Here is a 112,462-nt window from a genome sequence, read left to right as displayed (position 1 = left end):
CAGCGAGGAGAAGAAGAAGGATGCCCTACTGGCCCGACAGGTGGTGCAAGCCGCGCTGGGGTTTGATAAGAAGTAGCTGGCCCAAAAACCGCTAATCCACGCCTAGTACCGTAGCAGTTGGCTTTATCGGGGCTTTCAAGTAACTCTGCCAGTTGCCCAGGGGAGGGAAGGGCATTACCTGTCAGGGCTACTGTCATAGGGTTTTGCGAGAAAAAACTATAAGACGTAAACATACGTCACTTAATGTCGTATATTTGCGACATACTTCCTGCTTGCTTGGCTACCTGCTGCTATGTCTTCCTCCCCTGATATGCCGGTTCATCCCCTGCTGCGCGTCGTGCTCGAACGGGTGCTGCGCACCGAATGCCTAGTGTTGGAAAGCCTGCGCCTGCAAACCCAGGGCGGCTACAACGGCTTGCCGGGCGGGGGCGACGAGCAGCGGCTCAAAGCAGCTGAGCAGCGCGCCTACCAACGGGCTGAAACCCTGCTTACCCAACTGCTGACGGCGACGGCAGTGCCTTCTATTTCCCCCGAACCGCTTCCCACTTCCTCGCATGACCTACGCTAAAACCGCCGCCTTTACCGAAGAGCAGCAGCACTTGTCCCGCGTGGCCAAGGCCCTGGCCCACCCGGCGCGGGTGGCCATCATTCAGCTGCTGGCCAGCAAGCAGACCTGCATCTCCGGTGACATTGCCGCCGAGCTGCCGCTCTCCCGCACCACGGTTTCCCAGCACCTGCAGGAGCTAAAGGCGCTGGATTTGATTCGGGGCGAGATTGACGGGCTCACGGTCTGCTACTGCCTCAATACGGAGTTGCTGCAACGCGTCCACCAGCAGTTCACCGCCTTTTTCCTCGAAGCCACGAGCGGCGCGACCTGCGGCCCGGACGATGCCTGCGCCTGCTAATTTCTTTTTCCACCTCAATCCAACTGACCATGAAAATCTCCGAAATCAAGCACGCCCTGACCACGGTAGCAGCCATCAATTTCCGCCTGCCCACGGGTGAGCACCTGCCCGCTCACTTCCACGTTACGGAAGTCGGTCTGGTGAGCAAGCACTTCATCGACTGCGGCGGCGTGGAGCGTAAGGAAACGGTAGCCAACTTCCAGCTCTGGGAGGCCGGCGACTACGACCACCGCCTGGCCCCCCAGAAATTCCTGCACATCCTGAACCTGTCGGAAAAGATTCTGGGTAGCGAAGACCTGGACATTGAAGTAGAGTACCAGCAGGCCACTATCGGCAAGTTCGGCCTGACCTTCGACGGCACCGATTTCGTGCTCACGCCCAAGCAAACCGCCTGCCTGGCCCAGGATGCCTGCGGCATTCCCGACGCCCAGCAGATTGCTCTGCCCCAGCTGCAAATGGCCGGTGCAGCCTGCACCCCGGGCGGCGGGTGCTGCTAGGTTGACAGTTCAACGGCGCGGCCCTTGCGGGTGGCGCCGTTTTGCTTTTCCCTTCTTCCATTTCTTCTTCTTTTTCGATGACGATTGCCTTTTTCTCCGACGTGCACGGCAACCTGCCGGCCCTGGAAGCGGTGCTGGCCGATATGGAGCAGCGCCGGCCCGACATGATTTTCTGCCTGGGCGACCTGGTGGGTTACGCGCCCTGGCCCAATGAAGTGGTGAACGAAGTGCGCCGCCGCGGCATCCCCACCCTGGCCGGTAACTACGACCAGGGCATCGGCCTGGCCAGCAGCAACTGCGGCTGCGCCTACAAAACCGACACCGAAAAGGACCTGGGTGCGCAGAGCATTGCCTACACCAACCACATCGTGGGCGAAGCGGAGCGCCGCTACCTGCGCCTACTGCCCAAGCACATGCGCCTGGAGTTTGAGGAAGAGCCGTGCACCCTGAATCTGCTGATGGTGCACGGCTCGCCCCGCAAAATCAACGAGTACCTGTTCGAGGACCGGCCCGAGGCCAGCTTCCTGCGGGTGCTGCAGGAGGCCAACGCCGACATCATGCTCTTCGGCCACACGCACAAGCCCTACCACCGCACCTTCGCCTACGAGGTGGAAGGCGAAACCCGCTACCGCCACGCCCTCAACATCGGCTCGGTGGGCAAGCCCAAGGACGGCGACCCGCGCGCCGCCTACCAGTTGCTGCACCTCGATAAAAACACCACGCTCATCGACCCGGGCAGCGTGCACTCCGAGCTTATTCGGGTGGAATACGACGTGGAGAAAGCTGCGCAGGCCGTGGAGGCCTCGCCGCTGCCCAACGAGTACGCCGACATGCTGCGCAAGGCCTACTAAGGCCCCACCGGCTCCGTGCTGCTATGAAATACCTTCCCTTCCTTGTGCTGGTGCTGGCCGGCGCGGCCCTGACCACGCAGTCGGCTGTGAACAGCCAGTTGCGCGGGGGCCTGCACAGCGTCATGTGGGCCGTGCTGGCGTCTTACCTGGTGGGCACGCTGGCCGCCGCTGCGGTGCTGGTCAGCACCCAGACACAGCTGCCCCCGCTGGCGGCGGTGCAGGGCGTGCGCTGGTACCAGTGGACGGGCGGAGCCCTGGGCATGGTCTACATCGCGGCCATCACTTTCTCGCTGCAACGGGTGGGCGCGGCTTCGCTCTTCGCTCTGGTCGTGACCGGGCAGTTGCTCACCGCTTTGCTCTTCGACCAGTTGGGGCTGCTGGGGCTAACGCGCAGCCCGTTGACTCTGAGCCGGCTGGTCGGGGCGCTGCTGCTCGTGGCCGGGGCCTATCTGCTCAACCGCCGCTAAAGCCCCTTTAATTCAACCGTCTCGTGGCTAATTGGCGCTATTTTCTGTCACCTGGCGACCGTGTCACTTGTTCTTTTCTTCATGCGCTTTCTTACCCCGCTCGGCTTGTATGTCCTGGCTGGCCTCTGTGAAATCGGGGGTGGCTACTTGCTCTGGAAATGGCTTAAAGCCGACCGCCCCCTGTGGACCGGCGTGCTCGGGGCCGTGCTGCTGGTAGCCTACGGCTGGGTGGCTACCTGGCAGACCACCTCGTTTGGCAAAACCTACGCCGTGTACGGCGGCGTGTTCGTGGTCATGTCCATTGCCTGGGGCTGGTACTTTGATGGCTTCCGGCCCGACCGATTTGACATTATCGGCGGGTTAGTTTGCGGTGCCGGCATCGCCATTATCCTGTTCTGGCCACGCGCCTAACGCCTGTGCTATCATGCTAAATATCCTCCCCATGACCGCTGCGCACTGGCCCGCCGTGCGCCGCATTTACGAAGAAGGCGTGGCCACGGGCCAGGCCACCTTTCAAACCGAAGCCCCCACCTGGGCCGAGTGGGACTACGGCCACCTGCCCCATAGCCGCCTGGTGGCGGTGGACGGCGGCTACGCCCGCAGTGGCCGGGTCCTAGGTTGGACAGCCCTCTCGCCCGTATCGAGCCGCGGCGTGTACGGCGGCGTGGCCGAAGTGAGCGTGTACGTGGCGGCCGAAGCCCGGGGGCGGGGCGTGGGCCGGCAGCTGCTGGCCGCGCTCATCACGGAGTCCGAGGCGTACGGCCTCTGGACCCTGCAAGCCAGCATTTTCCCCGAAAACACCACCAGCATCAGCATTCACCTGGGGGCGGGCTTCCGCGAGGTGGGCCGGCGTGAGCGGATTGGCCAGCAGCACGGCCTCTGGCGCGACACGCTGCTGCTGGAGCGGCGTAGCTCCGTGGTGGGCATGCCCGCGCCCCGGCCGGCCCCATCCTTACCCGATTCCATCCCTGAACCAACCACCACCCATGTCAACGCCTAATCACTCGACTTCCCTCGCGGCCCCGGCCCCCGCCGCCCTGGCCGAAAAGAAACTCTCCGGCCTGGACCGGGGCCTCACGCTCTGGATATTCCTGGCCATGGGCGTGGGCGTGGGCGTGGGCTACTTCGTGCCGAGCATCAACGAGGCCGTGAACTACTTCTCGGTGGGCACGGTGAACGTACCGCTGGCTATCGGGCTGATTCTGATGATGTACCCGCCGCTGGCCAAAGTCAAGTACGAAGAGTTGCCCAAAGTCTTTAAAAACACCCGCATTATCGGCCTCTCGCTCTTCCTGAACTGGATTGTGGGGCCATTGCTGATGTTCTTTCTGGCTATCTGGCTGCTGCCTGATAAGCCTGAGTACATGATGGGCCTGATTCTCATCGGCATTGCCCGCTGCATTGCCATGGTGCTGGTCTGGAACGACTTGGCCGACGGCTCCCGCGAGTACGCGGCCGGGCTGGTGGCCCTGAATTCCATCTTTCAGGTGCTGTTTTATTCAGTGCTGGCCTGGCTGTTTATCACGGTGCTGCCGCCCTACTTCGGGCTGAAAGGCTATGCCGTGAACATTGGCATCTGGGACATTGCCCAGAGCGTGCTCATCTACCTGGGCATTCCCTTTGCCGCCGGCTTCCTCTCGCGCACCATACTGCGCCGATTGAAAGGCAACGAGTGGTATGATACCGTCTTCATTCCGGCCATCAGCCCGATTACGCTCGTGGCGCTCTTGCTCACCATCGTGGTGATGTTCAGCCTCAAGGGCGAAACCATTGTGCAGGTGCCGCTGGACGTGCTGCGCATTGCGTTACCGCTCGCCATCTACTTCGGGGTGATGTTCGTGCTCAGCTTCGCGGCCGGCAAGTGGCTTGGAGCCGACTACGCCGAGAATGCCTCCATTGCCTTCACGGCCACCGGCAACAACTTCGAACTGGCCATTGCCGTGGCCATCGGCGTGTTCGGCCTGAACTCGGGCCAGGCCTTCGCCGGCGTGATTGGGCCGCTGATTGAGGTACCGGCCCTGATTGCGCTGGTCAACCTGGCCTTCTGGTTCCGCCGTCGCTGGTACGGCGGCAAAGCGGTAGCCACACAAGCCTAAGTCTGACATCACAACTCCCTACCCATATGTCTGATAAGAAGAACATCCTGGTGCTGTGCACCGGCAACTCCTGCCGCAGCCAGTTGCTGCATGGCTACCTGCAGCAGGAACTGGGCGACACGGCCGCCGTGTACAGCGCCGGCGTGGAAGTCCACGGACTCAACCCCCGGGCCATGCGCGTGATGACGGAAGACGGCGTGGACATTTCGCACCACACCAGCAACCACGTTGATGAATATGCGGCCGTGTCGTTTGACTACGTGCTGACCGTGTGCGACCACGCCAACGAGGTGTGCCCGGTGTTCCCCTCCACGGCCCAAAAGCTGCACCACAACTTTCCCGACCCGGCCAAGGCGACGGGCAGTGAGGAGGAAATCATGGCGCAGTTCCGGGCCGTGCGTGACCAGGTGAAAGCGTACGCCCACGACTTCGTGCAGGCGCAGTTCCAAACCGTATAACGCCCATGAACGCTGCCCCACTGCCCGCTTCTGCCGACTTCACCACCGACGTATTAGTCATCGGGGCCAGCCAGAGCGGGCTGGCCGTGGGCTACTACCTGCGGCGGGCGGGCCTCGTCTACGCACTGTTGGACGACCAAGGGCAACCGGGCGGGGCGTGGCCCCACGGCTGGGATTCGCTGCGGCTTTTCTCGCCGGCCGACGCCAGTTCGCTACCCGGCTGGCTGATGCCACGCCCGGCCGACAACGGCTTCCCTGCCCGCGACGCGGTGGTTGACTACCTGACGCAGTACGAGCAGCGCTATGAACTGCCGGTGCACCGGCCCGTGCGTGTGGAGGCCGTGCGCCGGTCGGGCAAGGGCTTCGCCGTGCAGACTGATGGCGGGACTTGGCAGACCGGGGCGGTGGTGTGCGCCACCGGCAGTTGGCGCAACCCTTTCGTACCGACGTATCCGGGGCAAGCCGACTTCGGCGGGGTGCAGTTGCACTCGGCCCACTACTACGACGCTACGCCCTTTGCCGGGCAGCGGGTGCTGGTGGTGGGCGGCGGCAATTCCGGCGCGCAACTGCTGGCCGAAGTGTCGCAGGTTGCCCGCACAACCTGGGTGACGGAGAAAGAGCCGCGCTTTCTGCCCGACGACGTGGATGGCCGGGTGCTGTTTACGCAGGCGACCCAGCGCTACCATGCGGGCCAGGAAACTGCGCCACCGCCCACGCTCGGCGATGTGGTGATGGTGGACTCGGTAAAGGAGGCCCGCCGCCGGGGCGTGCTGAGCAGCGTGCGGCCCTTTGTACGATTCACCCGCACGGGCGTAGTCTGGGCCGATGGCCGGGAAGAAGCCGTGGACGCGGTACTCTGGTGCACCGGCTTCCGGCCGGCGCTAGCCTTTCTGGCGGCCCTAGGCGTGCTGCAGCCCGATGGGCGGGTGGCCACGACCGGCACACAGGCCACCGCGCTACCGGGCCTGTGGCTGGTAGGCTACGGCAGCTGGACCGGCTTTGCGTCGGCTACGCTGATTGGCGTAGGCCGCTCGGCCCGAGCCACGGTGGACGAAATCAAGTTATTTCTAGTCTACAACAAAAGTGCTTAGGGAGTATTTCGCTTCCTACTCCAATGCCTACTACAGGCGGCACTTTTCAATCTCGCGCTGCCGCATGCGAAACCGTACCCAGCCGATGACGAGCAGCAATGCGGCCAAGCCCACGGCCCAGTAGCCCAGCGAGCCGGCCCGCACGGGGTGCAGCTGAATCAGGGCCAAGCCGAAACCGAGCATGGCCAGGCTGGTGCGCACGTACGTCAGAAAAGTGCGCTCGTTGGCCATGCGGGTGCGAGCGGCGGCCAGGCCCTGCTGATCATAAGCGGTAGGGGGCATCAGGAGAAAGAAAGGGGGCCGTGGGGAACAAAGCAGGTAGATGTTGCTATACCACCTGAAAGGTTTCGTGGTTGCCGATGGCCAGCGGGCGGTGCTGCTCCAGGTAGGCACGCATGGCCGCCACGACGTGGTGGCCGGTCTTGCGCCGCTCCCGCCCGAAGCGGAGCGGTACGCCCTGCGCGGTGATGAAAGCGGCTGTGTAGGTGCGGGCGGGGTCCAGCGGCTGGCCCTGCACGTACACGGTCTGCAGGCGGCTGCCTGGCGGGTTCTCGATCTTAAAGTAAGCTTTCAGGCCCAGAGCCCGCTTCACGTAGCCCCCCATCTGGTGCAGGGGCTGCCCGCTGTAAGTGCTTTCCAGATTGGCTTCCAGCAGTTGCCGGACTTCGGCCCCGGTCAGCTGCACGGTTTCAACCTCGGGGTCCATGGGCACCATGTTGTAGAGGTCTTCCAGGCGCACCGGGCCGGGCGGCACGGGGGCCCCGTAGCGCCAGCCGTTGGAAAAGTACAGGTCGGCCGGCACCCGGGCCCGCAGGCTTTCCAGCAGGAAATCATCCATGGGGCATTCCACCGCGGTACCCCGGTGCAGGCCCGTAGTCGTGACGCCCACCGTTTCCCGCAGGTAGGCGTAGGGCAGCAGCGCCGCGTCAATGCGGGCCTGCAGGCCCGGGTCGGGCACTAGGTCGGCCGTGACTTCGCGCAGTTCGTGCTCGTGGGCCGTGACGCGGCCCCCTTCTAGGGTCAGCGTGAGGCGGCCTACAAAGGAGCCGTGGGCGCCGGACTGGATAACCAGGCAGTCGCCGGCGCGGAAGGGCTCATAGAGGCGGTTGTGGGTGTGGCTGCTCAGGCATACGTCCACGCCGGGGTGCGCCTGCAGCAAGGCTACATCCTGCGGAAAGCCGCAGTGGGAAAGCAATACCACCAAGTCCACGCGTTCAGCCTGGCGCAGTTGGGCCACGTAGCGCGGCAGTTCCAGCATACCATCGGTGAAGCGCAGACCCTCGCCGAAATGGGCGGGCATCGTTTTGTCGACGATAGGACACGCCAGCCCAATGACGCCCACGCGCAGCCCAGCCGCCTCGTAGACCTGGTACGGAGCGTATACCAAGTCCCCTGAGGTCTGGTCATACACGTTGGCCGCCAGCAACGGGTAGTTCAACTGGTTAACCAGCTGGCGTAGCTGGGCGGGGCCGTAGGCAAAATCCCAGTGGGCCGTCATGCCTGCCACCCCCAGCTCGTTGAGGATGGGCACCAGGATTTCGCCCTGGGTGTCCACCACCGGCCGGGTACCGTGGAAGGTGTCGCCCCCATCGAATAGCAGACTCTCCGGGTACTGCTGGCGCCACTGCTGCAACAGCGTGGCAATGCGGGCGTAGCCCCCACAGGGCCGGTACGTGGGGCCGGCGGGCCCGTAAAACAGCTCCTGGTGCAGGTTCAGGTAGCCATGCACGTCGTTAAGCTGGAACAGGGAGAGGGTGGTGGGCATAGGGGCAAGGAAAACCAGGTTCATGAGCCAGGCCGTAGCCAGCGTGACTTCTTGCTAACGTACTAGGGGTCGCACTATAGTAGGAACGGAAAACAACGCTAAGGAAATTCGGCCAGTCGTTCTGCCCAGCTGGCGGGGCTGCGCAACGGGCGCATTTCGCCGGCGGCGATGTCTTCGGGCAAGCTGAAATCGTAGCGCCCCAGCATGTTGACGTGCTCGTGCAGCAAGGGCGAGAGGCGGGCCACGTCCTCCGGGGGTACTATGCCTTCCGTCTGCTGCCACCGTTCCAGGGCGTGCTGCAGATAGCGGGTGTTCCACAGCACCAAGGCGTTGACCACGAGTCCGAGCGCCCCCAACTGGTCTTCCATGCCCTCGCGGTAGCGCTGGCGCAGCTCCCCTTTCTTGCCGTGAAAGACGGCCCGGGCCACGGCGTGCCGCCCCTCGCCCCGGTTGAGTTGCACCAGGATGCGCCGGCGGTAGGCCTCGTCCTGCACGTACGCCAGCAGGTATAGCGTTTTTTCGACGCGGCCCAATTCGGCGACCGCCCGCCCCAGTCCGGAAAGGGAGCCCGCCCGCTGCAGGGTACGCATGACGGCCGTGGCCTTGACTTTGCCGAGTTTCAGGGAGCCGGCCAGGCGCAGCATGTCGTCCCAGTGGTCGTGAATCAGGCGGGCGTTGACCACGTGGCGGCCCAATTCGTTGAGCGGGCCGTAGTCGTCTTCCTTGTTGAGGCGCCAGAAGCGCTGGTCCGCCAGGTCGGCCAGGCGGGGGCTGAAGCGGTAGCCCAACAGCGAAAACAGGCCAAAGACCACGTCGCTGTACCCGTGGGTATCGGCCATAATTTCCCGAGGGTCCAGGCGGGTTTGCTGCTCCAACAGCCCGGCCAGGATGAATAAAGAGTCGCGCAGGGTGCCGGGAATGACGATGCCGTGAAAGCCCGTGAACTGGTCGCTGGTGAAGTTGTAGTAGGTCACCCCGCGCTGGGACCCGAAGTATTTGCGGTTCCAGCCCGCGTGCAGCGTGCGCACGGGCACGACGAAGCGCATGCCATCGGCCGAGGCCACTTCCCCGCCGCCCCAGGCCTGCGCCAACGGTAGCCCGGCCTGGGCATCCACTAAGCAGGCATTGGCGGCGGTGAGCGTTTCCGCGCGCAGGTAGTTTTGCTGCACCCACGCCAGGCGCGCCAGCGTTAGGGCCGGCACGTCGGCCCGGGCCACGGTTTTCAGGCCCAGGTTGCACGCCTGGGCCAACAGCACGGCGCAGATGCTCAGTGGCAGGTCGGCGGCAGCGGACTGCCCGTCGGCCACGTGGGTAAAGGCCCGGGCAAAGCCGGTAAACGCGTCCACCTCCCGCAACAGGGCCGCTACTTCGACCTGGGGCAGGGCGGCGGTCAGCTGCTCGCGCACGTGCTCCAGGTGCTCGGACTCACCTTGCGCCGGCAAGGCGCCAAGGGTTACGACCGGCTGGCCGTCTTGCTCAACCACCTGCAGAGCGGTGTTCTGCGCCAGGTTCTCGCTGACGTCCGCATACGCCGTGCGCAGCTGCTGCCCCAAACGGGCCAGTTCCACCGCCGGGTCCAGGGAACGGTCCAGGGCCCGGGCCACCGAATCCCGCGCCGCCTCCCAGGCCGCGCCGCGCAACAGCTCGGCCCGTGGGTCGGCGTGACGCTCGCTGGTCGGCACGAATACGTCGCGGCGGCGCACGGCCTGCTGCAGCCGCTCCAGCACGCAGAGGGTGTACGCCTGGGAATTCACTGCTCCTTTGGCCGGGAACACCCGTCGGGCCCACCCCTTCGGGACCACCGTGCGGGGCGCGGCCGACCACTTCGGGCGGCCCCGGCCGCCGGCTTCCTGCCGCTGCAAAAAGACCCAGGCTTCCAGCAGCGGTTTGGCGGTGGGCGTCCCCTCGAAGGCGACGCCGGTCAGTAGCGCGGGCAAAAACCGGCGCACCGTGGCATAACTGCCGCTCAGCGCTTCGGCCAGCGGGTCCTCCGGCGGACTGGCCAATTCCTGCACGGTGGCCGCCGCGGCGCGCAAGGGCTCCTGGCCCAGGCGGTCGAACACCTGCTGGCGCACCTGCCCGGCCGGTACGGCCTCGTCGAGGAGCAGCTCGACGGCCTGCTGGAGCAGCAGCGCGGCCTGGTCCAGGTCCTTGAGCGAGCGCAGGCGCTGGCGCCGGCGCTTGGTTTCGCCCCGCAGGGCCAGCGACGTCAGCAGGCCGTCGAAGAGGTCGAGCACGTCGTCCGTGGCGGTGCGCTCCAGGGTCTGGGCGAAGACCAGCAGCGTGGCCAGGCGGCGTTCCTCGCCCATACGGACCAGCGTCTGGGCCCAGGCCAGCTGGGCGTGGCGGGCCAGGCGCGCGAGCCGGGCTTCGGGCAAGTCCTCCACGGGCACGGCGCTCACGCCCAGGGCGCGGATTTCGTCCACCCGGCGCAGGGCGGCCGCCAGCGCCGGCGCGGACACGCGGGTGGGCGGAGTGCGCAGCCGCTCCAGGTGGGTGAGCCGCTCCCCGGCCGACACGGTCAACAGGGTTTCCAGCGCCGCTTGCTGGGGCGGGCCCAGGCGGGAACGCAGCTGGCGGTAGAGGTGGCGGCCGGTGCGCTCGCGCACCCGCGCAATCAGGCGGGCCAGCAGCGAGACGCCGGGCAAGACGACCCGTTGCGCGACCAAGTGGGCCGTGGTCAAGTCAAACAGCACGCTGGGCCGGACGGTGCTCGTCAGCACCTGCGCGTAGAGCCAGCGGGTGAGCCGAAACGCCTGCCGCCCGTCAAACGCGGTGTACCCGAGGTGGGCCACAATCCGGGCCTGGTGGTCGTACCACGTGTTCGGCCGGGTTCGGTACGCGGCCAAGGCGTCCGCGGGCAGGTGCAGCTGCTCGGCCAGCGTCTGCACCACCACGGCGGGCACCCGCAGCGGGTCGGTCAGGAAGGTGCCCAGAAAGCGCAAGGTGCAGAGCTGCACGGCACACCCCAATTTGTTCGCGGGTCGTCGGCGCGTGGCCAGGAAGTGGCCATCGGCCGCGCTCAGGTAAAAGAACCGGGCCAGCTGTTCGGAACTGGGCTCGTCGGGATAGCAGCCGAAGCGGGCAGCCTGCTCGTCACTGAGAAATTCTACGGGCATGGGCCGGGGATACAGCGAAGGAATAAGCCAAACGGCGCACTGCGCCGTTATCACACCTGAACAACCAACCGGGAAGCCCTGAGCCGCGCTGCCACGGGGTTAGAAATTCTGGCCGATGCCGAAATAGAAGAGCCGGTCTTCCTTGGACAGGCCGTAGTCCGCGTAGAGCATGGTGGAGAGGTTCCAGGCGATGCGCGCCCCGGCCCCGTACGAGAACCGAACGTCGCGCAGGCCCAGGTCTTGCCACCGGTCGCGCACCGTGCCAGCATCGGCAAACGGAGCCACGCCCAGCCCGAAGTTCTGCTTGCCCAGCTTCACGTCGGCCACCCGCACGCGCAGCTCCACGTTGGTAAACGCCAGCGAGCGGGCCAGGAACCGGTTGGCCCGGTAGCCGCGCAACGACTGCCGCCCGCCCAGCGCGTTGATGCTGCCGTCGGGGCTCCACTGGTCCTGAAACTCGAAGAATGGCGCTTCCTTCCCGAAGATGGTGCCCGCGCCCAGCCGGCCGGCCAGTACCGTGCGCTTGCCCACAGGCAGCTTCTGGTAGGCCCGGCCCTGGAAAAACAGCTTGTTGAAGCTGAACTGCGAGCCAAGTATGGGGTTGGAAAACTCGTTGGCCGCCTCAAAGTACACGCCGCGGGTGGGGTCGGGCTCAAAATCCCGCGTATCGTGAATCAGCGCCGTCTGGAGGATGGATACCCACCCGCCGTCGAGGCCGAAGATGCGCCCCTGCTGCGCGTCGCGCTGGAGCAGCGACGTGCCGTTGGGGGCCGTGGTGGCTTCGCCGTTGCGGGTGGCGTCGGCTTCGGTGCCCTGGAAGGTTTTGTAGGACAGGTGCTGAATCTCGTAGCCGCCCATCACGCGCCACCGGCCCTTGCCCAGGGCGTAGTCGGCCTTGAGGTTGAGCATGAACTCGGTTTCGCGGAATCGGTTGGACAGCGCATCGGTCACCTCGCCGGCCTCGCCGGGCCCGCCCGGCCGCAGCGTCTTGCGGGCCGCGTCGAATTCGGCGTAGGTGGCAAAGGTGGCGTTCGGGTCCGAGGGCAGGCGCAGGCGGCCCAGCGTGGCTTCCGACGAGCCGAAGTACAGGTTGGCCGGGTTTTGCTGGGCCTTGAAGTCGAGGCGGTAGCGCCAGCGGGTGCCCTTGTAGTAGGGCACGTCCAGGGAAAGCGTCAGCTCGCGGGCGTTGGTGGTGAAGTAGGCTGCGTTGGCGCGCAGGCGCATGAGGTAGGGTGTGTAGGCAAACAGCGGGTTGTCGCGGCGGCCGTTCCAGATGATATTGGTTTTCACCCCCACCCCGAAACCCGTCACCGGGTCGGAGGAGAGGTCGGGCAGGCCGGTGACGAACGTCCCCTCGCGCTTCTTGGCCAAGTCGTCGTCCGACATGCGCTTGGAGCGGATAAAGGAGAGGCTGTCCATTTGCTGGGCGAAGGCCCCGAAGGCCAACAAGCTGAGCGTGGCCGTCAGGCAGGTACGCAACGTGCTTTTGTGCATCGATTTTTGACTAGGTGGCAAAGTTTTGAATAGGTGGAAAGGACCCGACAAAGCTCCCACCCGAATCTGAAGAAAACCTGAAGCCCTCCTTTTTTTGCGGTGGGTTGCGGCCAGAGCAGTAGCCAGCGGGCCGGGCCAGCCAGTAGCTGTGTGCGTAGCGCGAGAGCCAGCGCAGGTCCAGGGCGGCGCCCGTAAGCCGGTCACATGTTGGGCATGACGAAAAAAGGGACGTGTCTTGGCCATTGCACTGTTTCGTCGGCTTACCGGCCGATGCGGCGGCAAGCTACCGGGTGATTATGGGGAATTCTGTGCTGGTTGAGCCCGGCGGGGGGGCCGGCGGCTCACCCCCCCAACTCTGCCGTGCTGCGTCAGATTTGCTTCAGAAACCGCTGGTAGGTTCGGGCCACGGCGGTGCTTCTCACGGCCAGTGTACTTGTTGGTTATGCGCCGCACTATCGGAGGGTTGCCGCTTTTTTTCTTGCTGGCCAGTGGGCATTGGGGGCTGGCCCAGGTGCCGTACCGCGTGGCACTGACCGATTCGGTGCCCGCCGCGTCGTTGCCCCAGCGGCAAGTCGCCAGTGGCAAGCCCTGGTACCAGGGGCGGTTGGCACAGGCGGGTATGGTGCCGGCCGCCCTCATCGGCTACGGCATCAGCACCATCAACGGGCGCGGCCTGTACAGCTCCTACGACGCCCGCGAGGAAATCGGGGAGCACCTGGGTGGGTTCCGCACCCGGGCCGATGACTTTTTGCAATTTGCGCCCTACCTGGAATTAGGCGTGGCGGCGCTGGCCGGGGCCCGCACCCGCGACGACCGCCTGAACACGCTGCTGCTCATCGGCAAGGCCGAGGCCATCATGCTCGCTAGCGTGTACGCGCTCAAGTACACCACCAACATCGAGCGGCCCAACGGGGCCCCGCACGCTTTTCCCTCGGGCCACACGGCGCAGGCCTTCGTGGCGGCCACCCTCGTGCATCTGGAGCTGCGCGACCAGAGTCCCTGGTACGGCGTGGGCGCCTACACCATTGCCACCAGCGTGGCCGCGCTGCGCATGATAAATAATAAGCACTGGCAGAGTGACGTGGTGACCGGGGCGGGCATCGGCATCCTGTCCGCGCAGCTGGCTTCGCTGTCGCACCGCTACCGCTGGGGCCGCCGGCCGCTGCTGGGGGCCGGCACCAGCCTAAGCCCCAGTTTTTCCGGGGGCGCACCGGGCCTTAGCTTTACGTGGCGGGCCCAGTAGGCGATTCTGATTTTGCCAACCTGCTACTTCCTGCCGCTGCCGGCAATGCCTGCACTTACCCGGTCAGCCCGGGCGTGAGGCCGGGAAGCAAGAACGCCGTTCGTCAGATTTTCTTCAGATTTACATGGTTTCTTCGCCGCAACCGATTCCGTTGGTGGAAGCGTGCTCCTGGCCCCATTGCTCATGAAACTGCTGCTGATTGAAGACGAAGCCTCCCTGCGCAACACGCTCGTGGAGTACCTCCGGCAGGCGGGCTATGTCTGCGAGGTAGCGGGCGGCTACCACCAGGCGCTGGAGAAAATTAAGCTTTACCAGTACGACTGCGTGGTGCTGGATTTAACGCTGCCCGACGGCACCGGGCTGGATATTTTGCGGGCGCTGAAGGTCGACGGCTCCCGCGCCGGCGTGCTCATTATTTCGGCCCGCGCCGCGCTCGACGACCGGCTGACGGGCCTGGACCTGGGCGCCGACGACTACCTGACCAAGCCCTTTCACCTGGCCGAGCTGAACGCGCGACTGCGGGCCATCATCCGGCGGCGCCAGTTCCAGGGCAGCCACCACATTGCCTTCCGCGACCTGCTGGTGTGGCCCGAGCAGGCCGAGGTGTTCGTGCGGGAGCAGCCGTTGGTGCTCACCCGCAAGGAGTACGACTTGCTGTTGTTTTTGCTGGCCAACCCCAACCGGGTGCTCACCAAGGAAGCCATTGCCGAGCACCTGTGCGGGGACGCCGTGGACAGTGCCGACTCGTTTGACTTTATTTACACCCACCTGAAAAACTTGCGCAAAAAGCTGCAGGAGAAGGGGGCCGACAACTACATCCGCACCATGTACGGCGTGGGCTACAAACTCAGCACCGAGTGAAGCTGCTGGCCAAAACCAACCGCTACTACCTGCTGCTGACTACGGTGCTGTTCATCGTGGCCAGCGCGGTGCTCTACTATGGGTTGTTCGGCGCGCTGCAGCACGAGGTGGAAGAACAGCTGGTCAACCGCCGGGTGTACCTGGAGCGCCGCGTGCAGGACGGGGGGAACCTGCCCACCTCCCCCTTTGAGTACCAGATGGCCGTCAGCCCCCGCCCCCAGCGCATCGGCTATGGCGACACGCTGCTGCTCGACCCGCACGAGCAGGAACTGGTGCCGCACCGCCAGCTCACGTTTCCGCTGCGGGTCGACAACAAGCTGGTATGGGTGACGCTGCGCAAGTCGCTGGTGGAAACCGAAGACGTGCTGGGCGTGGTGCTGGGCGTGATGGTAAGCGTGCTGGGCTTGCTGCTGCTGGGCGTCATTCTGATTAATCGGTGGCTGGGCCAGTGGCTGTGGGCGCCGTTTCGCAACACGTTGCGGGTACTGCGCGGCTACGGCGTGCAGCAGGACCAGGTACTGCGCTTTCCCCTCACGACCACCGATGAGTTTGCCGAGCTCAACCAGGCCCTGACCCTGATGAGCCAGCGGCTGGTCGCCGACTACGAGGCGGTGCGGGAGTTCACGGCCAATGCGGCCCACGAAACCCAGACCCCGCTGGCCATCATGCAGGCCCAGCTGGAGCAGCTGCTGCAGCGACCGGAACTAGAAAACCCGGAGCTTGCCACCCTGGTCTCGGAGCTGTACGGGGCCACGCTGCGACTCTCGCGCCTGCACCAAGCCCTCACGCTGCTGAGCAGCATCGAGAACCAGCAGTTCAAGCAGGCCTCCCACGTCCGCTTGGACCGGCTGGTAGAGGAGAAGGTGGCGCATTTTGAGTCGCTGGCCGACGTGCGCCAGCTGGCGCTACGCACCCACCTCAGCGGCGTGCCCTCCTTGCAGATGCATCCCGGCCTGGCCGATTCGCTGGTACACAATCTGCTGCAGAACGCCATCAAGCACAACCACCGGGGCGGCACCATTGACGTGAAACTAACGCCTACGCACCTGGAGGTCCGCAACACGGGCCCGACCGTAACCGGCGACCCGGCCCGCTTTTTCGAGCGGTTTCGCAAGCACCAGGCGGCCTCCGACTCACCGGGCCTGGGCTTGTCCATCGTGCAGCAAATCTGCCAGTACTACGGTTTTGCCGTGCGCTACGACTTTGAGCCGACGGGCTGTCTGCACACGCTGCGGGTGGACTTTGCCCCCCCAGCACTGTTCCCCGCCCCCACAGGGGAAGGGGTCAGCCAACTGGGCCAGCCCCAGTTCTGAGGCTCCGCGTCAGGATTGCTTCAGATTTGGCCCTTAAACTGTCGGACCAAGCTGTTTCGGGCTTGGATTCTTCTATCCGCATGTGTTTACGGCTTCGCCTTCCTGCTTTTCTGTTGCTGCTCAGCGGCGGCCTTGCCGGCCTGCTGACTGGTTGTGAATCGGCCCCCGGCAAGCCCCTGCCCGCGGCTGCCCACAAGGCCCTGCAGCAGAAATTCGGTACGCATCTGCAGCAACTACGCTGGCAGCCGGATCAGGACCAGGTGCATGCCTCTTTTGTCTGGAAAACCATTCCCGTGCAGGTGTGGCTGACGGCGGCCGGCCAGGTGACGGAAACCCGGCTGGCCATGCTCGACGAGGACGTGCCCCCCGCGTTGCAGGACTCCCTGCGCCGCTACTACCGCGCCTACCAGCGCCAGGCCATGTACCTGGTCGAAACGCCCCGCGGATTTCATTACCACCTGCTGCTGGCCGCGCCCGGTGGCCCCGCCACCCGCTTTTACTTCCTAGCCGATGGGCGCCGGGTGAAGCACCCACTCACGGCTGCTAAATCAACCCTATAAGTCATGAAAAAAGCGGCATTTTCTTCGGTGTTTGGTTGCTTATGGGCGTTGTCAGCGCACGGTCAACAAGCAGAAGGGCTGCGGGCGCTTCCGGCTCCCGACAGTGCCCGGACCCTCTCCTCGGTCGTAGTGAGGCCGGCCCGGCCTTCCGGCAGGGTACTGCTACGGGGCTTTGCGGTGCCCGCGGCCCTGGTGGCCGCCGGGGCATTCACCACGGAGCACATGGCCGTCTTTGACGCCGACGAAGCCGTGCGTGAAGAGAGCCAGGAGCACCTGCGTTGGGTACGCACCAACGCCGACGACCAACTCCGCCACCTCCCCGCCTACACCACGCTGGGGTTGGGCCTACTGGGCATAAAGGGCGAGCATAACACCCTTAATCAGGCCGTGTTGTTTGCCCTCACCTATACGCTCAACAACACCATCACCTCCAACCTCAAGCGCATCACCCGCGTGGAGCGCCCCCAGGGCAACAGCTTCGACTCGTTTCCCAGCCAGCACACCAGCGCGGCGTTCTCAGCAGCCCGTTTTCTGGATAAAGAGTACGGCGCGCAAAGCATCTGGTACCGGGTGGGCGGCTACACCGTGGCCACCGGTGTGGCCGGCCTGCGCGTGGCCAAGGATAACCACTGGCTGTCCGACGTGCTGGCCGGGGCCGGGGTCGGGATGCTGTCCACGGAAATAGTCTACCGGGTGTACCCGCTGCTGCAACGCGCCACCCGGAAAATTGTCGGCCCGGATAGCCGGTTTGGCCGCCAGGCGGTGCTGCTACCCAGCTACACCAACGGGGCTACCGGCGCCACATTGGTGCTGGTCTTATAAATCTTGCGGGAGGCGCTGGATTCCAGATTATCCACAGAATCAGGGGGTAGTTTTGGCTATACAATTTTCACCCCCCCTCCCCATGAAACAGTATCTCATTCTGGCCGCCTTCGCGTTGGCGCTGGCCGCTCCCGCCCACGCGCAACAGTTGAAGGCTACCCAGGTTCCCGCTACCGTGGTAGCGGCGTTCAAACAGAAGTTTGCCCAGGTCAAAGAAGTGAAATGGGAAAAGGAAGGCGACAAGTACGAAGCCGGTTTCGAGCAGGGCAAGGTGGAAATGTCCGCTCTGCTGAGTGCCAGCGGCGAGCTGCTGGAAACCGAATCGGAGATGGCACCGACGCAGTTGCCGGCCGCCGTGCAAGCCAAGCTGGCCAGCACCTACAAAGCGTATAAAGTCACGGAAGCCGCCAAAATAGTGACCGCCAGTACGGGCGCGACCAGCTACGAGGCCGAAGTGATGAAAGGCGGCAAGAAGCGTGACATCCTGTTCGAAGCCAACGGTCAGGAAATAACCAAGTAGCGGAACTGGTAGCTAGCGCCAACTGGCGTCAGCGGAACCAGACCCGCCCGGGTGCACGGGTTACCGCCAAGGTCTGATAGTTCGCCTGCTTTACTGCCCACGCGGGGAGGTCACTCCCTGTTTCATTCAGGCTGCCAGCTGATGCTGGCAGCCTGTTTTTTGTTGCTCGGCCGGTAAAGTTCTTTCCGTAAATTGAATAACCGGCGTGATGTGTTTACAAGTTGGCCTCATTGGCCTTACTCCCCCCAGTGGGTACCTCTAAGAAGGCGAGGTAGCGGTAGATGGTGGCCCGGCCCACCCCGAGCAACTGGCCGATTTCGGCCACGGTCTTGTCCTGCTGCAGATACAGGGTCTTGGCGGCCTGCGCTTTCGACAAGGCATCTTTGGAAAGCCCTTTCGGTCGCCCTCCCTGCCGACCGCGCGCCCGAGCGGCCGTAAGACCCGCGCGAGTGCGCTCCCGGATGATGTCGCGCTCAAACTCGGCCAGGGAGGCAAAGAGGTTAAACATGAGCCTGCCCTGGGCCGTGGTCGTGTCCAGGTGGTCCTGCAAACTTACAAAGTGAATGCCCTTGTCCTGAAAACCCGTCACCAGCGTGACCAGGTCTTTTAAGGAACGGCCCAGCCGGTCGAGCTTCCAGACCACGAGTGTGTCACCGGGCCGCAGGCGGGACAGCAGATGCTGGAGCGCTGGCCGCTCCTTGACCGACGACACTTTTTCCTGGGCCACTTCGGCACAGCCGTAAGCCTGTAAGGCATCGGTCTGCAGGTGCAACTGCTGGTCGGGGGTACTGACGCGGGCGTAGCCGAAAATCATGGGCAGTATTCTCAGAAAGTCAACGGAGGCAAAGATAGCGAGCCATTGATTCGTGAGAACAGCATATGAGACATTTATTGCTAGCCTTAGGTACCTATCAAACTAGCGAGGCCACCGGGCCGAAAAAACGCCCGTTTTTTGAGACACCCCACCCCCGCCGAAATTCGACCAACCGGCCTTAGCGTTGTTTTCCGTTCTTACTCTAGCGCTACCCCTACTACGGCCGCGCGTCCGGAGTTTTACGGGCAAAGGTTGCCGTGAGGGAAGGAACCCCGTGCCGTGGTTATCCCACACCGCTCGGCAAGGGCGGGGAATACGGACGGCTAAGCCAACGATATAGCAGCGTGCTGTTACCCCGGGAGGTGGAGGAGGAGCGGATGCAAATAACCCCGGGCGTATCCAGCCCATCCGGCACAGGCAGGCAGTACATGCGCCGCCGGATGACCAGAGCGGAAAGCACCGTCAGGCCCCCGATGGCAGCCAGCGCAACCGGCAGCCCGAAGGCATCGGCCAGCAGACCCGTCAGCAGGGCCCCGATGGCGTAGCCCGCATCGCGCCAGAAGCGGAAGATACCCACGCTGCGGGCCCGTTGCGGGAGGGGCGAGTACTCGGCCACGGCGGCCAGAAACGTGGGGTACACCAGCGCCGTGCCCGCCCCCAGCAGCGCCGCCAACAGCAGAAACACGGGATAAGACGAGGTGAAGAGCATGGCCAGCAGCACCGCCCCCTGCAGCAGCATACCCCAGAACAGCAGGTCCTTCTTACACAGCCGGTCAGCCAGCGGGCCGGTGACCAGCTGGCCCAGGCCCCACACAGCCGGGTATACAGCCGCCACGGTGCCAATCTGCGTCAGGGTGAAGCCCTTGCTGGCCAGCAGCAGCGGCAGCAAACCCCACACCATGCCGTCGTTGAGGTTGTTGACCAGGCCGGCCTGCGTAACGGAGCCTAGGTTGGGGTGTCGCCAGCTCACGTCCCAGAACGAAAGCGGCGGGCCGGTGGGGGTGGTCGGGGCCTGCGCGGCTTCCAGGGCCACGTGGTGGCGGGTGTCGCGCACCAGCAGTGAGCCCAGCAAACCCAGCACCGCCAGCCCGATGCCGAGGTAGAACGGATAGGGCCGCAGGCCGTACTCGGTGGCCAGCCAGCCCGAGGCGAAGGCCGTAGCCGCCACGGCCAGGTAGCCGGCCGACTCGTTCAGGCCCATGGCCAGGCCGCGCTGCTTCGGCCCCACCAGGTCAATCTTCATTACCACGGTGCTCGACCACGCCAGGCCCTGGTTCAGCCCCAGCAGCACGTTGGCTGCAATCACCCAACCCCAGGTGGGCGCCCAGAGCAGCAGCAGCGGCACCGGCAGGCCGAACAGCCAGCCGATGAGCAGCAGGTTCTTGCGACCAATATTATTGGCCCAGGCCCCCGCATAGTAGTTGGCCAAGGCCTTGGTGAGGCCAAAGACCACGATAAACGAGAGGATAGCCGAGCGGGCCACCAGGTGGAACTCCTGCTCGGCCAGGCGGGGCAGGATGCTGCGCTCCAATCCCACCATCCCGCCCACGAAGGCGTTGATGAGCACCAGCAGCGCAAACTGGTGCCAGTTTTCACGCAGACCGAGTTGAGGAATTGCCATTGAGTTGATAGGGCAAGGAAGCAGGAAGTTAGGGATGCACCAACGCCCAGCCCTGCTGCTGCCGGATAATTAATTCGCCGTTGCCGGTGGGCACGTAGGAAATGAAGGCAAATAGCTCGTCCGGGCTGATCTGGCGTTCCTTCATCGTGTTCTGGCATTGGGCCAGCAGTACACCCTGCTGCTGCAAGGCCCGCAGTTCGGCCTCGTAGGGCTGGCTTTTGCGAAACACGTCGGTGCCGCCCCCGAACACGACCAGCTCCAGTTGCAGCTTGCCCAGCAGGCGCGGGTCAGCCAGCGCGTTTTTCATATTGCGCAGCGTCTGCTTGATCAGCTTTGGGTCGTCGCTATCGAGCTGGTACACGGCCCGGTACCGGGCTTTTTTTGCCACCGCTCCCACGAAGGCCGGCTTGTCCGGCGGGGTCGGGGTTTGGGCGGAAACCGTCAGGCTAAGGCTGGTCAGCAATAGCAATGCCAGCAATGAACGCAGGGAAAGCATAGGGCAAAGTAAAATAAGCAGTGGTTAGAACGCGTAATCCAGCGCCACGGTCAGGTGGTGCAAATCAACTTTGTTGATGACCCGGGCGGGCAGGTAGGAAGCCCGGTTGGCTCCCCACTTGGCCGCGTACAGCGTGCGCAGCCGCAGCCCGTCGGCCGCGCCCGCAAAGGCGTGCGTGGCGGTGAGATTGAGCTGGTGAAAGTCCGGCAGGCTGTACTTGTTGAGCCGTGCTTCCCGCGACAGGCGGAAGTAGCCGTAGCCCGCTTCCAGCCGGGGCGCGCGCGGCCGCTGCCAGGCCACGGTGGCTCCCAGCGCGTGCACGTCACCGGCTCCTTCGATCCGCTCGCGGGGCAAGGTGGTGTAGAAGGGCTCCCGGCCCCATTCGCGCGGAAACAGAAACCGCCCGTGCGCCGTGAGCCGGGTATACTGCGCCGCGTACTGCCGGGCCCGGTGCTGATAGGCCAGGCGCCCGCTCAGGGCGCGGGCCTGCTCGCCGGGCTCGTTATACCGTTGATTGGTTGGCCCACCGGCTTGGCCGGTCAGGCTGCGCTGCCACAGCAGTTGGCCGCTGGCCGTCCAGCGGCCGGCGGGGCGCGCAAACGTGCGCGTACCTTCCAGCCAGCTGGTGGCCAGCAGCCGGGGGGCGAAATACTGCCAGGCCTGCACGCTGGCGTGCGGCCCCAGCGTGCGCCGCATGCCCAGCACGGCCAGCCCGGGCGTGGGCACGCGGCCCAGGTAGGCGGCGCGGCTGCTGTCGGGGGCCACGCCCATCGAGTAGCGGCCCACGGCCTCCCCGAGAGTATACCACCGGTCCAGCGAGCGGGGGGCCACGTGGGTCAGCCAGCCGCCCTGCACCGTGGTGGTGGGGCCGGCTTTGGCCACCGCCCACAGGCCCTGCACGAAGTTGGGACTTAGCCGCGAGTCCTGGGAGTTGAGCAAAGGTGTGTCTAGGTGCTGCCGGCCGTAGGTGAGCTGCAGACCCGCCCGGGGCTGCCAGCTCACCCAGAGCTCCTCCACCTGGTGCAGAATCTCGCGGTGGTGGGGGTGCTCCTGGTCGAAGAGGCCCAGCTCGTAGCGGCTTTCCGGGCGGGCGGGCTCAGCGGCCAGGGCACTGGAAAACAGGTTTTTGAGGAAGAAGCCTTCCACGCCCACCCGCAGGCCGTGCCAGGCGCGGCTTTCGTAGCGCAGGCCGGCGCCCACGCCCTGGGCGTGATAGTCGGGGGCCGCGCCCCGGTTGCGGGTAGCCATGAAAACGGTGCGGGCGTGGGCGTGGAACTCGCCCCGGCGCAGGGCCTCGCCCAGCGAGCGGGTGGCCACCGAATCAGCCTCTATAGCCGCTTGCGGTTCGGCTACTGCCGGAGCGGCCGGGTGAGCCAGCAGTGTATCGGGGGCCAGGGACTGGGCCACACTGAGCCGGGCGCTGGCCAGCAGCACGGCTCCCAGCAGAAACCAACGAGTCATCAGAAACGGGATAAGGGGAGCCGGCGGTAAGGCCGCGGTAACTACATGGGCAGCCGCTCGCGCAGGGCGCTGTAGGTCCAGGTGCCGGCCAGCGCGGCCAGAATCAGCACGGCGGCCGAGGCCACGCCGCTGCCCAGCTGGGCGAACAGCGGACCGGGGCAGGCCCCAGTCAGGGCCCAGCCCAGCCCGAAAATAGTGCCCCCGATCCAGGTGCCGTGGTTGTACTTCTTGTCGGCCAGCTGGATTTCCTCGCCGTTGATGGTCTTGAGGTGGTTACGCTTGATGAGCTGAATGGAAAGCATGCCCACCAGGATGGCCGAGCCAATAACGCCGTACATGTGGAAGGCCTGGAAGCGGAACATCTCCTGGATGCGCCACCAGCTGATGACTTCGCTCTTGGTGAGAATAATGCCGAACAACACGCCCAGCACCAGGTATTTAAGATTTTTCATGTCAAGTAACAGAAGAAGAAAGAAGTTAAGAGCGTACCGCCAGCAGGCGCACGACAGTGGCCGGACCCGAGTGGAAGCTGCCTTCGTGCAGGACGACGCCCAGCTCGTGGTTTTCCCGCACGCTCAGCCCGGCAAAGTCCGCGGCCAGAGTGTCAGGATCGTACAGCAGCTCGGCCGACGTAGGGCCACCGGAGGGCAGGCCCAGCTGCCGGGTACTAAAGGCTTCCAGAATCAGGTGCCCCCCGGGTGCCAGGCTGCGGGCGGCGGCGGCGTGCACGGCCCACCGCGCCACGGGCGGCAGGTGGGCGTAAATCAGGCCGATGGCATCGTAGGCGCCGGGCTGCTGCCAGCCCAGGCTGGTGATATCGGCCACCTGATAAGTTAGGTGCACGCCCTGGGCTACGGCCAGGCGCTGGGCTTTGGCGCGGGCCTCGTCGCTGAAGTCCACGGCCGTCACCTGCCAGCCGCGCCGGGCGGCGTACACGGCGTTGCGGCCCTCGCCCTCGGCCAGCAGCAGCAGGTGGCCGGGCGGCAGCTTATCCAGCTGCTGGCGGAAGTAGGTGTTGGGCTCGGTGCCGTAGGCATAGGCCTCGCTTTCGTAGCGGGCATCCCAGAACTCGGCGGCAGCAGGCAGGCTAGTAGGCATGTGGCGGTGGGGAAGGATTAGAACAGCATCGGGTAGAACACCCAGGTCATGAGCAGGCCGCCGACGAAGAAGGCGATAACGGCCACCAGCGACACCCACTGCAGGTTGGAGAGGCCCGAAATGGCGTGGCCCGAGGTGCAGCCGCCGGCGTAGCGGGTGCCGAAGCCCACCAGAAAGCCGCCCAGCACCAGGAACACCCAGCCTTTCCAGTTGGCCAGGTTTTCCAGGGCGAACAACTCTTTGGGCAGCAGGCCCGAGAAATCGGTCAACCCCATCTGCGCTTTTAGGTCGCGCACGGTTTCGGCCGAAATGGCAATGGTGTCGGGGTGGCCCAGCAGCTGGTAGCCCACGTAGCCGCCCAGCCCGATGCCGAGCACAAACCACAGGTTCCAGATTTCCGCGCGCCAGTTGTAGGTCAGAAACGGGATGCCGGCCGGCACGCAGGCGGCGCACACGTGGCGCAGCGAGGAGCTAATGCCCAGGGCCTTGTTGCCGATGAGCAGCAAAGCCGGCACGGTCAGGCCAATGAGGGGGCCGGCGATATACCAGGGCCAAGGCTGGCGAAGTAATTCAAGCATGAAGTCAGAAAGTCAAAGGAAATAGGGCTCCAGCCAGCCCGCAGCTGCTGCCGGCCGGAGTCCTTGCTAAAAAGGAAGTGGAAAATGGATGCGGGTTAGCGAACCAGCTTTTCAGGCCAGTCCAGCACGCCCCCCAGCAGGTTGGCCACCGTGGTGAAGCCAGCCCCGGTGAGTTGAGCCGCGGCCGTCGCTGAGCGGGCCCCGCTGCGGCAATACACGTAGGTGGGCTTGGTTTTATCTAGGACCGCGACCCGCCGGGCGAAGTCGGGCGCGGTCACGTCCAGGTTCACCGCGCCGGGCAGGTGGCCGCCGGCAAACTCGTCGGGCCGGCGCACGTCCAGTAGCACTGCGCCGGGCTGGCGCACGGCGGCAGAAAAGTCAGCGGGCTTCAAGTCCTGATAGGCTTTGGAAGCGGAATTAAAGAGACCAAACATGGCGGAAATAGGATAAAAAGTGAAGGCTTGAGCGTAGCCGCCACCCGGCCAGGGCTGGGCGGCGGCACTCTCCGGCGGAATTAGTGCGCGGCCGCAGCCGACTGGAAGGATTTCACGGCCTCGCTCAAATCCAGCACCTGGGTGCCGGGCAGCGCGTCGGCCACGATGCTGGAGCCGGCCGCCGAGCGGTAGCCGCCGGCGCAATGCACCACCACGGGCTTATCGGTTGGAATCTCGCCAGCCCGCTCCCGCAGCTCGGGCAGCGGAATGCTCAGGGAGCCGGCAAAAATGGGCTCGTCGCGGTGCTCGGTGGCGTTACGGATGTCCACGATGGTGTACAGCTCCGGGTGCTGGCGGAACTGCTCCACGTCCAGCACGGGCATGGTGGCTTCGGTAGCGGGCGTGCCCACCAGCGCGCCCTTAATCAGCGGCTCGTACCCGATTTTGGCCGTTTTCTGAATCAGGTCTTCGAGCGTGGCCTCGTCGGCCGCAATGAGATAGAATGGCTCCTCGGGGCCGACAATCGAGCCCAGCCAAGTTTCAAATTTGCCGCCCTGTTGAATGTTGATAGCGCCGTCAGCGTGCCCTTTTTTAAACTCAGCCTCGGGACGCGAATCGATGATGACCGCACCGGTTTCCAGCTTTGCACCGGCGGTCAGGCGCGGCACCTGCTGCACGCTCGGCGCGTAGTCGGGCGCGCCGGCTTTGTTGAGGGCCACGTCGTAGCCGAAGTATTTGGGGATGAAGGGCTGGTCCTGGAGCAGCTCTTTCACGAACTCCGCCTCGCTCAACTCCCGCAGCATGGGGTTACCAAATTTCTCATCGGCAATCGTGCTGCTGTTGGCCCCGCTCAGGGCCTTGCCGCACAGGCTGCCCGCGCCGTGGGCGGGGTATACGAGCACCGTGCCGGCCAGCGGCATGAGCTTGTCGCGCAGCGAGTGGTACATCTGCCGGGCCAGCTCCTCGCGCTTGGCCGTCATGTTGCCGGCGCTTTCGCGCAGGTCGGGGCGGCCCACATCGCCGATAAAGAGCGTGTCGCCGGTGAAGACGGCTTCGTCCTTTCCTTCTCGGCTGAGCACAATACTGATCGAGTCGGGGGAATGGCCGGGCGTGTTCAGGGCCCGGAACGTGAGCTTACCGACGGTGAACTCCTGCCCTTCGTCGAAGGCTTCGTGGGCGTAGTCGGCTCCCAGCAGCTTACTCACGCGGATGACGGCGCCGGTGGCCTGGGCAATTTCGAGGTGCGACGACACGAAGTCAGCGTGGGGGTGGGTTTCGATGATGCTGACGATTTTGGCGTCATTCGCCTTCGCGTAGTCGTAGTAGGGCTGCGGGTTGCGGGCCGGGTCGATGAGCACGATTTGGCGGGCCGACTCGCTGAGGATAGCATAGGAGAAATGGGCCAGGCCCTTGTCTTCAAACTGTTCGATTTTCATGACGGAAAGCGGTTGGGAGGTGAGTGGAAGCGAAAAGAAAGCAACGCAGGAAAAGAAGTAAAACGAGAACTGCCGGGGGGAGGGTCAGCGGCTTAGGAGGTGAAGACCAGCTCGCGCAGCAGAATAAACGTACCCATGGCCAGCGTGAACCAGCCGAAGGCCGGCTTGAGCTTAGCGCCGGGAATGAAGCGGGCCAGGTACGTGCCGAGGACGATGCCACCCAGGGCGAAGGCCAGGAAGCCCGCCAGAAACGACCAGGCAATGGGCGTGCCCGCGCTGAGGTCGCCGGTGAAACCGATGAGCGAGTTCAGGGCAATGATGGCCAGCGAGGTGCCCACGGCCAGCTTCATGGGCAGGCGGGCCCCCAGCACCAGGGCCGGAATAATCAGAAAGCCGCCGCCGGCGCCCACGAAGCCCGTGAGCGTGCCCACCACCAGGCCGATGCCCAGCACGAGCGGGTAATTGAACGCGTGCTTCTGATGCAACTCCTCGTCGAGCACGACCTCGGCCTGCTTACTGCGAATCATCGACGTGGCGGCTACGACCATCAGCACGGCAAAGGCCACCAGCACCAGCAAGTCTTTCGTGAACACGATGCTGCCGACCGTGAACAACTCGTGGGGAATGGCCGGCATCAGCAGCTTGCGCACCGCAAACACGGCCAGCAGCGAAGGAAGCAGGAACACCACGGCCGTTTTCAGCGACACCAGCCCATTGCGGAAGTAGCCCCAGGCGCCTACTACGGAGGTGGAGCCCACCACAAACAGGGAGTATGCTGTGCTCAGCACCGGACTTACGCCCATCAGATACACCAGCACCGGCACGGTGAGGATGGAGCCGCCCCCGCCCATGATGCCGAGGGAGAGGCCGATGAAAATAGCCGCGAAGTAGCCGAGGTAATGTAACATGCGTGAACGGGTGAACGTATGTAGTTATGAAAGGTTGTTCATGTATTTCAGCAAAAAAAGCCGACTCCCTTACAGGAACGTGCAGCCGGCCAGGCACTGAATCACGTCCACCACTTCGCGCATCTTCAGGGCGTAGAAGATATTCTTGCCGTCGCGGTGGCTGCTCAGGATGCCCTTAAGCTTCATGCCGGTCAAGTGGTGGGACACTAAGCTCTGCTCGATATTCAATTCCTCGCTGAGTTCGGTCACGGACAGGCGCTCTTGGTTGGCGAGCAGCTGCACAATGGCGATGCGCGTCGGATGGGCCGTGGTCTTGAGAATGAACGCCACCTTCTCCATCTTCTCAGTGGTCAGATTCAAGTCGGCAGGAGCGGTGGCAGTGGTCGTTTTCATAAGGTGCTACAAATGTATGTTCATTTGTTCATGTATACAACCTTGCCTTCCTCTTTGGTTCCAAAAAAATTCTTTTCACATGTCAGTTTTCTCGCATAACCGGCCTGGCGCCTCTTTCTCGCGGTTTTTATGCGCGTGGCGCGGAGTGGCGCTGGGCAGTCTGGTACTAGCGACGGCCTGGGGCCTGAGCAGTTGCCAGGGCTCCACTTCCCGGCCGCCTGTTCAGTCAGCCAGTGGCTCCTTCACCATTCTGCACACCAACGATATCCACGGCCGGCACCGACCCTTCGCCGTGAGTCCCGGCAACGCTACCGCCCAGACCGGCGACGCGGGCCGCAGCCCGTCCTCGTTTGAGCGCGCCGGCCAGGTGGGCGGCTTTGCCCACCTGGCCACGGCCGTGCAGCGGGTCCGGCAGGAGCGGGGTGCCGGCAACGTGCTGCTGCTGGATGGGGGCGACACATTCAGCGACGACCTGCTGGCCAACCTGACCAAGGGCGCGGCCAACATCCGGCTGATGAACGCGCTGGGCTACCAGTTCATGGCCCTGGGCAACCACGACTTCGACTACGGCACGGCCCGCACTCGCGAACTGCAGCAGTTGGCCCGCTTTCCCATGCGTGGGGCCAACGTGCTCGAAAAAGCGACGGGCCAGCCGTTTCTGGGTGAGCCGACCCAGGTGTTTACCGTGGGCGGCCTACGCGTGGGCGTGCTGGCGCTGGCCTACCACAACACGGCCCAGACCGGCAACCCCGATAACACCCAGGAGCTGACCTTCGGCAGCGGCCTGGAGGCGGCCCGGCGCTACGTGCCGGGCCTACAGGCCCGCGCCGACGTGGTGGTAATTCTCTCCCACCAGGGCACCAAGGTGGATGAGTTGCTGGCGCGGGAGGTGCCGGGCATCGACCTGATCGTAGGGGCGCACTCCCACGACCGGATTGCCCCGCCCCGCCACATTGGGAATGTGTGGGTGGTGCAGGCGCTGTCGGACGCGGCCGTGCTGGGCCAGCTTACCGTGCAGGTGAAGGACGGCAAGGTGACCAGCGTGGAGGGCATCGCGCCCACGCTCTGGACCACGGAATACCCCGCCGAGTCGAAGATAGCGCAACTGGTGGACTCGCTGCGGGCCCCGCACAAAGCGCAGCTGGAAGCGGTGCTGGCCACGGCTACCGGCCGCATCGGGCGGCAGTACAAGTCGGCCAGCCCCTTCGACCAGTTGGCCGGCCAGCTGCTGCGCGAAGCCACCGGCGCCGAGCTGGCCTTCCTGCCCGGCGTGGGCTACGGCGTGTCGCTGGAACCCGGTCCCATCACCCGCGAAATGCTTTACACCCTGCTGCCCCACCCCTCCAAAGTGGTGACGCTGGAGCTGACCGGCGCGCAGGTGCTCCAGTTGCTGGAGCAGACGGCCACCAACCAGAACCCCGGCAACGACCTGGCCCGCGTGGGCGGGCTACTACAGTCCAGCGGGCTGGACTGGACGGCCGACCTGAACCAACCCACCGGCCAGCGCGTGAGTGAAGTGCAGGTAAACGGGCAGCCGCTCAACCCGCCGCGCCGCTACCGGGTCGTCACCCACAACGGCATGCTCAGCGGCATCCACCGCTACACCACCTTCGCGAAGGGCCAGAATATCCAGAAGCTGGACAAGGGTGTGACGGAGGTAGTGGAGGCGGGGATGCGTAGACGCAGCACCGTGGCGCCGCCCACGCTGGCACGGGTGCAGGTGGTGGCGGCGAAGTGAGCGGCTGGTTCCTGCAAAATCAGCGTTAGACGATTCGGCCGGAGGGTCATGATGTCCTGCGGTTGCGCGCGTTCGTACAGAAGGCTTCACCCCGTTTCCCTTTCCCTATGAGACACCTGGAGCAGCATCGCACGCATCGGATTGGTTGGTTACGGGCCGCCGTGCTCGGAGCCAACGACGGCATTATTTCCACGGCCAGCCTGGTAGTGGGGGTAGCTGCCGCCAGCGCCACGCGGGAGAGTGTGCTGGTGGCCGGCGTGGCCGGGCTGGTGGCGGGGGCCATGTCCATGGCGACGGGCGAATACGTTTCCGTCAGCTCGCAGGCCGATACGGAAGCGGCGGACCTGGCCCGGGAGCAGGCCGAGTTAATCAACGATGCCGACGCGGAACATCAGGAACTCACCACCATCTACGTGGAGCGCGGGGTGGAACCGGACTTGGCCGCGCAGGTGGCCGAGCAGCTGATGGCCCGGGACGCGCTGGGTACCCACGCCCGGGAGGAGCTGGGCATTTCCGAAACCATGAGCGCCAACCCGATTCAGGCGGTGCTGGCGTCAGCGGCTACGTTTACCGTGGGCGCGGCGCTGCCGCTGCTGGTCATTCTGGTGGCCCCGGCGACGTATCTGAGCTGGACGGTTTCCATTACCTCCCTGTTGTTTCTGGCTGCGCTGGGTGGACTGGCCGCCTACGTAGGTGGGTCCAGCGTGCTGAAAGCGGCCGCCCGGGTAACCTTCTGGGGGGTGCTGGCCATGGCATTGTCGGCCGTGGTGGGCAATTTTTTCAACGTGACGCCCCAGGGCTAACGGGGACTGTCAGCTGGGGCAGCACCCAACGGTTTAGGTGGCCGGTGGCAACCGACCGGACCGCTATTTACGAGGGCAGATAGTATGAAACCGGGGGCATATCCGGTGTCGGGCTGCAACCCTCTTGCAAACTGGTGCGCCTTTGCATTCCGTGCTATCCGGCAAAAGTGTGCACCTTTGCACCTGCTCCCGTTAGTCTATGTCTCGTCTGCTGACTCATCTGCTGTTGCTGCTCTATGCGGGTATTTACCTGCATTGCCAGCCACTGCCTGCCCGGGTCCTGGCACCGCCTACGGACTATAGCAGCCAGCAGGCACCATCTCAGACCGGCCTCTGCAAGAAGAAGCTGCAAACCGTACAGGCGGACCCGCAGGCCGACCACGCGCCGGTAGCGAAAGCCAAGCTGCTGCCGCTCGACCTCGTGCTGGGCGACGACTTTCCGGCCCTGTATTTCGGCCTCCTGTTTCCGGCCGACGAGCCCACGCTCAACCCTGCCCGCGGCCCGAATGCCGGCCCCGAGCAGTCGTTTGCCAACCACCCCAACAAGGCTCCGCCCGTTCGCTTTTCTTAGGAAAATGCGCAGTGGAGCCGGGTTTGTACCCGGTTAATTGCCCCTGCTAGTGGGGGTGATGACGGGTTTTTTTATGCCCTGACCGGCCTGCCACCCTGCGTGGCACCCTTCTGCTGCCCCGGCCACCGGCCACCGAGCAGCCCCGCCTTTTCCTGAGAGCCCCAGCAAATCTGCCTGTCAACTGGCCGGCTACGCCTCTGCGCGCCCGGCCCGGATTTCTGTCCTGACTTCTCTCAGCCATGTTTTCTTTTTGTCATTTATCCCAGGGGCTGGTGTCACCGGGCCGCTGGCTGCTGGCCGCCACGCTGCTGCTGGCGACAACGGCCAGCCATGCCCAGGCCCCGGTCGCGGGCCGACCGTTATCCTTAAAAGAAGCCCTGGAGCTGGCCCGCACCCAGGCCCCGCACCTGCAGGCCAAAGCCTACCAGGTGCAGGCCGCGGAGGCCGATATCGCCCAGACTAAAACCCAGCGCCTGCCCTCCGTGCGGCTCAGCGGGCAGGTGAGCTACGGCTCCACGAACGCCGTGGCGGGCACCATGCTGCCCATCGGCACCATCATCCCCAGCAGCGGCTCGCTGAGCGGGGATAACTCCTACAACGCCGTGTTCGGCAGTATGGGCACGGCCCTGGCGGAGTGGAGCCCGGTGACCTTCGGGCAGTACCCGGCCCAGCGGGCCCGCGCCGAAGCGGCCCGCGGCTACGCCCAGGCTGATGCCGACAACGAGCTGTTCACCCAGCAGCTGCGCGTAGCCCAGACCTACCTCGATTTGCTGGCCACGCAAAGCCTGCGCCGGGTGCGGGAGCAGGACGTGCGCCGCGTTGCGGTACTCAAAAAGACCATCACCCGGCTGGCCCTGAACGGCCTGCGCCCGGGCGTTGACAGCACGCAAGCCCGTGCCACTGAGGCCCAGTCGAAGCTGGCATTGCTCAGCGCCCAAGAGCAGGAAGCCGACCGCCAGGCCCGCCTCTCCACCCTGCTGGGCCAGCCCGGCACCACCTGGCAGCCCGACACGCTCTACAACCACACGCTGCCGCCCGCGCTGGTGCCGCCGGCCGCCCCCCACCCCACGCTCGGGCTGCAGCAGCGGGCCATTGACCTGGGGCAGGCCCGCGAAACCGTCATCCGCCGCCAGTACCGGCCCCGGCTTTCGCTGCTGGGCGCCACGTGGGGCCGGGGCTCCGGCCTGGGCTACAATGGCCAGACCGACTACGGGCTGGGCGGGGCCGCACCCACCCGCTTCAACTACGCCGTGGGCGTGGGCCTTGTGTTCGACCTGCTTGACTGGCCCCGCGTGCAGGCCCAGGCCAAGGCCGAAAACCTGCGCACCCAGGGCCTGCAGGCCGAGTACCGCCAGCAGCAGCTGGAGCTCAGCAACCAGGCCACTCTCGCTGAGCAGCGCCTGCAGCTGGCCGCCGAGCGCGCCCGCCAGGCCCCGCTGCAGCTCGCCGCCGCCCGCCAGGCTTACCGCCAGAAGCTGGCCCTTTACAACTCGGGTCTCGCCACCGTGGTCGACGTGACGCAGGCCCTGTACGGGCTGCAGCAGGCCGAGCAGGACCAGGTGCTCACCGCCAACGCCGCCTGGCAGGCCGTGCTGCTGCAAACCGCCGCCGCCGGCGACTTCTCCTTCTTTTTCACCCCCGTAACGCCCTAGCCGCATGTACGAACTTATCCGGTCGGCCCTGCAGCGGCCCCTCACCGTGGTGGTGGCCATGCTGGCCATCCTCTTTTTCGCCTTCGCCGCCGTGCGCGACATTGCCGTGGATATTTTCCCCAGCATGGACGTGCCGGCCATCTACGTGGCCGAGCCCTACGGGGGCCTCTCGCCCGAGCAGCTCGACGGCTTCATGGCCAACCAATTCCAGAACAACTTCCTGTTCGTGTCCGGGGTCAAGAAAATCGAGACCAAGAGCATTCAGGGGCTGACGCTCATCAAGCTCTCCTTTTATCCCGGCACCGATATGGCGCAGGCCGCGGCCGAGGTGGCCACCCAGGTTTCGCGGGCCACGGCCTTTATGCCGCTCGGCACGCTGCCCCCTCAGGTGGTGCGCTTCGACGCCAGCTCCCTGCCGGTGGGCCAGCTGGTACTGGAAAGCGACAAAAGCTCGCTGACCCAGCTCCAGGATCTGGCTGCCAGCCGCATCCGGCCCATGTTCACCACCATTCCCGGCGTGACGTCCACGGCCCCGTTCGGCGGCAACATCCGCACCATCGTGGTGAAGGCCGACCCGGCCAAGCTGCGCGGTTACCAGCTCACGCCTGATGACGTGGTGAAGGCCATCGCCAGCAGCAACCAGCCCTCGGCGGCCGGCAACGTGAAGATGGGCGACGTGGCCTACATGGCCCCGGTGAACTCGCTGATTGAGAATCCGGCCGACTTTCTGGACGTGCCCCTGCGCACTGGCGCTGGGCCGGGCGTGTACCTGCGCGACGTGGCCACGGTGGAAGACGCCGCCGACGTAACGACGGGCTACGCCGTCATCAACGGCAAGCGGGCCATCTACATGCCCGTCATCAAAAAGGCCGACGCCTCCACCCTGAAGGTGGTGCAGCAGGTCAAGGATAAGCTGCCCACCCTGCGGGCCCTGCTGCCCGAGGACGTGAAGCTCAGCTACGCCTTTGACCAAAGCACCTACGTGGCCAACTCGCTCAAGAGCTTGGTTACAGAAGGCATCCTGGGCGCGGTGCTCACCGGGCTGATGGTGCTCTTGTTTCTGCGCGACTGGCGCAGCGTGCTCATCGTCATCACCACCATTCCGCTTTCCGTCCTGTCGGCGGTGATTCTGCTCAAGCTCTTCGGGCAGACGCTCAACATCATGACCCTCTCGGGGCTGGCGCTGGCCATCGGCGTGCTGGTGGACGAGGCCACGGTGACGATTGAGAACATTCACCAGCACCTGGAACGGGGCAAGCCCAAGGCCCAGGCCATCTGGGACGCGGCCCGCGAAATAGCCCTGCCCAAGCTGCTGATTCTGCTCTGTATCCTGGCCGTATTCGCCCCGGCCCTGATTATGGAAGGCGTGCCGCGGGCGATGTTTCTGCCCCTGTCGCTGGCCGTGGGCTTTGCCATGGTGGCCTCGTTTCTGCTCTCGCAGACCCTGGTACTGGTGATGGCCAACTGGCTGATGAAAGACCACGCGCCGGCCACCGGCCACGGTCACGACGAACCAGCTGAACAAACCGGCTTCTTCGCCCGCTTCCAGGCTGGTTACCAGCGCCTGCTCGTGCGGGCTCAGGGCCGGCAACGTGGCGTGGTGCTGGGCTACCTGGCATTGTCGCTGCTGGTGGTAGGAGCGGGATTTGCCGTCATCGGCACCGACATCTTTCCGCAGGCCAACAGCGGGCAGTTCCAGCTGCGGCTGCGCGAGAAGGTGGGTACCCGCCTGGAGAAAACCGAGCAGACGGTGGCGGCCGTGCAGGCCATCATCAACAAAGAAGTCGGCCCCGACAACGTGGAAATCAGCTCCACCTTCGTGGGCACCCAGCCGGCCAGCTTCGCCGTCAACTCGGTATTCGTCTTCACCACCGGCCCCCACGAGGCCCTGATGCAGGTGGCCCTGAAAGAGGGTGTGCACGTGAACCTGAGCCAGCTCAAGGAGCGGCTGCGCCAGCGTATCCACGACGCGCAACCGGGCTTACAACTAAGCTTTGAGCCGATTGAGCTGGTGGAAAAGGTGATGAGCGACGGGGCACCCACGCCCATCCAGGTGAATGTGGGGGGTAAAAACCTGAAGGAAGCCGCCGGCCACGCCCGCAAGGTGCTGACCCAGCTCCGCCAGATTCCCTTTCTGCGCGACGTGCAGATTGCCCAGCCCCTGCAGTACCCGGCTTTGCGCATCGACGTGGACCGGGAGCGGGCCGCCCAGTTCGGGCTCACCAGCCAGGAAATCACCCAGTCCGTGGTGGCGGCCACGTCCTCCTCGCGCTTTACTAGCAAAAACCTCTGGCTCGACCCCAAGTCCGGCCTGGGCTACCAGGTGCAGGTGCAGCTGCCCGAGGACCAGCTCACCCAGCTCCAGGACTTAGAAGCGCTGCCCGTCAAGGCCGGGCAGGCCCGCCCTACCATTGGGGAGGTGGCCACCGTCTCGGCCCGCATGATGCCCGGCCAGATTGACCGCCAGGGCCCGTACCGGCTGGTCAGCATCACGGCCAACGTGCAGGACCGGGACCTGGGCACGGCCGCCCAGGCCGTGCGTAAGGCCCTCAAACAAGTCGGGGAGCCCCCTCGGGGCGTCGTGGCCAACCTCGTGGGCCAGCCCCAGCTGCTGGAAGACACCATGAGCAGTCTGCAGACCGGGCTGGGCATGGCCATCGTCGTGATTTTCCTGCTGCTGGCGGCGAACTTCCAGTCGTTCCGCCTTTCGCTGGTGGTGCTCTCGGTCGTGCCGGCGGTAGTGGCGGGCTCCCTGCTCATGCTGCTGGCCACGGGTGCCACGCTCAACCTGCAGTCCTACATGGGCATGATTATGAGCGTGGGCGTGTCGGTGGCCAATGCCATTCTACTCATCACCAGCGCCGACCATTTGCGCCACGAGCACCGCGACGTGCCGCTGGCCGCCCGCCTGGCGGCCGACACCCGCATCCGACCCATTCTGATGACCAGCATTGCCATGATTGCCGGCATGCTGCCCATGGCCTCGGGCCTGGGCGAAGGGGGTGACCAGATTGCTCCGCTGGGCCAGGCCGTCATCGGCGGGCTCATCGCCTCCACCCTGGCTTCGCTGCTGGTGCTGCCCCACGTGTTCGGCTGGGCCATGCGCCGGGTGGGCTACGAATCCGGCTCCCTGCTGCCCGCCCGCACCCGACAGGCTGCTTAATCTTCTTTTTCTTCCTACTGAGTTACTATGAATGCCTTCCTGAAATTGATTGCCCGTTCACCTAAACCTGCTTCCTTATCACTGGTGGGTCTGCTGCTGAGCGGCGCGCTGGGCAGTTGCTCGTCCGGGGCTTCGGAGCCGGCGGCCGAAAAGTCCTCTCCCGCCGCCCCGGCCGCTGTTACGACCTTCCGGCTGAGCGCCGCCCCGGTCGTACGCCGGCTGCGGTTGCCCGCCGAGCTCAAGCCCTATGAGCAGGTGGACCTTTTCCCCCGCGTGGGGGCTTTCGTGAAACAGGTATTGGTGGACCGCGGCGCGCGCGTGACCAAAGGCCAGACGCTGGCCGTGCTCGAAGCCCCGGAGCTGGCCGCCCAGCTGGCGCGAGCCCGCTCACGCTGGCAGGCGACCCAAGCCAAGCTTTCCGGCACCCGGGCCAGCTACGAACGGCTATTGCGCACCAGCCAGGAGCCGGGCACCATCTCGCCCAACGACCTGGAGCGAGCCCGCGCCGAAATGCAGGCCGACCAGGCCAACGTGCAGGCCGCCTATTCCGAGCTGCAGGCCAGCCGGGAGCTGAGCAATTATTTGGTGGTAAGGGCTCCGTTCAGCGGTATCATCACGGCTCGCAACGTGTCGGCCGGGGCCCTGGTGGGGCCAGGTGGGGGCCAGCCGGCTGCGCCTATGTTTTCGCTGGAAAACAGCCGCACCCTGCGCCTGGAGGTGGCCGTGCCCGAAGCCGCGGCCGGCCAGTGGCTGAAGCCGGGCGCTTCGGTGCCGTTCACCGTGCCGGCCTTTCCCGGCCAGACCTTCACCGGCGTGTTCCGCCGCAACGCCAGCCGCCTGAGTCAGACGGTGCGCTCGGAGCTGGTGGAAATGGACGTGCCCAACGCCGACGGCCGCCTGAAAGCGGGTATGTACGCCCAGGTAGTGGTGGCATTACCGACGGAGCTAAATGCTCGTGCTGTGCCCACCTCGGCCGTGTTTGCCACCCCGGACGCGCCCAAGCAGGCTCAGGTAGTGCGCGTGCAGCAGGGGCGGGCCCAGTGGGTGCCCGTGCGCAAAGGTCAGCTGCTCAGCCGCGACACCGTGGTGGTGTTTGGGCCGCTACAGCCCGGCGATGAGCTAGTCCGGGAAGCCGGTGAGCAGGTGCCCGACGGCCAGCCCTTAACAGTCGCGGAGGGTAAGCCCGCTGGGGTTTGATATATGAACGTTTTGTCATTTGTTTAGTGTTGCGCTCTTAAATCCTTTGACCATGAATCGTAAGAATCTTCTCCAGTGGCTGCCGCTGGCTTTGTTTGCCCTCGTTTTGTTCACCCCGCTACGCACCCCGGTTCTGGGTGGTATTCAGCGCGGCCTACTGGCCACGGGCCTCTGGAAGGCCGAAGTGCCGGTAGCCACGGTGGCTTCGGCAGCCGCGCCCATCACGCCGACGGGCGGGACGGCCGCCTATCCGCATAGCCTGCCTTTGACCACGCTAGATGGAAAATCCGTCAACCTGAGTGACCTCAAAGGCAAGGTGGTGTTCGTCAACCTGTGGGCTAGCTGGTGCCCGCCCTGCGTGGCCGAGATGCCCGGCATTCACGCGCTTTACAAGAAAATGGACCCGAAAAAGGTAGCCTTCGTGATGCTCTCGCTGGATGAGAACCCCGCCAAGGCCCAGGCGATGCTCAAGCGCCAGGGCTATACCTTCCCGGTATATTTCCCCGCCGGCCCCCTAGCCCCGCCGTTCGACTCCAACTCCATTCCTTCTACGGTCATTCTGGGCCCGGATGGGCAAGTGGCCGCCCGCCACGACGGGATGGCCGAGTACGACACGCCCGAATTTAAGGCGGCCCTTGATGACCTGGCCAAGCAGGTAAAAAACTAGCTCAATCAGGTATATTATGTGATTCGACCGGGCAGCTTCCGATGGGAGGTTGCCCGGTTTGCGTTACCTGCCGCGCTATCCCCCGCGAATTCCGCGGGCTTTTTGACCTTCTTATGCCGTTGGATAGTACCATCACGCTAAGCTGACTCGGCATCCTGCTGCTGCAGGAAAGCCCAATCCTCTGCCGAAAGCTGCTGCTGCATAAAGGCCGTGTACCCAAGGTCGCGGCGTTCCAGCACGTGGCGGCGGAAAGCCCAGCTGCTATTTGCCGCCGCGAAACCGGCGGCAGTCATCGCCTGACGCATCCGGGGCGGCAACCCGGCTAGCCAGTGGTGAAAATCAACTTCTGTGAGGTGGCTATCCGCTAATTGGTGGTAGCGATACGCGGCATTGCCCACGCGCAACAGCTGCGCCTGCTCGGCACGTTCCGTTTCCGGCATTTGCAGCAACGCCTGCACCTGCTGCTCGTGCAGGCGCGGGAGGGGATGCCGGGGAACAAGCAGGTCGTTGATGTTCATCGCAGCACAAGATGTTACTCGGCCTTGTTGAGTGGCGTTTTACGAGCGTTGGGGTCGGCCGCACACTCCTGATACACTAGCTTGGCAATATCTAGGTACGGCACTTTCAGGGCTGCAGCAAGCTTGTGTAGCTCGTCCTGGGTCATGCCGCCCGGCTGGTCATGGCGCTTATCGTAGGTGCGCGGATTGATGTTCCACAGGGCGACAATATCCTTTTTCAGCATCCGGGTTCCGTCCAGCAACTCCGCCAGCGTCGAGGCTTTGATGGTCAGGTCGGTGTTGTCTAAAGTGACCTTAAAGGAAATGGGCGCGGGCGCGGAAGTGGATGCCATAAGGAGGATGAAGGGTAATACCAGCCGGAAAGTTACCTCTTTGCTTGATGCGCTGGTAAATTCGTCATTGGGGAGTACGGCAAAATATGGCCCGTTGGCGCAGTTGCCCTAACAAATTATCTCACTCGTTGCTATCGGACCTCAACTGCTGTCTGTTTCCGGCCGGCACTGTATAAATAAGTAATCGCCCCACCATTCCTTAGCAAACAAAATAGGGGCAGTGGGGAAGAAAAAACTGGCCCAACTCCCGCTCTGTGCGGGGGATGGGCCAGTTTGGTTAGACCGTCGGCGGGGCGTAGGGCGTAAATCGGAAATCATACCAGCTACGCACCTCCGCTGGCGTGTGGGCTACGAGGTAGGGAAAAGCATGGCCCTCGGTGGGCGCAATTTCGACGTAGTACCGCTGCGCCCCGTCTGGCTGCTGCCACAGGGTTACGGTGCCGTAGCTCTGGCCCTGCTCCGGGGTGGCCCGCTTGCCAGAATGGTAGGCGTACGAATCGTGCGGATAGGCTCCCAAGTTCAACTCTACCGGCTCCCACGGGCATTCCCCGCTGCCGCCCATCTCTTCCTCAAACGCAAACCACCGGAGTAGCCCGCCCTGCGCCACGATGCGCCCCCGGTATTGCGCGGGCTGGGGCTTCATTTCAGCAGCCAGGTCGCTCAGCGTCGCGTACTCGTCGGCCTGGTCAGTGGCCGTGAAGGGCACCCGCCCCGGAATGCGAAACGGGCCGGGGTGCTGGGCGGTCACGTCCTGCACCTGGTCTACGGTGCCGGCGACGAGTTCAAGAATCCGCGGTGCCCCTTCGGCGGGCACTTCCAAGTACAAGAAGTCAGTAAGGTCTTTCCAGTAGCCAGCATCGGCCCGCTGCGCGGCATCCTGTTGGTCGGTGCCGGCAAACTCTTCTATATCATAGAAGCCGTAGAAATCGGACAACTCGCCCCGGACTACAATAAGGCTACCGTTCTCGCGGTGCTGGAAATGGTAAACTGGCTGGTTGGAAGCAGACATTTCTGGGCTGGTCTTTTTCATCGGAGTAAGGACTTGGGTAGGGACTAATAGAGGTAGTTGGGGTGAGCGGCTGGGCCTAACTCACGGGCTTCTTTCTCAAGCTGAGCGTCTTCCCATTTCTCGCTCTCGGCAATGGCTAGGACCTTCCACTTCATCAGTTGGGCCGCGTCAGTGGATTTGCTAATCAGGTCCTCGGCCTTCTGGCGGCGCTCCGGCGTGAAAGCCGGGTGGTTCAGCACGCGCCGTAGGTTGCTGCGGGCTGACTGTACCATCAGCATCAGGCCAGCATTGGAAAGCGTGGCAACGGGGGCGGGAGTGGGGGCGGTCAGCATAGAAAGAGGGCTAAAGGGTGAGCAGCTTTGCTATACCTGTTAAACGTAAATCATACCTAAATAGATGCACTTTGTACATTTATTTATGCGTTTTTTTATCAGCGAGTTTCTGCGGAACGGGCACGAAAAAAGCCGCCCGGTCAGGGGCGGCTTTCTTACCGGAAGTAACTAGCGCAACTGCTCGGATTTCATTAGAACAACGGTGCCGACTACTACATCAATCGGGCTGTACTGCTCGGGCGGGTAGGTATCAAACCAAGCGGCCGTAGCCAACAAATTGAGCGCGGCCCCGCTGTATTTGCCGTTGTTGTCGATTACCAGAATATAGCCGGCAAGTGGGCCATGCTGGAAATAGTGAATGTCCAGCGTATCGGCGCCGATAAGGGGCCGTAGCTGGTCGAATTTGAAGGTTTTACCTTTGCTCGGGCGTATCTCGGTCAGGCTCCCATCCAAACCCAGCACCGTGGCGGTGCCCTCGGCCGGCACCATTGCGGTACGCTGGGCCAACAGGTACTCGCCTAGCTCCCGGACGGTAGAAAACACGCGTTCGGTGCCCTCGATGCGGAACGGGCCTAAGTAGCAAGCCGGCGTCGTCACCACCTGGCCGCGGGCGGTTACGCCGACCATCGTTGCCAACAAGGCCGCGCCGCGCTGGGTGACTTGCAGAAACACGGTAGCGGGGAGCTTCTTCCACCATGCGGCCACGGTCAGGGCGGCACCGGCACCGCCGTAGAACATCTGCACATTGGACAGATTGAAAAGGTGCGGGCCAACCAGAACGATAGGGTGCGCGGCGGGCTGGGGAACGGGGGTAATTTCCATATCAAAAAGGGGGTTTAGGTGCGTTTCCTACTTACTTATTAAACGCAAATCATACCAAAATAGATGCACTTTATACATTTTTAATAATGCATTTTACGTCTGCTTTTTCCCCCACTGCCCCCGCTGGAATGGGCAAAAAAAGAGCGAAACAACCGGGAAGGCTGCTGCGCTCGGTGGCTTGATGGCGGCGGGGCTACTCGTGTAGTATGCACGTCACGCGCTTGGTCATCGCGTAGGGGTGCTGGTAGTGATTGCAACCCCGGCAATGGGCAAGCCCTGCTCGGTGCGGATGCTGCGGCGGGGGCCGCCGGGCACCCTGGGCTCGAACCAATCCCGGTAGGCCGTGGTCAGCCGGTCAGCGACGACGGCCAGCCGCTCCGGGCTACGCGGCCCAGCGTCGGCTGGGGTACGCTTAATCCAGATGTGCGAGCCGCCGCACCCTACCTGGTAAGCATTGCCCATCAGTTTCCGGATTGGGCCGGCCAGGTCGCGTAAATCATTCTGGTGGCTGTGGGCCTGTACATAGCGGCGGGCTTGCTCCAACAGCTGCTTTTCGGCTTTGTCCTGGGGTTGCTGCTCAATGGCTAAATAGGCTTCCTGCGCGGCGTAAATCCGGGCGGTGGGGTCGAATTTCTCGGCTTGGCTCATCGGGGTACTGGTTAGGGATGAAGAAGCGGCCAGGCTGGTCAGGCCCGGCCGGCGGCCTAGCGCTGCGGGGCGATGGCCAACGTGCGCGAGAGGTGCAGGACGTGGGCGTTGTGGAAGGCCTCGGCAAACACGCCGCGCCGGAAGTCGCCGGACAGCTGGCCGACGTCAGCAAATTCGTAGCGCAGGCCCGTATCACCCAGCGGCACCAAGTATAGGTCAGCCTCCTCGGCATTGAAGCCGCCCACGTTGCGCCCGTCGCTCAGCAGCAGCGAAACGCCGGGCCGGTGGTCGGGTCCGTCAACGAACGTATAGGTTTCATAAATCAGCCCTACCGCCTTCTCAAAGGGGTAATACACGGCCTCGCCTACGGCTAAATCCTTATATTCTGGCATGGGTAGGTAGTATAAGGTGGACAGGAGAAGGGAATCATACGAGAATCAAGGCGTACTGGCCTCCCTGCTCCTCGCGGGTCATGCGCAGCCCCTCGCGGGCTATGTCTCGGGTCGCCCGAACCAGCTTTAGCAGCGCCTCGTACGCCTCGGGCGTATCTATTTCCATCATCAGGCGTTCGGCTACCTCCTCGGTCAGCACCTCGCTGTTGATGCCCTTGCCAAGCTGCTGCATCATTACCTCCACGTCGGCGATGGCGGCTATTATCCGGTTGCGGTACTGGTTCCAGTTGGGGTGCTGAATGGTGGGGGCTTCGCTGGCTTTCATCAGGAAAGAGACTAGAATTAGAGCTAGGGCTAGAGTTATGGCTAGGGCTAGGAGCTTTGGGGTAGCAGCGGCTTTGCTGCTACCCCGGCCCTGAGAGCTAAGCGGCGGCTAGCCAGCTCAACTCTGCGGCAGCGTACTCGCGGCCGATGGCATCAAGCTCGGGCGCTGCCTCGCTCGTGGCGGCCACCATCACCGCGCCGGGCGCCGGCTGCTGCAACTGCTCGGCGGGCTGCTCCTGAGCCTGCGGCTCGTCCGGCTCAGTGGTGTGACCCAGAATCAGCTCGGCGGCTTTCTGGGCCTTGCTGGCGGCTTTGATGACTAGCTGCTTATCATTTTTCAGCCGCTCCAACCAACTTTGGATATAGGCCACGGCGTTTTCCTCGGTCTGCTCGGTGGCAATGCCGGCGGCGGCACTCAGGAACGAAGCACCCATTTCGGCGGTCAACTCCTCGCGGGCATAGCTCAGGCTTTGCTTGCCTTCGCCGGCGGTCAGGTCGGCCCGGTCAAGGCGGGACTTGTGGCCGGTGCTGTGGGTCAGTTCGTGGAAAAGGGTTTGGTAGTAGCCTTCCGACGTGGTGAACGTCTCCGGCTTGGGCATATTCACAAAGTCCAGTGAAGGAGAGTAATAGGCGCGCTGGTGCAGGTGCTGAATGGCGGGCTTACCGTCCCACGCCTCCACAATACCTTCGGCTACCTCGCTGGGGGTAAACTCGCGCTTCTCCACTTTGGGCAAATCGAACGCAATGCCTTCAATATCCTCCACCGAAAACACGGTGTAATACTTCAGAAAGGGCATTTTTTCCTCTTTGCCGGTTTGCTTGTTCTCGCGGGTGGAAACGTTGTAGTACACCACCTGATGACCTTTGGCACCCTTACGGACATTACCGCCCATTTCGAGGGCCTGCTTGAACGTCATGAAAAACGGCAGGACACCGCTGAAATGCAGCAAAAACAGGTTGATACCGCTGTAAACGCGGCCGGTGGCGTAGTTACGGGGCAAACCGTAAACCGCGTTCCACGGCTTGCGCCACGGAATAATGCCGCCTTCGAGGGCCGAAATGATGCGGTCGGTTACAATCTGGTAAACGTCGGGGCGGGTGGTGGTGGCCTTGCTGGTGGCTTTCTTGGCGGCGGCTTTCGTGGTCTTTTTCATGATAAGCGGTTGCTGTTGTGTGTGTTGCTATATACTTATTAAACGCAAATCATGCATTTATTGTTGCATTATGTACATTTATTAACGCGCATTTTACATAGATTTATTCCGCTTTTTTCCCCCACTGCCCCAATCGTTGCTCCTTTGTCGAGTCGGTAATGGAATAAGGACCGATGCTTATTCATCTGCCTCTTGTTGTCGGTCCTGACGCAACGCTTTCAATAAGTTTAGCCCTCTGCTGCTGTCGCTGCATCTTATTTTGGTGTTGTAGCACGTATGAACAGCTACTTATACCTTGTTCATGATGGTTGTCAAATCACTTGTCCGTCCATTGGTGCGGCCTTTTGCTGAGTTTTTTCGCCGCGAAGCTGCTAGCGGCATTGTCCTGATGATAAGTGCCATACTGGCGCTGGTGCTGGCCAATACCGATTGGGGGCCGGCCCGCTACTTCCCCGCCATCTGGGACCAGCACCTGCGCCTGGCCGTGAACGGCTACGCCCTCGACCACACGGTAGTGGAATGGATAAACGACGGGCTGATGACCGTGTTTTTCCTCATCGTGGGCCTGGAAATCAAGCGAGAAGTGCTTGACGGCGAGCTGTCCTCACCGCGCCAGGCCGCGCTGCCTATCGCCGGGGCCCTCGGCGGCATGCTTATGCCCGCACTGCTGTTTACCGTCTTCAATCACGGCACACCCACTGCCGGGGGCTGGGGCATTCCCATGGCCACCGACATTGCCTTTGCGCTGGCCGTGCTGCAGTTGCTGGGCCCACGGGTGCCGCTTGGCCTGAAAGTATTTCTGACCGCGCTGGCCATCGTCGATGACCTGGGCGCGGTGCTGGTTATTGCCGGTTTCTATACGACGGAGCTGCATCTGCACTACCTGTACCTGGCGCTGGGGACCTGGGCGGTGCTGCTGGCCTTCAACTGGCTGCGCATACGCAGCTTGTGGGCCTACCTGCCGCTGGGCGCGGTGCTGTGGTTTTTTATGCTCAAATCGGGTATTCATGCCACCCTGGCCGGGGTACTGCTGGCGGCGGCCATCCCGTTTCGCATTCCCTTCTCGCGGCCGGAGCTGCTGCGCCGCGTGGACGAGCGGCTGGCCCTGCTGCGCGAGAAAACCCAGGAGCCCGAGGCAACCCCACGCGTCATCAGCGAGGAATTGGAGTTTCTGTACCTGCGCAGCAGTTCGCCCGCGCAGCGGCTGGAGCAACAGTTGCACTCGGTGGTGAGCTTCGGTATCATTCCCTTGTTTGCCTTCGCCAACACCAGCCTGGTGATTGAGCCGTCGGCCGTGCGTGGGCTGCTTTCGCCGCTGGGGCTGGGCATTCTGGCCGGGCTCGTGGTAGGCAAGCCGCTGGGCATTGGAGCGTTGAGCTGGCTCACGGTCCGTCTGGGGTGGGCTACGCTGCCGCCCGGCGTCTCGTGGCGGCAGTTGTGGGGGGCGGGGCTGCTGGCCGGCATTGGCTTTACCATGTCCATCTTCGTCACGCTATTGGCCCTGGGGGAACATTCGGCCGGCACCGATGTGGCTAAGCTGGCTATTCTGGTGGCGTCGCTCACGGCGGGCACGCTGGGGTTTGGGCTGCTGCGCACGGCTCCCACCGAGCCGACTATTGAGCCCTGAGAGGGTAAGTAAAGCCTGCCATTAACTGATTTAGCGTACCTTTGCCTCCGTAATGCCCTTTTTCCTGTCTCCTACTTTCAAGCTCACCCCACCCTGACGACCGGCTTAGAATGCCCCGGCCGCCCCATCCTGCTGGATGGGTGCGGCTTTTCTTTTGCCCCTTTTTCAGTGTGATTCATGCAACAAGTAGTTCAGTACTTCAGTCAGTACAAAGTCAGTTACAAAAACGAAATTCTCTCGGGCCTCACGGTAGCCCTGGCCCTGGTGCCGGAGGCCGTGGCCTTTTCCCTCATTGCCGGCCTCTCGCCCCTGGTGGGTCTGTATGCGGCCTTCGTCATGGGCCTCGTGACCTCGCTCATCGGCGGCCGGCCGGGCATGATATCCGGCGCCACCGGGGCCATTGCTGTGGTGCTGCTGGCTCTGGCCAAAAGCCACGGGGTGGAATACATCTTCGCCACCGTCATCCTGGCGGGCGTGCTGCAGGTAGCCGCCGGCGTGCTGCGGCTGGGCAAGTTCATTCGGTTGGTGCCGCACTCGGTCATGTTCGGCTTCGTCAATGGACTGGCCATTATCATCTTCCTTTCGCAGCTGGTGCAGTTTCAGACCGTGGACGCGGCCGGCGCCCACCAGTGGCTCACGGGCTCAGCCCTCTACACCATGCTGGGGCTGGTAGGCCTCACCATTCTCATCATTGCCGGGCTGCCGCGCCTCACCAAAGTGGTACCGGCCTCGCTGGTGGCCATTCTGGTAGTGTCCGGGCTGGTAATTGGGCTAGGCATTTCGACCAAAACCGTGGGCGACATTGCCTCCATCAAGGGCGGGTTTCCGCCGTTCCACATCCCGGCCGTGCCGCTGACGCTGGCCACGCTGGGCATCATTTTTCCCTACGCGGCCATCATGGCCGGGGTGGGACTGATTGAGAGCCTACTCACGCTCAATCTGATTGACGAAATCACCGAGACGCGGGGCAGCACCAACCGGGAGTGCGTGGCGCAGGGCGCGGCCAACATTGCCTCGGGCTTTCTCTTCGGCATGGGCGGTTGCGCCATGATTGGCCAGAGCCTGATTAACATCTCCTCCGGGGCGCGGGCGCGGCTCTCGGGCATCGTGGCGGCTGTCATGCTGCTGGTGTTCATCATGTTTGGCGCGTCACTCATCGAGCGGGTCCCGATGGCGGCACTCACCGGCCTCATGATTATGGTGGCCGTGGGCACATTCGAGTGGGCCTCGCTGAAAACCTTCGGCAAGATGCCGGTGTCGGACCTCATCGTCATGGTGCTCGTAACGGCCATCACCGTGCTGCTGCACAACCTGGCCCTGGCCGTGCTCATCGGCGTGATTATCGCCGCCCTGGTCTTTGCCTGGGAGAATGCCAAGCGCATCCGGGCCCGCAAATACGTGGACGAAGCCGGCGTGCGCCACTACGAAATCTACGGACCGCTGTTCTTCGGCTCAGCCCAGGCCTTCGGCGAGAAGTTCGACGTGCTCGACGATCCGCGTGAAGTCATTATTGATTTCAAGGAAAGCCGCGTAGCTGACATGTCGGCCATTGAGGCACTCAACAAGCTCACCGAACGCTACCACCGGGCCGGTAAAACCGTGCACCTGCGCCACCTCAGCCCCGACTGCCGCCGCCTGTTGGGCAAAGCCGATTCCATCATCGAGGTCAACATTATGGAAGACCCGCTCTACACCGTGGCCGGAGCCAACGTCATGTATTAACATCCAACTGGCCATAACGAAAAACACCGCTCTGCAAATCAGGGCGGTGTTTTTCGTTGTGGCCAGTCAGTTAACTGGGCGCGAAGCGCCCGGCTACCGGGTGATTTCCTGGGTACGCTGCGGCTGGGCCATTTCGTAGCCCTTGCTGATTTCGCGGCGCTCGGCCCGGTCGCTGCTGTGCTCAATCACGCTGCTGCCCTGCTGGCTGGCCACGGCATCGAGCGTTTGGCTGATTCGGGCAATTTCGGGCTGGTCTGTTCGGTACGAAACCTTCATCTCCGAGTGGCGGATGCCCTGCGCATCAGTCGTACTCTGAATATCGCCGGTCTTCGCGCCGCTGCCTGCCACGGCTTCTTTCACGGCTTCGGCCTGGCCGCGGGCACCCAGCGCTGGCGTAACCTCTTCCACCTTGATAACGACCTGCTTCTCGTCGCCCTGCGGCGCGGGGACTGCTTCGGCGGCCCGATGCTCCGGCGACCCCTCGGCTGCCGGCGTGGCCGATGCCTGGTCCATGCTCCGGTCGCGGTTGTGGGGCTGAATGGCGGCGGCCTCGGCGACTACTTGGCGTGCTGCACGGTCGGCCTCGCTCTCGCTGACGCTAACGCCGGCATATACTTCCTGGCCGGCGTCGGCCCGGGCGTTGGTGTTCGTAATGATGGCGTGGATGATGGCAATATCGGGCTGGTCGTTACGATAGGTCATATCGAACTCAGCGCGGCGGATGCCCTGCTCGTCAATCGTGCTGCGGATTTCGCTCGTCTTGTAGCTGTACGAGCTGTTATCCAGCACCTCCTTCCAAGCCTCGGCGCGGCCGGTGGTGTTGGGGGCAACTTCGTCAATCTTCCACGTCGCGGTTTTCTCCTCAGCGGCCGGCACAGTGGCCAGCGTCGGGGCTAGGTTTCGTTCGGCGTAGCGCGCCCGGTCACGGCTTTCCTGCTGCTCGGTTTCATCCACCTTGCGGCCGGTGGGGGCGGGGTTATCGTTGATGTACTCTTTCAGCAAAACCAACCCCGCATCTCGGGCGTGCACAAACTGCGCGGTGTGCGCGGCGGCTTCCTGCTCGGACTGGTAGGAGCGGAACGGGCGCGACTCCGGCGTGGCGTCGGTACTGGCGACGGCCGCGCCCAGCACGGCCTGATTGAATCGGCGGTCTTCCGCGTCGCGCTGCTCTTGAGCTTCCGGGGTGCTCTCGCGGCGCTGCTGCTCCTGCTGGCGCGCCAGTTGGCGCTGCTCCTGCTCCTGGCGGTGCTGCTCGGCGAGGCGCTGCTGCCGCTCCGCTTCGCGCTGCTGCTCGTCGCGCTGGGCCTGGGCGCGGATTTGCTCGGCATTCAGGCCCAGCCGGGTTAACTCCAGGTCGCGGTTCCAGTCTTTTGCTACCGGGTAATCTACCCGCAGGAACGTCTCTTGCTGGCGCTCCGGCTCCGGGCGTAGCTGTTCGCGCTGCCGGTATAGCTCGTGGGTCAGCACCTCCAACTGCGCGGTGTCGGCTTTGGCCACCGACAACCGCAGTACCGTTTCCCGGTCGGAACTGCGCTGCACCTCCAGGGCAATGGTGGGGCCGGCTTCCTGGGTGCCGTTCATCTGGCCTACCCGGTCGCTAAGCTGCTGCACCTGCTGCGCGCCGGCTTCGGCCGAGTCGTGGTGATAGGTCACTTTCAAGCCCGTGTGGTACTTGTCGCTGGTGGCGTGCCACTCCACCGGCCGCGTTGGCTCTTTGTAGGCTTCCTGCTCGGCCACGGGCACCAGCGGCCGGGCCGGGTGCAATTCATTCAGGTAGTTCATGTTGAACTGCCGCCCCCCGGCGTCGCGGTCGTTGGCCAACACGACCTCCCGGGGCTCCTGCTTGTCAATCACCCGCTGAATCAGGGCTACCTGGGCCTCGGTCGGTGTGCCGCTGGTGGCAATGTAGATGGTGTTTTTCTGGTCCTGGCCGCTTTTCAGCTGGTGGTGGGACAACGAATCAATGGCTGATTCGCTGACGATGATGCGCTCCACCTGAGTGCCTTTCCCCTCGGTGGGGTGGGATACCCAAATGCCGTTTTTAGGCAATGGAAGCAGGTTTTTGTAGTGCTCGTTCTTCTGCTCGACGCTGGCCAGCCCCTCGGCGTTGTACAAAGGGAAAGCCGTGTTTTTGTGCTCGTTCTGCTGCGCGGTGAAGATGCGGCCCCGAAAAGCCGGGCTGTCGATGGTCTGGTCCTCGATGCCCCGGCCGTGCAGGTACGTGCGGTCGGTCAGTTCCCGCTTCACGCCCAGCACCTCGGAGATGAGCCGCGTCCGACGGTCCTCCTCGGCCTGGCGCTCGTGGTCGGGGTTGCCAACGGGTAACGCGTTCAGCCGGGTCACGTCGGCGGCCGGGGCATAGGCACGAGTTGGGGCAGGCCCGTCATTCAGATACTCGCGTAGCTGCTGGCGGACCTGCCCCAAATTCAGCCCGTGGCCATCACCGCCCCGGGTTTTCGCAAAATCAATGACGCTGCCCTTGTCCCGGTCGTCGCCGGTATTGAGGTACACCTGATGGTCGTCTTTGCGCGTGACGATGAGCACCTCCCCGTCTTTTTCGAGCTGGTGCCAGTCGCCGCGCTTGCCTTCCTTTTTTACCTGGTAGCCCTGCCGCTCGGCGTAGTCTACGAGGTCAATATCACGCTTGAACCGGTCAAGCTCGTTGGGGTCGTTCTCACGGGGTGCATTCATCGCGGGTAGCTTACTGGTGGTCTTACATGACCAGTAGCTCCGGGCGGGGAAAGAAAAGCGGTGAGAAGTACCGCTCGGCTACCAGGAAGGCTATCCGGTCGTGGTTACGGGGTAGGGGTTTCCGCGCCGCCCGTGGCGGCTTCGGATTCGGGAAGGGGAGGGTTGCCACTGTCAAAGCACTTGAGCTGCTGCTGAAAAGTGGTCAGGGCTTCTACCGTGGGAAACAGGAAGCGGGGACTCTGGCTATTGGGGGGGATGCGGATTACCTCCGTATCGACGGCCAGGCTGCGGAGCAGGCGCTGTAGTAAGCGCGGCTCTTCGCGTTTGAGGGAGTTGTTTTTCAGGCCCACGATGCTGGTGTAGGGCAGTTCGTGCTGTTCGCAGAACGACTTCAACTCCCCCTTGGCCAGCATCAACAGGCGAAATTGGGCGTAGCGGATGGCGTCGGCATAGGGAACGGAAAGCTTTAGGTCGGGGAAGCCCAGCGGGGCCGAAATGTGTGGAGATGGTACCATGTAAACAGTTGGTGTTATAGTGCAAAAGGTGTGAGTGGACAGATGCTTACGCAAAGAATCCACAAAGACACAAATTGCAGCTAAACGCTGCAAACAGGTAACTCAAAAAGCCAAAATAGTACGATTAGCCGCCGGTCAGCTTAATGGGTGCAGAGGCTGCGGAAACGGACTACTGCGGCTAACGCAGAAACTCTTAAGAAGTTTAAAAGAATTACTTTAGAAATCTTTCAGAACTTTATCAGAACACGGGGCGTAAAGCATCGCCAGTATGCAAGCTGCCCTGTTCTTCCTGCTGGTACTTCTGCCCCTCGCGGCCCTGTTGGGGTTGGTGTGGTGGCGCTTCACCGGCAGCGGGAAGGGCAAGCCGGAGGTGCTGGTAGCCACCAGCAACCACCGGTCGGTGCGCTCCTTTCACTATGGGCCAAAGCCGACGCCCGCGCCGGCCGAAGCCGCGCCACCCGTGTCAGCCGACAACCCCATCTCGCGCTTGATGCCCGAAGAGGATTTCCGGGCCAAGGAGGAGCAGGAGCTACAGGCAGAAGCGGACCGCATGGAAGCCGACCAAATCACGGCGCGGGAGCTGGCGGCTACGGAATCTGCGGCGGATGCTGCAGCTGAGAATGAGGCCGCTATGACAGCAGAGGTGCCGGCCACTGAGGAGGCAGAGGCCACGCCGACCGATGGTGCGCCACCGGTAGTCTCTTCGGTTCACGCGCTAGGTACGGCGGCAGTGTCGGTTTTTGATAGGCTTGGTATCGACGAGCCGGAAAGCCCGACCACTACGGGCATGGAAGAAGCGGCATTTCCAACTATTGAAACGGCCTCTACGGCTGACACTTCGCATTCAGCCCCGGTAGCTGCGGCAGATGATGCCGTGCCGGAATCCCTCTATGACAACCCGATTACGACGGCCGCCCCGACCAAAAATGACCAAGCCAATCAGCTGAAGCAGGTAGAGCTACGCCAGCGCAAGCGGGCAGCCCTCGCGGCCAAGAATGCCAGCCAGAAAGCGGCGCTGACGGGGCTGTATCCCGGAAAGTAAGCCGGCCCCGGCGGCCGGCACCCGGCCTACTTACGAGCAACTACCCATTCTCATTTCTACCCTCCCGCTATGCTACCTCACTCATCCCCGCTACCCGCCGCCCCGGCCTTCCCACTTCTTCCAGTGCCCGCCCCAGCCGCCCCCAGCTGCTTTTAAGCACCGGGCCAGACCTGTCTGGCCGGGGCGCAGCCGCGTGCCAGCCCTGCACCAGCAAGTCAGCCGCTGTTGCGCTGCGCCTAATCCGTTTTCCACCGCTTCCGGGGAGATAAGCGCCCTCACACTCCATTTCCAACACCCTTTCCCCAATGTTCACCAACCCCCTTTCCCTGGCCAAGAAATTGGCAGTTGCCGGACACGCCTACCAACCATCCAAAGCAGAGAAACGCGCCTATGCCATGCTGACCGCCCTGGCGTTGTCCAACCGGGCGGCTTTTGCCCAAAGCGGTAGCGCTCAGGGTGCCCTCGAAGGAGTACAGGAAACCGTCGTGGGCATCGTGCAGGTCATCTTCGCCATTATCCTGATTATCGGCCTGATTCGCGTGGTCATGAAGTTCGTGCAGGGTGCCCCGGATGCGCTCGGCTCCCTGGGCTGGCTCGTCGGCGGGGTCATTCTGTGGTTCGGCTTCCAGCTGTTCAAGGACGATTTGGTAGGTGCCGTAGGCGGCGGCGAAGGTGGCGTACGCTAAGCCCTGAGTCCGTTCTCATGCGCTCTTATAAGTCTATTGAGCGACCAGCCCAGGTCCTGGGGATGAATATTCAGGACCTGGGCATCATGGTTGGCCTGTTCATCGGTTCCGTGCTGCTGCTCGGATTTCTGGGGATGGCAGTCAAAATCCCCCGCATTATCTACCTGCTAGTCATCATCGTGGAACTGGGCCTCATCATGGGCCTGCGCTACCTGAGCCGAAAGCAAGCGCCCGGCTTTTTGATGGGGTGGCTCTCCTTCACCTTCATTCAGCCCCGCCGCCTGGCCGTGGGGCCTTTACCAACTCCCGCTCATGACAAAAAAGCCAAAAACCACCGCGTTTAACGCGGTGATGCCGGTGCATAGCTTCGAGGGCGACAAGGTCGTGTTCAAGGATGGGCGCGTCGGCGTGGGCTTCCTGGTCGAGCCGGCCGAAATGGAAAGCTGGACCATTGAAGACTACGAGGCCTTCCAAGCCGCCCTCGTCGGGGTGCTGCGGGCCCTGCCGGTAGGCAGCATCGTGCAGAAAACAGACATCTATTACGACCGGCCCTACCGCGAAGACAAAACCCAGCAGACCTACTTTGAAAACAAGATGAACAAGCACTTCTACGAGCGGCTGGTGCTGTTTCAGAAGTCTTACTTGTTTGTCTCGTTTGCGCCGGCGGCGGTAAAGTCGCCTAAAACCAACGCAGTCAATGCCCTGGTGGCCCGCGCCGGCGAGGCCGTGCTCAAGAATCCGTTTGCGCAGCTGGTGCAAACCCTGGAGGTGGCCGAAAGCGGCGCGGTCGAATTCATTCAGGGCATAAAGAACCTGGGCGGCGTCACCTTCGAGCGGCTTAGCAGCCAGGAAATCCACCAGCTGTACCTGCAGTACTTCAACCTCAATTTCGACGGCCAGCCCACCCGGCAGGAGCGCGAGATGGGCAACGATATGGGCACGTTCAGCGTGGGGGAGCAGAAGGTCAATGTCCTGTCGATGGTGGGCCAGGGCTCGGACGCCTACCCGGCCGTGAAAAACAGCTACGGCGTCACCGCGCCCATGCTTTACCCGCTCACGCATATTCTCCAGTGCCCGCACGTCCTCACGCAGGCCCTGATGATTCAGGATACCCGCGCCGAGCTAAGCAGCCTGGATACCGACCGCAAGCTGAACGCCTCGCTCTCCTTCCTGGCCACCCAGGATAACCACCTGCGGGCGGCCGAAGTCGAGGAGTTTACCGCCGAGGTGCGGGCCGAAAACAAGCAGATTGTGGGCCTGCACCTCTCGGTTATGCTGTGGGATACCAACGATACCAGCCGGCGGGAAAACGTTGAGCGGGCCACGGCCGCCTTCCGCTACATGTTCGGCACGGAAAGCGTGGTGGAAAGCTACCTGGCCCTGCCGGTGTTCTTCGGCCTGCTGCCGGGCAACGCCAACCAGGTGCCCGACCGCTGGCTGACCACCACCGCCGACCGGGGGGCCTGCTACATGCACTGGACCGCTACCTACAAAACCGACCCGGTAGGGGAATACCTCACGGACCGCTTCCGCAATCTGGTGCAGGTGAACCTGTTCAACACGGCACTGGACAATCAGAACGCCATGGTTATCGGGCCTTCCGGCTCGGGTAAGTCCTACACTTTCGGCAACCTGATTGTGCAACGCTACGAGAAAGGAGCGCGGCAAATCATCATGGACGTGGGCGGCACCTACCGCAACGTGCTGCAGTCCCTGAACGGGGAGGATTTCGACAACACCTACTTCGAGTACGACCCGCAGCGTCCCATCGAGTTCAACCCCTTCATCGTGCCCCGAGACAAAGCCAACGGCAACAAGTGGCTTTACAACGATGAGAAAACTAACTTCCACCTGGCCCTGATTGCCGCCCTCTGGAAAGGAGGCAAGGATACGGGCCTGGATAAGTCGGAACGCACCATCCTCAGCCGGTTTCTGATTGAATACTACGGGTATCTCAACGAGCACGACAAGCTGGGGCAGAAGGATGAGGAGTTTCCCGGCATGGAGAGCTTCTACCGCTTCGTGGAGCGCTACGATGCCGATATGCAAAAGCCGGTGTCGGTGCCCGGCGAAGGGCAGGAAGCGGACCCGCTGGACGGGGCGCGCCGGCAGTACCAGAAAAACATGAAGTACATCGACATGCACCAGTTCTTCCTAGTGCTGGGTCAGTACATCAGCGGCGGGCGCTACGAGCGGGTGCTCAACGCCAAGCGCGACGTGGACTTGAGCGAGTACCGGCTCATCTGCTTTGACCTCGCGAAGGTGCAGGCCGACCCCGACCTCTACCCGGTGGTGGCCATGCTCATCACCGAGCTGAGCCTGGACCTGTTCCGCAAGTTCCCGGATGACGTGAAGTACATCGCCCTGGATGAAGCCTGGACGATGCTCAGTGGGGTGCTCTCGGAGTTCATCGAATCCATGTACCGCACGATTCGGAAAACCAACGGCTCGGTAACCATCATCACCCAGGGTATCACCGAGATTACAAGCAGCAAGATTGGGCCGGCCATTATCAATAACTCGGCTACCAAAATCATCCTGCGGCACATCAACCCGGACTCGCTGGCCCAGCTGCAGGCCCCACTCGGCCTCACCGGCCACGAGATGGACCTGATTAAGTCGGTGCGCTCGACCGATGCCCTGCGCGAGTTCTTCATCAAGCAGGGAGCCAAAGGGAAGGTATTTGCCCTGGAGGCCTCACCCCAGCTCGATGCCATCCTGACGTCCAAGCCGGTGGAGCGCAACCACCTCAACAAGCTGGTGAAGTTCTACCAGCAGACCAACCGCCGCCCCAAAGTGGACAAGGCCGGCCAGCTCGTGGTCGGCACCGATGGGGAGATACAGTACGAGGACGTGAAAGTGCAGCGCCTCGACTACGCCGTGGACCAGTTTGTCGAAGATAAGCAGAGCCGCAAGCTCGGGGGAAAATGATGAGCAACTTTCTAATGGTGGCCTACGGCATCGACCCGGGGTTTCTGCGCGCCTGTGACCAGACCTTAGCCATTGTGCTCACGGCCTGCCGGTTTCTGACGCCCTCGCTGATGGGCATCGCCCTGCTCTACACCATCGGGCGCGGCTTTATCAGCGGCAGTGGCCTGGCAATGGACTGGGGGCCGATTATCAAGGCTACCTGGATATTCTTCCTGCTCTTTTTCTACCAGAGCCTGATTGATACCCTGGGTACCGGCATTGCGGCCTTTACGGCCCTGTTCTCTACCGACCAGTCCGCGGCCGAAGCCCTCAGCGCCCTGACCACGCCGCCAGCGGTGGCGGCCGCGGCCAGCAATGACAATATCGGGATGGGCGACATTGTATCGGGGGCGGCCGCCATGATTAGCAGCATCTCCGACACACTCAGCTCCTTCACCTTCTCGGGCATTATGACGCGGCTTTTCACGGCTACCACCGTGCTTATCGTCCGGGAAATAATGACGTTCCTGCAACAGTTCATCCTGGGCTTCCTCTACGTTTCCGGCCCTATCGCCATGACGCTTTCCGTCATTCCGGCCTTCGGTCAGCTGGCTATGAAGTGGCTGCAGAACTTCATCGCCGTCCAGATGTGGGGGCTCACGTTCGTGCTCCTGGATACCATGTACGGCTTTTTTGCCGATACCCAGCGGGTCGCGGGCGGCATCCTGGCCAGCGGCGGGCCGGCCCAATCGGTGGATGATACCAAGTTCATGCTCATGTCGGTGGCCTTCGTGATGCTCTACATCATCGTGCCCTACCTCACGTCCATGTTCATCGGCTCCTCGGCCGTGCAGGGATTCGCTGGCCAGATGGCCGGGATGGCAATGGGCGCGGCGACGACGGTGGCCGGGGTAGCGGCTCCCGGCGGCGGCGGTCTGGCCTCGGCCGTGGGTCGGGCAATGGGCAACGCTGGTGGCAGCGGTAGCAGTGGCGGCAGCGGTAGCAGTGGCGGCAGCGGTGGCGGCAGCGCAGGTAGCCCCAGTGGCGGCGGCAGCAACGGCGGTGGCGGCGGTGGCGGCGGTGGCGGCGGTGGCGAAGCAAGTAGCTCCGCCTCCTCGGGCCTGCCCTCCATCACCATGTCGGACGCCCTGAACCCTTCCTACCGGCAACGGGCCTCGGGCCTCTGGACTACCTAAATCCCCTCTTCTGCAAGGGTACTCTCTGCTGCTCACTCAAGGGGGCGGTAGGGAAGAAAATGCCCAAACGACCTGATTTCAACCTTCCAGCCTGACTTTCTAACCAGTTATACGATGGATTCCGCCAAAGATTTGAGTACCTCCTTCTCCACCATGCGCAACCTGGCGCTGGGGAGTGTTTTAGCCCTGCTGCTGGTTGCCCTGGCCTCGGGCTTCCTGGTGTACCGGGCTTACGAAAACAGCGGTAAGCGCGTGTACGTCGTCTCGCAAACCGGCTCGGTAGCGGCCCTTTCGGCCGGCACGGATGCCCACACCGCCTACGAGGCCCGCAACTTGGTGCGCCAGTTCATGCAAACCATGTTCGGCCACGACCAATACACCTACAAGGCCAACCTGGATGCGGCCCTGCCGCTGATTGAGGGCCGTGGGGGCCGCCGGATTTACGAGGGCTTCACGCGGGGCCAAGTGCTGCAGAACTACGAGCGGTACGCGGCCCGCAACGTCGTGACGGTGGATAGTGTGCTCGTGGACATGAGCAAGCGCCCCTGGGCCGGTCAGGTCTACATCAAGCAGCGCATTTTCATCGGCGGCCAGCAGAAAGAGCCGCTGCCGCTGGCCGCCAAGTTTAATCTGGAAGAAACCAACCGCTCGGATGCCAACCCCTACGGGCTGCTGATTACCAACTTCGACTACATCCCCTACACGCCCACGCTGACGCGGGAAGAAACGGAGCTGCTGCAGGCCCAGGAAGCCGACCGGCAGCGTCGCCTGCAGGAAGCGCAAAGTGGCCTGGCCCCGGCCCCCGATGAAGCTCCGGCTCCGGCGGCTACCACTCCCGCGCCGGCTGGCCCGGCTGCTCGCTAACCCCTAAACCTGATGTCAATCATGCCTAATTATATCCTGCCGGCCCTGCTGGGCCTGCTTTTTTCCGCTGCCGGGGCCTCGGCCCAAACCGCCCGCCCGCAGCGCCCGCCTTCCTCGGTGGTAGCAGCCAATGAAACCCTGCTGGACGTGGCCGTTTCGGACAGCTCCACTACCTACCTCGTGTTCGGTGGCCCGGTGTCGCTCGTCGATGTGGGCATGGCCAATAACTACCTGGTCAAAATCGAAGCAAATGCCGTGTTCGTGCGCGCCAAACGCAAGAATGCGCCGCCCACGCCCATGCTCATTCGCTACGGCTCGAAGTATTGGATGGGGCGTCTCGTGTTTGTCAACCGGCCGGTTCTGCAGCTCTACGACTTTCAGAAAGACGGGGCCCTAGGCATGAGCGGCACCGGCACGGCGGCCGGCTCGGCCCCGGAAAACGAGCTGGCGCTGGATAAGGAGCTGGCGAAGAAAAACGAGGTCGAGGGCAAGCTCAGTAAGCTGCGCAAAGCCAAGGAAGAGCATCAGGCGGTAGCCGTGGTGGATAATGACCTAGTGCTGTCGCTGGCCAACGTGCGCAACGACAAGGATTTCACCTATCTGCGCTTCAAGGTCATCAACAAGACCAACATCGACTACAACGTCGATTTCACCGATTTCCAGTTGGTGGAAAACGCCCAGAAGAAGTTTCTGGCCCGCAAAAAGAACGAAGCACGCCGGCCGCTGGCTCCCTCGGGCGGGCTGGCCAATCAGATTATCACCGGCCGCACCACCGGCTACCTGACCTACGCCATTCCCCTGTACGCGGCCACGGAACGCGGCTACCTGGAAGTAACCCTGCGCGAACTGAACGGGGCACGGGTGCTGGTGCTGCCGGTGCCCTCGCGGGTGATTAACCGCGCCTCCACCATTTAAGGCCGCCAGCCCCTATCCCTATGGAACCCATCACCTCCCAAAATCAGCCGGCCGTTCGACCGCCGAACTCCGATAATGAGCAGGAGCAGCGGCCAGCGGCCGTGTTTGAGAAACGCACGCCCACCGAAATTCTGCGCACCAACTGGATGGCCTTTGCCGGCCTGCTGCTGGTGCTCGTGGTCGGGGGCCTATTTCTGTGGCTGAAGTCCGCGAAGGAAGCTGCCCAACAGGAAAAGGAGCCGGTAGCGGCGGCCTCGGCCAATATTGAGCCGGAAATTGCCTCGCCCGAAACCTCGCCGGTTGCGCCCGTCGCCTCGCCTTCGGCCCAAATCGAGGCCCAGCGCCGCGCCGAAATGGACGCTAAATCGGCCCCGGCTACCCCGACCGATGAAGATGTGGTTGATGTGTTTGCCGTCGATACGACCGGGCAGGCGCTGCGGCGGCGGCGGCGTGCCCAGGCTTTCGCGCAGGCGGCGGCCCGTCGCGCCGAGGCTGCCCGAATAGCCGCGGCCGACGTGGATACCGTCGAGACGACTATTCAAGACCCAAGCACCGGCTCTTACCGCTCTGAAACGCTGGTGGTGCCCCGTCGCCGTATAACGGCCAGCGGCGGCGGTGGCCGGCGGCGCACCTCTTCGGCGGCCCGTAGCCTGGTGCCGGCGCGGGACGCGGACGGTACCCCGTTTGAAACCGACCCGGACGTATTGGCGATGCTGGCCAGTTCCCCGCCCGAAACCCGCGCTGCCTACGAGCGCATGACGGGCAAGCGCTACCGCGACCCCAACCAAACCGCGCAGCTATTGGCCACCCGGATGAATGCCCCCGGCATGGATGGCTTCAATACTGTCAAGGTGGGCGGGAGTTCCTCTCGCCTGATGGCGCAGGGCAACTACCAGCAGCAACAGCAGCTCACTCCCGACGTGTTTTTTAAGTGCGTCATCAACGGGGAGCAGAAGGTCCGCACCGGCTCGGTGGTCATTCTGCGCCTGCTGGAAGATGCCGTAGTCAGCGGCGTGACCTTTCCCAAGAACATGGTCTTCGCGGCCGTGGCCACGGTGGGCAATAACAACGTGACGCTGGAAGTCAACCGCCTCGGCCCAACGCGGGTCGATGCCGACATCTACGACTTCAACTACATGCCCGGCATCATGATTGACCCGGTGAAGCGCATTGCCAAAGATGCCTCGATGGCCGGCAGCGACCTGCAGCAGCAGACCACGCAGGAAATCAGTACCGCCATCGACCGCTCGGCCTCGGCCGCTAACTCGGTGGTGGGCGTCGGGGGCCGCGTCGCGGCAACGGTGCTCTCCCGGCCCAAAACGCGCACCAAGCTGCGCGATGTGCTGCTCCCCGATGGCTACCCCATCCTGATTACCACGGCGGCGGCCGGCCAGTTGGGGCCGGAAGCCGCGAGTGGCCGCTGATTCCTTTCCGTTCACCTAAAAGCTTACGACTATGAAAAAGCTCCTTTTGCCCGCTTTGCTGGCCGTTACGTTGGTTTTCTCCACCAAGGAGGCCTCCGCGCAAGCCGTGGTAAATGACCCGCTGCACATGGGCATTCACATTGGCGACTTCGCCAAACGGCTGGCCCAGTGGACCGAAACCGTCAAAAACTACCAGGTAGTAAAAGATGCCCGGCAGATTGCCGGTGTCACCAAGGATATTACCGGTCAGGTAAAGGACATTACCGACCAGACGCTGCAGCTACAGCGGCAGGTGCAGGCCGACTTACGGAAGGTGCAAAGCATTCAGGATTTGCGCCTCTCCAACCCGCAGGAGCTGTTTGCGCGGGCGCTGTCCATGTCGGGCCGGGGCCAGAGCAACCAGTACATGCCGGTGTTTCAGAAAGCCGAACGCCTGCGGCAGGCCCTGCAGCTCAACAACCCGCAGCAGGACCTGAATACAGTGTACGACGTGTTTTCCCGCTTCGGCGCGGGGGCCACGGCCGGCAACAACCGCATGAGTTCTTCCCAGTATCAGGCCAAGCGCGAAGAAGCCGCCGTTTCGACCTTCGCCTACGAGGAGATGATGCAGAAGAAGAAGATTGCCACCGCCTTCGGCTACTACAAGATTGCCGACGAAATGACGCAGCAAAGCATTGAGATGAATGCCACGCTGAAGAATCCGGGCCGCTACGCCATGACGGAAGGCGAGCGGATGGCCGCCCTCAACTCCTCAAACGACAACATGATTAAGGCCATGCAGCTGCGCCAGGAAGCCGACCGGCTGTTGGCCGAATCCTCGCAGCCAGGTCCCTCGCGCCAGGCGGCGGAGCTGGTCTACGCCGACGTGTTGGTTCAACAGTCACTCATTAAAATGGACCGCGCCCGTCCCCGTCGCTAAACCCGCATGAAAAAGCTCCTGCTTGTGGCGCTTGCAATGGCTGGGGCCGGCACATCGCCGGCCCTGGCTCAACGCCACGTTAAACACATTTCCAGCTGGGGTGCCCACCTCGGGCGCTCCGAAAAAGGCGACTACTACGAGTTGAGCTACACTTCCATGCTCACCAACAAGCTGGCCCTGCGGGCCAGTGGTCTGCGGGATGCCGGCAACCTGCGCACCCAGGGTGAATACTCGACCTATCAGGGCCGGCTGTTCATCGCCCCGCAACTGTTCCGCATTGGGGAGTTTGCCTACGTGCATCTGCTCATCGGGGCGGAGGCCGGCTACGAGCGCACCAAAGAGAATCGCACGGGCGAGTTGGCTGCCGATGCCAGCGAGCCGCAACGCTTCACCTACGGCCCGCAAGCCGGGGCCGAAGTTGATTTCTTCCTCGGCAACCGCCTTTCCCTCGTGGCTACCGGCACGAAAGGCTACCTGTTCAACAACCCTTTAATCGACCAATGGCCCGGCAACGCGAGTGCCGGCCTGCGGTATCACTTCCGCTAACCACCTTTCTGACCTATGAAACGACTTGCTTATTTACTGCTGAGCTGCGCGGCCCTGGCCACCAGCTGCTCGAAAGACAACGATGCGACGCCCTCGGGGCCAAAAGAGTATCAGGTAGAGTACAAGGTTACTTCCAATGCCCCGGTATCGGACTACCTGAGCTACACCAACGAAAGCGGCGGCAACACGACGCTCAGCAACACGCCGCTGCCAGTGAGCTACAAGTTTAAGCGCACCATGAAGCAGGGCGACAACCTGACCATCCTAGCCAGCATCGACGGCGGCACGGCAGCCTCTGAAATTACCTGCGCTATTCTGCTGGATGGCAAAGAGGTGAAGAAAGAAACGGCCAGGGGCGCCGATGCGCAGGCCGTTCCCGTGTATGTCATTGGGCAGTAGGGGAGTTAATCTGCGCAACTCGCTCTGTTGAAAAACCCCGCCTTCCTGGCACTTGAGCCCTTGTCGAGCCCTTCGGCGTCCTAACAGTATTGGTACTGCTAGAACGTCGAAGGGTTTACTTGTTTAAGGCCGTTGAAAAGCTGCAAGCGGTGCGTTTTGGCAATAGCCTGTTGCTGCTTTTTCGGCACGTCCGCTTCGGCTGCAAACGTAGACCAGTTGGCTACCGCGTCGACTACCTGCTGGATTATCTCTCGCGGCTTTTTCACCTGCACATTCTTGGCTAGTTGCAGGAAGTCCTCCTCCGTAAAGTCATCGACCTTGCCCGCCAGCGACATCTGGTGGTGGCTGGACCACTCGCCCGTGGGGTTGTAGGAATACGTCACGTCGTACGCCGGGGACAGACTCCACTCGCCCGCCGGGTTCATCAGGAAGGAGATGTTCTTGGTGTGGTCGTCCTGGTTACGCGCCACCACGTTGAACACCATTCGCCGGTAGAGCTCCTCCACGGCCGGGTGCGGCAGCCGCAGCTTCCGCAAGACCTGAAAGGCCTGCTCGTAGGTGTAAAGCCCGGGCTTATTGTAATCAAAGTGTGCCATGCCGCAGAGTGTTTGCATGTGCAGCCGCTGGCTGCCTGCCACCCGGTCAAATCGTCGCGTCATGAAGTGCGCCCGGCCGTTCTCTTCCAGTAGCTGGCAGTCTGTCATCTGCAGGCCCGCCTGCCGGGCCATCAGGTGGTAAGCGTATTCGATGCGGCCGTAGCCGGCCGGGTCGCCCAAGCTGGCGTTGGTTACCCCGTCAAGCTTGAGCAACCAGTGCTCGAAGCCCTCGGGGGCATCGACTTGCCCTGAACGGACCTCTTTGGTGTCGGCGTTATAGGCAATCACGGCCTTGGCCCGGGCACCACCGGCGGAAGTGCCCACGCTGATGATTTCGGCCAGCCCCTCGGCGGCGTTGGTGCCCAGCGACGTGTGCAGGCTTTCCCGGTTGGTCAGCACCTGCCGGGCGAATTTCACGAGCTCGCCCACTTCCAGTGAGGTGCCCTTTTCCAGCGCGGGCTGCGAGGCCGGTTCGTACACCAGCGCGCCCATCCCCCGGTGGCCGAGGTAGCACAAATGCTCCACGGGCGTAAAGGAAGCCGCGTCCCGCCCCTTGGCGGCCAGCCAGGCGTCGATGAGCTGGCGCCCGTACCGGTCGGGCAGACTGTCGGCCAGCAGACCGGGCAGTCCCTGGTAGGTTTCCCGGTTAAGGGTGGCAAAGTCAAATTTGCGCGATTTCCGCCCTACCGGCAGCGGCATGATAATCGGCGCCAACTCCAGTCCCGTGCGAAGAAAGGCAGGCTCGTATTCAAAGACGCCAATGCGCCGTTTTTCCTCCCATAGCACGTACCCGACGCGCTGGCCCCAAATAGAAACCGTGGCAGTTATTAGCGCGCTCATAGTTCGCTTGTTGAAGATTCCTCGTCCCGGCGGCTGGCCCGCTGCCGTTGCTGGCCCGCTAGGCGCACGGCTTGCAAGGGGCTGATGGTAGCCGACTCTTCCAGCACTTCCAGCACATCGAGCCGCCCCAGCGCGCGCAGCAGCTGCACCAGCGTCAGCGTGGAGGCCGGCCGGCCGTTTTCGACTTGGCTGATGGTCCGTCGGCTCAAGCCCGTTTGTATTGCCATCTCCTGCTGCGAGATGTCTTGATTCAGCCGAATAAGCTGCAGGTTGCGGCCAATTTCTTTAACCGCAGCTACGTCTGACAAAGCGTACCAGTCCATAATGACACTTTTAGATAGCATTAACTGCCATTATCCTTGTTAATGTTACGTAAAGGTACCATTAATCAGCCAATAGCAAAGGAGCTAGCTATGCGATAATGATACGTATTCCTCGCACTAAATACCCATTCGCCACTTAATGACACGCAAAAGTTACATTATGAAACTTGTCTTCATTAAATTAACGGAAACCCATCACTATAAGGAGATAAGGAAATCAGAATACAATCTGAGTTTCTTCATTCGCTGTGACTGAAAGGTAGGAGCAAGAAGTTACAACAAGGGATTGTGCTCGTCGTTGACATCGGTCTGCACATTAAATCGCTCATTCATGAACTCCCTCACTGCACGAGGATTAGGAAAGCGGGCATTATTCTCCAAGCCGAAGGCGCTTAAAGAAATTATGGGCATTTGCTCCAAGCTCATTCTAAACTCAGCCGATTGGAATGCCTGCAGAGGAAACTCCATCTGCAGTTCTACTTCGTCTCGCTCCAGGATGCGCTGAAACTCTACTTTCAAGGCAGCTTGGTGTTCCGCTGGCGTCGCGAACTTGCGCCCTTCAACTAGTCGGTTAGCTTTATAGGAGAGCATGAAGTTCATCATGGCCACAACAATCTGCCAGTCTGGCCAGCCTTCTTCCCGCAGGGTTTGCAGCCAGGGACCGTAGCCGGCATCCAGCTTTAGGCGGGCAAGTGTCTGATGGATGTTGCGCACTGCTTTCTGAAAGCGGTTTCCAATGTTTTGGACGGCGGTTGAAGGATTGTATTTCTTGCTGAGGCCTGCTTTCGGCTGCATGAACAGGTTAATCAACGGGAAGTCGGGTACGGCCGGCAGGGCAGAGAACGTATCGCGACCAAACGCCCCGAACGCTTTTTCGGAAAACATCGACCGGTACATGCGCTGGTAGGAGGTTGCCTGCATGGATTTTGCACCCAGGTTACTTTCCGTAAAGAGGCCCCAAAACGCCTCGTTATACTCGGTTACGGGCAGTAAGCTGATGTCCTGCAGAATGGCTTTGAGCGCGACGCTGACGAAGGCAACCCCCAGTTTTACTACTTCATAGTCCGAGCTGTCAACCCGCTGCACAAAGGCCTTCCACTTTGCCTTTCCATTATCGGGCAACTGTTCGGGCTCGCGAGGGGTATCGGTAATTTCCAGGGTGAGGTCAACAAGGCCACTGGGCAAATGAAAGTCAACCTTGGAAAGCGCTATTTCCACCAGCAACACCTGAAGCATGGCGCAGAAGTCCTCGCCCAGGGCAGTCATTTCGTACGAGTTGGAAAAGTGCACGTGCCATTCTATTGCTAAGGCGTGAAACCGAGCGGTGCGCTCGGGCCCCATGTCGTTAAGCGGGGCATCTGCAAAATTCTTGGTAAGGCCGGCACGTAGTTTAAGCTCCGGCAAGTCAGCCTGAAGTACGGCCAGCAATTCATCCAGGTACTCTTCTTTTAAGTACCCGGCCTCGGATAATTTGGCTTGCGTCATGACCTGTAATTCCGGGGCCAGAAGGGGCGCGGCATACAACAGAAAGCCATAATTCATGATGCTTTTCTGGGGCATCTCGGTCCCCTCCGCGTCGATAGGTTCGGGGTCGAACTCATGTCGCGACATCATGTAAAGCTCAAAGTCCAGCAGGGCGCTAAACCAAGCACCCTGAACGAAATCAGCGTGGAAAACCATGCCGATTCCCTGAGCAATTCGCTTCACTAGTTTACGACTGCCTTTCTGCCAGCTGACCCACGTGGCCCACAGCCCATAATACTTCGCCGCGAAGTGCATATCCAAGGCGCCGTAGACCTGGGCAATGTTAAGCAAGGCCAGGGTATAGCCCTCGAACGTCTCATCCTGCAGCCACAACGCTTTGGCCTCGTGAAAATCCCGAAGTGCTTTGAGTAGGGCAGTGGGGGTTTTAGTCTCCAGGTAAGCGGCGCCTGAAACCACTAGGCGGCGGGCCCGCTCATGCGCACCCCGCTTCTTTTCGACCACGGCGTCAAGTCGGCCGACAAACTCTCTAAATGCATCAATCAGCACCTCGTTCTCTTCCTCGTCCATCCGAATTAACAAGCGGATGTGCGTGTGGATACGGTTGCTCAACTGCGTCGCATTGTAGAGACGGGCTTCGTCCAAATTTATCAACAGCTGCTCTAAAGGCGCCATAATTTTGGCCACATTCTTCTCGCTCCGGTCTTGGCTGCTCGCAAAAAAGTAGAAATTAGCGGAGCACTCCAATAGCCGGCACAAGTCCGAAGCATTGCTCGTTTGGCTCAGGAGCTGGTCCAGCTGCAGCTTGAATTGCTGCAGCCACCCGGCGGTTTCTACGGGGGTTAACGCGGACTTTTTGTTTAACGCGGAGGCCGTTACCAGGAAAAGCAGGCTCTGAATATCTTCGAAATCTCCGGCGGCGGTGAAGGCGGAAAAGTCGCTAAAGTATTCCCGGATGTGGTCTTCCAACCCGAACAAATTCCCGAGAGCAGGCGCCAAATACTCGGTGGGCCGCATCCGGAGCCAGATTAGCTCGTAAAGCCCCTTTTTTCGAAATTCGGGCTGCTGTTGCAATTCCGAAATGTACCAAGTGAGCAAGCCAATCCAGAAGGCGTCGTGGGACTGCAGAGTCTTGGCAGCCCGGCAGTAAGAAACAGCCTGTAGCACCTCGTAAAATTCGCCGAGGCGAAAATCTGTCGGCTGACCGATTTCATTCCATTTGGTGAATACTTCGTGGTACCACAGGTCTTCCAAGGTGCCCGCCTGGAGCAGGAGGTTCGTGAGTTCCCCATTCACCAGCTTACGGTCCTCGGGTGCCTGCTCGGAGGCTTTAATATCTACCCGCATGCACAGCATGCCCAAAAATCCCTTGCGCCGCTCCTTGGGCATATCCGGCAGCTGCGCCACCAGTTCTTCGAGGCGGGCAATGGTGCCCTTGAAGGCCTCGTCCGGGCTCAGGCCATCAAAGCGCCATTTAATACGGCGTGTAAAATCGTCCCAGTCCCGGTCAGTAAGCTTTTGAAAAACCGTGACCGCCTCCCATAATACCTGCCTTTCAGCCTCTATCACCAAGATGGCCTGAGCGTCCTCTGCTTTCTTCTTCAGCCTTTCGGCGAGTTGGTCAGCCAGTTGCGTGGTACGCTCGTCCACATAGGACGTGACGAGTGCTTTAACCTTTTTAGCACACTCGGTGAGCAGGACATCGGGAAGAGCTTCCTGGTTGGTCACCCAGCGGCGCAGCAAATCTGACTCATTGCCCTCGCGGTGTTCCGCAATGCGACTGTTGGCTTCAAAAACAAACTCCTTGTCCTTCGCCGCATAATCTGTCTTAACGTGCAACATAAAGAAGTGCGCCACCGCCTTCTGTATCTCCTCGCTACGAAAAGAAAAAGGGGTGGAATACAGCTTTAGCTGGCGGAACGTAGCGGCTTGCGTTAGCTCGTTGTGTTGAAAAATATCCTCTTCGTAGTCGCAATAAATTGCTTCGTCCACCTGGTCCAGATAGTTCTCGAGCCATGTTTCAACGGTTTTAAACACCTGATACTGATAACCCCGCATAGAGGCGCTGGCATCGGTGTTTTTTGCAAACAGGAAGAGTTTAGAAATGCTCATTGCGCAGTAAAAGCATTAGCCGACTGACCGCGCAATTTTGCGCATGGCCGCCGGCGAATCCCCAAACTTGCACAGCGCCTCGCAATGCTGCCGTAACTCCGAGAACAGAATGTAGTGGATAGTCGCCCCGGCGGCCCGGATGGCCGGGCGCGACAGCTGGGCCTGCACTTCCTTCTCGCGGGCATCGGGCACGACCAGATACAACGCCGTTTCGTTCTCGGGCATGGAAAACGCCAAGTCCGTCAGGCGCAGGATGCCACTGTAGATGCTGGTACTCTTCTCTACTTCAAAAGCGGCCACCACCCGGCTCGTTCCGGGTGCAAACCACACGATGTCAATCAGGCGAATGGTGCTGGCCACGTCGGCCGGCACGGGCAACTCGGGATGCTGGTCGAGGCAAAGAAACGAGAGCTTCTGGCCGCCGCAGAGGCGGTTGCGGTCGTTGATGGCCGTGGTCACGTCGCAGCCCAGGGCCTTGCCGATGCGCAGCAAATGGTGCTGCATCTCGGTGTGCTGATTTTCCTCCTGCGCTTCGGACTGCACCTCTTTGTGGCGCTTCTGGGCCTGCTGCTGGTACTTGTCGCGCTCCTCGTCGGTGGTGAACTGCTGGTCGCCGGCAATCATCTTTTTCACGCCCACGTCAAAGAGCAGGCCGGCCAACGCGCCGTAGTCCAGACTCAGGTGTTGTCGGTGGGCCAGGTTCAAATCGCGCAGCTGCTCGCGCATGCGCAGGTACTCGGGCCAGGAGCCGAGCTTGATTTTCTGGCCAAACAGGGCGTTGAAGCCGTTGACGATGGCCGTGTTGCAGGGCGGCATCAAGGTCGGGTGCAGGAAATACAGGATGCTGGCCACGGCCGGCCCCAGGCCCTTGATTTTGCGGCGGTCGAGTATCTCTATTTCCTTGAGCAGCTGCTGCTCGGTGGTGGCGGCCAGGCAGCTTTCCAGGAATTGGCCAAACGCGCGCTTGTTGTCCTCGTGCTCGTAGATGTCGGGGATGCGCAGCTTGGGCTTCCAGTAGAAGGGGTGGGCCGCGCCCTGAAATACCTGTTTCTGCTCGCTGATGACGCTGAGCACGAATTCCAGTGAAGTGCCCTTAAAATCGTTGCCGAAGTTGCCCGCTTTGATGTCCTTAACCACCTGCTGCACCCCGCGCCGGATGGAGCGAAAGGCCTTCAGGCGCTCCTCGTTGTTGATAAACCAGGTGTTGTAAACGGACTCAGAATCGGCTTTGTATTGCTGGATAAGGGGCGGTAGAGCGGCGGACATAAAGGAGCGTAAGGCCAATAAAGCAGCTAAGATGCACAGAAGCGCGCAATCGCGGTCAACTCAAATCAGGCGCCTCTTTCCTCATCCAGTCGGTTCGGTTGTTTGTCTCCGATGAAACTGGCACAAATGATGATAACTGCCCACCCGAGCAACCATTGCCGGCGATATTCCCACCATGGGCCACTGGTCGCACTACCTTAACTTTCCCTCATGAAAACTTCGCACTTCCTGCTGGCCGCTACGATGCTCGCCGCCCCGCTTTCTCTTTCGGCCCAGCACAGCCACAAGCCTGGCGCCGCCGCCCACGGCCACAAGGCCGCTGGTGAAACCCACGCCCACAAATCTCCCCACGGGGGCACGGTGCGCACCGCGGGCAAGTACCACATCGAATTGGTGCAGCACGCCAACGAGGTGCACGTGTACCTGCTCGACGGCAAGGAGAACTCCCTGGCCGTTAACCGCACCACCGGCTCGGTCATGCTCCTTAGCACGACGGGCAAGACCAGCACGGTGAAACTCACGCCCGCCGGTGACCATTTGGTGGCCGCCCTGCCCGCCGGCTCGATGCTGCGCACGGCCATCGTGAGCGTGAAAGCCAACGGCAGCTCGCTCAGCGCCCGGTTTGAAAAGCTGGACGCGGCCGCCAAAGCCGGCAAAACGGCCGGCACGGCCTACGAATGCCCGATGAAGTGCGAAGGCAGTGCCAGCGACAAGCCCGGCAGCTGCCCCAAATGCGGCATGGCCCTGGTCAAAAAAGCCTAAAAGCCTTTTAACCGCCGCAGGCCGCCGCCTGCCTTCTGATTTAGCCAGCGCGGCCCCATGACTTGTTTGGGGCCGCGCTGGCTATTTACATTCGGTGGCCCGGCATGTCCATGCCCGGCATGGCCTCCATCGGCACGCCGGGCCGCATGGACAGGTCGCCGTAGCGGGCCGCCAGCCAGTAGCCGACGGCGAGCATCACCAGCGTTATCAGGGTAACCACCGCTTTGCGCAAGCCCGACACCTGGGCTCCGCCTTCCATGTTCATGGGCATCGTGGCCATGGCATGTCCCGCGTGCGCAGTGGCTGCAGACGCGGTGTGCGACATGCCACCCATGCTATGGCCGGCATGCGCCGAAGCGCTGACTTCTTCAATTGCCGCCCCGCCTTTGCCCAAGGCGCGCTCGGTGCCCATGCCGTGCTTGAGCTGGTTTTTAACCAGCCAGTAGTTGACGGGGTAGGAGACCACCACGCCCACCAGCGTCGCGGCCGACATGGCCGCCCAGAACCAGGGCGAAGTGGCTTCCATGGCCCGCATGTCGCGGGTCATCAGAATCACCATGGTGGGCAGCATGCCGGCCATCATGGCGTTCATGGATATCCACTCCGGCAGAAAGGACTGGCGCAGGGCCTCCCCGTAGCTCAGGCCCATCATGTCCTTCATGAACAGGGCCTGAAAGATGAACAGGCCGAAGACAAAGCCCGCGGCGTACTCTATCCAGATGTCCACGCCCATGCTCAGCCCAAAGTAGCCGGTGAGGGCGGCGGCCACGATGATGCCCGTCGCGTCGCCCGCCGCGCAGTGAATGGTGGAGCCCACGGCCTGCTTCCAGAGCGGCGCTATAAAGGCCTCGTGGGTGCCGGGCGAAGGCTCGCGGCAGGAAAACCAGTAAATGAGCAGGCCCACCGGGCCGGTGTAGAGCGTGACCAGGACCCAACCCCACTTCATAACCTTCATCTCCGGCGTGCGGGTGAACAGGTCCCAGGCCACGTAGAGCACCGAGAGCAGGGTCAGGCCAAACCAGAGCCAGAGCGCCCAGTCCGGTGCCCAAGGGGTATTGTGCATTTCCATAGGGATGGGAATTAAAGTAAAAAAGCAGCGAACCCGGGGGTCCGCTGCTTAGGGATACGAGCGAGGGACGCCCTAGTATTTCTTGTTGGCCAGCAGGTAGTCCTGCAGCATCTTGATTTCCATCTTCTGGTCGGTGATGATTTGTTGGGCCAGCGCCTTGGTGGCGTTCTCCCGGCCGAACTTCAGCAGGGCGTCCGAGTTTTCGACGGCGGCCTGGTGGTGGTCAATCATCAGCTGCGCAAAGTCGAAGTCCGGGTCGCCGGTGAGGGGGCGCAAATCCACGGCCTTCATCATCTGCATCATGTTCATCATTTGCAGGGCGTTGAACTCGGGCACGGCCGGAGCGTGGGCCGGGTGGCCGGCAAGGAAAGCGTTGAACTGGGCAATTTCGGCCTGCTGCTTGTCGATAATCGACTGGGCCATGGCTTTCATCTCGGCACTTTTACCGCTTTTCAGCTCTTCCTGGCTGTTTTTGATGGCTATCTGATGATGCATTATCATCATGGTGGAGTAGTCGTTGTCGGGGTCGCCGGTTTTGGGCATGGACTCCATCATGGCCATGCCCTCGTGCATGTTGCGCATGTACACGCTCTCGTCGTGGCCGATAAGCTCCAGGCCGTTGTCATCCTTGTCGCAGCTGGTGAAAGAAAGGGTAGCACCGAGCAGGCTCAGCGCGAGCAGGGGCATTCGAAATATCTTATTCATAGTAGGGGTCGTTAATGAAGAAACTACCCTTTAGAACGGCAAAGCCCGGGCGTGGATTTGCGACAATCCCACCCAGGCTTGCATAATTTCCGGGCTTTCACGTGCTGCTCCTACCAGAAAATGTCCAAGCTACCCGTAGGCCCTGTTGCGGGCTCCGTCGTTGATTACCGGCTTATAACAGCGTATCTCCCCTTGGAAACGACCAAGAATAACTATCGAGGTGCTTGCTCACTCCAACCTTCTACACCCCATCTACTCGACTACCTCATGGCCCAATAGCTTCTTCACCCAGTTGCGCAGGGCGTAAATGCGGGAGCTGAGGTAGCACTCGTTGCAGTGGCTGAAGTTCCACAGGCAGTCCACCGTATCGGTGAACAGGTGGAAAAGCAGGCCCACGGCGACCGGTTGCAATGCCGGCAGCAGCAGGAGCAGTGCATACACCGGGAAGGCGTAAAAGGAGTGTAGTGGATGATACCCCACGCTGCAGCGCAGCGGGTCGAAAATGGGTTTGGCCAGCAGGTGGTCCAGGTCCATGAGCATCGTGGCCAACATCATCAGGTAGGCGGCCTGCCACATCGCGGGGAAGAACACCAGCGCCAACACGGCCGGGAAAAGAAAGTGCAAGCTGTAATGCACCAGCGTCTGGGCGCTAAACAGCTTGGTTGGGAACTGCCGACGCAGCCCGCGCGGAACCGTTGGCCGGGTTGCGCTGCGCGCGGAATCCCCGATTGCTCCTTTTGCAAAGCTGCTGTCCGGCTGGCCCGCCGGGTTATTGCTCGGCTTGAACACGTGGTCCGGCATGCCCGCGGCCCGGGGCGGCACCGCTGTCGTTACCCGCCGCGGCGGGGTGACGGGGCGCTCCTGGGCGGGGACGGCCGTCGCCGTATCAGCGCTCGGTGCCAGCCGCGGGTGACGGTATCCGGCGGAAGGTGGGAACGTAGGGACAACCGCAGATGACCGGCAACCAGCTAGCACCAGGCCAAGGGCCAGGGATACGATAAGGCGGAAAACAGGCAGTGAGAGCATCGTGAACATTTCCATTAAATGAGCCGGTGGCGTGACCCACCGGGCTACCCACCGCTCTCTAAAAGCAAAAAAGGCAGCCCGGGAAGAGCTGCCTTTTTGGATAGGGCAAGGCCTATTCTTAACGGTTGCGCGTCAGCCAGTTTTGCAGCGTGGCAATCTCCTGGCGCTGGTCGGTGATGATGGCCTGCGCCATCTGACGCATTGTGGCGTTGCGGCCGTGCTGGAGCAGCGCCTCCGAGTTGTCGATGGCCGCCTGGTGGTGGTCTATCATCATCGCTGCGTAGTCCACGTCGGTGCGCATGGTCATGGCGCGGGCGTCGGTGGCGGCCATCATGCGGTCCATGTTGGTTTTCTGGATTTGGTTGAACTGCGGCACCAGCGGCTGCGTGGGCTGGTGCCCGCTCAGGAAGGTGTTGAATTGCGTGATTTCGGCGCGTTGCTTGGTGATGACGTCCTGGGCAATGGTCTTCATTTCCTGGTTGCTGCCCGCGCGGAGTTCTTCCTCGCTCATCTTGATGGCGGCATCGTGGTGCAGCACCATCTGAGCGGCGAAGTCGTGGTCGGGGTCCTGGGTCTTGGCCTGCGCGTCCATCTGGGTCATCATGTCCATCATGATTTTCATCAGCGGAGAGTCGTGCTTCATGTCGTCCATGTCGTGGTCCATTTTACAGGCCGAAAACAGGGAAACAAGCACAAGCAGGGATAAAATAGGCAAACGGAATAAGCGGTTCATGCTCACGGTCGGTGGGGTCTGATGGTGAGCATTATAAACGCCCAGCTCACCCGTCCGGTTTTTACACCGTTGGCCTTTTTGCTTGCATAATTTCGGAGGCTACAGCAGCGCGTCCAAGCTGCGCCGGGCGTGGCTGGCGGGCCCCAGCCGCTGAAACTCGGTAGGGGTCAAACCCGTCACCTGCCCGAACTGCCGCGAGAGGTGGGCCGGGGAGCTGTAACCCAGCTGCCCGGCCACCTGGGCAATGCTCAGCTCGCCGTAGCCGATGAGCTCCTTGGCCCGCTCCACCTTCTGGCGGATGATGAACTTCTCGATGGTCAGGCCTTCCTCGGAGGAAAACAGGTGCGACAGGTAATGGTAGTCGCGCCCCAGGTGCTGGACCAGGTAATCCGAGTAGGTGAGCAGGCGCGGGCCCGGCTCGGGATAGTGAATGAGCGTCACCAGTAGCGTCTTAATCTGCTCCACCAGTTGCGCCCGCGGGTCTTCGAGCAAGGCAAAGCCCGCGGCCTCCAGGCTGGTGCGCACGGGCTCCAGGTCCGGGTCCTGGCCGTCGGCGGTGGTCACATCGGCTTCGCCCAGCACCACGCGGTGCACCTGCAGGCCCAGGGCCGTCAGGTCTTCCGTCACCACCCGGATGCACTGGGGGCATACCATGTTCTTTATCAGCAGCCGGTGGGTGCCGGGGGCGGGCAGCGTAAAGCCGGAGCGGAGTTGGGAGTTCATGAGCGGCATCTATTTAACGACCAGGCTACCGCGCAGCATGCCCATGCCGCAGGTGAACGTAAAGGTACCCGCCTGCTGGGGCAGCAGCTCTACTAAGGTCGTTTTAAAGGCGGGCAGGTCGCGGCGGATGCTGAAGTCGGGCATCAGCAATTCCTCCGAGCAGGAGTTTTCCTCGTCCCGGTAGAAGCTCAGCTGCACGGGCTTGCCGCGCTCCACCTCAATTACGTCGGGCGAGTAGCCGCCCTTGACGGTGATGTCCACTTCCTGCACCCCGCTGGCGGTGGAAACGGCGCTGGCCGTCTGGCGGGCCGAGAAGAAGAAGTACCAGATGACAAAGGCCGATAGGCCCAGGCCCGTCAGCGTTACAATGATTTCGGGGGTATCCATAGCTTAGTTTTTAGCAGGGGAGAAGCTGCGCAGGCGCAGCGAATTGGTGAGCACCGACACCGAGCTCAGGGCCATGGCGCCCGCCGCGAGCATGGGCGAGAGCAGTAGTCCGAAGAAGGGGTAGAGCAGCCCGGCTGCGATGGGAATGCCCAGGGTGTTGTAGATAAAGGCGAAAAACAGGTTCTGCTTGATGGTGCGGATGGTCTGGCGCGACAACTCGATGGCCGTCACCACGCCCTGTAAATCCGAGCGCATGAGCGTGATGCCGGCCGCTTCCATGGCCACGTCGGTGCCGCCGCCCATGGCCAGGCCAATGTCGGCCTGGGCCAGGGCCGGGGCGTCGTTGATGCCGTCGCCCACCATGGCCACGATGCGGCCTTCGGCCTGCAGCTCCTTCACTTTGCCGGCCTTGTCGGCGGGCAGCACTTCGGCAAAGTAGCGCTTGATGCCCACCTGCCCGGCCACCTGCGCCGCCGTCTGGGGATTGTCGCCGGTCATCATCACCACTTCGATGCCCATGCCCTGCAGCCGTTTGATGGCCGCCGCCGACGTTTCGCGCACGGTGTCGGCCACGCCGATGATGCCCACGGCCTGCTGGTTAATGGCCACGTAGAGCACGGTCTTGGCCTGGCCCAGCAGCTCGTCGGCTTGCCGGCGCACCGCGGAGGAAAGCGAAATACCGGCCTCATCGAGCAGGCGGAAGTTGCCGATGAGCACCGCCTGCCCATTCACGGACGCCTGCGCCCCTTTGCCTTCGATGGCCTGGAAACCGGTGGCGGCAATGATAGGGGCCTGCTGGGTGTCAGCATAGCGCACCACGGCCTCGGCCAGCGGGTGCTCGCTCTGCCGTTCCACTGCGGCCACTACCTGCAGCAGCTGGGCGGCGTCCTGGCCCTCGGCCGGCACAAAGTCGGTCACGGCCGGTTCGCCGCGGGTGATGGTGCCGGTTTTGTCGAGCAGTACGGTGTTGACCTGGTGGGCTTTTTCCAAGGCCTCGGCGTTGCGGATGAGCACGCCGTGCTCGGCGCCCTTGCCAGTGCTGACCATGATGGCCGTGGGCGTGGCCAGCCCTAGGGCGCAGGGACAGGCGATGATGAGCACGGCCACAAAGTTGACCAGGGCCAAAGGCAGCCGTGCTTCCACCGGGGCCAAGTCAAACCAGAGCACAAACGTCAGGATGGCAATGACCACCACCGTGGGCACGAAAATGGCGCTGACCTTGTCGGCCAGGCGCTGAATGGGGGCGCGGCTGCCCTGAGCGTCCTCCACCAGCTTCACAATTTGGGACAGCATGGTATCAGCCCCTACTTTGGTCACGCGAAAGCGGAAGGAGCCGGTCTTGTTGAGCGTGGCCCCGAACACCGGGTCCCCGGTTTTCTTTTCCACCGGCAGGCTTTCACCCGTGAGCATGGCCTCATCCACGGCCGAATTGCCTTCTTCGATAACGCCGTCGGTGGCCACCTTTTCGCCCGGTCGTACCACGATGAGGTCGTTGAGCTGCACCTGCTCGATGGGCACGTCCACTTCCTGGCCGCCGGGGCTCACCACGCGGGCAGTTTTGGCCTGCAAGCCCATCAGGGCCTTGATGGCCGCCGAGGTTTGGGTTTTGGCGCGCAGCTCCAGCACCTTGCCCAGCAGAATCAGGGCAATGATGGTGGCCGTCGTATCGTAATACACTTCGGGCATGATGCCCCGGCGCATAAACCAGCCCGGCACTACCGTGGCCGCCAAGCTATAGAGGAAAGCCGCGCCGGTGCCCACGGCAATGAGCGTGTCCATGTTGGCGGCCCGGTGCTTGAAGCCGTTCCAGGCCGAGGTAAAGAATTCGCGCCCGCTGTACAGCAGCACGGGCAGGGTCAGCACCAGCAGGCCGTAGTTGAGCCACTGCATGTTCACGCGGGCCATCATGGCCGGCCAGAGCATGAGCATGCTCAGCGGCATAATGACGATGGCCAACACCGTGGCTACCCAGAAGCGGCGCTTGAGCTTGACGTAAGCCAGGGCCTTCTGCTGGTCGATTTCGGCTTGCCGGTCGGCAGCTGAAGTATCGGGGGCCCGCTCGGTGACGCCGTAGCCGGCGTTGACCACGGCTGCTTTGAGCGTGGCGGGCGTCGCCTGGGTGGGCAGGTAGTCAATCGTGGCCTTTTCGGTGGCGAAGTTGACCATGGCCCGCTGCACGCCGGGCGTGCGGGTCAAGGACTTCTCGACGAAGGACGCGCACGAGGCGCAGGTCATGCCTTCAATGTCGAGGGTTTCGGTCTTGGTTGTTGGTTCCATAGAAATAAGCAGCTATGATGCTGCATTGGGCCGGGAAACACACTGTTCCCCGGGCTAGAAAGCACCTTACAAAGGAACGGCGCTCCCATGGCGATGTTAGTACGGAATCTCACTTGAAACTTGCATAATTTGCACGCAGAGGGTTGATAATGGATTTACATAATCCGGCCGAAGGCTTGCATAATTTTGCGGTCGTTAACGGGGGGGGCGTTTCGCTTAACCGCCGCTTAAAACGCCCCGGTGGCCCTTTTTAGTCCTTTTTTCAAGGTTGAGCAGCAACCCGCATGGAAGGCCCGGAAACTCTTTATTTAGAAATGGGGTAAATAGGCGGTACCGCCTTTTCGTGGAGAAGTCTACTTTTGCGGTTGCTTAGCGCCTCTCATGTTCCGTAGCCTGTTCCCCTTCCGCCGTTTGCTGGCGACGAGCTTCCTGCTCGTCTTCGTCAACGTGTTCGTGGGCCAGTGCTACTGCGCGACCATCAACCCGGTGGCGGCGGCACCGATGGCCAAGGTTACCCCGCCGCAGAAGCCTTCGCATCCCGGCTGCCACGGTCACGGCAACGGCCCGGCCCAGCCGAAGTCCACGAAGGGCAAGCATGACCATGCCAAGCACAATTCCAAGCCCGCGGGCCAGGATGACTGCTGCAAAGACAACTCGGCCGCTATTCTTAAGTCGCTCGCCACGCCCGGCGAAAAGCAGCTGCTCGCGTCCGCGCCGGCCCTGCTGCCGGCCAGCAGCGACTTCTTTTTCCGGCCCGCTGCCGGACAGTGGGACCGCACGCATTCGGTCGTTCTGGTGCTCCGCGAGCACCTGCCCCCTAAAATACCCGACATCCGAATCTTTATTCAGTCCCTGACGGTCTGATTGATTTGACGCGCACTAGGCTCGCCCTGGCATAGCTCTGCTATGTCCGGGGCGGGCCTTTGCGTTGTCGTGTCCGCCCGGTGCCTAGCTGCGCCCCCCTCCCTCATCTTCCTGGTTTTACCCCCGCCCAACAATGAAGAGTTGTTGCGAAGAAGCCGGCGTACCCGCCCCCAAAGGCCCCGTTCGCCGCCTGCTTTCCTACCTGCTCTACGCCGCGGTGGCCGCCGTGCTGGGCTTCGCGCTCTGGCAGCAGTGGCAGGCCTAGCCGCCCCGGCAACCGCACGCTGGTCTACTGGATGCAGTCCCCTACGTTGTTCAACCCCCATTCCCCTTTTATGTACCGCATACCGCTTTCCCTGCTGGCCCTGGCCGGCCTGCTCACCACGGTTAGCTGCTCGTCCGAAACGGAGTCCAGCAGCGCCACCAACACCGTCACCACGCCCACCAACGGCCCGGCCGAAGGCACCGCCGAGCACGGCGGCGGGCACACCTACGCCTGCCCCATGCACCCCGAGGTCACCAGCACCAAGGAGGGCGACAAGTGCCCCAAGTGCGGCATGAACCTGGAGCATAACGACAAAGTAGCCAACGGCAAAACCTACGAGATGAAGCTGGTGCCTACGCCGACGGAAGTAACCGCCGGGCAGCCTACCACGCTGGCCTTCACGCCCCGCGAAACGGGCAATGAGTCGGCTCCGGTGCCCCTGGCCGTGGTGCACGAGAAGAAGATTCACCTCATCATCGTGAGTAAGGACCTGGGCCAGTTCTACCATGAGCACCCCGAATACACGGCCGCCGGCGACTACAAGGTGCAGTACACCTTCCCCAAGGGCGGCGACTACGTGCTGTTTCAGGACTACACGCCCACCGGCTCAGGCCACCAGTTGGGCCGCCAGCCCCTGACGGTGAAGGGCGCGGCCTACGCCCCGGTCAAGTTCAAGAACGACGACATGCAGTGGGAAAAGGACGGCTACCAGGCCACCCTTGCCTTCGACAAAGACCTGAAGGTGGGCCAACTGCTGGGCATGAAAATCACCATCAGCAAGGACGGGCAGCCGGTGACGGACCTGGCCAACTACCTCGGCGCCTTGGGCCACGTGGTGGTCATCAGCGAGGACACTGAGCAGTACCTGCACGTGCACCCCAACGACCAGGCCGACAAGGGCCCCAACATCGGCTTCAACACCAACTTCGAAAAGCCCGGCCTCTACCGCGTGTTCCTGCAATTCAACCACGCGGGCAAGATTCACACCGGCGACTTCACCATCAACGTGAAGGCTTAACGCGAAGGCGTAGCCCCGTCCCTGCTTCCCATTTCATTTTCCACTAACCCAACCAATCCCATGAAAAAGTCCGCTTTTTTCCTCGCCGCCCTCTGCTCGGGCTCCCTGCTGGTAGCCAGCTGCAGCAGCGACAAAGCCGCCGATTCGACGGCCACGACCACCGAGACCACCACCACGGAAGGCGCCTCCGGTGACATGGCCGGCATGGACCACTCCGCCGGGGCCGCGGCCGGCGAATCGCCCCTGATGGCCTCGATGAATGAGATGATGCAGAAGATGGAGGCCAGCAAGCCCAAGGGCAACACCGACCACGACTTTGCCCACCACATGCTGGAGCACCACAAGGGCGCCGTGGCCATGGCCGACATCGAGCTGCGCGACGGCAAGGACGCCACCATGCGCCAGATGGCCGAGAAAATCAAAGCCGACCAGCTCAAGGAAATCACCGAGCTCGAAGCCGTGGCCACCCGCCTGGACAGCGCCCCCACCAACTACCAGCCCAACGACCCGGCCGACCCCTTCACCAGCAAGATGAAGGCCTCGATGGACGGCATGATGCAAAACATGCCCAAGCCCGTGGCCAACCCGGACATGAACTTCAACATGCTCATGACGGTGCACCACCAGAGCGCCGTGGACATGGCCAAGGCCGAGCTGGCCCACGGCAAGGACACCAAGCTCAAGGAGATGGCCCAGATGATGATTACTGCCCAGGAGAAGGAAATCGCCGATTTCAAGTCCTGGCACGACAAGAACACCGACAAGATGTAATTCCCGGGAGGCAGGTGGCGCCGCCGGTTGGCGGGCGCCACCTGCTTCTATTCTCACCCCTTCCCACCATACCGGTTATCCCGTTTCCCATGAAGATTGTAAAGATTTCATTCGTTGCCGCCGCGCTTTTTGCCCTCGCTCCCCTGGCCTCCCAGGCCCAGCACGCCCACGGCGCGGACGCCGCGGACAAGCACATCGCCCCCGGCGAAACCCACGCCCATGCCTCGCCGCACGGCGGCATGGTGCGTTCGGCCAAGCCCTACCACATGGAGCTCGTGCAGCAGCCCACCGAGCTGCGCATCTACCTGCTGGGCGACAAGATGGCCGCCGTGCCGAACAAGACCCTGACGGGCTCGGTGATGGTGCAGACCACCGACAACAAGACGACGACCGTGCCGCTCACGGCCGGGGGCACCGACTACGTGGTGGCCAAGCTGCCCGCCGGCACCAAAGCCCGCACCGCCATCGTGAGCCTGAAAAACGGCAGCGAGGCCCTGAACGTGCGCTTTGACAAGCTGGACACTGCCGCCAAAGCCGGCAAGTCGGTGACAGCTGCCTACACCTGCCCCATGAACTGCGAGGGCAGTGCCAGCGACAAGCCCGGCAGCTGCCCCAAATGCGGCATGGCCCTGGTCAAAAAAGCCTAGGCGGAGCCTGTTTTTCGGGCGCAGTGCGTCCGGGCCTTTCTCCGTCTTGGGCCGTCTGCTGCTGCAACGGTGGGCGGCCCTATGACTGGTGTTAACCTGATTATATGAAGTATCTGAAAATGACAAATGGCGGGCGTTGGCTGCTGGTGCTCGGCCTGGTGCTGCTCGGCCTGCGCCCGGACGCGGTGCGCGCGCAAAAGGTCGTGAGCCTGGACAGCGCCGAAACCCAGACCCTGCGCCGGCACCCGCGGCTGCGGCAGTCCGACCGCGAAATCGAGGAGCAACGGGCCCTCAAGCGCGGCGCGTTTGCGCCGGCCAACCCGGACTTTCTGTTCTCGGCCCCCACGGGCGAGATGTGGGCGCCGGGCGTGGTGCAGACCATCGACCTGCCCAACGTCTACCGCCAGCAGTCTAAGGTGGCGCAGGCCGGCATTACCCTGGCCGAGCGCAACCGCGACGTGAGCCGGGCCAGCGTGCTGCGCGACACCCGCCTGGCATACCTAGCGCTGCAGTTCGCGGAAGCGCAGGTGCGGCAGCTTACCTACCAGGACAGCCTGTTCCGGGTGCTGCGTGTAGCCACCGAGCGCCTGTTCACGGCTGGCGAAGTCACCTCACTGCAGCGCATCAGCACCGACGCCGAAGCCCGGCAAGTGACCGTGCAGCTGCAGCAGGCCACCGCCGACCGGCAGGCCGCCCAACGCCGCCTGGGCCTATTGATGGGCCGGCCCAACGAGGCGCTGGCCACCAGCACCGACCTGGGCCGCACCGGCGCGGAGCTGGCCCAAACGGGCACGGCTTTACTCGCGGGCCTGCCGGCCGAGGACAGCAGCGCCCTGGTGCGCAGCCCCACGCTGGCCGCCGCCACCCAGAACGTGGCCCTGAGCCAGTCCGGCATCAGCCTGGTGCGGGCCCGGCGCACGCCCGCGTTGACGGTGGGCTATCAGAACCAGGCCTTTGAGAACTCGGCGCTGAAGTACCGCTTCCAGTTCGGCCTATCGGTGCCCATCTGGTTCTGGACCTACCGCTCCCAACTGCAGGCGGCCACCGCCCGCTCCCAGGCCGCCAGCTACCAACTGCAGGCCCAGCGCCTGGAGCTGAGCTCGCAGTATCAGCAGGCGCTGGCCGATACGCGCAAGTTCTCGGCCTCGCTGGGCTACTACGAGCAGACCGGGCTGCCCCAGTCGCGGGCTATTATCAGCCAGTCCCAGCGCCTGTTCCGGGCCGGGGAAGTCAGTTACCTGCAGCTCATTCTGAGTTTGAACCAGGCCTTTGCCATCCAGAACACCTACCTGACCACCATCCGCGACTACCGCCAGGCTTTGGTCGAGCTTAACTACCTGCGGGGCGAATAACCGTCAACCATCATGAAACAACTCCTGATTTTGCTGCTGGGCCTGCTGCTAGGCGGCACGGCCTACGCCCACGGGGGCGAGGACCACGGCGACGGGCCCAAAGCGGGCACCGCGGCCGGCGCGACGTCGTTTTCGGTGGCCGCGCTTTCGGAACAGTTCGAGGCGTTGCTGCGCTACGAGCCCCTGGAAGGAGGCAAGCCCGCCGACCTGCGTCTGTTCCTTTCCGACTACGCCAGCAACGCCCCCATCAAAGGCGCTAAGCTCACCCTCACCACCCCGGAAGACGCCACCCTGAAGTGGGCAGTGACCGAGCAGGAGCCGGGCGTGTACCTCGTGGAAGGTCAATTTCCCGCCAACAAGGCCTACAGCTTTGCCCTCAACATCGTGGCCGGCGAGACGGCTGATTTGCTGCTACTTGAAGGCATCAAGGTAGGGGAGAAGCTGCCCGTAGCGGCCGCGGCCCCTGCTGCGGCCACGTCGCTGTTCTCGTCCTGGAAAACCATTCTGGCCCTGTTAGGCGCCTTTGCACTCGGCATCGGCCTCACGGCCCTGCTCATGCGGCGCCGCCGTTCCGAGCCCGTGCTGCAAACCTCGGAGCAGGCGTTGACCGCCAGCCGCCGCACCCCCTTCCCTTAACGCTACCCCGATATGAAAACCAAGCATAAATTTCTGGCGGCCACGGCCGCTGCGGGACTGGTCCTGACGGTACTGCTCCCTCCCCCGGGCCTGGTGCAGGCCCACGGCGGCGAAGACCACGGCGGCGAGGCCAAGGCTATCACGGGCGTGGCGAGTACCGATGAGGTGCTGCTGCCCAAGGAAAGCCAGTTTCTATTTGAAGTGCGCACCAACCTGGCCGCCTTCTCGACAACCTACAGCCGGGCCACGCTCTACGGCACGGTATCGGCCGCGGCCGGGGGCGAAGGCCGCGTGGTGGTGCCCCAGACGGGGCGCATCGTCAGCCTCGCCGCGCAGGTGGGCAAGACCGTGCGCGCCGGGCAGACCCTGGCCGTCATCGAGCAAACCCTGGATGCTACGCAGCAGATTGGCCTCAGCACCGAACGGGCCAACGCCCAGGCCGAGCTGCGCGCCGCCCAGCAGGACTACGCCCGCCTGCAAAGCATCGCCGACATCGCCGCCCGCAAGGACGTGGTGGCCGCTGAGCTGCGCCTGCGCCAGGCCCGCCAGAACGCCGGCATCCAGAACGGGCAGGCCGGCCAGCGCCGCGTGGCCATCACCTCGCCGGTGAGCGGCACCGTGGACGTGTTCAACCTCGCCGTGGGCCAGCAGGTGAGCCAGGGCGACGAGCTGTTCCGCGTCATCAACCCCGGCAAGCTGCGCGTGGAGGCCCAGGTGTTTGCCCAGGACTTGGCCAAGGTGACGCCCGGCGCCCGGTTTCGGGTGGAAGGCCTGCAGGGCCAGGCCGGCGTACCCGCCAGTCTCGTGGTGTTCAGCAACGTGGTAAACCCCGTGAACCAGGCCCGCCAGCTGGTGCTGGAGCTTGACGCCCAGGAAGGCAGCGCCTACCGCGCTGGCCAGGCCGTGAACGTGCAGGTGGTGGGCCAGACCGGCGGCGGCACCCCGCAGCTGGTGGTGCCCACTTCGGCCATCACCGATTTGAATGGCAAGCCCGTGGTGTTCGTGCACACCGAGCCCGAGCGCTTTAAGATTCGCTACGTGCAGCCCGGCGCCGTGAACGGCCAGCAGACCGTGCTCGTGCAGGGTCAGGTCAACGAAAACGACCGGGTGGTAACCACTGGCACCTACCAGCTCAAATCCATTTACCTCAACCAATAAGTCCCGCTGCGCGGTGACAGCTTCCTCCCTCCCCATGAAAAACCTCTTTGCTTTCGCGGCGCTGACCGCCACGCTTTCTCTCACTGCCGCGACAGCGCGGGCCCAGACGGCCCCGGCCGCCAGCTCCGCCGCCGACGAGACTGCGGTGAAAGCGGTGCTGACCAAGTACCAGCAGGCCGTGCAAAAGCTCGACACCATGGGCACGGCCCGCCTGTTCACGGCCAACTCCCAGGTGTTCGAGTCGGGTGGGGTGGAAGGCACCTACCGGCACTACGCCGAGCATCACCTGGCTCCCGAGCTCAAGGAGTTCAGCGCCTTCACCTTCAGCGACTACAAAGCCGCCGTGCAAGTCGACGGTCCCTACGCTTTTGCGACGGAAACCTACACCTACACCATCAACCTCAAAAAAGGCCCTCAGGAAAAGGAAGCCAAGGCGCCCATTGTACGCCGCGGGGTGGCCACTTCGGTGCTGCGCAAGAACGCCGCCGGGCAGTGGCAAATCATGAGCACCCACTCGTCGGCCCGCACCCCCCGCGTCAAAAAATAAGCTATCCGGCGGGCCTGGGCTCCTGCCCGGGATGCTGCCGATTCCGGGAGGGGAGGGGCCACCCGGCCGCTCTCGCTTCTTCCTCTTTGCGCTAACCACCGATGCTAGACAAGATAATTCGCTTTGCCCTGCAAAACCGGCTGCTGATGCTGGCCTTTGCCGTGGGTCTCCTTATTGCCGGCTCCTACACCGCGAACCAGCTGCCCGTGGACGTGCTGCCCGACCTGGACCGCCCCCGCGTGACGGTGTTCCTGGAAGCGCCGGGCATGGCCCCCGAAGAAGTGGAAGCCCTGGTGACGCTGCCCGTGGAAACGGCCCTGAACGGGGCCACGGGCGTGTCGGCCGTGCGCTCCAACTCGGCCATCGGCCTGGGCATGGTGTTCGTGGAGTTCGACTACGGCACCGACATCTTCACCGCCCGCCAGATTGTGAGCGAGAAGCTGCAAACCACCGGCGAGCAGCTGCCCGAGGGCATCACGCCGGTGCTGGGGCCCATCTCCTCGGTCATGGGCCAGATTATGCTGGTGGGGCTGTCGGGCGGCAAGGAAACGAACGCTGCCGACCTGCGCACGCTGGCCAACTACACCGTACGCCAGCGCCTGCTCTCGATTCCGGGCGTGGCCCAGGTCATTCCCATCGGGGGCGACAACCTGCAGTACCAGGTGCTGCTCGACATGCCCCGGCTCAATGCCACCGGCCTCACGGTTAATCAGGTCGAAGAAGCCCTGCGCCAGTCCAACCTGAACACCACGGGTAACTTCTTCGACCGGCAGGGTTCGGAGGTGCTTATTCGCAACCTGGGGCGCCTGCGCTCGGTCACCGACATCGAGAACATCATCGTGGGCTACCGCGAGCAGTCGCCCATCCGCGTGGCCGACGTGGCCAAAGTGGAGTTCGGGGCCCGCTTCAAGCGCGGCGACGGCAGCGTGAACGGCCAGCCCGCCGTCATCCTCAGCATCGAGAAGCAGCCCGGCGCGGCTACCGTGGGGTTGACCGAAGCCGTGGAAAAAGCCCTCGTAGAGCTCAAGCCTTCCTTGCCGAAAGATGTGCAGGTAAACACCCGTCTGTTCAAGCAGTCCGAGTTTATTGAGTCCTCCATCAGCAACGTAGAGGAGGCGCTGCGCGACGGCGCCATCCTGGTCGTCATCGTGCTGTTTGCCTTCCTGCTGAACGTGCGCACCACGTTTATCTCGCTGGTGGCCATTCCCCTGTCCTTGCTGGTTACGGCGCTGGTGTTCCGCGCGGCTGGCATCAGCATCAACACCATGACGCTGGGCGGGCTGGCCATTGCCATTGGTGAGCTGGTGGACGACGCCATTGTAGACGTGGAAAACGTGTACCGACGCTTGCGCGAGAACAAGCAAAAGGCCAACCCGCAGCCGGTGCTGAAAGTCATCTATGCCGCTAGCTCGGAGGTGCGCAACTCCATCGTGTACGCCACCATCATCGTGGTGCTGGTGTTTTTGCCGCTGTTCGCGCTGGAGGGCATGGAGGGCCGCATTTTCGCGCCGCTGGGCATTGCCTACATCACCAGCATCGTGGCTTCGCTGTTCGTGTCGCTCACCGTCACGCCGGTGCTGTGCTACTATTTGCTGCCCAAGATGAAGCAGATGGACCACCCCGAAACCGACGGTGGGCTGGTGCGCTGGCTCAAGAAAAAGGACACCCGCCTGCTGGGCTGGGGCCTGCAGCACCCCAAAGCCATCCTTGGGGTGACCGGGGCGCTGTTCGTGGCAGCCATGGCGCTAATTCCGTTCTTCGGCACCGAGTTTCTGCCGCCCTTCAACGAAGGCTCGCTCACGGTCAATTTCTCCGCGCCCGCGGGCACCTCGCTCACCGAGTCCAACCGCCTGGGTAGCCTGGGGGAAGCACAGATGCTCAAAATTCCGGAAGTGGCCTTCACCGCCCGGCGCACGGGCCGGGCCGAGCTCGACGAGCACGCCGAGTCGGTGAACAACTCGGAAATCGAGGTGGCTTTCAAGACCGAAGCGGAGCTGGAGAAGGAAGGCAAAACCATGCGCAGCCGCGACGAAATCCTGGCTGACATGCGGGAAAAGCTGAGTTTGATAACGGGCGTTAACGTCAACATCGGCCAGCCCATTTCCCACCGTCTCGACCACCTCTTGTCAGGTGTGCGGGCCCAGGTAGCCATCAAGGTGTTTGGAAATGACCTATTGGAGTTGCGCCGCTATGCCAACGAGGTGCGCACGGCCGCCAGCACCGTGCCCGGCGTGGTCGACCTGCAGGTAGAAAAGCAGGTGCAGATTCCGCAGCTGCTCATCCGGCCCAAGGACGACGCCCTGCGCGCCTACGGCATGGCCCGGAGCGAAGTGGTGCGCGACCTGGAAACCCTGTTTCAGGGCGCGGTGGTCTCGCAGATGCTCGACGGGCAGAAGCGCTTCGACCTGGTGGTGAAGCTGCCCGAGCAGCAGCGCAACGACATTGCCGCCATCGGCCAGACCCGCATCGAAACGCCCAGCGGCGCCATGATACCAGTCAGCCAGGTGGCCGACATCGTCTACGAACCCGGCCCGAACACCGTCAATCACGAAAACACCCAGCGGCGCATCACTATTTCGCTGAACGTGGCCGAGCGCGACCTGGGCTCCACCGTCAAGGAGATTCAAGCCAAGGTAAATGCGCAAGTGAAGCTGCCCCCCGGCTACTACCTGACCTACGGCGGGCAGTTCGAGAGCCAACAGTCGGCCTCGCAGAAGATACTCTGGCTGAGCCTGTTTTCGCTGGCCGGTATCTTCCTGGTGCTGTTCTCGCACTTCAAATCCTCGCTTATGGTGGGCCAGATTATGCTCAACATCCCGCTGGCTCTTATCGGCTCGGTGGTGGCGGTGCTGCTCACGGGCGGCACGTTCAGCATCGCCTCGCTGGTTGGCTTTATCACGCTCACCGGCATTGCCTCGCGCAACGGCATCATGATGATTTCGCACTACATCCACCTCGTGGAGCACGAAGGCGAGAAGTTCGGGATTCCCATGATTATCCGCGGCTCGCTGGAGCGCTTGGTCCCCGTGCTGATGACGGCCCTGGTGGCCGCGCTGGCCCTGGTGCCGCTCACGCTGGCCAAGGACGCGCCGGGCAAGGAAATCCTCTACCCGGTGGCCACCGTCATTCTCGGTGGTTTGCTCTCCTCCACCTTCCTCGACATCATCGTCACGCCGGTCGTCTTCTGGCTGGTAGGGGAGAAGGCGCTGGCCCAATATTTTGCTTCCCACCAGGAAACGGGCCTGGACGACCATCCACAGGAGCTCGACGCGCAGCCCCTCACGCCGCCCTCGGATTTGAACCCGGTGCTGCCCACCCGCTAGGATATGCTGCACGCCTTTTTGCACATCACGGTGCCGGGGCTTTACGCCCTGGCCTTCTACCGCCCCCATTGGCGCCGGGTGTGGCTGGTGCTGGCCGCCGCCCTACTGCTGGACCTGGACCACCTGTGGGCCACGCCCTTCTACGACCCCAACCGGTGCAGCATCAACTTCCACACCTTTCACACCTACTGGGCAATCGGCGGCTACGTGCTTCTGCTCTGGCCGGAGCGGACCCGCATCTGGGCCGTGGGCTTTCTGCTGCACATGGTACTCGACTACACCGAGTGCTGGCAGCGTGGCATCTACCTGCCTTAACCTCCCTACTTGATGCCTAATCGCCCCGATTCTGCTGCGCCCACCACCGTGCTTTACATCAAGCACATGGTGTGCGCGCGCGGCATCCGGGTGGTGCGGCAAGAGCTGGAAGGGCTGGGCTTGCAGGTGCTCGACGTGCGCCTGGGGGCGGCCACAGTCGCCGGAGAGCCGGAAGACCTAGACTGGCCCCGCCTGCGGGCCACGCTGGAAGCGGCCCGGTTTGCGCTGCTCGAAACCTTTCACCAGACCCTGGTGGAACGAGTGAGCGTGGCGGTGAACCGTCTGCTGCGCGAACCCGGCGAAAGCCTGCGGCACCGGGCGTTCGGGGCGGCGGTGGCCCGGGAGCTGGACCTGACGTACGGGCAGCTAAGCGCGGCCTTTGCCCGCCTGGTGGGAGACAAGACGCTGGCGGCCTACATTCTAAGTCAGCGCCTGGCCTATGCCCAGGAGCTGCTGCTTACTTCTTCCCTGAGCGTGGGCCTCATTGCCCGGCGCCTGGGGTACGCCAGCCTGGCCCATTTCTCCGGCCAGTTCCGGCGCCTGGCCCGCTGTTCACCTTCTACGTATCGCCGCCTGCTGCGGGCCGAAATGACTTCGGTGGTGGGGAAGGAGACCCCAAATCATGCAAGGGAAGGAGCCTAATATGTAAAACCGTGGGCCACAGAGCAGGTATACTTAGGCAGTGACCCGGTTGGGTTGCTTTAGTTGTCCACTTACACCCCTTTCCCATGCATACCCAAAACCAAAGCCTGCTCGATGCCCTCAATGCCTGTATCGCCGCCTGCGAGCACTGCGCCACGGCCTGCCTGCAGGAAGACAACGTGAAGATGATGGCCCGCTGCGTGCTGTTGGACCGCGACTGCGCCGACATCTGCGCCCTCACGGCCCGCTTCACCGCCCGCGGCTCGGAGCACGCCGCCCACCTGCTGCGCGAGTGCGCTGAAATCTGCAAGGCCTGCGCCGACGAATGCGAGAAGCACGGTGCCCACTCCCAGCATTGCAAGGAGTGCGCCGAGGCCTGCCGCCGCTGCGAGCAGGCTTGCCGTCAGGGTATTGCCGCCTAGTTATTCCAGATACCGTGTAAAGCCAGCCCGTCGCGTACGGGCTGGCTTTTTCATGTGGCAACACCTGGTAATTATGCTGGTTCGCGGCCTAATTCTGTACGCCCGGCCTGGGCACCATCCCTACTTTTACGGGGTCGTTTTTCCGCCCCAACCGCCCCGTTGATGACCCTGACTCCCGCACTGCGCAAATTCATGCTCACCGCCCACATCACATTTTCAGTGGGCTGGCTCGGCGCCGTGGCCGTATTCCTGGCCCTGGCCATCACCGGTCTGACCAGTTCCGATGCGTTGCTGGTGCGCACGGCCTACTTGGCCATGGGCCTGAGTGGCTGGTTTGTTATTGTGCCCTCCAGCCTGGGCTCACTAGTCACCGGCGTAGTGCAGACGCTGGGCACGCCCTGGGGCTTATATAAGCACTACTGGGTGCTGGTCAAGCTGGTGCTCACGGTGGGCGCCACGCTGCTCTTGCTGCTACACATGCAGCCCATTACCTACCTGGCCGAAGTAGCCGCCAAGGCTGACCTGTCGGCGACCGACCTGCGCGGGCTGCGCCTGCAGCTGTTGGCCGATGCGGCAGCGGCACTGGTGGTCCTGCTGACGGCGACGGCTATTTCGGTGTACAAACCCTGGGGGCGCATTGGTAAGTGGCGGCTGCAGAAGCAGGCGCATGCCCAGGCCGTGGCCGCGGGACACGCAACTACTCTGCCTATGCTCTGGGGCCGCTATTTGCTTATCGCCGGACTGGTGCTACTATTGCTATTCGTCGTTGGTAAACACCTATTAGTCGGAGGCATGGGTCACCATTAAAGTCTGGCCTGCGCCGTTGTAGCGGGGGCAGTTAGTGGAATAGCGGCTACAAATCATGCAAGCCTGAAGCCTAATTATGTACCCCTTCCCGGGCACGTGCCGCTACTTTTGGATGTTTTAATCCCGAACCCGCCAACCAAGGGCGCCACACATTTACTACCATGAAAACGCTCCAATTCAACACCAACATCAACTGCGGCGGCTGCATTAAAGCCGTAACGCCCACCCTCAACGGCGAGAAGGGCATCACTTCCTGGCAAGTCGACACGGCCAACCCCAATAAGGTGCTCACCGTGACCGGCGACGTGACCGAGGAGCAGGTGCTGGCGCTGGTAGAAGACGCCGGCTTCAAGGCCATTAAGGCCTAACTTGTCTTTTAAGTGCTAACCACGACGTACGGACCGTGGCTTTCCAGACTATGCCGCGGCCGTACCGGCGGGCTCACCTAACCACCCAAACCAATGAAACGCAAAATGATGATGTTCGGCGCTACGGCGCTGCTCTCCGGTGGGGCTCTGTTTGGCTTCACCAGCCCTACGCCCACCGCAGTTGACTGTCCACTAAAGGGCACCCCCAATTGCCCGCTGGTACAAAACTGCGCCCAAACTGGCACCCCAGCCTGCGCAGCTGGTGCTCCTAGCTGCTGCGTTACCAAGTAAGCTGCCAATTTTTTGATGTGAACGCCCGGCCCTGCTGCCGGGCGTTTGGCTGGGAGCTGCTCCTGGCGGCCGGACCTGCACCGGTCGGCAGAAATAAAAGAATCACAGCCGCCAGTTTATTGCTGTTGCTGATGCGCCGGCCCGGTTAATACCCCCCGCCGGGGGAGTCCGGGCTGTACGTTTCGTGTTCGAGCTGCACCGTGCTCTGGCTGATGTTGAACTCCTGCCGCAGGGCCTCCTGCAGGTATTCCTTAAAGGCGCTATCGTCCCCGCGGGCCCGGACCAGGTGCACGCTCAGGGCGGTGTCAAGCGGGTTGATGGCCCAGATACGCAGCTTGTTAACCTCGCGCACGCCGGGTTGTCCCAGCAAAAAGGCGCGCACCTCCTCGGTATTCACGTCCAAGGCCCTCGGGCGCAGCAGCCGGCCCGGGCTGAGCAGGCCCCAGCCGCCGAAGGCAATAACGCCCAGCAGCCCCACGGCCAGGAAGGCGTCCACCCGCTGCCAGCCCGCGAAGTAAAGCAGGGCTCCGCCCAGCATTACCCCCAAAGAAACCAGGGCATCGGTGAACAGGTACTGGTAGCCGCGGCGCCCGTTCCCCCGGGGCTGCTGCCCCCGCACCAGCAGGGTGGCAGTTGCGGTGTGGAGAAGTAGGCCAGCGCCGGCCAGCAGCCCGACCAGCAGGCCGTTCACCGGCTGAGGGTGGCGCAGGTGGTCAACGGTGGCGGGCAGCAGAAAGCCCAGCAGGGCGCACAGCCCGAGCGCCGTGTAGAGGGAAACCTGAAAAGGGAGGCGGTTAAAGCCGTACGGATAGCGCCCCCGGCCCGGGCGCAGGACCGGGCGGCCGCACCACCAGGCTAAGCCCAGCCCGGCCCCGCTGCCGAGGTTGCGGCCGGCGTCGGCGAGGAGCGCCGCCGAATTTACCCAGGCGCCCGCGCCCGCTTCGGCTAAGACCAGGAAAACGTGGAGCATAAGGCCGAAGCTAAAAACCCAATTCCGACGGCCATCCGTTATTAAACCGTGCTGGTTAACCCGCAGCCGGTTATCCGGGCCACGGTGCTCGGAACCGAGGGCATCATCGTAAGAGGGTAGGTGGGCCATAGAAGTAGTCAAAGTAAACAAAGCCGCGACCGGTAAGCTCGCCCAGGAGCTGTCTCGCAAACGGCCGCATCGGGACCGGGCCGGATTGTACCTTAGTTAATGGACGCCTTGATGCGCCACTGGTGGCGTTTTGGGAGCTGGCTGAACAAGCGGGGGCGTCGCACGAGTACGCCGCCAACCTACTGCCCACACTGGAAAGGCCAGCAGTGGAAGCACGGGCGGCGCACCTCTTCGTTTCACTGGATGCTGACCACGTGGACCTGCTCTTGTAGCTGCGCCTTCCCCTTCTCAACCAGGCGGTGCATCCGCTTAGCGCAACAGGTGATACACCGCATAGGCCGCCGCGTAGGCCAGCCCGGTCATGTAGAGCAGCTGCAGCAGCGGCCACTTAAGGCCCTTGGTTTCGCGGTACACCACGGCCAGCGTGCTCATGCACTGCATGGCAAAGGCGTAGAAGACGAGCAGCGAAAACGAGCGGGCCGCGGTAAACACAGGCTCGCCGTTCACGTCCTTCTCGGCGGCCAGCTTCTGCTGCACCGTGCGCATGTCCGCGTCCTGCCCCACGCTGTAGATGGTGGACATGGTGCCCACGAACACTTCCCGGGCCGCAAACGAGGTGAGCAGGGCAATGCCGATTTTCCAGTCGTAGCCCAGCGGCCGGATGGCCGGCTCCAGCGTGCGTCCGAACACGCCGGCGTAGGATTCCTGCAGCTTGGCCGACGCCACCCGCGTTTCCGTCTCGGCCGGCGCCCACTGCTGCTGCGCGGCCTGGGCCCGCACCCGGGTTTCGGCCCGCTGCTGGGCCTGGCCGGGGCCGTAGGAGGCCAACACCCACAAAATGATGGACACGGCCACGATGACTTTGCCCGCCTGAAAGAGAAAGGTCTTCACCTTCTCCACGATGGTGATGCCCACGTTCTTCCAGCGCGGCCACTTGTAGACCGGAAACTCCATGATGAAGTAACTCCGCTCCTTGGTCTTAAGCAGCACTTTCATGAGCAGGGCCGACAGCAGGGCCGCCCCGAGTCCGAGCAGGTACATGCCCATCAGGGCCAGGCCCTGCAGGTTAAAGAAGCCCAGCACCTTCTGGTCGGGCACCACCAGGGCAATGAGCACGGTGTAGACCGGAATCCGGGCCGAGCAGCTCATCAGCGGCGTGACGAAGATGGTGATGATGCGGTCCTTCCAGTTTTCGATGGTGCGCGCGCTCATGATGGCCGGCACGGCGCAGGCCACGCCCGAAATCAGCGGCACCACGCTCTTGCCGTTGAGCCCGAACTTGCGCATGATTTTGTCCATCATGAACGTGACCCGGGCCATGTAGCCGGTTTCCTCCAGCACGGCAATAAAGGCAAAGAGCAGGGCAATCTGGGGCACGAACATGAGCACCCCGCCCAGGCCCGCTAGGATGCCCTCCGTGACTAGGTTCACCAGCGGCCCGTCGAAGCGGTCCTGAATCAGCCCGCTCAGGCCGGCAATGCCGCGGTCAATCAAATCCATCGGGTACTGGGCCCAGGCGAAGATGGCCTGGAAGAGCAGCAGCAGCACGGCGAAGAAAATCCCGTAGCCCCACACCTTGTGGGTGAGCACTTTGTCGAGCTTATTGCTGTAGGACTCGTTCTGCTCCGTGCGCGTCACGCTCACGCAGTCGAGCATGATGGCGTTGATGCGGGCGTAGCGGGCAATGGTTTCCTGGGCCTGCCGGGCCGTGGGCTGAAAGTCGTAGCGGGCCGTCAGCTCCTGCAGGAAAGCCCGGTCCTCGGCCGGGAGAAACTTGATGTGCGCGCCCTGGTGGGCGTAGTGCAGGGCCAGGTAGTCGTTGTGCAGGTCGAAGCGGGCGCGAATCTGCGCCACTAGGGGGGCCAGGTCGGCCTCGGGCGTGTAGAACCGGCTCCGGGGCGCGGCCAGCTCCTGGGCCATGACAATCTTGAGGGCCGCCACGCCCACGCCCTTGCGCGCGTTCATCGGGATAACGGGCACGCCCAGCGCGCGCTCCAGCGCCGGCACGTCGAGGTGCACGCCGTGCTGGGCGGCCACGTCCATCATGTTCAGGGCCAGGATGACGGGCAAACCCAGGTCGACCACCTGGGTGAAGAGCAGCAGGTTGCGGCGCAGGTTGCTCGCGTCCACGGTCACCACCACGAAGTCCGGGTACTGGGCCGACGTGCGGTCGTAGAGCAGGTCGGTGATGACCTTCTCGTCCAGGCTCTTGGGGTAGAGCGAGTAGGTGCCGGGCAGGTCGATGATTTCGGCCCGGTGCTGGGGCGTAAGCCAGCTCACGCCGGTTTTGCGGTCCACCGTGACGCCGGGGAAGTTGCCCACTTTTTGGTTGAGGCCCGTGAGCTGGTTGAACAGCGAGGATTTGCCCGAGTTGGGGTTGCCGATGAGCGCCAGCCGGGAGAAATCCGGCAGCCCGGGGCCCGGCTGGTCCACCAAAGGCAGCGGGGCGGCGGCCGTGGAAGCGGCAGTAAATACGGACATGAACCAGAGTCTTATTTGTACTGTTTCTAAACAAAGATATCCGAACTGCGTTTCATCCGCCGAAAAAAGATTGCTGCGCTTAGCAGACCCTTCATAGGTCACCCAGTAGTTAGCTTACACTGCGGTTATATGGGATGTCCTATGCTTTGGAAAACTATCCGCCGAAGCAGCGGTGCCCCCAAGCCAGTCTTGGCCACCAACTAGAATTTAAGTTGTTGTACACGCCACCAGACAAGCGCACGCTGATTTCGAGCAACTCCCGTTCCGACCGGGCGCTGCGCAACGAAAAACGGTCCTCCCTGACCGAGTCCGCCGGCCAGCAACTTTTTATGACCCATCCCCTCCCGGAAACCCGGTTGCAGGGCGGCAACTGCCACGGCGGGCCGAACACCTCCAGGGACATGCTCCGCAACAACGGCCTGGACTCGTTTCTCCGGGACGTGGGGCGGAAGGCGGTGACCCGGCACGCGCAGGACCGGGCCGTGTTCCGCGCACCAAGCTTGCGCGACATCGCCCTTATGGGCTCCTACATGCACGACGGGCGGTTCAAGCCCTTGGACGAGGTGCTGAACCACTACAGCGAGCATGTCCAACCCAGCGCCATGTTCAGCCCCTGCTCCTGCAGGTTTCCAACCCGCCCGGTGGCATAACGCTCCTGCTCACGGCCTGGGAAAAGAAAGCCATCCTGGCGTTCCTCTACCCCTTGACCCACACCACGTTCACCAACGACCCGCAGTTTTCGCCCCCCCTCGCCCTACCCGTCGCCCCTCGAGAACGACAATAAGGGCCCGCGCGGTGGGCGGCTGGATTTTGCTCCGGGTTCCGCCGCCCTGCCCAGTGAGAGCGCGGGCTTCGCTGAGGGCGGCTAAAGTCAGGTTCGTGAGCAGGGGCGGGAATGCCAGGGGTACAGAAAGTTGTTTCCGGTAACGAAGCCCCCCGGCCAGATGTTTTCCCGTGCCGGTCGTGGCCAGAACCACTCCGGTGAAGCTGCACCTGCCGGTTCGCGAAAACCTTATCGGGCTACGCCCGTGCTTATCGTTACCATCCGTCTTGATTCATGCCTTTTCCTACTCCCTTTCTGCTGGTTCTAGCGCTGGCCTTGCCGGCGCTAGCGGCGCCCCTGCTGCTGGGCACCCCGGTCGCGCAAGAACCAAGCCGGCTATGCTCGGTGGAAGCCGACGTGCAACAAACCCTGCTCGCATACCGCCACGCCCGGCAGGTCGGCGACTCCGTGGCCGCCCTCACAGCATTTACGCCCTCGGCCTGGACCGTAGACCAAGCCGAAAAGCCCGTGCACTCGCGCTTTGTGCGGCTGGCCGGCTGCCGGGGCTGGTGCCGTCCCGGCCCGCTACTGCAGGACTATCAAGTCAGCGTGTTGAGCGATTCGACCCGTGCGCTCGCGGTGGAAACTTATTGCCTGTCCGCGCCCGTTTCTGGGACAGCACGACGTCACCAGCGGCGCTGCTACACGGCGGTTTCGGTGCTTACCTGCCGACAGGGTCAGTGGCTGATTGCCTCGCATACCTTGTCCGGGCAACTGCCCAATTAACCGCTGCTTACTTGCCGGGTGTATCCTTATTGGCGCGCATTCCGTAGGTTTGCACCATCCCGTCTAGCTTGTATGCGTTTCTTTTCCGTGTTTTTTGCGTTCTACCTGGCCGTTCTGGCGTGTCTGCCCTGTGCGGATACGGAACTGGTGCGGGCCAGCGCCACGGAAACGTACGTGACGGCCACGGAGCACGATTCGTCGTCGCACTCGCTTCTGGACTGGTGTTCGCCCTTGTGCCAGTGCCACTGCTGCTCCGGCCCCTCCCTGCCCCCGGCTACCGTTCTGGCCTGGACGGCGAAAACCCCCACCTTTGTTCCGCCGGGGCGCTTTGCCCGGCTGGCGCCCCCCGCCGCGCGCCAGATGGCTGGCAGCATCTGGCAGCCCCCTCAAGCCTAGTTTCCTACTCATTCCGGTTTCGTTGCGAAACCGGGCACGCTGCTGTGCCCGGTTTCCGTTGCGTAGGCGCACGTTTTCGTGCCCCGCCAAAGCCCGCCGTCGTCGAGCCCCCGGGGCTCCGGCCGCCTTTTTCAGGATTTCTAGCCTTACCCCTCAGCCAGCATGTTTGACCGGCTCATTCATTTTTCCATCCACAACAAGCTCATCATTGGAATACTGACCCTGGCCCTGGTGGCCTGGGGCGGCTACTCCCTGAGCCGGCTGCCGATTGACGCGGTACCCGACATCACCACCAACCAGGTCGTCGTTTACACGGTGGCCCCCTCGCTGGCCGCCGGCGATATTGAGCGGCTCGTTTCCTTTCCCGTCGAGCAAAGCCTGGCCACCATCCCCAACCGGGAGGAAGTACGCTCCTTTTCCCGGTTCGGCCTCTCGGTCGTGACCATCGTCTTCGAGGACGGCGTGGACATTTACTGGGCCCGCCAGCAGGTGGCCGAGCGCCTGCGGGAGGCCCAAAACCAGATTCCCGAAGGCGTGGGTCAGCCCGAGCTGGCTCCCGTGAGCACTGGCCTGGGCGAGATTTACCAGTACCTGGTGCGCGCCAAGCCCGGCTTCGAGAAGAAGTACGACGCCCGCGAGCTGCGCACGATTCAGGACTGGATAGTGCGCCGCCAGCTGCTGGGCACGCCCGGCGTGGCCGACGTGGCCAGCTTCGGCGGCCTGCTCAAGCAGTACGAAATTGCCCTGGACCCGGCCCGGCTCCGGTCCCTGAACGTAACCGTGGACCAGGTGTACCGCGCCGTGGCCGCCAACAACCAGAACGCCGGCGGCGCCTACCTCGACCAGAAGCCCACGGCTTACTTTATCCGCACCGAAGGGCTGGCCGAGAACGCCGCCGATTTGGGCAATATCGTCGTGCGCAACACCCAGGGCGGCCTGCCCGTGCAGGTACGCGACGTGGCCGACATCCGCCTGGGTTCGGCCGTGCGCTACGGGGCCATGACCCGCAACAACGAGGGCGAAGTAACCGGTGGCATCGTGCTCATGCTCAAGGGGGCCAACGCCAACGACGTAATTACAGCGGTGAAAACGCGCATGGAGACCGTGCGCAAGTCCCTGCCCGAGGGCGTGACCATTGACGTGTACCTGGACCGTTCCGAGCTGGTGGGCCGGGCCATCGGCACGGTGAAAACCAACCTGATTGAGGGCGCCCTGATTGTGCTCTTCGTGCTGGTGCTCTTCCTGGGCAACTGGCGGGCGGGGCTGGTGGTGGCCTCGGTGATTCCGCTGGCCATGCTCTTTGCCATCGCCATGATGCGCCTGTTTGGCGTGTCGGGCAACCTGCTCTCGCTCGGGGCCATCGACTTCGGCCTGGTGGTGGACGGGGCCGTCATCATCGTAGAGGCCATCGTGCACCGTCTGCACAACCACGTTGGCTTGGCTTCGCACCCGGAAGGGGCGGACGGCAAGCTGACCCGGGACCAGATGAACGAGGCCACGTACGAAGCGGCCTCGAAAATCCGGTCGTCGGCGGCCTTTGGCGAAATCATCATCTTGATTGTGTACCTGCCCCTGCTGGCGCTGGCCGGCATCGAGGGCAAGATGTTCGGCCCCATGGCCCAGACCGTGGCCTTTGCCATCATCGGCGCCTTTATTCTCTCGCTCACCTACGTGCCGATGATGTCGGCGCTGGCCCTGAGCCGCAACACCGCGCACAAGCCCAACTTTTCGGACCGGATGATGCGCTGGCTCGAAAAGGGCTACCGCCCGCTGCTGGAGTGGGCCCTGCGCCGCAAAGCCGTGGTACTGCTGGCGGCTGTTGGTCTGTTTGTGGGCGCCCTGCTCTTATTCCGCACCCTGGGCGGAGAGTTTATTCCCCAGCTTTCGGAAGGTGATTTTGCCATTGAGATGCGCACGCTCACCGGCTCGTCGCTGAGCTACACCATCGACAAAAGCCAGCAGGCGGGCGGCATTCTCAAAAAGCAGTTCCCGGAAGTGCAGGAAGTAGTGGCCAAAATCGGGGCGGCCGAAATCCCCACCGACCCCATGCCGGTGGAAGCGGCCGACGTGATGGTGATTCTGGAGAAAGACAAAGGCAAGTGGACGTCCGCCAAAACCCAGGAAGAGCTGGCCGAGAAGATGGCCGAAGCGTTGAGCGTGATTCCGGGCGTCACCTTCGGCTTTCAGCAACCCATCCAGATGCGCTTCAACGAGCTGATTTCCGGCGCTAAGCAGGACGTGGTGCTCAAGATTTACGGCGAAGACCTTACGCAGCTGGCTTCTTACGCCGAGCGGGCGGCCCGCCTGGTGCGGCAAGTGGAAGGCGCCGAGGACGTGTACGTGGAGCAGGTCACGGGCCTGCCCCAAATCGTGGTCAAGCTGGACCGTAACCGGCTGGCCCGCTTTGGCCTGAACGCGGACGACGTGAACCGCACGGTGCAGACCGCCTTTGCCGGCCAGACGGCCGGCCAGCTCTTCGAGCAGGAGCGCCGCTTCGACGTGGTGCTGCGGCTGGCGCCCGAGCTGCGCCAGAACATCAACCAAGTACGCCAACTGCTTATTGCCACGCCCGCGGGAGAGCAAATTCCCCTGGAGCAAGTAGCCTCGGTGAACCTGCAGGAAGGCCCCAATCAGATTCAGCGCGACGACGCCAAGCGCCGTATCACGGTGGCCTTCAACGTGCGGGGCCGCGACGTGGAAAGCGTCGTCACCGAGCTGCAAGGCAAAGTGGACCAGCAGCTCAAGTTTGCCCCCGGCTACTACACCACCTACGGCGGCCAGTTCGAGAACCTGCGCCAGGCTTCCGAGCGCCTGAGCATCGCGGTGCCCGTGGCCCTGCTGCTGATTTTCACGCTCTTGTTCTTCACCTTCGGTTCCTTGAAGCAGTCGGTGCTCATCTTCACGGCCATTCCGCTCTCGGCCATCGGTGGGGTGCTGGCCCTGTGGCTGCGCGGCATGCCGTTCAGCATCTCGGCCGGGGTGGGCTTCATTGCGCTGTTTGGCGTGGCCGTGCTCAACGGCATCGTGCTCATTGGCTACTTCAACCAGCTCAAAGAGGAAGGCCAAACGGACCTGTATCAACGGATACTGGAGGGAACCCAGGTGCGCCTGCGCCCCGTGCTGATGACGGCCACGGTGGCCTCGCTGGGCTTTTTGCCCATGGCCCTGTCGCAGTCGGCCGGCGCCGAAGTGCAGCGCCCGCTGGCCACCGTCGTCATCGGCGGGCTGGTCACGGCCACCCTGCTCACCCTGCTGGTGCTGCCGGTGCTCTACGCCCTCTCTGAGCGCAAGGCAAAACCAAAGGGAGATGAAAAACCGCAGCCCGCTACGGCAATGCCGGTTTCGGTGGTACTGCTTGTCCTCGGCGGCCTGCTTGCCGCGGCGCCCGCTCGGGCCCAGGGGCCACTGACATCCACCCAGGCGGTGGGCCAGGCCCTGCAGGCCAACGGCACGGTGCAGGCCGCGCAACGCTCGCTGGAAGCGCAGCAGGCTCTGCGCCGCACGGCCTTCGATGTGGGACGCACCACCATCCTGGGCACCTACGGCCAAGTCAACTCCCCGCTGTCCGACAACGTGCTCAGCATCGGCCAGTCGCTGGCCCTGCCCGGCTACTACCGGGCCCAGGCCGGCCTGAGCCAGGCCCAGATTGGAGGCCGGGAGCAGCAGCTGGCCCAGGTGCAGGCCGAGCTGCGCCGGCAGGTGCGCCTGAGCTACGAGCGGGCCGTACACGCTCGCCACCGCCTGCGCACGCTGCGTGGGCAGGACAGCATCTACACCGAGTTTCTGCGCGCCGCCCAGCTGCGCTTCAAGACCGGGGAAGTGGCGCGCCTGGAGCCGGCCAACGCGCTGATTCAGCAGGGCGAAACCCAGAACCTATTGGCTCAAGCCCGGGCCGACTACGCCATTGCCCAGCGTCAGCTGCAGGCCCTGCTGCAAACCACGCAGCCGGTGGCCATTGCCGACAGCGTTCTGCACCTGCTGCCTGCCCCCGGGGGAACAGCCGATACGGCGGTACTGGCCGCCACGCCCCAGGCCCGGGTATTGCAGCAGCAGATAACCGAGCGCCGCGCCGAAACCCGCCTGGAGCAGGCCCAAGGCCTGCCTCAGGTTACGGTGGGATACACCAATCAGTCCTTGCGCGGCACCTACGAGATGGACGGGCAAGCCACGACCTACGGGGCCGGGGACCGGTTCCAGAGCGTGCAGGCCGGCTTGGCCATCCCGCTCTTGCGCGGGCCCCAGAAGGCCCGGGTGCAGGCCGCCAAGCTGCAGGAGCAGGTGGCCACGACCACCTACCGGCGCTACCAGGCCGAAGCCGCCGCCCAGCTCGATGAGCTCCGCCTGCGCCTGGCCGAGCAGCAGCGCCGGGTGCAGTTCTACGAGCAGACCGGCCTGCCCCAGGCCGACGTCATCGTGCGCCTGAGCCAGCGGGCCTACAAAGCTGGCGAAACCACTTACTCCGAGCTGCTGCTCAACCTGGAGCGCGCCCTGAGCGTGCGCACGGCCTACCTCGACGCCGTGCTCCAGCACAACCAAACCGCCATCGACCTGGACTACCTGCTCGGCACCGCTGCCCAGTAAGGCATTCTTCATCTCCCTGATTTGAATTTCATGAATAAGATTGCATCCCTGATGCTGCTGCTCAGCCTGACCCTGGCCGGCTGCGGCACTGATAAGAAAGAAAATGCGGACGCCGAACCCGCCACCGAAGCCAAAGAAGCCGGCGGTGAGGGCGGTGAGGCGGAAGGCGAAGAAGCCTCCGATGTGGTGACCCTTTCCGCCGCCGAGCAACAGGCCGCCGGACTGAAAACGGCCCGCCTGGCTGACCGACCCTTGGGGGCGGGCCTGGCCGTGACGGGCACGCTGGACGTGCCGCCGGAAAGCGCCGTCAACATCACGGCCCCACTCGGCGGCTTCGTGGAGAATACCGAGCTGCTACAGGGCGCCCGCGTGCGCAAAGGCGAAGTGCTGGCTACCATCCGCAACCCCGAGTTTGTGACGCTGCAGCAGGACTACCTGGAAACGCGCAGCCGCCTGGAATACGCCCGCACCGAGCTGGCTCGCCAGAAGGAGCTGTACGAGCAGGAAGTAGCGCCGCAAAAAAACTACCAGCGGGCCCAGGCTGACTACCGGGCCCTGCAAGTGCAAACCCAAGCCCAAGCCGCCCGGCTTCGGCTGGCCGGCTTGCCGGTAGGTGGAAAGATAGTGACGACGGCCGTCCTGCGCGCGCCCCGCGCCGGCTTCGTGCGCACCGTCAACGTGACGGTGGGCCAAGCCGTGACGGCCACCGACGCCTTGTTTGAAATCGTGGACCCCGAGCACCTGCACGTGGAGCTGACCGTGTTTGAGCGCGACGTGGCCCGGGTGCAGAAAGGGCAGTTGATTCGCTTCACGCTGGCCAGCGACTCCACCGGCACCCGCCGCGAGCGCACGGCCCGGGTATACCTGGTAGGCAAAGCCATTGGGGAGGACCGCACCGTGCGCGTGCACGGCCACCTGGACCAGGAAAAAGACCCGGCGCTGCTGCCTGGCCTCTACGTGCGGGCAACGATTGAAACGGGCCGCACCCAAGCGACTACCCTGCCCGACGTGGCGCTGGTGCGCTTCGAGGGCAAAAACTACGCCTTTGCCGTGGAATCCGCCGGGCGCTACCGGATGGTACCCGTCACGCTGGGCCGTAGCGAGGATGGTTATACGGAAATCAAGCTGCCGGAAACGGTACCCGCCACCACCCCTTTCGTTACGGAGGGCGCCTACTCGCTGCTGGCCAAGATGAAAAACGCCGAAGAGGAAGAATAAATAACCCACCCGTTTCATGCTCGCCCTTCTTAAGCCTGTTTCGATATTCTTTCTGGCCGGCCTCTGCGAAATCGGGGGTGGCTACCTGATGTGGCACTGGCTGAAGTCCGGGCGACCCGGGTGGACGGGACTGGTGGGGGCGCTGCTGCTGGCTCTCTACGGCTGGGTGGCCACCTGGCAACCGACGTCGTTCGGCAAGACCTACGCCGTGTACGGGGCCGTTTTCATCGTCATGTCCATCGCCTGGGCCGCCGGCTTCGACGGGTTCCGGCCCGACCGGTTCGACGTGGTTGGTGGGGCCATCATTGTGGTGGGCATTGCCGTGGTTCTTTTCTGGCCCCGTCCGTAATCCCTGTTTATGCTCCAACTTCTCACCGGTGCCTTACTGCTTAGCCTGCTCCACGCCGCGATTCCCAATCACTGGGCGCCGGTGCTGGCCGTGGCGCGCGCCGAGCGCTGGCCGTTGCGGCGGGCGCTCGGCGTAACGGTGGTCGCCGGGGCGGCCCACGTGCTGAGCACGGTGCTGCTGGGCTTAGCTCTGGGGTTGCTGGGCTGGCGGCTCTCGGCCCGCTTCTCGCAGTTTACCGGGGTAGCGGCCCCAGCGCTGCTGGTGGTCATCGGCTTGGTGTACGCTTTTTCCGGGGCCGGCCACTCCCACCCTGACGTGGAAGTGGGACCTGTGCTCGTGCGGCCGCGGGGCCGGGTAGTGTTGGGGCTGGCCGCGACGATGTTTCTGGCGCCCTGTCTGGAAATTCAGACCTTTTTTCTGGCCGCCGGCACGCGCGGCCCACTGGATTTAGCTCTATTAATGACTACCTACCTCGTCGTGTCAATAGGTGCCATGAGCGCGTTGGTAGCGGTTGCCTACACCGGCCTGCGCCGCTTTAACCTGACGGGCCTGGCCCGCCATGAGCGCCGCTTCACCGGCGCCGTGCTCGTACTGGTGGGCGTGGCCGGCTTTTTCGTGGACTGGTAGCCTTGAGCTATCGGCCGCCTTATTCTTTCACCTGACGCTTATTTTCTTATGCCTGACCTAACCTCCCCCAACACCGACGAAGAGCTCAACACCGCCAAGCAGGTAAAGCTCGAAAACGTGGGCGCGCTCAACCGCGACCAGCTTACGCCCGAAGCCGCCGCCGCCCCCGAAGGCCACGACGTGCCGGGTCACGACCACGCCGGCCACGACCATCCCGCCGGCAAAAAGGTGGTGGACCTAGCCGGCAAGGCTGCCGATGAGCACGCCGGCCACGACCACAGCAGCAGCGACGACCACGACCACGGGCCGGCTGGTACCAATCCCTACCTGTGGCCCGGCGTCAGCTTCGTGCTGCTGCTGGCCGGCATCGCCCTCGACTATTATAAAGTGGGCTTTTTCACCGGCTACGTGCGCCTGGCCTGGTACGGCGCGTCCTACCTGCTGGTGGGCTGGAAGGTGATTCGCTCGGCCATTCAGAGCATTCCCTCGGGCAACATCTTCAACGAGTTCCTGCTCATGAGCCTGGCCACCATCGGGGCCTTCGCCATCGGCGAATACCCGGAGGGCGTGGCCGTGATGCTGTTCTACACCGTGGGCGAACTGTTCCAGGACGCGGCCGTGAACCGGGCCAAGCGCAGCATCCGGGCCCTGCTAGAGATTCAGGCCACCGAAGTCACCGTCATCCGCAACGGGCAAACGGTGGTCCTTGACCCCAAGCAAGTAGTGGTCGGCGACACGATTGAGGTGAAGCCGGGCGAAAAAGTGGCCCTCGACGGCACGCTGGTCCAAGGACCGGCCAGCTTCAACACGGCGGCCCTCACGGGGGAGTCCGTGCCGCAGACCAAGCAAATGGGCGAGGTGGTGCTGGCGGGCATGGTCAACCTGGAGTCGCTGATTCAGGTGGCCGTGACGGCCAATTATAAAGACACCAAGCTGGCCAAAATTCTGGCCATGGTCCAAGACGCGGTGGGCCGCAAGGCCAAGACCCAGCAGTTCATCACCAAGTTCGCCAAGGTCTACACGCCCATCGTGGTGGCCCTGGCCGTGCTGCTCATCGTCGTACCCTACTTCGTGGTCGACGACTACGTGTTCCGCACCTGGCTCTACCGGGCGCTGGTGTTTCTGGTCATTTCCTGCCCCTGCGCGCTGGTCATCAGCATCCCACTGGGCTATTTCGGCGGCATTGGGGCGGCCTCCAAGGCGGGCATCCTCTTCAAGGGCTCCAACTTCCTGGACCTGATGCGGGAGCTTGACACGGTGGTGATGGACAAGACCGGCACGCTCACCCAGGGCGTGTTTGCGGTGCAGCAGGTGCAGCCCGCTCCGGGCCTCGACGCCCCGCAGCTGCTGCGCCTGGTCGGCGCGCTCGAAACCAAGTCCACCCACCCCATTGCCAAGGCCGTGGTGCTACACTCGGGCGCCGCTACGGCGGGCGCCTCGGTAGAGAACGTAGAGGAAATCAGTGGGCACGGCATGCGCGGCCGGGTGGACGGGCGCGACGTGCTGGCCGGCAACACGAAGCTGCTCACCAAGTTCAGCGTAGCCTACCCGCCCGAAGTCGACCAAATCCTAGACAGCATCGTGGTAGCGGCCGTGGACGGCAAATACGCCGGCTACCTGACCGTGGCCGACGCGCCCAAGGAAGATGCCGCCCGCACGGTGCAGGAGCTGCGGGCGGACGGCATCACCAAAATTGTAATGCTGTCGGGTGACAAGGACAGCATCACCCAGCGCGTGGCCAAAGAACTTGGCATTGACGAAGCCCACGGCGGGCTGCTGCCCGAAGACAAAGCGCGCTACGTGCAGGAGTACAAGGACGCGGGCCGCAAGCTGGCCTTCGTGGGCGATGGCGTGAACGACGCGCCGGTGGTAGCCCTGGCTGACGTGGGCATCGCCATGGGCGGCCTCGGCTCCGACGCCACCATCGAAACGGCCGACGTGGTGATTCAAACCGACCACCCCAGCAAGATTGCCACCGCCCGGCGCATTGCCCGCGCCACGCATACTGTCGTCTGGCAGAATATCTGGTTGGCCTTTATCGTGAAGGGCATCGTGCTGGCCCTGGGCGCCGGCGGGCTGGCCACCATGTGGGAAGCTGTATTTGCCGACGTGGGGGTGGCTTTGCTGGCTATTTTGAATGCGGTGCGCATCCAGCGCATGGATTATTCCACGCCGGGCCCGGGCGGCCTGCCGCCCGCTGTTCCCGCTACCCCAGCGGCCAAAGAAAACCTGTCGGTAGTGGAGCCCATGCCCCGCGAGCTGCGCGAAGGCCCCCACCACCATAACGGCGACCAAGCATGAGCGGGTCCCACGGCATGAGCGGCAGTGCCGCCTCGCGCAACAAGCGGGCCCTGACCATCGTCTTCTTCACGACCCTGGCTTACCTGATAGCCGAAGTTATCGGCGGCTGGTGGACTGGTAGCCTGGCCCTGCTGGCCGACGCGGGTCACATGCTCACCGACGTGGCCGGCGTGGGGCTGGCCCTGCTGGCCATTCGCTTCGGCGAGAAGCCCGCCACGCCCCAGCGCACCTTTGGCTACTACCGCTTCGAGATTCTGGCGGCCCTCACCAACGCGGTGGTCCTGATTCTGATTTCCATCTACATCCTCTACGAGGCCTATTTCCGGTTTCTTAACCCGCCCAAGGTGGAAAGCGGCACCATGATGTGGGTGGCCGGCGTGGGCATGCTCGTCAACCTCTACGGGGTGTACCTGCTGCGCAAAAGCTCGGGCGAGAGCCTGAACATGAAGGGCGCCTACTTCGAGGTGCTCAGCGACCTGCTTACGTCGGTGGGCGTGCTGATTGCGGGCATTATCATGATTACCACTAAGTGGTACTACGCCGACCCGCTGCTGTCAGCCGGCATCGGCCTGTTCATTCTGCCCCGCACCTGGGCTTTGCTCAAGGAGTCGGTAAACGTGCTGCTGGAAGGCACTCCGGCCGACGTGAACCTGGAAGCCATGCGGCAAGGGCTGCTGCAGGTACCCGGCGTGGCGGCCGTGCACGACCTGCACGCCTGGGTGCTGACTTCCGGGGTCAATGCCCTGAGTGCCCACGTGGTACTCACCGATGAGGCCCGGCACGAGGACGTGCTCACCCGCACCCACGACTACCTCACCACCAAGCACCCTATTCAGCACGCCACTATTCAGGTGGAGCGCGGCGACTTCGCCAAACACGAAACCCACCTCTAATCGACCTGCCACCTCGTTCTTCGCCATGACCACTTACGACGTTCTCATTATCGGCTCCGGCCCGGGCGGCTACATTGCCGCCGTGCGCTGCGGGCAGCTGGGCCTGAAAACGGCCATCATTGAAAAGTACCCCACCCTGGGCGGCACCTGCCTCAACGTGGGCTGCATCCCCAGCAAGGCGGTGCTCGAGTCCACCGAACTCTACCAAAAAGCCACCCACCAATTCGCCGAGCACGGCATCGACGCCGACAACCTGCGCGCCGACCTGCCCCGTATAATGGAGCGCAAGGACCAGGTAGTGAAGAAGGTCTGCGACGGGGTTGTGTACCTGATGAAGAAAAACAAGGTGGACGTCATTCATGGCGTGGCCTCGTTCGTGGATGCGACCACCGTGCAGGTGATGCCCACGGCAGGGGGCGGGGAGGAAGCGCAGCAACTCACGGCGAAGAACATCATCATCGCCACCGGCTCCAAGCCCAGCACGCTGCCATTCATCACAATCGACAAGGAGCGCGTCATCACCAGCACCGAGGCGCTGGCCCTGCGCGAGCTGCCTAAGCACCTGATTATCGTGGGAGGCGGGGTGATTGGACTGGAGCTGGGCTCGGTCTACGCCCGCCTAGGCAGCAAAGTGTCGGTGGTAGAGTACACCGACGCCATCATCCCGACCATGGATCGCACCCTGGGCAAGGAGCTGCTGCGCTCCCTGAAAAAGCAGGGCCTGGAATTCTACCTCTCCCACAAGGTGACGGCTGTAGAGCGCACCGGCGACACGGTGAAGCTGACGGCAACGCCCGCGGCTGGCGGGGCCGACCTGCAACTTGAGGGTGACTACTGCCTGGTGTCAGTGGGCCGCCGGCCCTACACCGACGGGCTGAACCTGGCCGCGGCCGGCGTGGAGCTGGACGAGAAGGGCCGGGTAAAAGTCAACGAGGACCTGCAAACCACCGCGCCTGGCATCTGGGCCATCGGCGACGTGGTGCGCGGGGCCATGCTGGCCCATAAGGCCAGCGACGAGGGCGTGTACGTGGCCGAGCTCATTGCCGGCAAGCATCCCGAAGTCAACTACCTGCTCATTCCCGGCGTGGTCTACACCTGGCCCGAAGTGGCCTCAGTCGGCTACACCGAGGAGCAGCTCAAGGAGCAGGGCAAGGTGTATAAAGTAGGCTCCTTTCCCTACTCTGCTTCCGGCCGGGCCGTGGCCGGGTCCGACACCGAGGGGCTGGTGAAGGTGCTAACCGACGCGCAGACCGACGAGATTCTGGGCGTGCACATGATAGGCGCCCGCATCGCCGACATCATCGCCGAGGCCGTGAGCGTCATGCATTTCCGCGGCGCGGCCGAAGCCGTGGGCCTGATGTCGCACGCTCACCCCACCTACGCCGAAGCCTTCAAGGAAGCCTGCTTGAACGCGGCGGGCATCGGGGCGCTTAACATGTAGTCGGCATGTTTCTAGCCCTTCTGCTTGCCGTTACGCCGGACGTATCCCCCTCCTGGACCCAGGTGCTGCTATATTCCCTGGTGCCTGCCGCCATCATGGTGGTCGGGGCCGTGGTGGCTGTGCTCCGCCCGCCCGGGGCCGCTGTACGCAGCGCTATCCTGCACTTTGCCGCCGGGGTGGTATTCTCCGTGGTGGCCGTGGAGCTGCTGCCCGACATTGTCGCGCGCCATCGGCCGCTGGAAGTGGGGCTGGGCTTTGCTGTCGGCGTGGGGGTTATGCTGGCCCTGCGCTCCTGGACCCGCAAAGTGGCCGACAAGCAGAAAGCCAATCCCATTCCCTACTTCACGCCGGACGTCATGTGGACCTCGGAAGAAGAGCGCGCCGCCGACCAGCGCCGAGCCCCGCTGCCCATGGGCCTACTCACGGGCGTGGCTATTGACATCCTTATCGATGGCCTGCTGCTGGGCATCGGCTTCGCGGCTGGGGCCAAGGAAGGCCTGCTGCTGGCCATCGCCCTCACCATTGAAGTGCTGTCGCTGGGGCTGGCCACGGCCGTGGAGCTACAGCAGGAAGGGCAGACTAAAATTCGTACAGTAGGTGTCGTGGCCGCCCTGTCGGGGCTACTGGTCGTCGGGGCCGGCGTCGGCATCACCGTACTGCAGGGTGCCTCCGACAACGTCATGGAACTGGTGCTCTCCTTTGGCCTAGCCGCGCTGCTGTTCCTAGTGACCGAAGAGCTGCTGACCGAAGCCCACGAGGAGCCGGAGTCGCCCTGGCTTACGTCCACTTTTTTCCTGGGCTTTCTAGTGTTTCTCATCCTGGGCATGCTCGTGTAGGGCGGCCCTCCTTCACCGTTATCCATGAATTCCCATAAGCTTCTGATTGAGCTCACGCTGGTGCCGGCGGGGCGGCACATCGCCTTTTCCAAGGGAATGCTGGAGAAAGTCCACGTGAGCCGCCGGGTGGTGGGCGAGGGTGACACCTGGCAGCAGGTGGCCGTCAACGCCCGTTCGCCGTTTCTGGACACGGAAGAATTTCCGGCCGGCACAACCCTGGAATACCAAGTGCAGCACTTCACCCAGCAAGACGATTTGGAAGGGCACAGCAACATCGTGCGAACCACCCTGAACTGACTTCTCACCATAGCGAAAACCATGCGCTTTACCGACAAAATATGCCTCGTCACCGGGGGCGGCTCTGGCATTGGGCGGGCCGCCTGCCTGCAGCTGGCCACTGAAGGCGGCACCGTGGTGGTGCTGGACCGGGACGCGGCCACGGCCGCCGAAACCGTGGCCCTGATTGAACAAGCCGGCGGGCAGGCCCTGGCCGTGCGGGCCGATTTGGGGCTCGTGGCCGAGATTGAGGCCGCCGTGCAAACGGTGGTGGCCGCCTACGGACGGGTGGACGTGCTGGTGAACAACGCGGCCGTAATGACCTTCAAGCCCATCACCGAGCTCACGGTGGCGGAGTGGGACCTGGTCATGGCCGTCAACCTGCGGGCGGTGTTTCTGCTCAGCCGGCTTTGCCTGGCGCACATGCAGGGCGGAGCCATTGTGAACATCAGCTCCGTGCACGGCCAGCAAACCACGGCCAACGTGCTTCCCTACGCGGCCAGCAAGGGGGCCCTGGAGGCCTTCACGCGCGGCATGAGCCAGGAATACCCCTCCACCCAGGTGCGCACCAACTGCGTGGCGCCCGGCGCCGTGGACACGCCCATGCTCTGGAACAACCCCAACGTGAAAAGCGGGGCCGAAAAGATTCAGGGCGAAGTAGGCCACCCCGAAGACATCGCCGGCGCCATCTGCTACCTGGCCTCGGCTGATGCCCACTACATCAACGGCACCACCCTGGTCGTGGACGGCGGCCGCCTCAGCATTCTCTAATGCCGGGCCCTCTCTTTTTCTTTCGCACTTAACCCTGACCAGCCATGAGTGCCTTCATGTTTGCCACCGGCATCGAAAACAGCTACCCCACCATCAAACTGCCCGACGGCACCACCCACCGGGTGGACGAGTTGGCCAAGACCGGGCACTACGAGCGCTGGCGCGAGGACTTCGCGCTGGTCAAGGAAATGGGCATTGAGTTTCTGCGCTACGGCCCGCAGTACTACCGCGTGCATCTGGGACCGAATCAGTACGACTGGGCCTTTACCGACGAGACGTTTGCTCACCTGAAAGAGCTGGGCATTACGCCGCTCGTGGACCTGCTGCACTTCGGCCTGCCCGACTGGCTGGGCAACTTCCAGAACCCGGAATTCCCCGAGCACTTCGCTGCGTACGCCGGGGCTTTCGCCGCGCGGTTCCCGGACCTGCAGTTCTACACGCCCATCAACGAAATCTTCGTCACGGTCATGTTTTCGGCCCAGTACGGGTGGTGGAACGAGTGCCTGACCAGCGACCTGGCGTTCGTCACGGCCCTCAAGCACGTGTGCCGGGCGGGCGTGCTGGCCATGCAGGCCATCCTGGCCGTGCAGCCGGGAGCCACGTTCATCCAGAGCGAGTCGGCCGAGTACTTCCACCCCGAAACGCCCGGTGCCCGCGCCCTCACCAACGTGCTGAATCAAAAACGCTTCCTGAGCCTGGACCTGACCTACGGCTACCCCGTGAGCGTGGCGATGTACGAGTATCTGCTGCAAAACGGCATGACCCGGGACGAGTACCTGTGGTTCGGCGAGCAGAACATCAAGGCCCGGTGCATCATGGGCACGGACTACTACCGCACCAACGAGCGCATGGTGCGCGCCGACGGCAGCACCTACCCGGCCGGGGACGTGTTCGGCTACTACGTCATCGCCAAGCAGTACTACGACCGCTACCGCATGCCCCTGATGCACACGGAAACGAATCTGTGGGAGCCCGACTCGGTGGGCTGGCTCTGGCGGCAGTGGGCCAACGCCTACCGCCTCAAGCAGGACGGCATCCCGCTGGTGGGCTTCACCTGGTACTCCCTGCTCGACCAAGTGGACTGGGACACGGCCCTGCGCGAAAACAACGGCCGCGTGAACCCGCTGGGCCTCTATGACATCGACCGCAAGCAGCGGCCCGTGGGCCGCGCCTACCAGCGCCTCATTGCCCAGTGGAAGGACGTGCTGGTGGACGAGAGCTACGGCGTGCACATCAACTACTAGGTCGTTTTTCCAATGCCTGGCTCTGGGTCCGGCAATTCCCTGGCCCATGCCACTTGCCCGTTTTTTATCTCACCGCCACCTGCTGCGGCACCTGCTCCACCTCTCGGCCCGCCAGCGCCTGCTGGCGGCCACCGCCGTGGCTGGTCTGGGGTGGGCACTACTGCCCGGGAGCCTGCTGCCGGCCACGCGGCTGGTGGCGGCCTGGGACGTGTTCTGCCTGAGCATCCTGGCCCTACTCTGGGCCGGCACCCGCCGGGCCGACGCGGCCCACATCCGCCGCATGGCCAACCGCCAGGACCCCGGCCGGACGTGGGCCTTCGTGGCCGTGCTGGTGGGCAGCGCCGCCTCGCTGGGGGCCGTGGTGCTGCTGCTGAGCAACCTACCCAACCTGGGCCGGCGCGAGGTGGCCTACCACGTGCTGCTAGCGGCCGGGGCCGTGGTCGGGGCCTGGCTGCTGGTGCACGCGGTGTTTGCCCTGCGCTACGCCCACGTGTACTTCAGCGAGGATGCCAGCACCGCCGTGCCCGACAAAATCGGCGGGCTGGACTTTCCGGGCGCGCCGCCGGCCTCGTACTGGGACTTCGCCTACTTCGCCTTTGTGGTGGGCTCCACCGCCCAGACCGCCGACGTGGCCGTGTCCTCCACCCGCATGCGGCGGCTGGTTATGCTGCACGGCCTGCTGGCTTTTGCTTTTAATACCAGCATCGTGGCCCTGACTATCAACCTGCTGGCCGGGCTCTTGTAGCGTGCCCGTTTCTTCATTTGCTAACCTGTTTGCATGTACGTTCAAAAGCACATCCACTGGCGCGTCATCTGGGGGTACTCCTGGAAAGACCTGCTGATTTTTATCGTGTACGATTTGACGCTGGCGATTCTGCACGGCCCGCTGGGCATGACCTGGCTGGACATCCCCTGGCAGCTGGTGAGTATCCTGGGCGTGGCCGTCTCGTTTTACGTGGGCTTCAAAAACAGCAGCTCCTACAACCGCTTCAACGAGGCCCGCCAGCTGTGGGGCGGCATCGTCAACCGCAGCCGCAACTGGACCATGCTGGTGCTGGCCAACACGCAGCCCGCGCGCACGGACCTCACGCCCGAGCAAGTGAGCTACCAGCGCCAGCTGGTGTACCGGCAGCTGGCCTGGGTCAACGCCCTGTGCCTGCACCTGCGCCGCCAAACCAAGGAGCAGTGGAACCAGGCCGTGGCCCCGTTTCTGGACCCGGCCGAATCCGACTACCTGCGCATCACGGTGAACCCGCCCGCCCAGCTGCTGCTGCGCCAAAGCCAAGCCCTGCAGGAAGCCGACGGCCTGTTCGACGACCTGCAGCGCCACGCCCTGGTCGAGGACCTGCGCGAGCTGACCAACCTGCAGGGCGGCAGCGAGCGCATCAAAAACACGCCCTTTCCGCGGCAGTACGCCTTTTCCAGCGTGGTGTTCGTCTGGATTTTTATCGCCCTACTGCCCCTGGGCCTGCTAGCCGAGTTTGAGAAAATGGGGCACGGACACTACTGGTTCACGGTGCCTTTTTCGGTGCTCGTCTCCTGGGTGTTCGTCACCATCGAGCTGGTGGGTCACATCAGCGAAGACCCGTTTGAAAACCGGATGAACGACGTGCCCATGACGACGCTCTGCCGCAGCATCGAAATCGACCTGCGCCAGATGCTGGGCGAAACCGCCCTGCCCCAGCCCATCCAGCCCGTCAACGGGGTGCTGTACTAACGGCCCGGCGAACGGCAGGTAACGGCCGCCGTTTATCCTGGTCGGCTTTATTACCTTCAGTTCTGTCCCTTTCTCTAGCTGGTTCCGCTTAGTATGCTTGCAGCAGCCCGTATTGTTAAGCGGCAAGGTCGCAAAATTCTTCTGCCCTGAGTTTTATGAAAAATCGCTGCTTATTTTCCGCGCTGCTGATTGCTGTCGTGCAGTGCCTAACCGGCTGTAATTCCGAGTCCCCCGATTCGGCGGCCCACGAAGCCGATATCCACGACCAGCCCAAGGCCGCGCCAGCGCCGGCCGCCGCGCCCCCGAACCCGGCCGACTCCCTGCAGCTCCTGGTGCGTGAGCTGGACGCGGTGCGCCGCATCGGCTGCTGGGACGATGACTTTGCCAGCCTGATGGCCGTGCACCACGCCGGGGCCCAGCGCCTGGCGGCCGTGCAACTCTCGCAGGGCAAGGACTCCACCCTGCGTGCCATGGCCCAGCACGTGGTCAAGAGCCACGAAAAGGACACCCACGTGCTCACCCTGGCGCTGCGGCGCGAGCCGCCCGCCGGGCAGGAGTACCGGCCGGGCAACGCCCGGGACCCGTTTGTGCGCCGCATTGCGGCGGCCCTGGCGCCCCTGCGGCAGGTGCCGGCCCTGCCCGGCAGCCCCGACGCCGACTTTGCCACCCTCATGGAGCTACACCACCGCAGCGGCGTGGCCCTGGCCCAGGCCGAGCTGGCGTTTGGCCGCAACGCCGAGCTGCGGGATGCGGCCCGGCGCATCGTGCGCGACCAGCAGCAGGAAATCAAGCAGTTCCAGCGCTGGCTGAAAGCCAACTCCACCGGGGCGGCCAACTAAACCCGTCCCCAACCGCCCTTCCCTTATTTCGGGCCGCTGCCCAACTTATCTTCCGGCCATGGTTGCCCCCGCTTTGTCTGTTTTCAAATTCGCCGCGGCCCTATTGTTCCTCGGTCTGCTGCTGAGTGGCTGCGGCCGTAAAACCGATGACGGGCAGGACGCGCACATGGCGCAGGTCCCTTCTACCATGATGCAGGCCCTGCACACCATGGATGCGCACTCCCAGGCCCTGCCGCGCACCGACAACCTGGACGTGTACTTTGCCCGGCTCATGCGGGAAAACCACCAGGCCGCGGTGTCCATGTCGGCCCTGGAACTGCAGCACGGGCGGGATGCCACGCTGCGCGCCCTGGCCCGCGACATTCACCAAGCGCACCAGCGGCTGATTCCCGGCCTGGACTCGGCCATTGAGCGCATGCTCAGCCAGCCGCCCACCTACCCCGAGCATACCTCCCAGTCCCACCAGCTGGCCGAACTGCTCGAAGCCGCCACCAAGGGCCTGCACCCGGCCGCGCACCGCTCCATTGCCGGCGATACCGCCCGTGCGCCTGCCCAAGTCGAGGAGCAGCGCCAGGACGCCGGCACAGGCGACATCGACCGGGACTACGCGAGCTTGCTGATTCCGCACCACGAAAACTCCATCACCCTGGCCCGGGCGGAGCTGGAACTGGGCCGCGACGAGGCGCTCAGAAAAGTGGCTTACCTCATCCTGCTTGACCAGCAGCGGGAGATAAACCAGGTTCGGGCCTGGCTCAGGCAGCATCCGGGCAAGGCCCGGTAAGCTTCGGTTAGGGGATTAATAATCGGGAGGGGCTCAGGCATGCAACGGAATCCTGCGGCGCGGTGTTGAGCCGGCATGTGTGACCACCATAAGCCCGCCCTAAAGCTGCAACGCCTGGGCATTTACCTCTTTGTCGGCGTTCTGGTCCTGCTGGGCCAGTTCTACGGGCAATAGCCCGGGGCCAGTACAGTTATGCCGTAACCTGCCGCGCGGGTTACCCCCGGGTCAGGACGATGAATTTTTGTTTGGGCAGCAGCCCTAAGAAGCGGGCCATGACGGTTTTCGCGCCCGCGCCGGGCGAGGTGACCACCAAACGCGGCCACCACCCCAGCCACTTATTCTGCCAGCGGCTCGCGTAAGCGGGGCTGGCGGGCAGGGCCTGGGCGTGCTGCTTCATCTGGGCATAGGCCGCCGGCGTCAGGCGAGCCGTCACCTGGTAGAGCCGGAACGACGGCTTTTCAAACGTGGCCGTCAGCTGGCCACAAGGTCCCTGCATGATGTAGTAGGTGCGGCCCAGCTGTTCGGGAACCAGGCGCGCCGCCGTGAGAAAGGCTTGAAGCCGCCGGGCGACCACGGGCTGCGGCATGTCTTCGGTCAGCAGTAGTTCCAACAGCACATCAAAGAGCTGAACGGGCGTTTTTTCCGGGGAGAGGTTGGTCACGCGGGAAGGGTTGGGGGTGGGCACAAGCCACGGAACAAGCGCAGTGGCGGAGCTGGTAAAGAAACGCATCATTCTGACGAGAGCCACGCAAAATTGGTGTGCTTTTTGGATACTGGCGGTCCTGCCTGCTTTTATTTCCACTCGCATGAAAATCAACCTGCATTGCTTGCGCCTGCGGCCCTGGTTTAGCCGGCTCGGGCTGGCCCTGCCGGCTTTAACCGGGCTGCTGCTACTAACTACGTCCTGCTCGGCCCCCATCACCCCTTCGGTGGCGGGAGCCGGTCAGGCGCCGGCTCGGCTGCGGGTGAGTGCGCCCGTTGCTGCGCGAGTAGCAGCTACGGTTTCATCGCCGGGCCATGTGGCGGCATACGACACGCTGGTTCGCCGGCGCTACGCGGCCCTGGGCGCGCAGCAGCAGGGCCTGCGGTTTTCCGTGTTCGAGCAGGCCCTCACGGGCTACCTTAACCTGGGGTGTTGTTAAACAAATAGGGGAAATCCTCCGACTCAGCCCTGAGCGGGTTTAGCCGGCGGCTGCCACGCGGCAATCAGTTCCATGTCAAACGGGGCTTCAGGCGGCAGGGGCTGGTCGGAGAAGT

Annotated in this window: 112 protein-coding genes (1 of these 112 cut by a window edge); 72 read left to right on the top strand and 40 right to left on the bottom strand. The window is 63.2% G+C overall.

What is annotated here, in order from left to right; genetic code table 11:
• From E5K02_RS23165 to E5K02_RS23115, 11 genes are all read left to right on the top strand, one after another.
• Positions 1-76 carry the 3' end of a replication initiation protein gene (locus E5K02_RS23165; protein WP_135398488.1) on the top strand. 1,058 nt of this gene lie to the left of the window's left edge, so only the last 76 of its 1,134 coding nucleotides appear in the window; its start codon lies beyond the left edge, outside the window; the stop codon is at positions 74-76.
• 216 nt (positions 77-292) lie between these two features.
• Positions 293-568 carry a hypothetical protein gene (locus E5K02_RS23160; protein WP_135398486.1) on the top strand — a complete coding sequence of 92 codons (276 nt, stop codon included), beginning with the start codon at positions 293-295 and terminating at the stop codon, positions 566-568.
• Entirely contained in the window at positions 555-905 is a 351-nt protein-coding gene (locus tag E5K02_RS23155) for an ArsR/SmtB family transcription factor (protein ID WP_135398484.1), read from the top strand. Before E5K02_RS23160 ends, E5K02_RS23155 begins: the two co-directional genes overlap by 14 nt.
• A 29-nt stretch (positions 906-934) precedes the next feature.
• Complete coding sequence (locus E5K02_RS23150; protein WP_135398482.1) at positions 935-1,402, top strand: DUF6428 family protein; 468 nt, start codon at positions 935-937, stop codon at positions 1,400-1,402.
• A gap of 77 nt (positions 1,403-1,479) precedes the next feature.
• Entirely contained in the window at positions 1,480-2,253 is a 774-nt protein-coding gene (locus E5K02_RS23145) for a metallophosphoesterase family protein (RefSeq protein WP_135398480.1), read from the top strand.
• Positions 2,254-2,276: 23 nt separating this feature from the next.
• Entirely contained in the window at positions 2,277-2,720 is a 444-nt protein-coding gene (locus tag E5K02_RS23140) for a DMT family transporter (protein WP_135398478.1), read from the top strand.
• Positions 2,721-2,801: 81 nt separating this feature from the next.
• Positions 2,802-3,131 carry a YnfA family protein gene (locus tag E5K02_RS23135; protein ID WP_135398475.1) on the top strand — a complete coding sequence of 110 codons (330 nt, stop codon included), beginning with the start codon at positions 2,802-2,804 and terminating at the stop codon, positions 3,129-3,131.
• A 13-nt stretch (positions 3,132-3,144) separates the two neighbouring features.
• Positions 3,145-3,720 carry a GNAT family N-acetyltransferase gene (locus tag E5K02_RS23130; protein ID WP_135398473.1) on the top strand — a complete coding sequence of 192 codons (576 nt, stop codon included), beginning with the start codon at positions 3,145-3,147 and terminating at the stop codon, positions 3,718-3,720.
• Positions 3,707-4,816 carry an ACR3 family arsenite efflux transporter gene (gene arsB / locus E5K02_RS23125; RefSeq protein WP_135398471.1) on the top strand — a complete coding sequence of 370 codons (1,110 nt, stop codon included), beginning with the start codon at positions 3,707-3,709 and terminating at the stop codon, positions 4,814-4,816. Before E5K02_RS23130 ends, arsB begins: the two co-directional genes overlap by 14 nt.
• 26 nt (positions 4,817-4,842) lie before the next feature.
• Positions 4,843-5,274, top strand: a complete 432-nt coding sequence (locus E5K02_RS23120; RefSeq protein ID WP_135398469.1) for an arsenate reductase ArsC — start codon at positions 4,843-4,845, stop codon at positions 5,272-5,274.
• A 5-nt stretch (positions 5,275-5,279) separates the two neighbouring features.
• Positions 5,280-6,365, top strand: coding sequence for an ArsO family NAD(P)H-dependent flavin-containing monooxygenase (locus E5K02_RS23115; protein ID WP_135398467.1), 1,086 nt, complete (start codon positions 5,280-5,282; stop codon positions 6,363-6,365).
• Positions 6,366-6,395: 30 nt separating this feature from the next.
• Here the strand turns inward: E5K02_RS23115 and E5K02_RS23110 are convergent, their stop codons facing one another.
• The 4 genes from E5K02_RS23110 to omp85 form a co-directional block, all read right to left on the bottom strand.
• Complete coding sequence (locus tag E5K02_RS23110) at positions 6,396-6,647, bottom strand: YidH family protein (RefSeq protein ID WP_135398464.1); 252 nt, start codon at positions 6,645-6,647, stop codon at positions 6,396-6,398.
• Positions 6,648-6,693: 46 nt separating this feature from the next.
• On the bottom strand, positions 6,694-8,130 hold the full coding sequence (locus E5K02_RS23105) for a bifunctional metallophosphatase/5'-nucleotidase (RefSeq protein WP_240737425.1): 1,437 nt from the start codon (positions 8,128-8,130) through the stop codon (positions 6,694-6,696).
• Between the two features lie 98 nt (positions 8,131-8,228).
• A complete protein-coding gene (locus E5K02_RS23100; RefSeq protein ID WP_135398462.1) occupies positions 8,229-11,249 on the bottom strand; it encodes a Tn3 family transposase in 3,021 nt (1,006 codons plus the stop codon).
• Between the two features lie 99 nt (positions 11,250-11,348).
• Positions 11,349-12,743, bottom strand: coding sequence for an Omp85 family outer membrane protein (gene omp85, locus E5K02_RS23095; protein WP_135398460.1), 1,395 nt, complete (start codon positions 12,741-12,743; stop codon positions 11,349-11,351).
• Between the two features lie 442 nt (positions 12,744-13,185).
• Here omp85 and E5K02_RS23090 point away from each other — a divergent pair, with 442 nt between their 5' ends.
• The 6 genes from E5K02_RS23090 (at position 13,186) to E5K02_RS23065 (ending at position 18,062) form a co-directional block, all read left to right on the top strand.
• Positions 13,186-13,986 (top strand): phosphatase PAP2 family protein, encoded by an 801-nt coding sequence (locus E5K02_RS23090; protein ID WP_135398458.1) that lies wholly within the window; start codon positions 13,186-13,188, stop codon positions 13,984-13,986.
• A gap of 183 nt (positions 13,987-14,169) precedes the next feature.
• Complete coding sequence (locus E5K02_RS23085) at positions 14,170-14,847, top strand: response regulator transcription factor (RefSeq protein WP_135398456.1); 678 nt, start codon at positions 14,170-14,172, stop codon at positions 14,845-14,847.
• Positions 14,844-16,160 carry a sensor histidine kinase gene (locus tag E5K02_RS23080; RefSeq protein WP_135398454.1) on the top strand — a complete coding sequence of 439 codons (1,317 nt, stop codon included), beginning with the start codon at positions 14,844-14,846 and terminating at the stop codon, positions 16,158-16,160. The genes E5K02_RS23085 and E5K02_RS23080 overlap by 4 nt, the downstream gene beginning before the upstream one ends.
• A 26-nt stretch (positions 16,161-16,186) precedes the next feature.
• Positions 16,187-16,720 carry a bifunctional DNA primase/polymerase gene (locus E5K02_RS23075; protein ID WP_135398453.1) on the top strand — a complete coding sequence of 178 codons (534 nt, stop codon included), beginning with the start codon at positions 16,187-16,189 and terminating at the stop codon, positions 16,718-16,720.
• Between the two features lie 3 nt (positions 16,721-16,723).
• Positions 16,724-17,542: a phosphatase PAP2 family protein gene (locus tag E5K02_RS23070; protein WP_135398451.1), complete on the top strand. Its 819-nt coding sequence runs from the start codon at positions 16,724-16,726 to the stop codon at positions 17,540-17,542.
• 82 nt (positions 17,543-17,624) lie between these two features.
• The gene (locus E5K02_RS23065) at positions 17,625-18,062 is read left to right on the top strand and encodes a PepSY-like domain-containing protein (protein ID WP_135398449.1); all 438 of its coding nucleotides are present in this window, start codon (positions 17,625-17,627) and stop codon (positions 18,060-18,062) included.
• Between the two features lie 214 nt (positions 18,063-18,276).
• Here the strand turns inward: E5K02_RS23065 and E5K02_RS23060 are convergent, their stop codons facing one another.
• The 11 genes from E5K02_RS23060 to E5K02_RS23015 form a co-directional block, all read right to left on the bottom strand.
• Complete coding sequence (locus E5K02_RS23060; protein WP_135398447.1) at positions 18,277-18,876, bottom strand: recombinase family protein; 600 nt, start codon at positions 18,874-18,876, stop codon at positions 18,277-18,279.
• A gap of 283 nt (positions 18,877-19,159) precedes the next feature.
• Positions 19,160-20,497, bottom strand: a complete 1,338-nt coding sequence (locus E5K02_RS23055; protein ID WP_135398445.1) for an MFS transporter — start codon at positions 20,495-20,497, stop codon at positions 19,160-19,162.
• A gap of 28 nt (positions 20,498-20,525) precedes the next feature.
• Positions 20,526-20,993 carry a DsrE family protein gene (locus tag E5K02_RS23050; RefSeq protein ID WP_135398443.1) on the bottom strand — a complete coding sequence of 156 codons (468 nt, stop codon included), beginning with the start codon at positions 20,991-20,993 and terminating at the stop codon, positions 20,526-20,528.
• A 24-nt stretch (positions 20,994-21,017) separates the two neighbouring features.
• Complete coding sequence (locus E5K02_RS25700) at positions 21,018-22,454, bottom strand: hypothetical protein (RefSeq protein WP_167856556.1); 1,437 nt, start codon at positions 22,452-22,454, stop codon at positions 21,018-21,020.
• Between the two features lie 41 nt (positions 22,455-22,495).
• Entirely contained in the window at positions 22,496-22,906 is a 411-nt protein-coding gene (locus E5K02_RS23045; RefSeq protein ID WP_135398441.1) for a DUF6691 family protein, read from the bottom strand.
• A gap of 25 nt (positions 22,907-22,931) precedes the next feature.
• Positions 22,932-23,552 carry a class I SAM-dependent methyltransferase gene (locus E5K02_RS23040; protein WP_135398439.1) on the bottom strand — a complete coding sequence of 207 codons (621 nt, stop codon included), beginning with the start codon at positions 23,550-23,552 and terminating at the stop codon, positions 22,932-22,934.
• A gap of 17 nt (positions 23,553-23,569) precedes the next feature.
• Positions 23,570-24,130: a YeeE/YedE family protein gene (locus E5K02_RS23035; RefSeq protein WP_135398437.1), complete on the bottom strand. Its 561-nt coding sequence runs from the start codon at positions 24,128-24,130 to the stop codon at positions 23,570-23,572.
• A gap of 95 nt (positions 24,131-24,225) precedes the next feature.
• A complete protein-coding gene (locus E5K02_RS23030; protein WP_135398435.1) occupies positions 24,226-24,564 on the bottom strand; it encodes a rhodanese-like domain-containing protein in 339 nt (112 codons plus the stop codon).
• An 80-nt stretch (positions 24,565-24,644) separates the two neighbouring features.
• The gene (locus E5K02_RS23025) at positions 24,645-26,000 is read right to left on the bottom strand and encodes an MBL fold metallo-hydrolase (protein WP_135398433.1); all 1,356 of its coding nucleotides are present in this window, start codon (positions 25,998-26,000) and stop codon (positions 24,645-24,647) included.
• Between the two features lie 92 nt (positions 26,001-26,092).
• Positions 26,093-26,908, bottom strand: a complete 816-nt coding sequence (locus E5K02_RS23020) for a sulfite exporter TauE/SafE family protein (RefSeq protein WP_135398431.1) — start codon at positions 26,906-26,908, stop codon at positions 26,093-26,095.
• A gap of 69 nt (positions 26,909-26,977) precedes the next feature.
• Positions 26,978-27,301: an ArsR/SmtB family transcription factor gene (locus tag E5K02_RS23015; protein WP_240737424.1), complete on the bottom strand. Its 324-nt coding sequence runs from the start codon at positions 27,299-27,301 to the stop codon at positions 26,978-26,980.
• A 79-nt stretch (positions 27,302-27,380) separates the two neighbouring features.
• Here E5K02_RS23015 and E5K02_RS23010 point away from each other — a divergent pair, with 79 nt between their 5' ends.
• The 7 genes from E5K02_RS23010 (at position 27,381) to E5K02_RS22980 (ending at position 37,092) form a co-directional block, all read left to right on the top strand.
• Positions 27,381-29,039: a bifunctional metallophosphatase/5'-nucleotidase gene (locus E5K02_RS23010; protein WP_167856555.1), complete on the top strand. Its 1,659-nt coding sequence runs from the start codon at positions 27,381-27,383 to the stop codon at positions 29,037-29,039.
• A gap of 107 nt (positions 29,040-29,146) precedes the next feature.
• A complete protein-coding gene (locus E5K02_RS23005) occupies positions 29,147-29,842 on the top strand; it encodes a VIT1/CCC1 transporter family protein (protein ID WP_135398425.1) in 696 nt (231 codons plus the stop codon).
• A gap of 199 nt (positions 29,843-30,041) precedes the next feature.
• On the top strand, positions 30,042-30,413 hold the full coding sequence (locus E5K02_RS23000) for a hypothetical protein (protein WP_135398423.1): 372 nt from the start codon (positions 30,042-30,044) through the stop codon (positions 30,411-30,413).
• Positions 30,414-30,652: 239 nt separating this feature from the next.
• Positions 30,653-32,065, top strand: coding sequence for a TolC family protein (locus E5K02_RS22995; protein ID WP_135398421.1), 1,413 nt, complete (start codon positions 30,653-30,655; stop codon positions 32,063-32,065).
• 4 nt (positions 32,066-32,069) lie between these two features.
• Positions 32,070-35,228 carry an efflux RND transporter permease subunit gene (locus E5K02_RS22990; RefSeq protein ID WP_135398419.1) on the top strand — a complete coding sequence of 1,053 codons (3,159 nt, stop codon included), beginning with the start codon at positions 32,070-32,072 and terminating at the stop codon, positions 35,226-35,228.
• 27 nt (positions 35,229-35,255) lie between these two features.
• Complete coding sequence (locus E5K02_RS22985; protein WP_135398417.1) at positions 35,256-36,425, top strand: efflux RND transporter periplasmic adaptor subunit; 1,170 nt, start codon at positions 35,256-35,258, stop codon at positions 36,423-36,425.
• A 52-nt stretch (positions 36,426-36,477) separates the two neighbouring features.
• Entirely contained in the window at positions 36,478-37,092 is a 615-nt protein-coding gene (locus tag E5K02_RS22980) for a TlpA family protein disulfide reductase (RefSeq protein ID WP_167855356.1), read from the top strand.
• Positions 37,093-37,229: 137 nt separating this feature from the next.
• Here the strand turns inward: E5K02_RS22980 and E5K02_RS22975 are convergent, their stop codons facing one another.
• The 9 genes from E5K02_RS22975 to E5K02_RS22935 form a co-directional block, all read right to left on the bottom strand.
• On the bottom strand, positions 37,230-37,610 hold the full coding sequence (locus E5K02_RS22975) for a hypothetical protein (RefSeq protein WP_135398415.1): 381 nt from the start codon (positions 37,608-37,610) through the stop codon (positions 37,230-37,232).
• A 14-nt stretch (positions 37,611-37,624) separates the two neighbouring features.
• Positions 37,625-37,942: a hypothetical protein gene (locus E5K02_RS22970; protein WP_092743615.1), complete on the bottom strand. Its 318-nt coding sequence runs from the start codon at positions 37,940-37,942 to the stop codon at positions 37,625-37,627.
• Positions 37,943-38,219: 277 nt separating this feature from the next.
• Positions 38,220-38,951, bottom strand: a complete 732-nt coding sequence (locus E5K02_RS22965) for a hypothetical protein (protein ID WP_135398413.1) — start codon at positions 38,949-38,951, stop codon at positions 38,220-38,222.
• Between the two features lie 44 nt (positions 38,952-38,995).
• Complete coding sequence (locus E5K02_RS22960) at positions 38,996-39,283, bottom strand: hypothetical protein (RefSeq protein WP_135398411.1); 288 nt, start codon at positions 39,281-39,283, stop codon at positions 38,996-38,998.
• A gap of 168 nt (positions 39,284-39,451) precedes the next feature.
• Positions 39,452-40,105: a hypothetical protein gene (locus E5K02_RS22955; protein WP_135398409.1), complete on the bottom strand. Its 654-nt coding sequence runs from the start codon at positions 40,103-40,105 to the stop codon at positions 39,452-39,454.
• A 225-nt stretch (positions 40,106-40,330) separates the two neighbouring features.
• Positions 40,331-40,753, bottom strand: a complete 423-nt coding sequence (locus E5K02_RS22950; protein ID WP_135398407.1) for a hypothetical protein — start codon at positions 40,751-40,753, stop codon at positions 40,331-40,333.
• A gap of 56 nt (positions 40,754-40,809) precedes the next feature.
• Positions 40,810-41,145: a hypothetical protein gene (locus tag E5K02_RS22945; protein WP_135398405.1), complete on the bottom strand. Its 336-nt coding sequence runs from the start codon at positions 41,143-41,145 to the stop codon at positions 40,810-40,812.
• Between the two features lie 34 nt (positions 41,146-41,179).
• Positions 41,180-41,470 (bottom strand): hypothetical protein, encoded by a 291-nt coding sequence (locus E5K02_RS22940; RefSeq protein ID WP_135398403.1) that lies wholly within the window; start codon positions 41,468-41,470, stop codon positions 41,180-41,182.
• A 97-nt stretch (positions 41,471-41,567) separates the two neighbouring features.
• Positions 41,568-42,623: an ArdC family protein gene (locus tag E5K02_RS22935; RefSeq protein WP_135398401.1), complete on the bottom strand. Its 1,056-nt coding sequence runs from the start codon at positions 42,621-42,623 to the stop codon at positions 41,568-41,570.
• 301 nt (positions 42,624-42,924) lie between these two features.
• On the opposite strand from E5K02_RS22935, the gene nhaA reads away from it, so the two are divergent.
• Positions 42,925-44,250: a Na+/H+ antiporter NhaA gene (gene nhaA, locus E5K02_RS22930; protein ID WP_240737423.1), complete on the top strand. Its 1,326-nt coding sequence runs from the start codon at positions 42,925-42,927 to the stop codon at positions 44,248-44,250.
• 177 nt (positions 44,251-44,427) lie between these two features.
• Positions 44,428-45,972: a SulP family inorganic anion transporter gene (locus E5K02_RS22925; RefSeq protein ID WP_135398399.1), complete on the top strand. Its 1,545-nt coding sequence runs from the start codon at positions 44,428-44,430 to the stop codon at positions 45,970-45,972.
• Between the two features lie 93 nt (positions 45,973-46,065).
• On the opposite strand, the gene E5K02_RS22920 is transcribed toward E5K02_RS22925, so the two are convergent.
• Entirely contained in the window at positions 46,066-48,663 is a 2,598-nt protein-coding gene (locus E5K02_RS22920) for a toprim domain-containing protein (RefSeq protein WP_135398397.1), read from the bottom strand.
• Positions 48,664-48,767: 104 nt separating this feature from the next.
• A complete protein-coding gene (locus E5K02_RS22915; protein WP_135398395.1) occupies positions 48,768-49,178 on the bottom strand; it encodes a hypothetical protein in 411 nt (136 codons plus the stop codon).
• A 268-nt stretch (positions 49,179-49,446) separates the two neighbouring features.
• Here E5K02_RS22915 and E5K02_RS22910 point away from each other — a divergent pair, with 268 nt between their 5' ends.
• The 11 genes from E5K02_RS22910 to E5K02_RS22860 all read left to right on the top strand — a co-directional run bounded on the left by E5K02_RS22910 (position 49,447) and on the right by E5K02_RS22860 (position 60,079).
• Positions 49,447-50,220 (top strand): hypothetical protein, encoded by a 774-nt coding sequence (locus E5K02_RS22910; RefSeq protein WP_135398393.1) that lies wholly within the window; start codon positions 49,447-49,449, stop codon positions 50,218-50,220.
• Positions 50,221-50,525: 305 nt separating this feature from the next.
• Positions 50,526-50,906: a hypothetical protein gene (locus E5K02_RS22905; RefSeq protein ID WP_135398391.1), complete on the top strand. Its 381-nt coding sequence runs from the start codon at positions 50,526-50,528 to the stop codon at positions 50,904-50,906.
• Positions 50,907-50,923: 17 nt separating this feature from the next.
• Positions 50,924-51,250, top strand: a complete 327-nt coding sequence (locus E5K02_RS22900) for a hypothetical protein (protein ID WP_135398388.1) — start codon at positions 50,924-50,926, stop codon at positions 51,248-51,250.
• Positions 51,219-53,837 carry a VirB4 family type IV secretion system protein gene (locus E5K02_RS22895; RefSeq protein ID WP_135398386.1) on the top strand — a complete coding sequence of 873 codons (2,619 nt, stop codon included), beginning with the start codon at positions 51,219-51,221 and terminating at the stop codon, positions 53,835-53,837. Before E5K02_RS22900 ends, E5K02_RS22895 begins: the two co-directional genes overlap by 32 nt.
• Positions 53,834-55,012, top strand: coding sequence for a conjugal transfer protein TraG (locus tag E5K02_RS22890; RefSeq protein ID WP_167856554.1), 1,179 nt, complete (start codon positions 53,834-53,836; stop codon positions 55,010-55,012). The genes E5K02_RS22895 and E5K02_RS22890 overlap by 4 nt, the downstream gene beginning before the upstream one ends.
• 114 nt (positions 55,013-55,126) lie before the next feature.
• Positions 55,127-55,876 (top strand): conjugal transfer protein TraK, encoded by a 750-nt coding sequence (locus E5K02_RS22885; RefSeq protein ID WP_135398382.1) that lies wholly within the window; start codon positions 55,127-55,129, stop codon positions 55,874-55,876.
• A 21-nt stretch (positions 55,877-55,897) separates the two neighbouring features.
• Positions 55,898-56,791, top strand: a complete 894-nt coding sequence (locus E5K02_RS22880) for a DUF4138 domain-containing protein (protein WP_167856553.1) — start codon at positions 55,898-55,900, stop codon at positions 56,789-56,791.
• Positions 56,792-56,811: 20 nt separating this feature from the next.
• Complete coding sequence (traM, locus tag E5K02_RS22875; RefSeq protein WP_135398378.1) at positions 56,812-58,215, top strand: conjugative transposon protein TraM; 1,404 nt, start codon at positions 56,812-56,814, stop codon at positions 58,213-58,215.
• Between the two features lie 31 nt (positions 58,216-58,246).
• Complete coding sequence (locus tag E5K02_RS22870) at positions 58,247-59,134, top strand: hypothetical protein (protein WP_073112467.1); 888 nt, start codon at positions 58,247-58,249, stop codon at positions 59,132-59,134.
• A gap of 6 nt (positions 59,135-59,140) precedes the next feature.
• Positions 59,141-59,680: a hypothetical protein gene (locus E5K02_RS22865; RefSeq protein ID WP_135398376.1), complete on the top strand. Its 540-nt coding sequence runs from the start codon at positions 59,141-59,143 to the stop codon at positions 59,678-59,680.
• 15 nt (positions 59,681-59,695) lie between these two features.
• On the top strand, positions 59,696-60,079 hold the full coding sequence (locus tag E5K02_RS22860) for a hypothetical protein (RefSeq protein WP_135398374.1): 384 nt from the start codon (positions 59,696-59,698) through the stop codon (positions 60,077-60,079).
• 98 nt (positions 60,080-60,177) lie between these two features.
• Here the strand turns inward: E5K02_RS22860 and E5K02_RS22855 are convergent, their stop codons facing one another.
• The 4 genes from E5K02_RS22855 to E5K02_RS22840 all read right to left on the bottom strand — a co-directional run bounded on the left by E5K02_RS22855 (position 60,178) and on the right by E5K02_RS22840 (position 66,698).
• Positions 60,178-61,515 (bottom strand): type II toxin-antitoxin system HipA family toxin, encoded by a 1,338-nt coding sequence (locus E5K02_RS22855; RefSeq protein WP_135398372.1) that lies wholly within the window; start codon positions 61,513-61,515, stop codon positions 60,178-60,180.
• Positions 61,512-61,859 (bottom strand): helix-turn-helix domain-containing protein, encoded by a 348-nt coding sequence (locus E5K02_RS22850; protein ID WP_135398370.1) that lies wholly within the window; start codon positions 61,857-61,859, stop codon positions 61,512-61,514. Before E5K02_RS22850 ends, E5K02_RS22855 begins: the two co-directional genes overlap by 4 nt.
• A gap of 252 nt (positions 61,860-62,111) precedes the next feature.
• Positions 62,112-65,432, bottom strand: coding sequence for a hypothetical protein (locus tag E5K02_RS22845; protein WP_135398368.1), 3,321 nt, complete (start codon positions 65,430-65,432; stop codon positions 62,112-62,114).
• Positions 65,433-65,447: 15 nt separating this feature from the next.
• The gene (locus tag E5K02_RS22840; protein WP_135398366.1) at positions 65,448-66,698 is read right to left on the bottom strand and encodes a hypothetical protein; all 1,251 of its coding nucleotides are present in this window, start codon (positions 66,696-66,698) and stop codon (positions 65,448-65,450) included.
• Positions 66,699-66,908: 210 nt separating this feature from the next.
• Between E5K02_RS22840 and E5K02_RS22835 the strand changes: the two genes are divergently transcribed.
• The gene (locus E5K02_RS22835) at positions 66,909-67,460 is read left to right on the top strand and encodes a heavy metal-binding domain-containing protein (RefSeq protein WP_135398364.1); all 552 of its coding nucleotides are present in this window, start codon (positions 66,909-66,911) and stop codon (positions 67,458-67,460) included.
• An 85-nt stretch (positions 67,461-67,545) separates the two neighbouring features.
• Here the strand turns inward: E5K02_RS22835 and E5K02_RS22830 are convergent, their stop codons facing one another.
• The 7 genes from E5K02_RS22830 to E5K02_RS22800 all read right to left on the bottom strand — a co-directional run bounded on the left by E5K02_RS22830 (position 67,546) and on the right by E5K02_RS22800 (position 74,380).
• Positions 67,546-68,523, bottom strand: a complete 978-nt coding sequence (locus E5K02_RS22830) for a DUF4396 domain-containing protein (protein WP_240737421.1) — start codon at positions 68,521-68,523, stop codon at positions 67,546-67,548.
• Positions 68,524-68,601: 78 nt separating this feature from the next.
• Positions 68,602-69,234: a DUF305 domain-containing protein gene (locus tag E5K02_RS22825; protein WP_240737419.1), complete on the bottom strand. Its 633-nt coding sequence runs from the start codon at positions 69,232-69,234 to the stop codon at positions 68,602-68,604.
• Between the two features lie 252 nt (positions 69,235-69,486).
• Positions 69,487-70,035 carry a DUF6122 family protein gene (locus E5K02_RS25815; protein WP_206026009.1) on the bottom strand — a complete coding sequence of 183 codons (549 nt, stop codon included), beginning with the start codon at positions 70,033-70,035 and terminating at the stop codon, positions 69,487-69,489.
• 343 nt (positions 70,036-70,378) lie between these two features.
• Positions 70,379-70,954: a DUF305 domain-containing protein gene (locus E5K02_RS22815; protein WP_167856552.1), complete on the bottom strand. Its 576-nt coding sequence runs from the start codon at positions 70,952-70,954 to the stop codon at positions 70,379-70,381.
• 138 nt (positions 70,955-71,092) lie between these two features.
• The gene (locus E5K02_RS22810) at positions 71,093-71,716 is read right to left on the bottom strand and encodes a helix-turn-helix domain-containing protein (protein WP_135398358.1); all 624 of its coding nucleotides are present in this window, start codon (positions 71,714-71,716) and stop codon (positions 71,093-71,095) included.
• A gap of 9 nt (positions 71,717-71,725) precedes the next feature.
• A complete protein-coding gene (locus E5K02_RS22805; RefSeq protein ID WP_135398356.1) occupies positions 71,726-72,103 on the bottom strand; it encodes a cupredoxin domain-containing protein in 378 nt (125 codons plus the stop codon).
• Between the two features lie 3 nt (positions 72,104-72,106).
• The gene (locus E5K02_RS22800) at positions 72,107-74,380 is read right to left on the bottom strand and encodes a heavy metal translocating P-type ATPase (RefSeq protein ID WP_135398354.1); all 2,274 of its coding nucleotides are present in this window, start codon (positions 74,378-74,380) and stop codon (positions 72,107-72,109) included.
• A 381-nt stretch (positions 74,381-74,761) separates the two neighbouring features.
• Here E5K02_RS22800 and E5K02_RS22795 point away from each other — a divergent pair, with 381 nt between their 5' ends.
• From E5K02_RS22795 to E5K02_RS22730, 15 genes are all read left to right on the top strand, one after another.
• Positions 74,762-75,244: a hypothetical protein gene (locus E5K02_RS22795; protein WP_135398352.1), complete on the top strand. Its 483-nt coding sequence runs from the start codon at positions 74,762-74,764 to the stop codon at positions 75,242-75,244.
• A gap of 133 nt (positions 75,245-75,377) precedes the next feature.
• Positions 75,378-75,509, top strand: a complete 132-nt coding sequence (locus E5K02_RS26100; protein ID WP_262709882.1) for a hypothetical protein — start codon at positions 75,378-75,380, stop codon at positions 75,507-75,509.
• Between the two features lie 70 nt (positions 75,510-75,579).
• Positions 75,580-76,527 carry a heavy metal-binding domain-containing protein gene (locus tag E5K02_RS22790; protein WP_135398350.1) on the top strand — a complete coding sequence of 316 codons (948 nt, stop codon included), beginning with the start codon at positions 75,580-75,582 and terminating at the stop codon, positions 76,525-76,527.
• 60 nt (positions 76,528-76,587) lie between these two features.
• Entirely contained in the window at positions 76,588-77,298 is a 711-nt protein-coding gene (locus E5K02_RS22785) for a DUF305 domain-containing protein (protein WP_135398348.1), read from the top strand.
• Between the two features lie 89 nt (positions 77,299-77,387).
• A complete protein-coding gene (locus E5K02_RS22780) occupies positions 77,388-77,945 on the top strand; it encodes a heavy metal-binding domain-containing protein (RefSeq protein WP_135398346.1) in 558 nt (185 codons plus the stop codon).
• Positions 77,946-78,049: 104 nt separating this feature from the next.
• Positions 78,050-79,297: a TolC family protein gene (locus E5K02_RS22775; RefSeq protein ID WP_135398344.1), complete on the top strand. Its 1,248-nt coding sequence runs from the start codon at positions 78,050-78,052 to the stop codon at positions 79,295-79,297.
• Positions 79,298-79,309: 12 nt separating this feature from the next.
• Positions 79,310-79,933: a hypothetical protein gene (locus tag E5K02_RS22770; RefSeq protein ID WP_135398342.1), complete on the top strand. Its 624-nt coding sequence runs from the start codon at positions 79,310-79,312 to the stop codon at positions 79,931-79,933.
• 12 nt (positions 79,934-79,945) lie between these two features.
• The gene (locus E5K02_RS22765) at positions 79,946-81,091 is read left to right on the top strand and encodes an efflux RND transporter periplasmic adaptor subunit (protein ID WP_135398340.1); all 1,146 of its coding nucleotides are present in this window, start codon (positions 79,946-79,948) and stop codon (positions 81,089-81,091) included.
• Between the two features lie 34 nt (positions 81,092-81,125).
• Positions 81,126-81,638 (top strand): YybH family protein, encoded by a 513-nt coding sequence (locus E5K02_RS22760; RefSeq protein ID WP_135398338.1) that lies wholly within the window; start codon positions 81,126-81,128, stop codon positions 81,636-81,638.
• Between the two features lie 101 nt (positions 81,639-81,739).
• The gene (locus tag E5K02_RS22755) at positions 81,740-84,961 is read left to right on the top strand and encodes an efflux RND transporter permease subunit (RefSeq protein ID WP_135398336.1); all 3,222 of its coding nucleotides are present in this window, start codon (positions 81,740-81,742) and stop codon (positions 84,959-84,961) included.
• 3 nt (positions 84,962-84,964) lie between these two features.
• A complete protein-coding gene (locus E5K02_RS22750) occupies positions 84,965-85,276 on the top strand; it encodes a DUF6122 family protein (RefSeq protein WP_135398334.1) in 312 nt (103 codons plus the stop codon).
• Between the two features lie 12 nt (positions 85,277-85,288).
• Positions 85,289-85,918, top strand: a complete 630-nt coding sequence (locus E5K02_RS22745) for a helix-turn-helix transcriptional regulator (protein ID WP_135398332.1) — start codon at positions 85,289-85,291, stop codon at positions 85,916-85,918.
• 86 nt (positions 85,919-86,004) lie between these two features.
• Positions 86,005-86,340, top strand: a complete 336-nt coding sequence (locus E5K02_RS22740; protein WP_135398330.1) for a four-helix bundle copper-binding protein — start codon at positions 86,005-86,007, stop codon at positions 86,338-86,340.
• 162 nt (positions 86,341-86,502) lie between these two features.
• Entirely contained in the window at positions 86,503-87,147 is a 645-nt protein-coding gene (locus E5K02_RS22735) for a hypothetical protein (RefSeq protein WP_206026008.1), read from the top strand.
• Between the two features lie 161 nt (positions 87,148-87,308).
• Positions 87,309-87,515 carry a heavy-metal-associated domain-containing protein gene (locus tag E5K02_RS22730; protein WP_135398328.1) on the top strand — a complete coding sequence of 69 codons (207 nt, stop codon included), beginning with the start codon at positions 87,309-87,311 and terminating at the stop codon, positions 87,513-87,515.
• Positions 87,516-87,951: 436 nt separating this feature from the next.
• Here the strand turns inward: E5K02_RS22730 and E5K02_RS22725 are convergent, their stop codons facing one another.
• Both E5K02_RS22725 and feoB read right to left on the bottom strand, forming a co-directional pair.
• A complete protein-coding gene (locus E5K02_RS22725) occupies positions 87,952-88,776 on the bottom strand; it encodes a cation diffusion facilitator family transporter (protein WP_167856551.1) in 825 nt (274 codons plus the stop codon).
• A gap of 438 nt (positions 88,777-89,214) precedes the next feature.
• Positions 89,215-91,386 carry a ferrous iron transport protein B gene (feoB, locus tag E5K02_RS22720; protein ID WP_135398324.1) on the bottom strand — a complete coding sequence of 724 codons (2,172 nt, stop codon included), beginning with the start codon at positions 91,384-91,386 and terminating at the stop codon, positions 89,215-89,217.
• 134 nt (positions 91,387-91,520) lie between these two features.
• On the opposite strand from feoB, the gene E5K02_RS22715 reads away from it, so the two are divergent.
• The 18 genes from E5K02_RS22715 to E5K02_RS22630 all read left to right on the top strand — a co-directional run bounded on the left by E5K02_RS22715 (position 91,521) and on the right by E5K02_RS22630 (position 111,205).
• Positions 91,521-92,036 carry a cytochrome-c peroxidase gene (locus tag E5K02_RS22715; protein WP_167856550.1) on the top strand — a complete coding sequence of 172 codons (516 nt, stop codon included), beginning with the start codon at positions 91,521-91,523 and terminating at the stop codon, positions 92,034-92,036.
• A 407-nt stretch (positions 92,037-92,443) separates the two neighbouring features.
• Positions 92,444-92,935: a hypothetical protein gene (locus E5K02_RS22710; protein ID WP_135398320.1), complete on the top strand. Its 492-nt coding sequence runs from the start codon at positions 92,444-92,446 to the stop codon at positions 92,933-92,935.
• A gap of 72 nt (positions 92,936-93,007) precedes the next feature.
• A complete protein-coding gene (locus E5K02_RS22705) occupies positions 93,008-93,331 on the top strand; it encodes a DUF6660 family protein (protein WP_135398318.1) in 324 nt (107 codons plus the stop codon).
• A 162-nt stretch (positions 93,332-93,493) separates the two neighbouring features.
• Complete coding sequence (locus E5K02_RS22700; RefSeq protein ID WP_135398316.1) at positions 93,494-97,912, top strand: CusA/CzcA family heavy metal efflux RND transporter; 4,419 nt, start codon at positions 93,494-93,496, stop codon at positions 97,910-97,912.
• Between the two features lie 30 nt (positions 97,913-97,942).
• A complete protein-coding gene (locus E5K02_RS22695; protein ID WP_135398313.1) occupies positions 97,943-99,130 on the top strand; it encodes an efflux RND transporter periplasmic adaptor subunit in 1,188 nt (395 codons plus the stop codon).
• A 16-nt stretch (positions 99,131-99,146) separates the two neighbouring features.
• On the top strand, positions 99,147-99,479 hold the full coding sequence (locus tag E5K02_RS22690) for a YnfA family protein (protein WP_135398311.1): 333 nt from the start codon (positions 99,147-99,149) through the stop codon (positions 99,477-99,479).
• A 9-nt stretch (positions 99,480-99,488) separates the two neighbouring features.
• Positions 99,489-100,106, top strand: coding sequence for a hypothetical protein (locus tag E5K02_RS22685; protein ID WP_135398309.1), 618 nt, complete (start codon positions 99,489-99,491; stop codon positions 100,104-100,106).
• A gap of 48 nt (positions 100,107-100,154) precedes the next feature.
• The gene (locus E5K02_RS22680; RefSeq protein ID WP_135398307.1) at positions 100,155-102,407 is read left to right on the top strand and encodes a heavy metal translocating P-type ATPase; all 2,253 of its coding nucleotides are present in this window, start codon (positions 100,155-100,157) and stop codon (positions 102,405-102,407) included.
• A complete protein-coding gene (locus tag E5K02_RS22675; RefSeq protein ID WP_135398305.1) occupies positions 102,404-103,300 on the top strand; it encodes a cation diffusion facilitator family transporter in 897 nt (298 codons plus the stop codon). The genes E5K02_RS22680 and E5K02_RS22675 overlap by 4 nt, the downstream gene beginning before the upstream one ends.
• Before the next feature lie 25 nt (positions 103,301-103,325).
• Complete coding sequence (gene lpdA, locus E5K02_RS22670) at positions 103,326-104,741, top strand: dihydrolipoyl dehydrogenase (protein ID WP_135398303.1); 1,416 nt, start codon at positions 103,326-103,328, stop codon at positions 104,739-104,741.
• A 5-nt stretch (positions 104,742-104,746) separates the two neighbouring features.
• Positions 104,747-105,577, top strand: a complete 831-nt coding sequence (locus tag E5K02_RS22665; RefSeq protein ID WP_240737417.1) for a ZIP family metal transporter — start codon at positions 104,747-104,749, stop codon at positions 105,575-105,577.
• Positions 105,578-105,601: 24 nt separating this feature from the next.
• Positions 105,602-105,874, top strand: coding sequence for a hypothetical protein (locus E5K02_RS22660; RefSeq protein WP_135398302.1), 273 nt, complete (start codon positions 105,602-105,604; stop codon positions 105,872-105,874).
• Positions 105,875-105,895: 21 nt separating this feature from the next.
• On the top strand, positions 105,896-106,624 hold the full coding sequence (locus E5K02_RS22655) for an SDR family NAD(P)-dependent oxidoreductase (RefSeq protein ID WP_135398300.1): 729 nt from the start codon (positions 105,896-105,898) through the stop codon (positions 106,622-106,624).
• 44 nt (positions 106,625-106,668) lie between these two features.
• The gene (locus E5K02_RS22650) at positions 106,669-107,868 is read left to right on the top strand and encodes a family 1 glycosylhydrolase (RefSeq protein ID WP_135398298.1); all 1,200 of its coding nucleotides are present in this window, start codon (positions 106,669-106,671) and stop codon (positions 107,866-107,868) included.
• A 46-nt stretch (positions 107,869-107,914) separates the two neighbouring features.
• Positions 107,915-108,613, top strand: coding sequence for a DUF1345 domain-containing protein (locus E5K02_RS22645; RefSeq protein WP_135398296.1), 699 nt, complete (start codon positions 107,915-107,917; stop codon positions 108,611-108,613).
• Between the two features lie 33 nt (positions 108,614-108,646).
• Positions 108,647-109,585, top strand: coding sequence for a bestrophin family protein (locus E5K02_RS22640; RefSeq protein ID WP_135398294.1), 939 nt, complete (start codon positions 108,647-108,649; stop codon positions 109,583-109,585).
• Positions 109,586-109,740: 155 nt separating this feature from the next.
• Positions 109,741-110,424, top strand: a complete 684-nt coding sequence (locus E5K02_RS22635) for a DUF305 domain-containing protein (protein ID WP_135398292.1) — start codon at positions 109,741-109,743, stop codon at positions 110,422-110,424.
• A 58-nt stretch (positions 110,425-110,482) separates the two neighbouring features.
• A complete protein-coding gene (locus E5K02_RS22630; protein WP_135398290.1) occupies positions 110,483-111,205 on the top strand; it encodes a DUF305 domain-containing protein in 723 nt (240 codons plus the stop codon).
• A gap of 214 nt (positions 111,206-111,419) precedes the next feature.
• Here the strand turns inward: E5K02_RS22630 and E5K02_RS22625 are convergent, their stop codons facing one another.
• Entirely contained in the window at positions 111,420-111,938 is a 519-nt protein-coding gene (locus E5K02_RS22625) for a hypothetical protein (RefSeq protein WP_167856549.1), read from the bottom strand.
• Positions 111,939-112,011: 73 nt separating this feature from the next.
• On the opposite strand from E5K02_RS22625, the gene E5K02_RS22620 reads away from it, so the two are divergent.
• Positions 112,012-112,347 carry a hypothetical protein gene (locus E5K02_RS22620; protein WP_135398286.1) on the top strand — a complete coding sequence of 112 codons (336 nt, stop codon included), beginning with the start codon at positions 112,012-112,014 and terminating at the stop codon, positions 112,345-112,347.
• The last annotated feature ends 115 nt before the right edge of the window (positions 112,348-112,462 follow it).

Origin of the sequence: Hymenobacter metallicola (assembly GCF_004745645.1) — a bacterium.
Taxonomy (GTDB): domain Bacteria; phylum Bacteroidota; class Bacteroidia; order Cytophagales; family Hymenobacteraceae; genus Hymenobacter; species Hymenobacter metallicola.
The sequence above is the reverse complement of the archived record's forward strand: the minus strand, read 5'-3'. Positions and strand labels throughout refer to the sequence as shown.

Coding starts and splice junctions, on each gene's coding strand:
- E5K02_RS23160 (WP_135398486.1), top strand. CDS start 293: ATGTCTTCCTCCCCTGATATGCCGGTTCATCCCCTGCTGCGCGTCGTG.
- E5K02_RS23155 (WP_135398484.1), top strand. CDS start 555: ATGACCTACGCTAAAACCGCCGCCTTTACCGAAGAGCAGCAGCACTTG.
- E5K02_RS23150 (WP_135398482.1), top strand. CDS start 935: ATGAAAATCTCCGAAATCAAGCACGCCCTGACCACGGTAGCAGCCATC.
- E5K02_RS23145 (WP_135398480.1), top strand. CDS start 1,480: ATGACGATTGCCTTTTTCTCCGACGTGCACGGCAACCTGCCGGCCCTG.
- E5K02_RS23140 (WP_135398478.1), top strand. CDS start 2,277: ATGAAATACCTTCCCTTCCTTGTGCTGGTGCTGGCCGGCGCGGCCCTG.
- E5K02_RS23135 (WP_135398475.1), top strand. CDS start 2,802: ATGCGCTTTCTTACCCCGCTCGGCTTGTATGTCCTGGCTGGCCTCTGT.
- E5K02_RS23130 (WP_135398473.1), top strand. CDS start 3,145: ATGCTAAATATCCTCCCCATGACCGCTGCGCACTGGCCCGCCGTGCGC.
- arsB (WP_135398471.1), top strand. CDS start 3,707: ATGTCAACGCCTAATCACTCGACTTCCCTCGCGGCCCCGGCCCCCGCC.
- E5K02_RS23120 (WP_135398469.1), top strand. CDS start 4,843: ATGTCTGATAAGAAGAACATCCTGGTGCTGTGCACCGGCAACTCCTGC.
- E5K02_RS23115 (WP_135398467.1), top strand. CDS start 5,280: ATGAACGCTGCCCCACTGCCCGCTTCTGCCGACTTCACCACCGACGTA.
- E5K02_RS23110 (WP_135398464.1), bottom strand. CDS start 6,647: ATGCCCCCTACCGCTTATGATCAGCAGGGCCTGGCCGCCGCTCGCACC.
- E5K02_RS23105 (WP_240737425.1), bottom strand. CDS start 8,130: ATGCCCACCACCCTCTCCCTGTTCCAGCTTAACGACGTGCATGGCTAC.
- E5K02_RS23100 (WP_135398462.1), bottom strand. CDS start 11,249: ATGCCCGTAGAATTTCTCAGTGACGAGCAGGCTGCCCGCTTCGGCTGC.
- omp85 (WP_135398460.1), bottom strand. CDS start 12,743: ATGCACAAAAGCACGTTGCGTACCTGCCTGACGGCCACGCTCAGCTTG.
- E5K02_RS23090 (WP_135398458.1), top strand. CDS start 13,186: ATGCGCCGCACTATCGGAGGGTTGCCGCTTTTTTTCTTGCTGGCCAGT.
- E5K02_RS23085 (WP_135398456.1), top strand. CDS start 14,170: ATGAAACTGCTGCTGATTGAAGACGAAGCCTCCCTGCGCAACACGCTC.
- E5K02_RS23070 (WP_135398451.1), top strand. CDS start 16,724: ATGAAAAAAGCGGCATTTTCTTCGGTGTTTGGTTGCTTATGGGCGTTG.
- E5K02_RS23065 (WP_135398449.1), top strand. CDS start 17,625: ATGAAACAGTATCTCATTCTGGCCGCCTTCGCGTTGGCGCTGGCCGCT.
- E5K02_RS23060 (WP_135398447.1), bottom strand. CDS start 18,876: ATGATTTTCGGCTACGCCCGCGTCAGTACCCCCGACCAGCAGTTGCAC.
- E5K02_RS23055 (WP_135398445.1), bottom strand. CDS start 20,497: ATGGCAATTCCTCAACTCGGTCTGCGTGAAAACTGGCACCAGTTTGCG.
- E5K02_RS23050 (WP_135398443.1), bottom strand. CDS start 20,993: ATGCTTTCCCTGCGTTCATTGCTGGCATTGCTATTGCTGACCAGCCTT.
- E5K02_RS25700 (WP_167856556.1), bottom strand. CDS start 22,454: ATGACTCGTTGGTTTCTGCTGGGAGCCGTGCTGCTGGCCAGCGCCCGG.
- E5K02_RS23045 (WP_135398441.1), bottom strand. CDS start 22,906: ATGAAAAATCTTAAATACCTGGTGCTGGGCGTGTTGTTCGGCATTATT.
- E5K02_RS23040 (WP_135398439.1), bottom strand. CDS start 23,552: ATGCCTACTAGCCTGCCTGCTGCCGCCGAGTTCTGGGATGCCCGCTAC.
- E5K02_RS23035 (WP_135398437.1), bottom strand. CDS start 24,130: ATGCTTGAATTACTTCGCCAGCCTTGGCCCTGGTATATCGCCGGCCCC.
- E5K02_RS23030 (WP_135398435.1), bottom strand. CDS start 24,564: ATGTTTGGTCTCTTTAATTCCGCTTCCAAAGCCTATCAGGACTTGAAG.
- E5K02_RS23025 (WP_135398433.1), bottom strand. CDS start 26,000: ATGAAAATCGAACAGTTTGAAGACAAGGGCCTGGCCCATTTCTCCTAT.
- E5K02_RS23020 (WP_135398431.1), bottom strand. CDS start 26,908: ATGTTACATTACCTCGGCTACTTCGCGGCTATTTTCATCGGCCTCTCC.
- E5K02_RS23015 (WP_240737424.1), bottom strand. CDS start 27,301: ATGAAAACGACCACTGCCACCGCTCCTGCCGACTTGAATCTGACCACT.
- E5K02_RS23010 (WP_167856555.1), top strand. CDS start 27,381: ATGTCAGTTTTCTCGCATAACCGGCCTGGCGCCTCTTTCTCGCGGTTT.
- E5K02_RS23005 (WP_135398425.1), top strand. CDS start 29,147: ATGAGACACCTGGAGCAGCATCGCACGCATCGGATTGGTTGGTTACGG.
- E5K02_RS23000 (WP_135398423.1), top strand. CDS start 30,042: ATGTCTCGTCTGCTGACTCATCTGCTGTTGCTGCTCTATGCGGGTATT.
- E5K02_RS22995 (WP_135398421.1), top strand. CDS start 30,653: ATGTTTTCTTTTTGTCATTTATCCCAGGGGCTGGTGTCACCGGGCCGC.
- E5K02_RS22990 (WP_135398419.1), top strand. CDS start 32,070: ATGTACGAACTTATCCGGTCGGCCCTGCAGCGGCCCCTCACCGTGGTG.
- E5K02_RS22985 (WP_135398417.1), top strand. CDS start 35,256: ATGAATGCCTTCCTGAAATTGATTGCCCGTTCACCTAAACCTGCTTCC.
- E5K02_RS22980 (WP_167855356.1), top strand. CDS start 36,478: ATGAATCGTAAGAATCTTCTCCAGTGGCTGCCGCTGGCTTTGTTTGCC.
- E5K02_RS22975 (WP_135398415.1), bottom strand. CDS start 37,610: ATGAACATCAACGACCTGCTTGTTCCCCGGCATCCCCTCCCGCGCCTG.
- E5K02_RS22970 (WP_092743615.1), bottom strand. CDS start 37,942: ATGGCATCCACTTCCGCGCCCGCGCCCATTTCCTTTAAGGTCACTTTA.
- E5K02_RS22965 (WP_135398413.1), bottom strand. CDS start 38,951: ATGTCTGCTTCCAACCAGCCAGTTTACCATTTCCAGCACCGCGAGAAC.
- E5K02_RS22960 (WP_135398411.1), bottom strand. CDS start 39,283: ATGCTGACCGCCCCCACTCCCGCCCCCGTTGCCACGCTTTCCAATGCT.
- E5K02_RS22955 (WP_135398409.1), bottom strand. CDS start 40,105: ATGGAAATTACCCCCGTTCCCCAGCCCGCCGCGCACCCTATCGTTCTG.
- E5K02_RS22950 (WP_135398407.1), bottom strand. CDS start 40,753: ATGAGCCAAGCCGAGAAATTCGACCCCACCGCCCGGATTTACGCCGCG.
- E5K02_RS22945 (WP_135398405.1), bottom strand. CDS start 41,145: ATGCCAGAATATAAGGATTTAGCCGTAGGCGAGGCCGTGTATTACCCC.
- E5K02_RS22940 (WP_135398403.1), bottom strand. CDS start 41,470: ATGAAAGCCAGCGAAGCCCCCACCATTCAGCACCCCAACTGGAACCAG.
- E5K02_RS22935 (WP_135398401.1), bottom strand. CDS start 42,623: ATGAAAAAGACCACGAAAGCCGCCGCCAAGAAAGCCACCAGCAAGGCC.
- nhaA (WP_240737423.1), top strand. CDS start 42,925: ATGATGGTTGTCAAATCACTTGTCCGTCCATTGGTGCGGCCTTTTGCT.
- E5K02_RS22925 (WP_135398399.1), top strand. CDS start 44,428: ATGCAACAAGTAGTTCAGTACTTCAGTCAGTACAAAGTCAGTTACAAA.
- E5K02_RS22920 (WP_135398397.1), bottom strand. CDS start 48,663: ATGAATGCACCCCGTGAGAACGACCCCAACGAGCTTGACCGGTTCAAG.
- E5K02_RS22915 (WP_135398395.1), bottom strand. CDS start 49,178: ATGGTACCATCTCCACACATTTCGGCCCCGCTGGGCTTCCCCGACCTA.
- E5K02_RS22910 (WP_135398393.1), top strand. CDS start 49,447: ATGCAAGCTGCCCTGTTCTTCCTGCTGGTACTTCTGCCCCTCGCGGCC.
- E5K02_RS22905 (WP_135398391.1), top strand. CDS start 50,526: ATGTTCACCAACCCCCTTTCCCTGGCCAAGAAATTGGCAGTTGCCGGA.
- E5K02_RS22900 (WP_135398388.1), top strand. CDS start 50,924: ATGCGCTCTTATAAGTCTATTGAGCGACCAGCCCAGGTCCTGGGGATG.
- E5K02_RS22895 (WP_135398386.1), top strand. CDS start 51,219: ATGACAAAAAAGCCAAAAACCACCGCGTTTAACGCGGTGATGCCGGTG.
- E5K02_RS22890 (WP_167856554.1), top strand. CDS start 53,834: ATGATGAGCAACTTTCTAATGGTGGCCTACGGCATCGACCCGGGGTTT.
- E5K02_RS22885 (WP_135398382.1), top strand. CDS start 55,127: ATGGATTCCGCCAAAGATTTGAGTACCTCCTTCTCCACCATGCGCAAC.
- E5K02_RS22880 (WP_167856553.1), top strand. CDS start 55,898: ATGCCTAATTATATCCTGCCGGCCCTGCTGGGCCTGCTTTTTTCCGCT.
- traM (WP_135398378.1), top strand. CDS start 56,812: ATGGAACCCATCACCTCCCAAAATCAGCCGGCCGTTCGACCGCCGAAC.
- E5K02_RS22870 (WP_073112467.1), top strand. CDS start 58,247: ATGAAAAAGCTCCTTTTGCCCGCTTTGCTGGCCGTTACGTTGGTTTTC.
- E5K02_RS22865 (WP_135398376.1), top strand. CDS start 59,141: ATGAAAAAGCTCCTGCTTGTGGCGCTTGCAATGGCTGGGGCCGGCACA.
- E5K02_RS22860 (WP_135398374.1), top strand. CDS start 59,696: ATGAAACGACTTGCTTATTTACTGCTGAGCTGCGCGGCCCTGGCCACC.
- E5K02_RS22855 (WP_135398372.1), bottom strand. CDS start 61,515: ATGAGCGCGCTAATAACTGCCACGGTTTCTATTTGGGGCCAGCGCGTC.
- E5K02_RS22850 (WP_135398370.1), bottom strand. CDS start 61,859: ATGCTATCTAAAAGTGTCATTATGGACTGGTACGCTTTGTCAGACGTA.
- E5K02_RS22845 (WP_135398368.1), bottom strand. CDS start 65,432: ATGAGCATTTCTAAACTCTTCCTGTTTGCAAAAAACACCGATGCCAGC.
- E5K02_RS22840 (WP_135398366.1), bottom strand. CDS start 66,698: ATGTCCGCCGCTCTACCGCCCCTTATCCAGCAATACAAAGCCGATTCT.
- E5K02_RS22835 (WP_135398364.1), top strand. CDS start 66,909: ATGAAAACTTCGCACTTCCTGCTGGCCGCTACGATGCTCGCCGCCCCG.
- E5K02_RS22830 (WP_240737421.1), bottom strand. CDS start 68,523: ATGCACAATACCCCTTGGGCACCGGACTGGGCGCTCTGGCTCTGGTTT.
- E5K02_RS22825 (WP_240737419.1), bottom strand. CDS start 69,234: ATGAATAAGATATTTCGAATGCCCCTGCTCGCGCTGAGCCTGCTCGGT.
- E5K02_RS25815 (WP_206026009.1), bottom strand. CDS start 70,035: ATGCCGGACCACGTGTTCAAGCCGAGCAATAACCCGGCGGGCCAGCCG.
- E5K02_RS22810 (WP_135398358.1), bottom strand. CDS start 71,716: ATGAACTCCCAACTCCGCTCCGGCTTTACGCTGCCCGCCCCCGGCACC.
- E5K02_RS22805 (WP_135398356.1), bottom strand. CDS start 72,103: ATGGATACCCCCGAAATCATTGTAACGCTGACGGGCCTGGGCCTATCG.
- E5K02_RS22800 (WP_135398354.1), bottom strand. CDS start 74,380: ATGGAACCAACAACCAAGACCGAAACCCTCGACATTGAAGGCATGACC.
- E5K02_RS22795 (WP_135398352.1), top strand. CDS start 74,762: ATGTTCCGTAGCCTGTTCCCCTTCCGCCGTTTGCTGGCGACGAGCTTC.
- E5K02_RS26100 (WP_262709882.1), top strand. CDS start 75,378: ATGAAGAGTTGTTGCGAAGAAGCCGGCGTACCCGCCCCCAAAGGCCCC.
- E5K02_RS22790 (WP_135398350.1), top strand. CDS start 75,580: ATGTACCGCATACCGCTTTCCCTGCTGGCCCTGGCCGGCCTGCTCACC.
- E5K02_RS22785 (WP_135398348.1), top strand. CDS start 76,588: ATGAAAAAGTCCGCTTTTTTCCTCGCCGCCCTCTGCTCGGGCTCCCTG.
- E5K02_RS22780 (WP_135398346.1), top strand. CDS start 77,388: ATGAAGATTGTAAAGATTTCATTCGTTGCCGCCGCGCTTTTTGCCCTC.
- E5K02_RS22775 (WP_135398344.1), top strand. CDS start 78,050: ATGAAGTATCTGAAAATGACAAATGGCGGGCGTTGGCTGCTGGTGCTC.
- E5K02_RS22770 (WP_135398342.1), top strand. CDS start 79,310: ATGAAACAACTCCTGATTTTGCTGCTGGGCCTGCTGCTAGGCGGCACG.
- E5K02_RS22765 (WP_135398340.1), top strand. CDS start 79,946: ATGAAAACCAAGCATAAATTTCTGGCGGCCACGGCCGCTGCGGGACTG.
- E5K02_RS22760 (WP_135398338.1), top strand. CDS start 81,126: ATGAAAAACCTCTTTGCTTTCGCGGCGCTGACCGCCACGCTTTCTCTC.
- E5K02_RS22755 (WP_135398336.1), top strand. CDS start 81,740: ATGCTAGACAAGATAATTCGCTTTGCCCTGCAAAACCGGCTGCTGATG.
- E5K02_RS22750 (WP_135398334.1), top strand. CDS start 84,965: ATGCTGCACGCCTTTTTGCACATCACGGTGCCGGGGCTTTACGCCCTG.
- E5K02_RS22745 (WP_135398332.1), top strand. CDS start 85,289: ATGCCTAATCGCCCCGATTCTGCTGCGCCCACCACCGTGCTTTACATC.
- E5K02_RS22740 (WP_135398330.1), top strand. CDS start 86,005: ATGCATACCCAAAACCAAAGCCTGCTCGATGCCCTCAATGCCTGTATC.
- E5K02_RS22735 (WP_206026008.1), top strand. CDS start 86,503: ATGACCCTGACTCCCGCACTGCGCAAATTCATGCTCACCGCCCACATC.
- E5K02_RS22730 (WP_135398328.1), top strand. CDS start 87,309: ATGAAAACGCTCCAATTCAACACCAACATCAACTGCGGCGGCTGCATT.
- E5K02_RS22725 (WP_167856551.1), bottom strand. CDS start 88,776: ATGCTCCACGTTTTCCTGGTCTTAGCCGAAGCGGGCGCGGGCGCCTGG.
- feoB (WP_135398324.1), bottom strand. CDS start 91,386: ATGTCCGTATTTACTGCCGCTTCCACGGCCGCCGCCCCGCTGCCTTTG.
- E5K02_RS22715 (WP_167856550.1), top strand. CDS start 91,521: ATGTCCTATGCTTTGGAAAACTATCCGCCGAAGCAGCGGTGCCCCCAA.
- E5K02_RS22710 (WP_135398320.1), top strand. CDS start 92,444: ATGCCTTTTCCTACTCCCTTTCTGCTGGTTCTAGCGCTGGCCTTGCCG.
- E5K02_RS22705 (WP_135398318.1), top strand. CDS start 93,008: ATGCGTTTCTTTTCCGTGTTTTTTGCGTTCTACCTGGCCGTTCTGGCG.
- E5K02_RS22700 (WP_135398316.1), top strand. CDS start 93,494: ATGTTTGACCGGCTCATTCATTTTTCCATCCACAACAAGCTCATCATT.
- E5K02_RS22695 (WP_135398313.1), top strand. CDS start 97,943: ATGAATAAGATTGCATCCCTGATGCTGCTGCTCAGCCTGACCCTGGCC.
- E5K02_RS22690 (WP_135398311.1), top strand. CDS start 99,147: ATGCTCGCCCTTCTTAAGCCTGTTTCGATATTCTTTCTGGCCGGCCTC.
- E5K02_RS22685 (WP_135398309.1), top strand. CDS start 99,489: ATGCTCCAACTTCTCACCGGTGCCTTACTGCTTAGCCTGCTCCACGCC.
- E5K02_RS22680 (WP_135398307.1), top strand. CDS start 100,155: ATGCCTGACCTAACCTCCCCCAACACCGACGAAGAGCTCAACACCGCC.
- E5K02_RS22675 (WP_135398305.1), top strand. CDS start 102,404: ATGAGCGGGTCCCACGGCATGAGCGGCAGTGCCGCCTCGCGCAACAAG.
- lpdA (WP_135398303.1), top strand. CDS start 103,326: ATGACCACTTACGACGTTCTCATTATCGGCTCCGGCCCGGGCGGCTAC.
- E5K02_RS22665 (WP_240737417.1), top strand. CDS start 104,747: ATGTTTCTAGCCCTTCTGCTTGCCGTTACGCCGGACGTATCCCCCTCC.
- E5K02_RS22660 (WP_135398302.1), top strand. CDS start 105,602: ATGAATTCCCATAAGCTTCTGATTGAGCTCACGCTGGTGCCGGCGGGG.
- E5K02_RS22655 (WP_135398300.1), top strand. CDS start 105,896: ATGCGCTTTACCGACAAAATATGCCTCGTCACCGGGGGCGGCTCTGGC.
- E5K02_RS22650 (WP_135398298.1), top strand. CDS start 106,669: ATGAGTGCCTTCATGTTTGCCACCGGCATCGAAAACAGCTACCCCACC.
- E5K02_RS22645 (WP_135398296.1), top strand. CDS start 107,915: ATGCCACTTGCCCGTTTTTTATCTCACCGCCACCTGCTGCGGCACCTG.
- E5K02_RS22640 (WP_135398294.1), top strand. CDS start 108,647: ATGTACGTTCAAAAGCACATCCACTGGCGCGTCATCTGGGGGTACTCC.
- E5K02_RS22635 (WP_135398292.1), top strand. CDS start 109,741: ATGAAAAATCGCTGCTTATTTTCCGCGCTGCTGATTGCTGTCGTGCAG.
- E5K02_RS22630 (WP_135398290.1), top strand. CDS start 110,483: ATGGTTGCCCCCGCTTTGTCTGTTTTCAAATTCGCCGCGGCCCTATTG.
- E5K02_RS22625 (WP_167856549.1), bottom strand. CDS start 111,938: ATGATGCGTTTCTTTACCAGCTCCGCCACTGCGCTTGTTCCGTGGCTT.
- E5K02_RS22620 (WP_135398286.1), top strand. CDS start 112,012: ATGAAAATCAACCTGCATTGCTTGCGCCTGCGGCCCTGGTTTAGCCGG.